Source organism: Hydrogenophaga sp. (assembly GCF_050182545.1).
GTDB lineage: Bacteria > Pseudomonadota > Gammaproteobacteria > Burkholderiales > Burkholderiaceae_C > Hydrogenophaga.
The window spans coordinates 56,092-167,777 of the sequence record NZ_JBFXCD010000006.1 but is presented as its reverse complement, the minus strand read 5'-3'; the positions used below and the strand labels follow the sequence as shown (position 1 = coordinate 167,777).

General features: G+C 67.7%; 105 protein-coding genes (1 of these 105 running past the window's edge). 59 read left to right on the top strand and 46 right to left on the bottom strand.

The genetic code is table 11. The features are described from left to right. Nucleotides 1-614: the 3' portion of a glutathione S-transferase family protein gene (locus AB7P10_RS08910; protein ID WP_428293492.1), read on the top strand. Its footprint begins 4 nt before the window's first position; only the last 614 of its 618 coding nucleotides appear in the window; the start codon falls outside the window, past its left edge; the stop codon is at nt 612-614. A gap of 183 nt (nt 615-797) precedes the next feature. On the opposite strand, the gene AB7P10_RS08905 is transcribed toward AB7P10_RS08910, so the two are convergent. Beyond that, nucleotides 798-2,363, bottom strand: coding sequence for a CHAD domain-containing protein (locus AB7P10_RS08905; RefSeq protein WP_428293491.1), 1,566 nt, complete (start codon nt 2,361-2,363; stop codon nt 798-800). A gap of 185 nt (nt 2,364-2,548) precedes the next feature. On the opposite strand from AB7P10_RS08905, the gene AB7P10_RS08900 reads away from it, so the two are divergent. Genes AB7P10_RS08900 through AB7P10_RS08890 form a run of 3 tightly spaced genes read left to right on the top strand, consistent with a single transcriptional unit; the run spans nt 2,549 to nt 5,118 of the window. After that, complete coding sequence (locus AB7P10_RS08900) at nt 2,549-3,730, top strand: DUF4382 domain-containing protein (protein WP_428293490.1); 1,182 nt, start codon at nt 2,549-2,551, stop codon at nt 3,728-3,730. Between the two features lie 21 nt (nt 3,731-3,751). Beyond that, on the top strand, nt 3,752-4,258 hold the full coding sequence (locus tag AB7P10_RS08895) for a hypothetical protein (RefSeq protein ID WP_428293489.1): 507 nt from the start codon (nt 3,752-3,754) through the stop codon (nt 4,256-4,258). A 41-nt stretch (nt 4,259-4,299) separates the two neighbouring features. Beyond that, complete coding sequence (locus tag AB7P10_RS08890; protein ID WP_428293488.1) at nt 4,300-5,118, top strand: MipA/OmpV family protein; 819 nt, start codon at nt 4,300-4,302, stop codon at nt 5,116-5,118. A 3-nt stretch (nt 5,119-5,121) separates the two neighbouring features. Here the strand turns inward: AB7P10_RS08890 and uvrA are convergent, their stop codons facing one another. Beyond that, the gene (uvrA, locus tag AB7P10_RS08885; protein WP_428293487.1) at nt 5,122-8,289 is read right to left on the bottom strand and encodes an excinuclease ABC subunit UvrA; all 3,168 of its coding nucleotides are present in this window, start codon (nt 8,287-8,289) and stop codon (nt 5,122-5,124) included. 160 nt (nt 8,290-8,449) lie between these two features. On the opposite strand from uvrA, the gene AB7P10_RS08880 reads away from it, so the two are divergent. After that, nucleotides 8,450-9,622: an MFS transporter gene (locus AB7P10_RS08880; RefSeq protein WP_428293486.1), complete on the top strand. Its 1,173-nt coding sequence runs from the start codon at nt 8,450-8,452 to the stop codon at nt 9,620-9,622. Nucleotides 9,623-9,642: 20 nt separating this feature from the next. Here AB7P10_RS08880 and AB7P10_RS08875 read toward each other — a convergent pair whose 3' ends face one another. Beyond that, nucleotides 9,643-11,133: a chloride channel protein gene (locus AB7P10_RS08875; protein WP_428293485.1), complete on the bottom strand. Its 1,491-nt coding sequence runs from the start codon at nt 11,131-11,133 to the stop codon at nt 9,643-9,645. A 122-nt stretch (nt 11,134-11,255) separates the two neighbouring features. Here AB7P10_RS08875 and ssb point away from each other — a divergent pair, with 122 nt between their 5' ends. From ssb to AB7P10_RS08860, 3 genes are all read left to right on the top strand, one after another. Then, the gene (ssb, locus tag AB7P10_RS08870) at nt 11,256-11,750 is read left to right on the top strand and encodes a single-stranded DNA-binding protein (RefSeq protein WP_428293484.1); all 495 of its coding nucleotides are present in this window, start codon (nt 11,256-11,258) and stop codon (nt 11,748-11,750) included. A gap of 110 nt (nt 11,751-11,860) precedes the next feature. Further along, nucleotides 11,861-12,520, top strand: a complete 660-nt coding sequence (locus tag AB7P10_RS08865; protein WP_428293483.1) for a response regulator — start codon at nt 11,861-11,863, stop codon at nt 12,518-12,520. Between the two features lie 167 nt (nt 12,521-12,687). Beyond that, entirely contained in the window at nt 12,688-13,095 is a 408-nt protein-coding gene (locus tag AB7P10_RS08860; protein ID WP_428293482.1) for a hypothetical protein, read from the top strand. Between the two features lie 34 nt (nt 13,096-13,129). Here the strand turns inward: AB7P10_RS08860 and AB7P10_RS08855 are convergent, their stop codons facing one another. Further along, complete coding sequence (locus AB7P10_RS08855) at nt 13,130-14,083, bottom strand: hypothetical protein (protein ID WP_428293481.1); 954 nt, start codon at nt 14,081-14,083, stop codon at nt 13,130-13,132. Nucleotides 14,084-14,564: 481 nt separating this feature from the next. On the opposite strand from AB7P10_RS08855, the gene AB7P10_RS08850 reads away from it, so the two are divergent. Beyond that, nucleotides 14,565-15,269, top strand: coding sequence for a ProQ/FINO family protein (locus AB7P10_RS08850; RefSeq protein WP_428293480.1), 705 nt, complete (start codon nt 14,565-14,567; stop codon nt 15,267-15,269). Next, nucleotides 15,266-16,531, top strand: coding sequence for an MFS transporter (locus AB7P10_RS08845; protein WP_428293479.1), 1,266 nt, complete (start codon nt 15,266-15,268; stop codon nt 16,529-16,531). Before AB7P10_RS08850 ends, AB7P10_RS08845 begins: the two co-directional genes overlap by 4 nt. On the opposite strand, the gene AB7P10_RS08840 is transcribed toward AB7P10_RS08845, so the two are convergent. From AB7P10_RS08840 to AB7P10_RS08830, 3 genes are read right to left on the bottom strand one after another with little or no spacing between them, the layout of a single operon-like run. Beyond that, nucleotides 16,495-17,796 carry an FIST signal transduction protein gene (locus tag AB7P10_RS08840; protein ID WP_428293478.1) on the bottom strand — a complete coding sequence of 434 codons (1,302 nt, stop codon included), beginning with the start codon at nt 17,794-17,796 and terminating at the stop codon, nt 16,495-16,497. The genes AB7P10_RS08845 and AB7P10_RS08840 overlap by 37 nt on opposite strands. A gap of 43 nt (nt 17,797-17,839) precedes the next feature. Then, on the bottom strand, nt 17,840-18,688 hold the full coding sequence (locus AB7P10_RS08835) for a PhaM family polyhydroxyalkanoate granule multifunctional regulatory protein (RefSeq protein ID WP_428293477.1): 849 nt from the start codon (nt 18,686-18,688) through the stop codon (nt 17,840-17,842). A 34-nt stretch (nt 18,689-18,722) separates the two neighbouring features. After that, complete coding sequence (locus tag AB7P10_RS08830; protein WP_428293476.1) at nt 18,723-19,553, bottom strand: enoyl-CoA hydratase/isomerase family protein; 831 nt, start codon at nt 19,551-19,553, stop codon at nt 18,723-18,725. A 135-nt stretch (nt 19,554-19,688) separates the two neighbouring features. On the opposite strand from AB7P10_RS08830, the gene AB7P10_RS08825 reads away from it, so the two are divergent. Further along, complete coding sequence (locus tag AB7P10_RS08825) at nt 19,689-20,057, top strand: TraR/DksA family transcriptional regulator (RefSeq protein ID WP_428293475.1); 369 nt, start codon at nt 19,689-19,691, stop codon at nt 20,055-20,057. A 3-nt stretch (nt 20,058-20,060) separates the two neighbouring features. Next, nucleotides 20,061-20,501, top strand: a complete 441-nt coding sequence (locus tag AB7P10_RS08820) for a VOC family protein (protein WP_428293474.1) — start codon at nt 20,061-20,063, stop codon at nt 20,499-20,501. 21 nt (nt 20,502-20,522) lie between these two features. On the opposite strand, the gene AB7P10_RS08815 is transcribed toward AB7P10_RS08820, so the two are convergent. After that, nucleotides 20,523-21,533: a fumarylacetoacetate hydrolase family protein gene (locus AB7P10_RS08815; protein WP_428293473.1), complete on the bottom strand. Its 1,011-nt coding sequence runs from the start codon at nt 21,531-21,533 to the stop codon at nt 20,523-20,525. A 217-nt stretch (nt 21,534-21,750) separates the two neighbouring features. Between AB7P10_RS08815 and AB7P10_RS08810 the strand changes: the two genes are divergently transcribed. The 4 genes from AB7P10_RS08810 to AB7P10_RS08795 all read left to right on the top strand — a co-directional run bounded on the left by AB7P10_RS08810 (nt 21,751) and on the right by AB7P10_RS08795 (nt 25,096). Next, nucleotides 21,751-22,626, top strand: coding sequence for an IclR family transcriptional regulator (locus tag AB7P10_RS08810; RefSeq protein ID WP_428293472.1), 876 nt, complete (start codon nt 21,751-21,753; stop codon nt 22,624-22,626). Next, complete coding sequence (locus tag AB7P10_RS08805) at nt 22,623-23,771, top strand: DUF3108 domain-containing protein (RefSeq protein ID WP_428293471.1); 1,149 nt, start codon at nt 22,623-22,625, stop codon at nt 23,769-23,771. The genes AB7P10_RS08810 and AB7P10_RS08805 overlap by 4 nt, the downstream gene beginning before the upstream one ends. A gap of 153 nt (nt 23,772-23,924) precedes the next feature. Then, nucleotides 23,925-24,209: a BTH_I0359 family protein gene (locus tag AB7P10_RS08800; RefSeq protein WP_428293470.1), complete on the top strand. Its 285-nt coding sequence runs from the start codon at nt 23,925-23,927 to the stop codon at nt 24,207-24,209. Between the two features lie 80 nt (nt 24,210-24,289). Continuing rightward, nucleotides 24,290-25,096: a ChaN family lipoprotein gene (locus tag AB7P10_RS08795; RefSeq protein ID WP_428293469.1), complete on the top strand. Its 807-nt coding sequence runs from the start codon at nt 24,290-24,292 to the stop codon at nt 25,094-25,096. A 103-nt stretch (nt 25,097-25,199) separates the two neighbouring features. Here AB7P10_RS08795 and AB7P10_RS08790 read toward each other — a convergent pair whose 3' ends face one another. Further along, a complete protein-coding gene (locus AB7P10_RS08790; protein ID WP_428293468.1) occupies nt 25,200-26,537 on the bottom strand; it encodes an aspartate aminotransferase family protein in 1,338 nt (445 codons plus the stop codon). 125 nt (nt 26,538-26,662) lie between these two features. Between AB7P10_RS08790 and purU the strand changes: the two genes are divergently transcribed. Both purU and AB7P10_RS08780 read left to right on the top strand, forming a co-directional pair. After that, the gene (gene purU, locus AB7P10_RS08785; RefSeq protein ID WP_428293467.1) at nt 26,663-27,511 is read left to right on the top strand and encodes a formyltetrahydrofolate deformylase; all 849 of its coding nucleotides are present in this window, start codon (nt 26,663-26,665) and stop codon (nt 27,509-27,511) included. Continuing rightward, the gene (locus tag AB7P10_RS08780) at nt 27,508-28,377 is read left to right on the top strand and encodes a LysR substrate-binding domain-containing protein (protein ID WP_428293466.1); all 870 of its coding nucleotides are present in this window, start codon (nt 27,508-27,510) and stop codon (nt 28,375-28,377) included. The genes purU and AB7P10_RS08780 overlap by 4 nt, the downstream gene beginning before the upstream one ends. 6 nt (nt 28,378-28,383) lie before the next feature. Here AB7P10_RS08780 and AB7P10_RS08775 read toward each other — a convergent pair whose 3' ends face one another. Next, nucleotides 28,384-28,806: an Hsp20/alpha crystallin family protein gene (locus tag AB7P10_RS08775; RefSeq protein WP_428293465.1), complete on the bottom strand. Its 423-nt coding sequence runs from the start codon at nt 28,804-28,806 to the stop codon at nt 28,384-28,386. A 206-nt stretch (nt 28,807-29,012) separates the two neighbouring features. Between AB7P10_RS08775 and AB7P10_RS08770 the strand changes: the two genes are divergently transcribed. The 3 genes from AB7P10_RS08770 to AB7P10_RS08760 are packed head-to-tail and all read left to right on the top strand — an operon-like array spanning nt 29,013 to nt 34,912. Then, nucleotides 29,013-30,515: an FAD-linked oxidase C-terminal domain-containing protein gene (locus tag AB7P10_RS08770; protein ID WP_428293464.1), complete on the top strand. Its 1,503-nt coding sequence runs from the start codon at nt 29,013-29,015 to the stop codon at nt 30,513-30,515. A 51-nt stretch (nt 30,516-30,566) separates the two neighbouring features. Further along, the gene (locus tag AB7P10_RS08765; RefSeq protein WP_428293463.1) at nt 30,567-34,430 is read left to right on the top strand and encodes a PAS domain-containing sensor histidine kinase; all 3,864 of its coding nucleotides are present in this window, start codon (nt 30,567-30,569) and stop codon (nt 34,428-34,430) included. Beyond that, the gene (locus tag AB7P10_RS08760; protein WP_297657364.1) at nt 34,427-34,912 is read left to right on the top strand and encodes a response regulator; all 486 of its coding nucleotides are present in this window, start codon (nt 34,427-34,429) and stop codon (nt 34,910-34,912) included. The genes AB7P10_RS08765 and AB7P10_RS08760 overlap by 4 nt, the downstream gene beginning before the upstream one ends. Before the next feature lie 25 nt (nt 34,913-34,937). On the opposite strand, the gene AB7P10_RS08755 is transcribed toward AB7P10_RS08760, so the two are convergent. After that, on the bottom strand, nt 34,938-36,767 hold the full coding sequence (locus AB7P10_RS08755) for a carboxyl transferase domain-containing protein (protein ID WP_428293462.1): 1,830 nt from the start codon (nt 36,765-36,767) through the stop codon (nt 34,938-34,940). 93 nt (nt 36,768-36,860) lie between these two features. Next, a complete protein-coding gene (locus AB7P10_RS08750; RefSeq protein ID WP_297657361.1) occupies nt 36,861-37,163 on the bottom strand; it encodes an RNA recognition motif domain-containing protein in 303 nt (100 codons plus the stop codon). Nucleotides 37,164-37,429: 266 nt separating this feature from the next. On the opposite strand from AB7P10_RS08750, the gene AB7P10_RS08745 reads away from it, so the two are divergent. After that, complete coding sequence (locus tag AB7P10_RS08745; protein ID WP_428293461.1) at nt 37,430-40,366, top strand: sensor domain-containing protein; 2,937 nt, start codon at nt 37,430-37,432, stop codon at nt 40,364-40,366. A gap of 34 nt (nt 40,367-40,400) precedes the next feature. Here the strand turns inward: AB7P10_RS08745 and AB7P10_RS08740 are convergent, their stop codons facing one another. Both AB7P10_RS08740 and AB7P10_RS08735 read right to left on the bottom strand, forming a co-directional pair. Continuing rightward, the gene (locus tag AB7P10_RS08740) at nt 40,401-41,771 is read right to left on the bottom strand and encodes a glutamine synthetase family protein (RefSeq protein WP_428293460.1); all 1,371 of its coding nucleotides are present in this window, start codon (nt 41,769-41,771) and stop codon (nt 40,401-40,403) included. Nucleotides 41,772-41,855: 84 nt separating this feature from the next. Further along, entirely contained in the window at nt 41,856-44,831 is a 2,976-nt protein-coding gene (locus tag AB7P10_RS08735) for an L-glutamate gamma-semialdehyde dehydrogenase (protein ID WP_428293459.1), read from the bottom strand. Nucleotides 44,832-44,935: 104 nt separating this feature from the next. On the opposite strand from AB7P10_RS08735, the gene AB7P10_RS08730 reads away from it, so the two are divergent. Continuing rightward, the gene (locus AB7P10_RS08730; RefSeq protein WP_428293458.1) at nt 44,936-45,409 is read left to right on the top strand and encodes an Lrp/AsnC ligand binding domain-containing protein; all 474 of its coding nucleotides are present in this window, start codon (nt 44,936-44,938) and stop codon (nt 45,407-45,409) included. Between the two features lie 21 nt (nt 45,410-45,430). On the opposite strand, the gene AB7P10_RS08725 is transcribed toward AB7P10_RS08730, so the two are convergent. Then, nucleotides 45,431-47,071: a hypothetical protein gene (locus AB7P10_RS08725; protein WP_428293457.1), complete on the bottom strand. Its 1,641-nt coding sequence runs from the start codon at nt 47,069-47,071 to the stop codon at nt 45,431-45,433. Continuing rightward, a complete protein-coding gene (locus AB7P10_RS08720; protein ID WP_428293456.1) occupies nt 47,064-47,600 on the bottom strand; it encodes a hypothetical protein in 537 nt (178 codons plus the stop codon). Before AB7P10_RS08720 ends, AB7P10_RS08725 begins: the two co-directional genes overlap by 8 nt. A gap of 203 nt (nt 47,601-47,803) precedes the next feature. On the opposite strand from AB7P10_RS08720, the gene AB7P10_RS08715 reads away from it, so the two are divergent. Continuing rightward, nucleotides 47,804-48,352, top strand: coding sequence for a DUF3617 domain-containing protein (locus tag AB7P10_RS08715; RefSeq protein ID WP_428293455.1), 549 nt, complete (start codon nt 47,804-47,806; stop codon nt 48,350-48,352). On the opposite strand, the gene AB7P10_RS08710 is transcribed toward AB7P10_RS08715, so the two are convergent. After that, nucleotides 48,336-49,055, bottom strand: coding sequence for a YggS family pyridoxal phosphate-dependent enzyme (locus AB7P10_RS08710; protein ID WP_428293454.1), 720 nt, complete (start codon nt 49,053-49,055; stop codon nt 48,336-48,338). The genes AB7P10_RS08715 and AB7P10_RS08710 overlap by 17 nt on opposite strands. A 39-nt stretch (nt 49,056-49,094) precedes the next feature. Here AB7P10_RS08710 and AB7P10_RS08705 point away from each other — a divergent pair, with 39 nt between their 5' ends. From AB7P10_RS08705 to AB7P10_RS08695, 3 genes are all read left to right on the top strand, one after another. Further along, the gene (locus AB7P10_RS08705; protein ID WP_428293453.1) at nt 49,095-50,138 is read left to right on the top strand and encodes a type IV pilus twitching motility protein PilT; all 1,044 of its coding nucleotides are present in this window, start codon (nt 49,095-49,097) and stop codon (nt 50,136-50,138) included. Nucleotides 50,139-50,161: 23 nt separating this feature from the next. Next, a complete protein-coding gene (locus AB7P10_RS08700) occupies nt 50,162-51,298 on the top strand; it encodes a PilT/PilU family type 4a pilus ATPase (protein ID WP_428293452.1) in 1,137 nt (378 codons plus the stop codon). Nucleotides 51,299-51,403: 105 nt separating this feature from the next. Further along, on the top strand, nt 51,404-52,306 hold the full coding sequence (locus AB7P10_RS08695) for an NAD(P)-dependent oxidoreductase (protein ID WP_428293451.1): 903 nt from the start codon (nt 51,404-51,406) through the stop codon (nt 52,304-52,306). A gap of 22 nt (nt 52,307-52,328) precedes the next feature. Here the strand turns inward: AB7P10_RS08695 and AB7P10_RS08690 are convergent, their stop codons facing one another. The 3 genes from AB7P10_RS08690 to AB7P10_RS08680 are packed head-to-tail and all read right to left on the bottom strand — an operon-like array spanning nt 52,329 to nt 54,067. Next, the gene (locus AB7P10_RS08690) at nt 52,329-52,985 is read right to left on the bottom strand and encodes a BON domain-containing protein (protein WP_428293450.1); all 657 of its coding nucleotides are present in this window, start codon (nt 52,983-52,985) and stop codon (nt 52,329-52,331) included. Then, nucleotides 52,982-53,602 carry an SIS domain-containing protein gene (locus AB7P10_RS08685; protein ID WP_428293449.1) on the bottom strand — a complete coding sequence of 207 codons (621 nt, stop codon included), beginning with the start codon at nt 53,600-53,602 and terminating at the stop codon, nt 52,982-52,984. Before AB7P10_RS08685 ends, AB7P10_RS08690 begins: the two co-directional genes overlap by 4 nt. Nucleotides 53,603-53,629: 27 nt before the next feature. Further along, nucleotides 53,630-54,067, bottom strand: coding sequence for a YraN family protein (locus AB7P10_RS08680; RefSeq protein WP_428293448.1), 438 nt, complete (start codon nt 54,065-54,067; stop codon nt 53,630-53,632). On the opposite strand from AB7P10_RS08680, the gene rsmI reads away from it, so the two are divergent. Continuing rightward, nucleotides 54,067-54,996 carry a 16S rRNA (cytidine(1402)-2'-O)-methyltransferase gene (gene rsmI, locus AB7P10_RS08675; protein WP_428293447.1) on the top strand — a complete coding sequence of 310 codons (930 nt, stop codon included), beginning with the start codon at nt 54,067-54,069 and terminating at the stop codon, nt 54,994-54,996. The genes AB7P10_RS08680 and rsmI overlap by 1 nt on opposite strands. 7 nt (nt 54,997-55,003) lie before the next feature. Here rsmI and AB7P10_RS08670 read toward each other — a convergent pair whose 3' ends face one another. Next, nucleotides 55,004-55,369, bottom strand: coding sequence for a hypothetical protein (locus tag AB7P10_RS08670; RefSeq protein ID WP_428293446.1), 366 nt, complete (start codon nt 55,367-55,369; stop codon nt 55,004-55,006). Between the two features lie 181 nt (nt 55,370-55,550). On the opposite strand from AB7P10_RS08670, the gene AB7P10_RS08665 reads away from it, so the two are divergent. The 3 genes from AB7P10_RS08665 to AB7P10_RS08655 all read left to right on the top strand — a co-directional run bounded on the left by AB7P10_RS08665 (nt 55,551) and on the right by AB7P10_RS08655 (nt 57,935). Next, complete coding sequence (locus tag AB7P10_RS08665; RefSeq protein WP_428293445.1) at nt 55,551-56,132, top strand: DUF502 domain-containing protein; 582 nt, start codon at nt 55,551-55,553, stop codon at nt 56,130-56,132. Nucleotides 56,133-56,210: 78 nt separating this feature from the next. Beyond that, nucleotides 56,211-56,834, top strand: coding sequence for an intradiol ring-cleavage dioxygenase (locus AB7P10_RS08660; RefSeq protein ID WP_428293444.1), 624 nt, complete (start codon nt 56,211-56,213; stop codon nt 56,832-56,834). 51 nt (nt 56,835-56,885) lie between these two features. Continuing rightward, a complete protein-coding gene (locus tag AB7P10_RS08655) occupies nt 56,886-57,935 on the top strand; it encodes a metal-dependent hydrolase (RefSeq protein WP_428293443.1) in 1,050 nt (349 codons plus the stop codon). A 9-nt stretch (nt 57,936-57,944) separates the two neighbouring features. On the opposite strand, the gene AB7P10_RS08650 is transcribed toward AB7P10_RS08655, so the two are convergent. The 3 genes from AB7P10_RS08650 to dinG form a co-directional block, all read right to left on the bottom strand. Beyond that, nucleotides 57,945-59,072, bottom strand: coding sequence for a patatin-like phospholipase family protein (locus AB7P10_RS08650; RefSeq protein WP_428293442.1), 1,128 nt, complete (start codon nt 59,070-59,072; stop codon nt 57,945-57,947). 128 nt (nt 59,073-59,200) lie between these two features. Then, nucleotides 59,201-59,671 (bottom strand): CopD family protein, encoded by a 471-nt coding sequence (locus AB7P10_RS08645; RefSeq protein WP_428293441.1) that lies wholly within the window; start codon nt 59,669-59,671, stop codon nt 59,201-59,203. Between the two features lie 28 nt (nt 59,672-59,699). Continuing rightward, nucleotides 59,700-62,033, bottom strand: a complete 2,334-nt coding sequence (dinG, locus tag AB7P10_RS08640) for an ATP-dependent DNA helicase DinG (protein WP_428293440.1) — start codon at nt 62,031-62,033, stop codon at nt 59,700-59,702. A 93-nt stretch (nt 62,034-62,126) separates the two neighbouring features. Here dinG and AB7P10_RS08635 point away from each other — a divergent pair, with 93 nt between their 5' ends. The 6 genes from AB7P10_RS08635 (at nt 62,127) to AB7P10_RS08610 (ending at nt 66,405) form a co-directional block, all read left to right on the top strand. Next, on the top strand, nt 62,127-63,233 hold the full coding sequence (locus AB7P10_RS08635) for a patatin-like phospholipase family protein (RefSeq protein WP_428293439.1): 1,107 nt from the start codon (nt 62,127-62,129) through the stop codon (nt 63,231-63,233). Nucleotides 63,234-63,358: 125 nt separating this feature from the next. Next, nucleotides 63,359-64,441: a TRAP transporter substrate-binding protein gene (locus tag AB7P10_RS08630; protein ID WP_428293438.1), complete on the top strand. Its 1,083-nt coding sequence runs from the start codon at nt 63,359-63,361 to the stop codon at nt 64,439-64,441. Between the two features lie 125 nt (nt 64,442-64,566). Then, a complete protein-coding gene (locus tag AB7P10_RS08625) occupies nt 64,567-64,854 on the top strand; it encodes a GNAT family N-acetyltransferase (protein WP_428293437.1) in 288 nt (95 codons plus the stop codon). Between the two features lie 134 nt (nt 64,855-64,988). Further along, nucleotides 64,989-65,621 (top strand): TetR/AcrR family transcriptional regulator, encoded by a 633-nt coding sequence (locus tag AB7P10_RS08620; RefSeq protein ID WP_428293436.1) that lies wholly within the window; start codon nt 64,989-64,991, stop codon nt 65,619-65,621. Between the two features lie 53 nt (nt 65,622-65,674). Beyond that, nucleotides 65,675-65,797, top strand: coding sequence for a hypothetical protein (locus tag AB7P10_RS08615; protein WP_428293435.1), 123 nt, complete (start codon nt 65,675-65,677; stop codon nt 65,795-65,797). Continuing rightward, complete coding sequence (locus tag AB7P10_RS08610) at nt 65,794-66,405, top strand: DNA-3-methyladenine glycosylase I (protein WP_428293434.1); 612 nt, start codon at nt 65,794-65,796, stop codon at nt 66,403-66,405. Before AB7P10_RS08615 ends, AB7P10_RS08610 begins: the two co-directional genes overlap by 4 nt. 28 nt (nt 66,406-66,433) lie before the next feature. On the opposite strand, the gene AB7P10_RS08605 is transcribed toward AB7P10_RS08610, so the two are convergent. From AB7P10_RS08605 to AB7P10_RS08595, 3 genes are all read right to left on the bottom strand, one after another. Further along, nucleotides 66,434-67,114 (bottom strand): MarC family protein, encoded by a 681-nt coding sequence (locus AB7P10_RS08605; protein ID WP_428293433.1) that lies wholly within the window; start codon nt 67,112-67,114, stop codon nt 66,434-66,436. 400 nt (nt 67,115-67,514) lie between these two features. After that, the gene (locus tag AB7P10_RS08600; RefSeq protein ID WP_428293432.1) at nt 67,515-69,980 is read right to left on the bottom strand and encodes a sensor histidine kinase; all 2,466 of its coding nucleotides are present in this window, start codon (nt 69,978-69,980) and stop codon (nt 67,515-67,517) included. Nucleotides 69,981-70,109: 129 nt separating this feature from the next. Continuing rightward, a complete protein-coding gene (locus tag AB7P10_RS08595) occupies nt 70,110-70,613 on the bottom strand; it encodes a MarR family winged helix-turn-helix transcriptional regulator (RefSeq protein WP_428293431.1) in 504 nt (167 codons plus the stop codon). Between the two features lie 385 nt (nt 70,614-70,998). Between AB7P10_RS08595 and AB7P10_RS08590 the strand changes: the two genes are divergently transcribed. The 4 genes from AB7P10_RS08590 to AB7P10_RS08575 are packed head-to-tail and all read left to right on the top strand — an operon-like array spanning nt 70,999 to nt 75,567. After that, entirely contained in the window at nt 70,999-71,964 is a 966-nt protein-coding gene (locus tag AB7P10_RS08590) for a Bug family tripartite tricarboxylate transporter substrate binding protein (protein ID WP_428293430.1), read from the top strand. 23 nt (nt 71,965-71,987) lie between these two features. After that, nucleotides 71,988-73,319 (top strand): sulfatase family protein, encoded by a 1,332-nt coding sequence (locus AB7P10_RS08585; RefSeq protein ID WP_428293429.1) that lies wholly within the window; start codon nt 71,988-71,990, stop codon nt 73,317-73,319. Nucleotides 73,320-73,379: 60 nt separating this feature from the next. Then, on the top strand, nt 73,380-75,062 hold the full coding sequence (locus AB7P10_RS08580; RefSeq protein ID WP_428293428.1) for a SulP family inorganic anion transporter: 1,683 nt from the start codon (nt 73,380-73,382) through the stop codon (nt 75,060-75,062). A gap of 31 nt (nt 75,063-75,093) precedes the next feature. After that, nucleotides 75,094-75,567, top strand: coding sequence for an acyl-CoA thioesterase (locus AB7P10_RS08575; RefSeq protein ID WP_428293427.1), 474 nt, complete (start codon nt 75,094-75,096; stop codon nt 75,565-75,567). An 11-nt stretch (nt 75,568-75,578) separates the two neighbouring features. On the opposite strand, the gene AB7P10_RS08570 is transcribed toward AB7P10_RS08575, so the two are convergent. Then, nucleotides 75,579-76,736, bottom strand: coding sequence for an ABC transporter substrate-binding protein (locus AB7P10_RS08570; protein ID WP_428293426.1), 1,158 nt, complete (start codon nt 76,734-76,736; stop codon nt 75,579-75,581). A gap of 137 nt (nt 76,737-76,873) precedes the next feature. After that, a complete protein-coding gene (locus tag AB7P10_RS08565) occupies nt 76,874-77,419 on the bottom strand; it encodes a MarR family winged helix-turn-helix transcriptional regulator (RefSeq protein WP_428293425.1) in 546 nt (181 codons plus the stop codon). Nucleotides 77,420-77,558: 139 nt separating this feature from the next. Here AB7P10_RS08565 and AB7P10_RS08560 point away from each other — a divergent pair, with 139 nt between their 5' ends. The 4 genes from AB7P10_RS08560 to AB7P10_RS08545 are packed head-to-tail and all read left to right on the top strand — an operon-like array spanning nt 77,559 to nt 80,950. Then, complete coding sequence (locus AB7P10_RS08560; RefSeq protein WP_428293424.1) at nt 77,559-77,921, top strand: hypothetical protein; 363 nt, start codon at nt 77,559-77,561, stop codon at nt 77,919-77,921. After that, complete coding sequence (locus AB7P10_RS08555; RefSeq protein ID WP_428293423.1) at nt 77,921-78,763, top strand: class III extradiol dioxygenase family protein; 843 nt, start codon at nt 77,921-77,923, stop codon at nt 78,761-78,763. The genes AB7P10_RS08560 and AB7P10_RS08555 overlap by 1 nt, the downstream gene beginning before the upstream one ends. Beyond that, nucleotides 78,763-79,941, top strand: a complete 1,179-nt coding sequence (locus AB7P10_RS08550; RefSeq protein WP_428293422.1) for a 4-hydroxybenzoate 3-monooxygenase — start codon at nt 78,763-78,765, stop codon at nt 79,939-79,941. Before AB7P10_RS08555 ends, AB7P10_RS08550 begins: the two co-directional genes overlap by 1 nt. A gap of 13 nt (nt 79,942-79,954) precedes the next feature. Further along, nucleotides 79,955-80,950 (top strand): Bug family tripartite tricarboxylate transporter substrate binding protein, encoded by a 996-nt coding sequence (locus tag AB7P10_RS08545; RefSeq protein WP_428293421.1) that lies wholly within the window; start codon nt 79,955-79,957, stop codon nt 80,948-80,950. On the opposite strand, the gene AB7P10_RS08540 is transcribed toward AB7P10_RS08545, so the two are convergent. After that, nucleotides 80,937-82,622, bottom strand: a complete 1,686-nt coding sequence (locus tag AB7P10_RS08540) for an FAD-dependent oxidoreductase (protein ID WP_428293420.1) — start codon at nt 82,620-82,622, stop codon at nt 80,937-80,939. The two genes, AB7P10_RS08545 and AB7P10_RS08540, sit on opposite strands and share 14 nt — an antisense overlap. A 50-nt stretch (nt 82,623-82,672) precedes the next feature. Here AB7P10_RS08540 and AB7P10_RS08535 point away from each other — a divergent pair, with 50 nt between their 5' ends. Next, nucleotides 82,673-83,158, top strand: coding sequence for a MarR family winged helix-turn-helix transcriptional regulator (locus tag AB7P10_RS08535; protein WP_428293419.1), 486 nt, complete (start codon nt 82,673-82,675; stop codon nt 83,156-83,158). 19 nt (nt 83,159-83,177) lie between these two features. Here AB7P10_RS08535 and AB7P10_RS08530 read toward each other — a convergent pair whose 3' ends face one another. Next, nucleotides 83,178-83,420: a glutaredoxin family protein gene (locus tag AB7P10_RS08530; RefSeq protein WP_428293418.1), complete on the bottom strand. Its 243-nt coding sequence runs from the start codon at nt 83,418-83,420 to the stop codon at nt 83,178-83,180. A 112-nt stretch (nt 83,421-83,532) separates the two neighbouring features. Here AB7P10_RS08530 and AB7P10_RS08525 point away from each other — a divergent pair, with 112 nt between their 5' ends. Genes AB7P10_RS08525 through AB7P10_RS08510 form a run of 4 tightly spaced genes read left to right on the top strand, consistent with a single transcriptional unit; the run spans nt 83,533 to nt 86,986 of the window. After that, nucleotides 83,533-84,759, top strand: coding sequence for a helix-turn-helix domain-containing protein (locus tag AB7P10_RS08525; RefSeq protein WP_428293417.1), 1,227 nt, complete (start codon nt 83,533-83,535; stop codon nt 84,757-84,759). Between the two features lie 48 nt (nt 84,760-84,807). Further along, nucleotides 84,808-85,509 (top strand): hypothetical protein, encoded by a 702-nt coding sequence (locus AB7P10_RS08520; RefSeq protein WP_428293416.1) that lies wholly within the window; start codon nt 84,808-84,810, stop codon nt 85,507-85,509. 36 nt (nt 85,510-85,545) lie between these two features. Continuing rightward, nucleotides 85,546-86,322 (top strand): DUF899 domain-containing protein, encoded by a 777-nt coding sequence (locus AB7P10_RS08515; protein WP_428293415.1) that lies wholly within the window; start codon nt 85,546-85,548, stop codon nt 86,320-86,322. A 22-nt stretch (nt 86,323-86,344) separates the two neighbouring features. After that, nucleotides 86,345-86,986: a hypothetical protein gene (locus AB7P10_RS08510; protein ID WP_428293414.1), complete on the top strand. Its 642-nt coding sequence runs from the start codon at nt 86,345-86,347 to the stop codon at nt 86,984-86,986. Here AB7P10_RS08510 and AB7P10_RS08505 read toward each other — a convergent pair. The 4 genes from AB7P10_RS08505 to AB7P10_RS08490 all read right to left on the bottom strand — a co-directional run bounded on the left by AB7P10_RS08505 (nt 86,928) and on the right by AB7P10_RS08490 (nt 90,285). Continuing rightward, complete coding sequence (locus AB7P10_RS08505; protein ID WP_428293413.1) at nt 86,928-88,229, bottom strand: TRAP transporter large permease; 1,302 nt, start codon at nt 88,227-88,229, stop codon at nt 86,928-86,930. The two genes, AB7P10_RS08510 and AB7P10_RS08505, sit on opposite strands and share 59 nt — an antisense overlap. Continuing rightward, a complete protein-coding gene (locus AB7P10_RS08500; protein ID WP_428293412.1) occupies nt 88,226-88,726 on the bottom strand; it encodes a TRAP transporter small permease in 501 nt (166 codons plus the stop codon). Before AB7P10_RS08500 ends, AB7P10_RS08505 begins: the two co-directional genes overlap by 4 nt. 23 nt (nt 88,727-88,749) lie before the next feature. Beyond that, nucleotides 88,750-89,739, bottom strand: coding sequence for a TRAP transporter substrate-binding protein DctP (gene dctP / locus AB7P10_RS08495; RefSeq protein ID WP_428293411.1), 990 nt, complete (start codon nt 89,737-89,739; stop codon nt 88,750-88,752). 72 nt (nt 89,740-89,811) lie between these two features. Next, nucleotides 89,812-90,285: a type II 3-dehydroquinate dehydratase gene (locus tag AB7P10_RS08490; protein WP_428293410.1), complete on the bottom strand. Its 474-nt coding sequence runs from the start codon at nt 90,283-90,285 to the stop codon at nt 89,812-89,814. Between the two features lie 127 nt (nt 90,286-90,412). On the opposite strand from AB7P10_RS08490, the gene AB7P10_RS08485 reads away from it, so the two are divergent. Together AB7P10_RS08485 and AB7P10_RS08480 are read left to right on the top strand one after the other, a co-directional pair. Next, on the top strand, nt 90,413-91,204 hold the full coding sequence (locus AB7P10_RS08485) for an IclR family transcriptional regulator (protein WP_428293409.1): 792 nt from the start codon (nt 90,413-90,415) through the stop codon (nt 91,202-91,204). A 106-nt stretch (nt 91,205-91,310) separates the two neighbouring features. Further along, complete coding sequence (locus tag AB7P10_RS08480; RefSeq protein ID WP_428293408.1) at nt 91,311-91,658, top strand: DUF1428 domain-containing protein; 348 nt, start codon at nt 91,311-91,313, stop codon at nt 91,656-91,658. A gap of 10 nt (nt 91,659-91,668) precedes the next feature. Here the strand turns inward: AB7P10_RS08480 and AB7P10_RS08475 are convergent, their stop codons facing one another. The 6 genes from AB7P10_RS08475 to AB7P10_RS08450 all read right to left on the bottom strand — a co-directional run bounded on the left by AB7P10_RS08475 (nt 91,669) and on the right by AB7P10_RS08450 (nt 98,164). Next, a complete protein-coding gene (locus AB7P10_RS08475) occupies nt 91,669-92,910 on the bottom strand; it encodes an MFS transporter (RefSeq protein WP_428293407.1) in 1,242 nt (413 codons plus the stop codon). Nucleotides 92,911-92,990: 80 nt separating this feature from the next. After that, nucleotides 92,991-94,271, bottom strand: a complete 1,281-nt coding sequence (locus AB7P10_RS08470; RefSeq protein WP_428293406.1) for a TRAP transporter large permease subunit — start codon at nt 94,269-94,271, stop codon at nt 92,991-92,993. 12 nt (nt 94,272-94,283) lie between these two features. After that, entirely contained in the window at nt 94,284-94,781 is a 498-nt protein-coding gene (locus tag AB7P10_RS08465) for a TRAP transporter small permease (RefSeq protein WP_428293405.1), read from the bottom strand. A 1-nt stretch (nt 94,782) separates the two neighbouring features. After that, the gene (locus AB7P10_RS08460) at nt 94,783-96,171 is read right to left on the bottom strand and encodes an FAD-binding oxidoreductase (protein ID WP_428293404.1); all 1,389 of its coding nucleotides are present in this window, start codon (nt 96,169-96,171) and stop codon (nt 94,783-94,785) included. A gap of 62 nt (nt 96,172-96,233) precedes the next feature. Then, complete coding sequence (locus AB7P10_RS08455; protein WP_428293403.1) at nt 96,234-97,256, bottom strand: TRAP transporter substrate-binding protein; 1,023 nt, start codon at nt 97,254-97,256, stop codon at nt 96,234-96,236. After that, nucleotides 97,253-98,164: a fumarylacetoacetate hydrolase family protein gene (locus tag AB7P10_RS08450; protein ID WP_428293402.1), complete on the bottom strand. Its 912-nt coding sequence runs from the start codon at nt 98,162-98,164 to the stop codon at nt 97,253-97,255. The genes AB7P10_RS08455 and AB7P10_RS08450 overlap by 4 nt, the downstream gene beginning before the upstream one ends. A gap of 119 nt (nt 98,165-98,283) precedes the next feature. On the opposite strand from AB7P10_RS08450, the gene AB7P10_RS08445 reads away from it, so the two are divergent. The 6 genes from AB7P10_RS08445 (at nt 98,284) to AB7P10_RS08420 (ending at nt 105,272) form a co-directional block, all read left to right on the top strand. Then, nucleotides 98,284-98,958 carry a GntR family transcriptional regulator gene (locus AB7P10_RS08445; protein ID WP_428293401.1) on the top strand — a complete coding sequence of 225 codons (675 nt, stop codon included), beginning with the start codon at nt 98,284-98,286 and terminating at the stop codon, nt 98,956-98,958. 23 nt (nt 98,959-98,981) lie between these two features. Beyond that, nucleotides 98,982-99,512, top strand: a complete 531-nt coding sequence (locus AB7P10_RS08440) for a dihydrofolate reductase family protein (RefSeq protein WP_428293400.1) — start codon at nt 98,982-98,984, stop codon at nt 99,510-99,512. Nucleotides 99,513-99,667: 155 nt separating this feature from the next. Then, nucleotides 99,668-100,588 (top strand): aldo/keto reductase, encoded by a 921-nt coding sequence (locus AB7P10_RS08435; protein ID WP_428293561.1) that lies wholly within the window; start codon nt 99,668-99,670, stop codon nt 100,586-100,588. 192 nt (nt 100,589-100,780) lie between these two features. Then, nucleotides 100,781-103,711, top strand: a complete 2,931-nt coding sequence (locus AB7P10_RS08430) for a GMC oxidoreductase (RefSeq protein ID WP_428293399.1) — start codon at nt 100,781-100,783, stop codon at nt 103,709-103,711. Between the two features lie 27 nt (nt 103,712-103,738). Beyond that, complete coding sequence (locus AB7P10_RS08425; RefSeq protein ID WP_428293398.1) at nt 103,739-104,410, top strand: DUF6064 family protein; 672 nt, start codon at nt 103,739-103,741, stop codon at nt 104,408-104,410. 58 nt (nt 104,411-104,468) lie between these two features. Beyond that, the gene (locus AB7P10_RS08420) at nt 104,469-105,272 is read left to right on the top strand and encodes an IclR family transcriptional regulator (RefSeq protein ID WP_428293397.1); all 804 of its coding nucleotides are present in this window, start codon (nt 104,469-104,471) and stop codon (nt 105,270-105,272) included. A 47-nt stretch (nt 105,273-105,319) separates the two neighbouring features. Here AB7P10_RS08420 and AB7P10_RS08415 read toward each other — a convergent pair whose 3' ends face one another. From AB7P10_RS08415 to AB7P10_RS08395, 5 genes are all read right to left on the bottom strand, one after another. Then, a complete protein-coding gene (locus tag AB7P10_RS08415; RefSeq protein WP_428293396.1) occupies nt 105,320-106,285 on the bottom strand; it encodes a Bug family tripartite tricarboxylate transporter substrate binding protein in 966 nt (321 codons plus the stop codon). Nucleotides 106,286-106,306: 21 nt separating this feature from the next. Then, nucleotides 106,307-107,518: a CaiB/BaiF CoA transferase family protein gene (locus AB7P10_RS08410; protein WP_428293395.1), complete on the bottom strand. Its 1,212-nt coding sequence runs from the start codon at nt 107,516-107,518 to the stop codon at nt 106,307-106,309. A 4-nt stretch (nt 107,519-107,522) separates the two neighbouring features. Further along, nucleotides 107,523-108,665: an FAS1-like dehydratase domain-containing protein gene (locus tag AB7P10_RS08405; RefSeq protein WP_428293560.1), complete on the bottom strand. Its 1,143-nt coding sequence runs from the start codon at nt 108,663-108,665 to the stop codon at nt 107,523-107,525. Nucleotides 108,666-108,724: 59 nt separating this feature from the next. Further along, nucleotides 108,725-110,287: an acyl-CoA synthetase gene (locus AB7P10_RS08400; protein WP_428293394.1), complete on the bottom strand. Its 1,563-nt coding sequence runs from the start codon at nt 110,285-110,287 to the stop codon at nt 108,725-108,727. 129 nt (nt 110,288-110,416) lie between these two features. Further along, nucleotides 110,417-110,851: a PaaI family thioesterase gene (locus AB7P10_RS08395; protein WP_428293393.1), complete on the bottom strand. Its 435-nt coding sequence runs from the start codon at nt 110,849-110,851 to the stop codon at nt 110,417-110,419. A gap of 161 nt (nt 110,852-111,012) precedes the next feature. Here AB7P10_RS08395 and AB7P10_RS08390 point away from each other — a divergent pair, with 161 nt between their 5' ends. Further along, nucleotides 111,013-111,666 carry a LysE family translocator gene (locus AB7P10_RS08390; protein ID WP_428293392.1) on the top strand — a complete coding sequence of 218 codons (654 nt, stop codon included), beginning with the start codon at nt 111,013-111,015 and terminating at the stop codon, nt 111,664-111,666. Nucleotides 111,667-111,686: the final 20 nt, after the last annotated feature.

The following is a 111,686-nucleotide window of genomic DNA, read 5'->3' as shown; positions in this document are numbered from 1 at the left end:
AGCTCTACGTCTCACCCCGCGCCCCCAGCCCGCGCCGGGTGCTGATGTTCCTGGTGGAGAAACAGATCAATGGCCTGGAGCTGGTCAACGTCGACCTCAATGCCCAGGAGCACAAGACCGTCGAATACCGTGCCAAGAGCCCGCTGGCGCGTGTGCCCGCGCTGGAACTGGACGACGGGCGCGTGCTGACCGAGACGCGCGCGATCTGCACCTGGATCGAGGGCCGTTACCCCGAGCCCAACCTGATGGGGCACAGCGCCGAGGAGCGCGCCTTCATCGAAATGGCCGACCGCCGCATGGAGTGGTATTTCATGCTGCCGCTGGCCAACGCCATCCGCCACACGCACCCGGGCCTGGCGCCGCTGGAGCAGCCGCAGTTTCCAGACTTCGGGCGTTCGCAGGTGACCAAGGCACGCGAGACCGCGGCCTGGCTCGATGCCGAGCTGCAACGCCAACCCTGGGTGGCGGGCGATCGCTTCACCATCGCCGACATCACCGCCTTCTGCACCGTGGAGTTCGCGCGCCTGGCGCACTTCAAGCCGGCCGACGAGGGTCTGCAGGCGCTGCAGGCCTGGCGCGACAAGGTGGCCGCGCGGCCGAGCGCGCGCGTCTAGCGCCGCACGAACGATGCCCGATCCGGCGCCGGGCCGCCCCAAGCCGGATCAGCCCCCTCGGGGGGCTGAGGACCGCGGCTCCGGTCCTGCCTGCGCAGGGCTGGACGGGACGAAGGGGCATCGACTCCGGCGATGCCGCGGCCTGCAAGGTGCGACCCGCGCAGCGGCGGAGCGTGGGGGCTCCTACCCCCAGGGCACGGGCGTTTCCTCCAGCGCCCGCTCCAGCGCGGGCAAGGCCTGCAGGCCCTGCGCCAGCTGTGCCTGCAACTCCAGCTGCCAGCGGCGCAGCAAGGGGTTGACGAGCGCGGGCGGCGCGGATGCCAGCAAGGCTTGCGCGGTGTTCAGGTCGTTGAGCTGACCCAGCAGTTCCTGCGCATCGGCCAGCATGGCGGTGCTGCGCTCGACCTTCTTCGGCGGTAGCAGGCTGGCCAGGAATTCCTGCGCGTAGCGCTGCTTCTTCAACGCGATGCGCAGCGCGTGCCGGCCTTCCGGGCCGAGGCGGCGCGCCCGCCGCGCTTCCAGGCGCAGGGCGGCGTGGCGTGCGCGCAAGCTGCCACGCGCCCAGTCGCCCAGTGGCTGGGCACCGCTGGGGCCGTCGTGATCGGGCGCCTGGAACCGCAGCACGGCGCGGGTAAACGCCAGCAGGCGCAGTGCGTGCGCCGGACTGCCCAGCGCGCGGGCGGCGCGCAGGCCGGCGGCGAGACGCTGCGCATGCACCCAGTCGAGCAAGGGCTGCAGGGCGGCTTGCGGCGCATCGGCGGGTGCCAGGCGGTCCAGGCGTCGGGGCAGCCACTCGGTGGCAAAGACATCCCAGTTGCGCGCGTCGCCCAGCTCGCCGGCCAGGGCTTTCCATTCCTGCGCCCAATGCGCCGCGAACCGGCGGGGCAGGTGGTCCCGGAACAGGCGCAGGCCGGTGCGCAGGCGCCGCAGCGCCACGCGCGCCTGGTGCACGAATTCAGGGTCGGGCCAGGCGCCATCGGCGCCCGGCGGCACCACACCGGCCTCGTTGGCCTGCAGGTGGGCCAGGCAGCTCAGGGCGGCGGCGCGAAACGCCTGCACCGGATGCATGGCGGCATCGAGTTGCACGGGCTGGGCTTTCACCGGCTGCAGGCGCTCGCCGGTGAACAGCGCATAGCCGCGCTCGGCCTTACTGCGCTGGTCCGGCAGCAGCCGCAGACCCTGCGTGGCCTGTCCCTGCGGTCCGAGCGCAAGCGTGTGCGCCAGGTCCAGCAAGTCGTCCACCGGACCGCTCACGAGTTCGAGCTCGACCTCCAGGATGGCCTGGCGGTGCTTGCCTTCGGCGTTGCCCGTGGTGATGAAGCCCTGGTCCAGCGCCACGTCCACGTCCGCCTGCCCATGGCGAAGCCGCCAGCTGCGCCGGACAAAATCGGTGCGAAACACCGGCACCAGTTGCCAGGCCACGCCCATGAGCTGCTGCGCCAGTGCGGCGTCGTCGACCAGCGCGGCGAAATCGAAGCGGCCGGGTAAGCAGGCGCCCTCCCACTCGCCACGGCGCGACAGGCCGCCCACCGAACTGCCCGCGGTCTTGACCGTGAGCAGCGTGCGCCGCCCCACGCGGCGCTCGCGCACGGCCAGACGCTGCGCGCGCAGTGCCAGCGTGGAGGTGTCGAAATAGGTGTTGAAGAGGCGCTCGCGGCGCGGCGGCTGCGCCTTCAGCAGGGGGTGCGCGAGCAGGCGCGGCAGGTCGGCCGTATGCAGCGCGAGCTTGATTTCGGTTTCCTGGGGCACGGCGATCAGTTGATGCGGGCAAAGCGCAGAGTCTGCCAGTGCGCCTGCTGCGGCGCCACCTCGCACAGATGACAAGGCAGCGCCGGATGACATTACAGCTTGTAACGGGACCGTGAGCAGGCCATTCGACAATCGTGGATCCACCGCTGCGGACGTGCAGCAAACTAACGACGCGAACCACGACCATGCACAAGACACACCCCTTCCGCCGCTGGGCAGCGGCCCTCGCACTCACCACGCTCACCGCGCTCGCCGCCTGCGGTGGTGGCGGCAACGGGGGCTCGGGCAGCGGCACGCTGCGCATGGCGCTCACCGACGCACCCGCCTGCGGCTACGACGAGGTGAACGTGACGGTGCGGCAGGTGCGCGTGCACCAGAGCAGCACGGCGACAGACAGCGATGGCGGCTGGTCGACCATCGAGCTGACGCCTGCGCGCCGCCTCGATCTGCTCACGCTCACCAACGGCGTGCTGGAAGAGCTGGGCCAGACCGGCCTGCCCGCCGGCACCTACACGCAGTTGCGGCTGGTGCTGGAGGACAACACGCCGGGCAATCCGCTGGCCAACTCGGTGATCCCCTCCGGCGGCGCCGAGACGGCCCTGAAAACGCCGAGCGGCCCCCAATCGGGCCTGAAGATCAACACCAACCTCACCGTGGCGCCGGATCAGCTGGCCGACTTCGTGCTTGACTTCGATGCCTGTCGTTCGGTGGTGGTCGCCGGCATGTCTGGCCAGTACCTGCTCAAGCCGGTGCTTCGCGTACTGCCACGCACCGAGACCGGTGTGCAAGGCGAGGTCGCAGCCGCACTGGTGGTGCCGGGCACAACGCTGTCGCTGCAACAGGACGGCGTTGCGGTGCGCGCCACCTCGCCGGCGGCGGATGGCTCGTTCAAGCTGCAACCCATCCAGCCCGGCAACTACAGCCTGGTCGTCACGTCGCCCGGCAGGGCGACCCTGGTGGTGAAGAACGTGGAGGTGTTCAACGGCCAGTTGCTGCGCATCAGCCCGCTGGGCGAAAGGCTGGACCCGCCCGCCTCGGGAAGCGCGACCCTGGATGGCGAGGTCAGCACCGCGACCACCCCCGTCGATGCGGAAGTGCGCGTACTGCAAACATTGAACGGCGGCCCGACGATCGAACTCGCGGGCGGTCCGGTGGATGCCGATACGGGTGTTTACGACCACGACGTTGCGGTCGCGCCGCCGCAGATCGCGCTGTATGCCAACGGTGCCAGCCTCAGCTTTGTCGCCGACCCAGTCGCCCCGAATGCCTTCAGCCTGCGGGCCACCTCGGGTGGCGCAATCCGCAACGCCGGTCCGTTTGCGCTGGTTCTGGGCGAAACCCGAACCACTGATTTCGATTTCCCCTGAAATCCCAACGAAAATCCCTCCATGACCTCACGATCGCTGACCGTCCTTCCCTCCCTGCTGCTGGGCCTGAGCCTGGTGGCCCTTCCCGCCCTGGCGGAAAAACCCGACTGGGTCGGCAAGCCCGGCAAGGGAGACAAACACCGGCAGGAGCAGCGGCACGACAGCCGCGAGCACGGGTCATCGTCGTCGCGGGTGTCCGTTGACGTGCAGATCGGCGCGTACTTCGGCGAACCCCAGCGCCGGGCGGCCCACGACTACTACGCGCCGCGTTTCAAGGCCGGCAAATGCCCGCCAGGCCTGGCCAAAAAGGGCAATGGCTGTCAGCCACCCGGCCAGGCGAAGCAGTGGCAAATGGGCCGTCCCCTGCCCCGCGACGTGGTCCATTACCCGGTGCCCAACGGCATCTCGATCCAGCTGGGTCTGCCACCCGCAGGCCACAAGTACGTGCGGGTGGCGGCCGACATCCTGCTGATCGCCATCGGCACCGGCATGGTGGTCGACGCCATCGAAGACCTGGGCCGGCTTTGATGCCGCGCGCGACGCGCCTGCATCGTCTGCCTGCGCGGACCGTGGCAGGGTTGCTCGGTCTGGCCTGCGCATGCGCGGGCGCGGCGGAGCAGACCGCGAGCGCACCAGACCCGGTCGCCCTGGACGCCAGCCGCGACTACCTGCTGGGCGCCTCGCTGGTGTCGTCGGCGCCGCTGCTGGGCAGCGACGTGGAGCAGCGCCTGCGCTTGCGCCCGATCTGGGCTTTCCGGCTGGGTCGCTTCCGCTTCGCCACGTCGGGCGCGAGCGCGCTGCTCAGCCAGGGGCGCAAGCCCGTTGATTCGGGCGTGAGCACCGTGCTGGCTGGCGGCGATGTCTGGTCGCTGAGCACCTCGCTGTCGATCGACGAAGGGCGCTCGTGGGACGACGACGCCCGCTTTCGCGGCCTGCCCGACATCCGCGCCACGGTGCACGGGCGCCTGGCGGCCACCGCGGCCTTGAGCAGCCGCTGGACCTATTCCGTGCGCGCCTCGCAGGACCTGCTGGGACGCCAGGGTGGCCTGCGCCTGGACCACGGGCTGGGCTACCGCTATCCGGTGTCGTCACAGACGCACTGGGACCTGTCGCTGGGCGCGGGCTGGGCCAACGGCACCCACCATCGGACCCACTACGGCATTGCGGCCGCGGACGCGCTGGCCACCGGCCTGCCCGCCTACGCGATCGGCTCGGGCTGGGACAGCGTCTCGCTGGGCTGGCGCATCACCTCGGCGCTGAGCCGGCACTGGGTCGCGTTCGGCGGCGTGAGTGCCACACAGCTGCGGGGCGCGGCGGCGCGCAGCCCGCTGGTGGGTCGCAAGACCGCGTACGGCGCCACGGTGGGTCTGGCCTACCGCAACCACTGAGCCCTAAACGGCGAGCAGCCGCCGCAGGTAGCGCCCGGTGTGGCTGTCGGGGTGCGCCGCGACCGTTTCGGGCGTGCCCTGCGCCACCACCGTGCCACCGCCTGCGCCGCCCTCGGGGCCCATGTCGATGACCCAGTCGGCGGTCTTGATCACGTCGAGGTTGTGCTCGATGACGACGATGGTGTTGCCCGCGTCGCGCAACTGGTGCAGCACCTTGAGCAGCAGCTCGATGTCGGCGAAATGCAAGCCGGTGGTGGGTTCGTCCAGGATGTAGAGCGTGCGCCCGGTGTCGCGCTTGGAGAGTTCCAGCGCGAGCTTGACGCGCTGCGCCTCGCCACCCGAGAGCGTGGTCGCGCTCTGGCCGAGCTGGATGTAGGTCAGGCCGACGTCCATGAGCGTCTGCAGCTTGCGGTGCAGGGTGGGCACGGTGCCGAAGAAGTCGTGCGCCTGCTCCACCGTCATGTCCAGGATCTGCGCGATGTTGCGGCCCTTGTACTGCACGTCCAGCGTCTCGCGGTTGTAGCGCTGGCCGTGGCAGACCTCGCAGGGCACATAGACGTCGGGCAGGAAGTGCATCTCCACCTTGACCACGCCATCGCCCTGGCAGGCCTCGCAGCGCCCACCGGCCACGTTGAAGCTGAAGCGCCCCGGGCCGTAGCCGCGCTCGCGCGCGGTGGGCATCTCGGCCATGAGTTCGCGGATGCCGGTGAACAGCCCGGTGTAGGTGGCCGGGTTGCTGCGCGGCGTGCGGCCGATGGGTGACTGGTCGACGTTGATGACCTTGTCGAAATGTTCGATGCCCTCGATGGCCTCGTGCGCGGCGGGCTCGTCGTGGGAACGGTACAGCGTGCGCGCCACGGCCGCGTACAGCGTGTCGTTGACCAGCGTGGACTTGCCCGAGCCGGAGACACCGGTGACGCAGGTGAGCAGGCCGACGGGGAAGGCCGCGCTCACGCCCTTGAGGTTGTGGCCGCTGGCATTGAGCACACGGATCTCCTGCAGTTCGCCCAGCGTGGCCTGGTGCGCAGCCTCGCGCGCAGCGCGGCGTTCGGCCGCCGGGCTGGGGGCAAAGCGCGGCTTGCCGGGCGCGGGTTTGCCGGCCTGCGGGGCCTTGAGCACAGGCAGCCACGCGGTGCGGCGCGCAGGCACCGGGATGCGGCGCGTGCCCGCCAGGTACTGGCCTGTGAGCGAGTCGGGCGTGGCCATGACCTGTTCGCAGGTGCCCTGGGCCATCACGCGCCCGCCATGCACGCCCGCGCCCGGTCCCATGTCGATCACATGGTCGGCGGTGCGGATCATGTCCTCGTCGTGCTCCACCACCAGCACCGTGTTGCCGAGGTCGCGCAGGTGCTGCAGTGTGGCAATGAGTCGGTCGTTGTCGCGCTGGTGCAGGCCGATGCTGGGCTCGTCGAGCACGTACATCACACCGGTGAGGCCGCTGCCGATCTGGCTGGCCAGGCGGATGCGCTGGGCCTCGCCGCCGGAGAGCGTGTCGGCGCTGCGGTCCAGGCTGAGGTAGTTCAGGCCGACATCGTTGAGGAATTTCAGGCGCTGGCGGATCTCGTTGATGACGCGCGCGGCGATGTCGCCCTTGGCCCCGTGCAGTTCCAGTCGCTGGAAATACGCCAGCGCCTCACCCAGGGTGACGTGGCTGATGGCGTAGATCGGCTGCTTCTGTTCGCCCTCGCCCACGAGCACATGGCGCGCCTCGCGGCGCAGCCGCGAACCCCCGCATTCGGGGCAGGGCTGCACCGCGCGGTAGCGCGCCAGTTCCTCGCGCACGGCGGCGCTGTCGGTCTCGCGGTAGCGGCGCTCGAAGTTCCGCACGATGCCCTCGAAGGGGTGCTTCTTGCTGACCTTCCTGCCCGCGCGCTCGCCCGATTCAAGCGCGTAGCTGAACTTGATCTCTTCCTCGCCCGATCCGTACAGCAGCACCTGCCGCACCGCCTCGGGCAGTGACTCCCAGGGCGCATCGGCATCGAACCGGTAATGCGCCGCCAGGCTCTCGATCATGGCGAAGTAGTAGCCATTGCGCCGGTCCCAGCCCTTGATGGCGCCGCTGGCCAGGCTGAGCGAGGGAAAGGCGACCACGCGCGACGGGTCGAAGAACTCGGTGTGGCCCAGTCCGTCGCAGGTCGGGCAGGCGCCCATGGGTGAATTGAAGGAGAACAGGCGCGGCTCGAGTTCACCGACGGTGTAGTGGCACAGCGGACAGGCAAAGCGTGCCGAGAAACCGTGCTCGGTCGCGACGGCGTCGGATGACGCCTCGGCTGCATCCATCTCCAGGGCGACGGCGCGTCCGTCCGCCAGGCGCAGCGCGGCCTCGAAGCTCTCGGCCAGCCGCTGGCGAAGGGGGTTGACCCCCTCGTCCGCCGCGCCGCCGTCGGCTCGCACCTTGACGCGGTCGATCACCACGTCGATGTTGTGCTTTTCGGTTTTTTTCAGCGCCGGCAGCGCCTCGGCCTCCAGCACCACCCCGTCCAAGCGAAATCGCACGTAGCCCTGGGCCTGCATGTCGGCAAAGAGCTCGCTGAACTCGCCTTTTTTCTCGCGCGCCACCGGCGCGAGAATCATCAGCCGCGTGCCCTCGGGCAGCGCCAGCACCGTGTCCACCATCTGGGCCACGCTCTGCGCGGCCAGCGGCAGGCCGTGGTCCGGGCAGTGCGGCGTGCCGGCGCGGGCGTAGAGCAGGCGCAGGTAGTCGTGGATCTCGGTCACCGTGCCCACGGTGGAGCGCGGGTTGTGGCTGGTGGCCTTTTGCTCGATGGCGATCGCCGGCGACAGGCCCTCGATCAGGTCCACGTCGGGTTTGTCCATGAGCTGAAGGAACTGGCGCGCGTAGGCCGACAGGCTCTCCACGTAGCGGCGCTGCCCCTCGGCGTACAAGGTGTCGAAGGCCAGGCTGGACTTGCCCGAACCCGACAGCCCGGTGATCACCACCAGCGAGTGCTTGGGGATGTCGAGGTCGATGTTCTTGAGGTTGTGCGTGCGCGCGCCACGCACCGAAAGAAAGGCACTGGCATGCCGCAGCGCGGCGGCCAGGTAGCGCGCCGAGGGCTCCCCTACGGCGGGGGTTTCGCGGGCGGCGTCGCCCGACGATCCCGGCAGTTTCAGGTCCGGGGGCAGGTTCTGGTTCAAGGCAGGGCGGATGGGTTCAGGGCAACCCGACATGATAAGCCGCCGTGCGTTTTCGCGCCCTCCCGCCCGGCGCGCACACGCCTTTCGCGGACAATACGGCGTCTGCCTGCCCCGCCCTCGCGGTCCCTCTGCCTTGTCCTCCCTGAGCTCCACCCCTGCCACCCCGGCAAACCACCTGGCCGACAGCGCCCGCATGACAGCGACCGAGCGCCGCGCCAGTGGGGCGCTGGCGGCGATCTACGCGCTGCGCATGCTGGGCCTGTTCCTGGTGCTGCCAGTGTTCGCTCTGCAGGCCCGGCACTATCCGGGCGGCGACGATCCCGCCCTGGTGGGCCTGGCCATGGGCATCTACGGCCTGACCCAGGCGCTGCTGCAGGTGCCGCTGGGCATGGCGTCCGATCGCCTGGGACGCAAGCCCGTGATCCTGGCGGGCCTGGCGGTGTTCGTGCTGGGCAGTTCGCTGGCGGCCTGGGCGCCCAGCCTGCCCTGGCTCGTGGCCGGCCGCGCCCTGCAGGGTGCGGGGGCCATTTCCGCGGCGGTCACGGCCCTGCTGGCCGACCTCACGCGCGATGAGGTGCGCACCAAGTCCATGGCCCTGGTGGGCATCAGCATCGCACTGATGTTCGCGCTCTCCCTGGTGGCGGCGCCCCTGCTGGTCGCGCACATCGGGCTGGGTGGCCTGTTCGCCCTGACGGCCGCGCTGGCCCTGCTCGGCATGGCCGTGATCATCTGGGTTGTGCCCCCCGAGCCCGCGCGGCACAAAGCCCCGGACCGGGGTGGCCTGCGCCAGGTGCTGGCCCACGCCGACCTGCTGCGCGTGGACCTGGGCGTGTTCGTGCTGCATGCGGTGCAGATCGCCATGTGGATGGCCGTGCCCGCGCTGCTGGTCGAGGCCGGCGTGGCCTCGCCCGAGCACTGGAAGGTCTATCTGCCTGCGGTGCTGGCATCGCTGCTGATCATGGGCGGCCTGCTGTTCCGGCTGGAGCGCATGGGTCACTTCAAGACGGTCTACCTGGGCGCCATCGCACTGATCGGCCTGGTGCAGCTGGGCTTCCTGTTCAGCCTGCAGGCTCCTTCGCTCTGGGGCGTGGCCGTGCTGCTGTGCCTGTATTTCGTGGGCTTCAACACCCAGGAAGCCAGCCAGCCCAGCCTGGCCTCGCGCCTGGCCCAACCGCACCAGCGTGGTGCGGCGCTGGGCGTCTACAACACCTTGATGTCGCTGGGCATCTTCACCGGCGGCAGCCTGGGTGGCCTGGTCGCCCGGGCCTGGGGGAGCGCCGGCATCTTTGCCGTCAGCGCACTGCTCATGCTGCTGTGGCTGGCGCTGGCCTGGCGGATGCAGGCCCCCTCCGCGGCGCGGCACTGACCCGCTCAACTGCCGGCACGTTACCGGGTCACGTCGGAAGACGGGGCGGACGGCGGTGGCTCACCGTCGTCGGGCTTGTCGGGCGGTGTCTCCGTGGTACCGCCGATGACCTGGTCTTGAGGCGCAGCGCCCTCGGGTGAAGTCGTGGGCACCGAATCGGCCGGATCCGCCTTGGGTGGCGCACCGGTCTTGCACACCGCATTGATCATCAGCGCCGACAGGGCCGAATAGAGCGGGCGGCTGATCAGGCGGGCAATCAGGCTGGCCAGCATGGCCGACGCCATCAGGCTGAGCACCATGGAGCGCCCGTTGATCATCTCCATCACGATGATGAAGGAGGTCAACGGTGCCTGGGTGGTCGCTGCCAGGAAGCCCGCCATGCCCAGCGCAATCAGGCTGGGCGCCAGGGCGCTGGTGTTGCTGCCCCCCAGTATCTGGGCCACGTCGTGACCGACGCCGCCGCCGATGGACAGCGAAGGCGCGAAGATGCCACCGGGCACCCCACTCCAGGTGGTCAGCCACGTCGCCACCAGCTTGAGCAGCACATACAGGCGCGACACGTCGCTTTCGCCGGCGAGCATGTTGCGCACCTCCTCGGCACCGGCCCCGAAGGTGGCGCCCCCGCTGACCAGCCCGATGACGGCCACGGCCAGCCCGGCGAGCGCCGCAAAGCGCACCGGAAAGCGCCGTCGGTAGGCGCTGAACCGGTCGGGCAGACCCTCGATGGAAGCGGCCAGCAATCGGCTGAAGAGCCCCCCCAGCACGCCACAGAGGATGACCACCACCAGACCGGGCAGGAACACACCCCAGCTCAGGCGCGGCACTTCGATGGAGCCGAAATAGGTCAGGTTGCCGTAGAAGGAGATGCCGACCAGACCGGCCAGCACGATGGCCGCAATGATCAGGCCGTTGTTGCGCGACTCCATCTTCTTGGACAGTTCCTCGATCGCAAACACCACCCCCGCCAGCGGCGCATTGAAGGCGGCGGCGATGCCGGCAGCGCCTCCGGCCACGAGCAGGGCATGGTCGTTCATGGCCGAGCCAGGGCGCAGCCAACGGCGCGCGTCGTGCATCACCCCGGCGGCCACCTGCACCGATGGCCCTTCGCGCCCGGCCGAAAGGCCCGCCAGCATGGTGGCCGCGCCCAGCATCATCTTCGCCAAGGTCAGCCGCAGCGACACAAGATAACGGCGCGCCTGTTTGTCGACCCGGGGGTCGATCGCCGCCATGACCTGCGGAATGCCCGAGCCGGCCGCGCCCGGAAAGAAGCGCCGGGTGCACCAGACGATGAGCGCGGTCAGGGCGGGCGTCCAGACAAGAACCGCCCAGGGTGCCACCTCGTGCAGGTGCTTGAACCACTCGAACGCGGTCTCGCTGAGGTAGGTGAACGCCACGACGAAGAGACCTGCCACCACCGCATAGCCGAGCACGATGCTGCGGTCCAGCCAGGCGCGGCCATCGGAAAACTCGTCCTGCAGGTTCTGAAAAAAGTCAGGCTCGCGATTTTTCATGTAGCCCCGCATTATTCACCCTGGGCGAGGCCGCCCTCGGGGAACGGGCTTGCGGCACAATCCCCCGGGTCGGCGCAGCGTTCTCGCTGCGCGCCGCTTTCAGGACAATCAAGGAACCCAGCATGGCATCCGTCAACAAAGTCATCCTCGTCGGCAACTGCGGACGCGACCCCGAAATCCGCTACCTGCCCTCGGGCCAGGCCGTGGCCAACGTCACGCTGGCCACCTCGAGCCGGCGCAAGGACAAGAACAGCGGCGAGATGATCGAGGACACCCAGTGGCACCGCATCACCTTCTACGACCGGCTGGCCGAGATCGCCGGCGAATACGTCAAGAAGGGCCGCCCGATCTACGTCGAGGGCCGCATCAAGTACGGCAAATACACGAACAAGGACGGCATCGAGCAAAACACCTGCGACATCATCGCCACCGAGATGCAGTTGCTCGGCGGCCGGGAGGGCATGGGTGGTGGAGACGAAAGCGGTGGTGGCGGCGGCTATTCGCGCCCCGCATCGGCGCCCCGCGCGGCCGCACCCGCGCCCCGGCAGGCCCCGGCAGCGGCACCGGCGCGCCAGTCCAGCGGCTTCGACGACATGGACGACGACATCCCCTTCTGAATACCCCCTGATGCGGCTACGGGCCCGGACGGGACAGCGCGGTTGTCGAAACGCTGCACAATGCCCTCTCCGCCGAGGCATGATCGATCCCCCCGTACGGTATTTCGCCCATGATCAAAGTCGTCGTCGCTGAAGACCACGCCCTGGTTCGGCAGGGCATCGGCATGCTGCTGGATGCCAGCGGTGAGTTCAAGCTTGTGGCGGAAACGGCTCTGGGCAGCGAGGTCGAGTTGCTGGTGCAGTTCCATCGCCCCGACCTGCTGCTGCTGGACCTTGCGCTGGGTGACAGCTCAGGCGTCGAGGTGGCGCGAAAGGTCAAAAGGGTCGCGCCGCAAACGCGCATCCTGGTGGTCACCGGTAACGTCTACCCGGGTTCCGTGGCCAACGCATTCGCTGCCGGCGCAGATGGCTTCGTGCTCAAGCACGAACAGGGCAACGAGTTGCTCGACGCCATTCGTGCGGTCCTCTCGGGGCGTCGCTACGTGAGCCCGCAGGTCGCCAAGGCGATTGGAAGTTCGACGGGCCAGCCCACGCGGGGCGTCGACAACTCGCAAACGCTCACACCCAGGGAACAGCAGATCGTGCGCATGGTTGCCAAGGGCTGCAGCAACCAGGAGATTGCCGATGCCCTGCACATCAGCGTGCTCACGGCGCGCAAGCACCGGCAGAACGTGATGCTCAAACTCGGTCTGCACAACGGCGCGGAGATCGCCGCATACGCCATCAAATCGGGGCTTGCGGAAGCACCTTCCGTGGACGGCAACCTGTAGTTCCGCGTGCCCGCCTGGGTCGCCCCCGTCGCGGGAAAAATCAAAATAGTGCTCATGCATTATTGGGAGCGATACCCCCCACCCGCATACTTTCCCCATGGTGATCGCAACCGTGCCTGACACGGCGAGCAAGGCGATCGAACCCCACAGGACCAACGGGACACATCATGAAGATCAATGCAGTGACGCGAGGAGTTTTCCGGCGCCTGGGCCTGAAGAGCCCGCCGTGCTCACACGATGGCATCGACTCCGAGTTGAGCCCTGTGTCGATCCCGGAGGACTACAAGGCACTCATTACCCAATGCTTCCGCAGGCTGGGTTTGCCGGAGGATGGCATCTGCATCAGCGTGCGCCCGGTTGGCCAGCGCTCCAGCGGTCAGGATGTCTATGCCGCGTTTGTGAAGGTGACCCGCTGGGACGCATCGGTGGCCAGCATGTTCAACGAACTGCCAACGATCGAGAAGATGATTGATCGAGGCATCCGCCGCTCAGACATGTCGCGCTACAGCAGCTTTGCCGGCGTCTGGTTTCGCTCGCCACCCAAGAGCGAGGAACGTCCCGCGGTCGTGCACTGAATCTGGCCCAGGCAGACCTCAGGCCCCGGCCACCTCATCGCAGTCCGAACTGCTCGGGCAGCAAGCCAGCCTCCGCGTACAGCGCGTACTTCGCCACGCAAGCACGCGCGGCCTTTTGCATGGCCTCGCGTCGCAGTTGGCTGTGCTCGATGAGCGCGGCCGCCAGTTCATGTGCCGCCAGAGCCTCGATCCTGAAGCCGTTCTCCGCGTCCTGCCGCACGCGTTCGGCCTGGGCAACCCGTTCCTTGACCCTGGAATGGTCTGCAGCCGACTGCTCATAGCGCTCTCGGGCATCCGTGAAAGGAGACGCCGCCTTCTTGCAGGCGTCGTGCATGCGCGTTGTCCACGCACACCTGTGCTCCGGTGTCGGAGCCGCCCAGGGCGTCATCGCTTGCCGACGCCGCGCCCGCTCTCGCGCAAGTTGCTTCAGCGCCTCATCGCTGCCCAGGTGGCGCCATTCGCTGGCGCGTTCCAGTCGCCCCATTTCATCTGCGTCGACCGCCTCGAAATTCGGTGCATCCTCCTCAAGCTGCACGGGCAGCAGCCGCGTCAGCCGGGTGAACGCGCGACCCGTCTTGTGCCAGGCGTCGCCTGCCAGCGTCGCGGTTCGGCGCGTTTCCGCCAAGGCCCTGGCCAGTTTGCGCATTTCAGGCGTCGGCTCCCCGCCCGCCCGTGCGTGCACGACGTGACACAGGCGATCAATTCCTGTCTGCGTGTCCAGCACGTCGAGCATCTGCAATCGCGCGATGTTGAGCGCGTGGCAGGCTTCAAACACCGCCAGCAGGCGAGCGTCGAGACCTGCGGGCGACGCGCTGCTGTCATGCGCATAGACATGTTGCAACTCCCGCGCGGCGCGACGAAGCACGGTGTGGATGTCCACGAAAGGCTGGTGCGCTTCCGGCGACCTCAGGGTGATCGGCGATGGCGGGTGTTCCAGCGGGTGCCCATGTGTGATTCGCACATCGGACTCTTCAAAAAGCGCGAGCATGTCGACTCCTCTACGCACAGGTGGACATTGGTGGTGATGAAGTAGTGTCCCGAACCTGCGCTCATGCACCAATAACTCGCTTGCACTATTTGTCGATCCACTTTGGCGCACGGCGCCATGCCCCCGTGCCACCATCGGAGCCGCAGCCGCAGGCTGTCCCAACTTCGTGATGCCGAATCCCTGCATCCCATGGAATGCCTGTGCCAGGGCTTGGGTCCGCCTGCGCCAGCCCATCCACGCCCTGAGTCTCTCCCTCACCTCGCTGAGTTCCATGGCCCCCAGCGTGCCCCCGGGCGAACTCGTCGAGATCTGCCACCGCTGTGGCGCATCCACGAGGCCTCCATCCTCGGCTTCCCTGTCCTGCACAGACCCGTCCACGCTTCCGTCTTGCGCGGCTTCCTGGAACTGAAAACCGCTGCCGCTTCGGCGCTGGCATGATGTCGCATTGCCCTGCGCCGCCGCCGGGATCCGAATCCGCCACATGACCCGACCCACTTCCGCACCCGACTCAACTGCCCCGACACGGCCCGCCCGCGCCCGCCGCACCGACCACCCGGGGGCACCGCGCAAGGGAGAGCACCGGCCCGCGCGGCCACATCCGGTGCTTGAACAACTGGCGCAGCTGTGTCCAGCCCTGTTCGGCGAAGCGCTCAAGCCCCTCAAGCGCGGCATCTACCAGGATCTGCTCGACACCCATCCTGACGTGCTGAAAGCGGACAGTCTCAAGGCCGCGCTCGCACTGCATACGCGCTCCACACGCTACCTCAGCGTGGTGGCATCGGGTCAGGAGCGCCATGACCTCGCGGGACAACCGGTGGAGGCCCTGGCGCCCGAGCACGTGCACCATGCACTGATCGAAGTCTTCCGCCGCCGGCAGAGCCGCACGCCGGAGGATCTGGCCCCGAAACTGCGCCAACGCCTTGCGCTGGCCTTCGAGGCCTCGGGGCTGGGCCGCGAAGCCTATGCCGCGCTGGTACAAAGCCGCGACCCGGCCACCAATGCCATCACGCAGGAAGCGCTCGACGAAGCGGCCAGCCGCGCTGCGCGCGACGATGCGCTTCTGCGCGCTTTCGAGGCGAGCGGACAGCCCATGGAGCAGTTCGCCGACAGCTACGGCCTGCCCGCGCAGGACGCCCGCCGCGTGCTGGAGCGAGCGCGAGCGCGCAAGGCTTCACGCACGACATGAAACCGTCCGCCGGCGCCGAATCACCGTATGCCTGGTGGCGCCTGCTGAGCTCGCTCGCACTCATGACCCTGGGCGGCGTGGGCATGTACTCCGTCACCGTGGTCCTGCCGCGCATTCAGGAAGATTTCGGCGTGGCGCGTGGCGACGCCTCGTTGCCCTACACGATCACCATGGTGGGCTTCGGCGTAGGGGGCATCCTCATGGGGCGCCTGTCCGACCGTTTCGGCGTGATGGTGCCGGTGATCGGTGGCGCGATCGGCCTGGGCCTGGGCTTCATCGCGGCCGGCGCGGCCACCACGCTGTGGCAGTTCAGTCTCGCGCAAGGCCTGCTGATCGGCCTGCTCGGCACCTCGGCCACCTTCGCGCCCCTCGTGGCCGACACCTCGCGCTGGTTCACCCGGCGCCGCGGCATCGCGCTGGCGATCTGCATGAGCGGCAACTATCTGGCGGGCGCGGTCTGGCCGCCGGTGACTCAGCACTTCATTGACGCCGGCGGCTGGCGCGAGGCCTATGCCTTCATCGGCGTGCTGTGCCTGCTCACCATGCTGCCACTGGCGCTGGTGCTGCGCCCCCGGCCGCCCACGCTGGCGCCGGAGCGGGACGTGGCTGTCGCGATCACCCCCGTGGGGGACCGGCCTCTCGGCCTCTCCCCGGGCGCGTTGCAGGCGCTGCTGTGCGTGGCCGGTGTGTCGTGCTGCGTGGCCATGTCCATGCCGCAGGTCCACATCGTCGCCTATTGCACCGACCTGGGTTTCGGTGCCGCGCGCGGTGCTGAAATGCTCTCGGTGATGCTGGGCATGGGCGTGGCGAGCCGATTGATCTCGGGCTGGATCTCGGATCGCATCGGCGGACTGCGCACGCTGCTGCTGGGCTCCGTGCTGCAGGGCGTCGCGCTGCTGATGTTCCTGCCCTTCGACGGACTGGTGCCGTTGTACCTGATCTCCGGGATGTTCGGCCTGTTCCAGGGCGGCATCGTGCCCAGCTATGCCCTGATCGTGCGCGAGCACTTCGCGCCCATGCAGGCCGGGGTGCGCGTGGGCACGGTCCTCATGGCCACGCTGATGGGCATGGCGCTGGGCGGATGGATGTCGGGCGCGATCTTCGACCTCACTGGCTCGTACCAAGCCGCCTTCATCAACGGCATTGGCTTCAACCTGCTCAACGTCGCCATCGTGCTGTTCCTGCTGGGTCGTGCCCGCGCGCGCGGCGTCGGCCTGGGGCGGACTCAGGGCATGGTGAACACCGTCAGCACGCCTGTGTAGCCATAGAGCCGATGGTGCGCGATCTCGCCGCCGGCGAAAAAACCCACCAGCGGCACGTCGCCCAGCGCGCGGTGCACGGCATTCAATTCGGCCCCAGGGCTGCCAAAGTGAGGCCCGCCACGACCGGAGCAACTCACGTACACAGCGCCGGCAATGCGCCGCGCAGGATGCGGGCCGGCGTGCACATCGGGCGCCGACAGGGCCGTGGCCACCGAAAGACTGAGCTCTTCCGGTTCAAGCTCCTCGCGCACCTCGGCGCACACGCGCACCAGATCGGCGCGGGCCGCCTGGACGTTGCGCTCGCAGAAAGCCAGCCGCGAGCCGACCGGCGCGACATCGGCGATGGCCACGCCGCGCCGGCCCGGGTCCAGCCCGATCAGATGGCGCACCAGCACCTCGGAACCGAACTGGCCACGCACGCGCGGCGCGGGCGTTTCGTCGGCACCTTCGCGCGGTGGCAAGGGAGGCGACAAGCCCACCAGCGTGGCGCGCAGGCGCGGCATGGCCTGCTCGGGCTGATCGAGCGAGATCACGCGCTCGCGCAGCAGCACGTCCAGCGCGGGCTCGTCATCGAGTGTGAGCACGAGGTTGCCGTCCGCGGCGGTGACGGTGCGCTCGCGGTCCACCGGTTGCGCGCCTTGCGTGACGCGGGAAATCAGGCCCACGTCGATCCCGAAGGCCACGCCACTGAGGCCACCGCGAAACACGCCGCTGGCCGCGCCCTGGCCACGGAGGTTGCCGCCACTGCCCAGGGAGAACTGCACGCTGGCGCCACGGCTGGCCGCCAGGCCGCCGAACACGTAGCCGCTGCGCGTACGGTCCGCCATTTCGGCGATCAGGCCCGCCAGCTCAGGGGTGCCGGCATCGGCATGCACCAGCGCTGTGTGGGCCACGAACCCCTCGGCCCCTGCCGCGCGGCCGCTGGCGGGCAGTGGCGCCACGCCGCTGAAGACGCGGTACTGGTCAGGGCCGAGGTCGCACAGCATGACGCACAACGCCGGTTCGTCGAAATACTCGACGTTGTTCGCCGACACGCCCACGCCGACCGTGCCGGCCCAGTCGGTCACCTCGGGCAACTCGGCACTCAGGTGCTCCAGGATGGCCTGGGCGTCGTCGGCGTAGTGGTCGGTGATGTAGAGGAGCGCCAGCGTAGGGGAGGTGGCGAAATCGGGCAAGGCCATTTGCGCACGCAGCTGCGCCAGCACCAGGGCGGCAGCCATGCGCCATTGCGGATGGGTGGCGTGGGCGTGGGGGAAGAGCTTCATGCGAGAGCGGCGGTGCGCCTGGCAGGGATGCGGCGGGTGATGCTCAGCGGCGGCGCGGCGTCTTGCGCGACGCGCTCTTGCGAGCAGCGGGCGCCTTGCCCGCTGGTTTCGCGGCGGCGGGCGCGCTGACCGCGCGGGCCGCCCCCGCCGCGGCGCCCAAGTTGCGCGTGACCGTGCCGGAGAGATTGCGCGCGGCCTTGCCCGCCACGCCGGTGGCCGTCTTCACCGCGCGGTCGGTCAAACCCGCGGCCAGCTGGCGCGTGGTGTCCAGCGTGGTCTGCCGGGCCACGTCCTTCATGGCGTTGCTGGCGATCTGCTGGAACTGCTGCGAGAGCGCGCCCCACCACTGCACCGGATCCACCACGCCGCCCTCCGGCGCGCCGGCCTTCTTGCCCGGGGCCGCCTTGGCCGCAGCCTTGCGCGGGGCGGCCTTGCGCGCAGGGGCGGGAGGTGGGGGCGGCGCGGCTTTCCCGTAGGTGCGCGGCGGGATCTCCAGTCCCGCGAACTGCGCCGGCGGCTGTGCCGCCACGCCACTGAACCCGGCCAGGGTGTCGGCGGCCTTGATCTTGAGCGCGTTGGCCACGTCGCCCATGTTGAAGTTCATGGTCTTGAGGGTGGACAGCGTCATCTTCTGGACCTCCAGCGCCTGGATGGTCGCGCCCAGGGCCTTGGCGTTCTGGTCCAGCCAGAAATGCACCGCCTTCAATTCCTCGATGCGCTTCTCGAGGTCTTCAACGTTGAAGGTGGGGGCCACCCAATGGCCCAGGTTGGGCAATTGCGGAATGTTCTGGCTGATTCCCTGGGCCACGCCACCGGCGGCCTGGCCCGCCAGGTTCTGCAGGAACTCGAAGCCGGGGACGAATTTGCCGAAACCGCTGGTGGTGTCGCTCATGGAAGTCTCCTGTCTCCGTGCCGTCGGGTCCGTCTCAGCCGTCCACGCCATAGCGGGGTGCACGGCGCTCACGCAAGGATGCCACACCTTCGCGCACATCGGGACCGGCAAAACCCATGAATTCGAGCGCCAGCGAGGTGTCGAAGGCCGGGCCGGCCTGGCGCAGCCAGTTGTTGAGCGAGTACTTGGTCCAGCGGATGGCGGTCTGGCTGCCGCTGGCCAGGCGGTCGGCCACCTCGTAGGCTTTGTCGAGCAGGGCTGCGTCGTCCACCGCGAGCGACACCAGACCGATGCGCTCGGCTTCCTCCCCGCTGATGGGGTCGCACAGCATCAGGTAGTACTTGGCCTTGGCCAGGCCGCACAGCAGGGGCCAGACGATGGCAGCGTGATCGCCCGCAGCCACGCCCAGGCGCGTGTGGCCGTCGACGATCTTCGCGTCCTTCGCGGCGATGGAGATGTCGGCCAGCAGACCGGCCACCAGACCCGCTCCCACCGCAGGGCCATGCATGGCGCTCACGATGGGCTTGTCGCAGTTGATCACGTTGTAGACCAGGTCGCGCGCTTCCTTCCACACGCGGGTGCGCACCTCGAAGTCGGTCGCCATGTCCTGCACAAGGGCCAGGTCGCCCCCACCGGAGAATCCCATGCCACTGCCGCGCAGCACGGCGCAGCGCACGCTGTCGTCGCGCCCCACGTCGCGCCAGATCTCACTCAGTTCCCAGTGCCCCTCGTGTCCCGCAGTCGGCAACTTGCCGTTGCCACCCGGGCCATCGGCGCGCATGCGGATGTCGAGCACCGAGGGCACGCCGTCCACGGAGGGGCCGCGGCGGGTGATGTCGAGGGTCTGGTAACGGCTGTAGTCCACTGCGGGTCTCCTTCTGGGTATCAATGAAGGGGCCAACGATCACGGGTCGCGGCCCTTCAAGGATTGTGCTTGACCTGCGTCAAGCCACGCGGGCGTCATCAGGCGCAAGATGACTCGCTACTTCAGGAGACTGCCATGACTGCCGCCTTGTCCGACACCTTTCAGGCCCAGCTTGTCGCCCTGCGCGCCGAGGCACTGGCGCAGTTGCGCGCACGCCGGGGCGGCGCCAGGAGTCGGGTCGAATCGGCCGCCGATGCACTCTCCGAGGTCAGCGATGACCAGGCCAGCGCCGACACCGAGCGCGATCTGGCGTTTGCCCTGGAGGAGCGCGAGTCGGCCGAGCTCGTCGCCATCGACGCCGCGCTGCAGCGCATCGCCGACGGCAGCTACGGTCTGTGCGTGGACTGTGGCGTGGCCATTCCCACGGCACGCCTGCATGCCAGCCCCACGGCGATGCGTTGCGTCGCCTGTCAGGACAAGCTTGAACGCGCTCGCTATGCTTGAGGCATGACCGCCAGCAGCCCCGCCCTCGCCACCCGCAGCCTCTTTCATTTCGCCTTCAACGTCACCGACCTGGACGCCGCGCGCGGCTTTTATGGCGGCGTACTCGGTTGCACCGAGGGCCGCAGCACCGACACCTGGGTGGACTTCGACTTCTTCAGCCACCAGATCTCGCTGCACCTGGGTGAACCGTTCCCGACCGCGCGCACCGGCCGTGTGGGCGACCACCTGGTGCCGATGCCGCACTTCGGCCTGGTGCTGCTGCTGCCCGAGTGGAAGGCGCTGGCCGCGCGGCTGCAGGCCGCCGGCGTGGAATTCGTGCTGCCACCGCAGGTGCGCTTTGAAGGCGCCCCCGGCGAGCAATGGACGATGTTCTTCTGCGACCCTTTCGGCAACCCGATCGAGGTCAAGGGTTTTGCGTCGATGGAGCAGGTCTACGCGGGCTGACGCTGCCCACCCGACGGTTTCTCAGGCCTGCAGCGGCGCGATCTTCTGATCGATCGCGCCAAACACGGACAGCCCGTCCTTGCCTTTCATTTCGATGCGGATGGTGTCGCCATACTTCATGAAGGCGGTCGAGGGCTGCCCGTCGAGGATGGTTTCGATGGCACGTTTCTCCGCAATGCAGCTGTAACCCTTGGGCCACTCCTTGCGCCCGTCCGCCTCCACGCCCTTGTTGCTCACGGTGCCGCTGCCCACGATGGAGCCGGCGCGCACGTTGCGGGTCTTGGTGATGTGCGCGATGAGCTGGCCGAAATGGAAGGTCATCTCGGGCCCGGCCTCGCACATACCAACCTTGCGGCCGTTCCATGTGCTCTGCAGCGTGAGGTGCACGCGTCCGCCCTGCCAGGCATCGCCCAGTTCGTCAGGCGTGACCGCGACCGGGCTGAAGGCGGTGGCCGGCTTGCTCTGGAAGAAGCCGAAGCCCTTGGCCAGTTCGGCTGGGATCAGGTTGCGCAGCGAGACATCGTTGGCCAGCATCAGCAGCCGCACGCCCTCCAGCGCCTGCTCAGGGGTGGCGCTCATGGGCACATCGCCGGTGATCACCGCGATCTCGGCCTCGAAATCGATGCCGAAGTCCTCACTGGCGACCACCACGTCCTCGCACGGGCCGATGAAGTCGTCGCTGCCGCCCTGGTACATGAGCGGATCGGTGTAAAAGGAGTGCGGCACTTCGCTGCTGCGCGCCGCGCGCACCAGCTCCACATGGTTGATGTAGGCCGAGCCATCGGCCCACTGGTAGGCGCGCGGCAGCGGCGCCATGCACTGCGCCGGGTCGAACGGAAACGCGTGACGCGCCTTGCCCTGGTTGAGGGTGACGTACAGATCCTGCAACTGCGGGCTGATGAAGTTCCAGTCGTCCAGTGCTTGCTGGAGTTTGTGTGCGATGCCGGTCGCATAATGCGCCGTGCTCAGGTCGCGGGAAACCACCACCAGTTGTCCGTCGCGCGAGCCGTCTTTGTACGTGGCCAGTTTCATGCAAGTCTCCTGCTGTCGGGTTGGTCGGGTGCGATGCACCCCAAGATGAGATGGGTGGCGCGCCGCGTGGCGCACAAAATTACGGATAGTGAAATTGATTAACCTATGCGTAAGACCAGGATTCTAAGTCAAACCCCATGGCACACGGAAAGACCCGATGCAGCACGATGGAACCCGTGCCCCCCGTTTTCCTCCAATCCCTGTGACCGAAGCCCGCATGCCCGCCGCCAGACACACCGCCGCTGACCTCGACACCCGCGAAGAGGGCGAACCCCAGCGTGCCGGCATCCAGTCCGTCGAAGTGGGCTTTGAACTGCTGGAAGCCCTCTCGCAGGCGCCCGGCGCGCTGATGCTGCGCGACCTGGCCGCCGCCGCCCACATGAGCGCGGCCAAGGCGCACCGCTACCTTGTGAGCTTCCAGCGCATGGGTCTGGTGATGCAGGACCCGGTGAGCACGCGCTACGACCTGGGGCCCGCCGCGCTGCGCCTGGGGTTGGCGAGTCTGGCGCGCGTTGACGCGGTGAAGCTCGCCCGCGAGCGCATCGACGGCCTGCTGACGGAAACCGGACACACGCTGGCCATCGCCGTCTGGGGCAACCAGGGGCCCACCATGGTGCACTGGACCGAAGCCCCGCAAACGGTGCCGGTGACGCTGCGCCTGGGTGACGTGATGCCCCTGCTGACCTCGGCCACGGGGCGCTGCTTTGCCGCCTTCATGGGCACCGAGGGGCGCGACGCGCAACGCATCGCGCCCATGATCCGCGACGAACTCGCGCGCCTGAAGAAGCTGCCGCGCAACGGCAACCTGCCATTGGCGGATGTGCCGCAATCGCCCAGGGACGTGGAAGAGTTGCTGAACGACATTCGCCGCCGTGGCCTGGCGCGCGTGGTGCACAGCCTGCTGCCCGGCGTGGGCGGCTTCTGCGCACCGGTGTTCGACGCCCAGGGCCGGCTTGCGCTGGGCATCGTGGTGCTCGGCTCGGTCGCGACACTGGACACCGACTGGGGCGGCGTCCCCGCCACCGCCCTGCTGCGCTGCACCCGCCAACTCAGTGCCGACCTGGGGCACGGCCCCGCCATGCCTCGCCCGTGACGACCCACCAGACACCGTCAAGCGGATCGCCGCGCTGGCCCGTGCTCGCCACGCTGGTCTCGGTGGTGCTCGGTCTGCACATGGTGCTCCTGGCAGGGGGCCTCGCGCCGGGCATTGCCCCCGCCACCAGCGCCGTGTCCGCGCCACAGCGGCTGGCCCACGCCGACCCACAGTCCGCCGGGCACCACCACGCCACAGCACCACGCCCGGTTCACGTGAGCAACGTGCGCTGGATCACGCCGGCACCACCTCCTGTGCCGGTCACGGCGCCGTTGCGCCAACGCCGGACATCCGATCGCGCAACCACCGTGGCAGCCACCGACATCGCCGTTGCGCCTCCCTCCGCGGATGCCGCCGCTCCGCAGGCCATTGAGCCCCCGGTCGATGCGCCGCTTGCCAGCCACTCGCCCGAGCGCGTGCCCGAGTACATCGAGGCCACCGCCCCGGACGCGGCGGTTCTGGTCGCAGCCGCAGGGTCCGACGCACCAGCCACCCCGACCGGTCTGCCGCCCGCGCAACCGCCGTCCAGCAACCGCCTGCTGTACGACGTGAGCGGCACCGTCAAGGGCATCGGCTACAGCGCTCAGGGCACGCTGGACTGGACCGTGGCCAACGGGCGCTACGACGCACGCATGGAGATGCGCGTGTTTCTGCTGGGCAGCCGCTCGCAGACCAGCACCGGCCGCATCGGTCCCGCAGGCCTGATGCCCGAACGCTTCGCCGACAAGAGCCGCAGCGAAAAGGCCGCCCATTTCGATGCCGACAATCTGCGCATCCGATTCAGCAACAACGCACCCGACGCACCCCTGCAACCGGGTGCGCAGGACCGCCTGAGCCTTTTCATGCAGCTCGCCGCCCTGCTGAGGGCCCGGCCCGAGGCCTATGCCGCCGGTCAGATGGTGGATATGCAGGTCGCCGGCACCGGCGACGCGCCCATCTGGCACTTCAAGGTGGGCGAGGAGTCGACCATCCAGTTGCCCGCCGGCGAGGTGCGCGCGCGCCAGTTCGTTCGCCTGCCACGCAAGGAGTTCGACAGCACGGTCGAGATCTGGCTCGCACCCAGCCTCGAGTACCTGCCGGTGCGTCTGCGCATCACCCAGCCGAATGGCGATGTGGCCGACCAGCAATTGAGCCAGATGCCCTGACGCATGAACACTTTTGTGCCAAAAAAGACACGCATCTTGAACTCGTGCGGAACGTCGCCACGTAAAGCTCACTCCCAACTGCATGCCGGCGTGAATTTGCCGATATAAGGTTGTCAGGAACGCAGGTCTTTTTTCTTCAAGGATATTTCAGTCATGCACATGCTTTACGACTCGGATGCCTTTGCTGTGGTCCACATCCTCGCCAACGCGCCGGCCGAGGGGGATACCGCCGCGGCCGACGGCCCGCAGATTCCCCGTCACGGTTTCGAGATCGTGGACAAGCGTTCGGGCAAGGAGGTCTACCTCGACGGCTCCTGGGCCGAGATGTTCCAGTTGCAGATCACCGCATGGCAACAGAGCACGCCCTCCCAGGAAGAGGTGGAAGACACGCTCGAGGGCTATGCCACGCTGGCACAGATGCCGGTCGTGATGCACTGAGTCCGAAGCCTCCCCCCAAGCCCGGCATCGCCGGGCTTTTTCATGCACGCCCTCGACGCCTGCGGGCTTAGCATCCACGCATGAACCGCACAACGCCCGCATCCTTGCTCTTGATCAGTGCGCTGCTGGTGGCCTGCGCTCACCCGAAGCCGTCCACCGTCACCGTGCTGCTCGACCGCGTATTGCCCACGCCCGTGCTCATGCTGGGTGAACAACACGACGCGCCCGAACACCAGGTGCTGCAGCGCGAAGTGGTCCAGCTCCTGGCGGCGCAGGGGAAGCTGGCCGCACTGATCATGGAGATGGTCGAGCAGGGTCATGACACCCTGGATCTGCCACGCGACGCCAACGAGGCGCGCGTGCGCGAAGCGCTCGCCTGGAGCGAACGCGGCGGCTGGCCCTGGCCGACCTATGGGCCGGTGGTGATGGCGGCGGTGCGCAACGGTGTGCCGGTGATCGGCGGCAACCTGCCGCGTGCGCGAATGCGCGACGCCATGGGCAATGGGGCGCTGGACGACCTGGTGGGCGAAGGCGTGCTGCGGCGCCAGCGCGATGGCATCCGGGACAGCCACTGCGGCCTGTTGCCCGAGGGACAGATCACACCCATGACACGCATCCAGCTCGCGCGCGACCAGGCGCTGGCGCAGACCGTGGCGAAGGCGGTCACTCCCGGCAAGACCGTGTTGCTGGTGGCCGGCAATGGCCATGTGCGGCGCGATCTCGGCGTGCCGTTGCACCTGCCCAGCAGCTTGGCGCACAAGGTGGTGATGGCACAGGCCGGCGCTGCGGCCGACTCTGATGCGCCACCTGCCGACACGGTCTGGGTCACGCCGGCGCTGCCGCCGCGCGACCACTGCACCGAACTGCGCCAGCGGCTCAAGCACTGAGCACGGCCACGGCATCACCGGCGCCGAAGCGCGATACACACCACCGGCAGGAACGCGAACCCAGGGACACCTGCAAGGGAAGCCGCGTCTGCGGCGCAGGGAGTCACACCCTCTTGATCGCGTCCGCCAACGTGCCCACCATGGTCTCGATCTGTGCGCGCTCGACGATGTAGGGAGGCGCAAACACCAGGTTGTCGCCCGCATTGCGGACCAGTACGCCCCGGTGGTAGCAGTCCATGAACACGTCGAAAGCGCGTTTGCCCGGCAAGCCCGGCAGCGGCGCGAGCTCCACCGCCGCGGCCAGCCCCAGGCTGCGGATGCCGATGACGTTGGGCAGTCCCTTGAGCGCGGAATGCATGGCGTCGCCCAGCACCGGGCCCATTTCGCCGGCACGTTCGAACAGCTTCTCCTCGCGGAACAAGTCCAGCGTGGCGATGGCGGCCGCGCAGGCCACCGGATGACCGGAATAGGTGTAGCCGTGGAAGAACTCGATGGCGTGCTCGGGCGCGCTCCCGTGCGCGCCCATCATGGCGTTGTAGATACGGTCGCTGCAGACCACGCCACCCAGTGGAAAAACGCCGTTGGTGACGGCCTTGGCAAAGGTCAGCATGTCGGGCTGCACGCCGTAGTAATCCGATGCAAATGCCTTGCCCAGACGGCCAAAGCCGGTGATGACCTCGTCGAAGATCAGCAGGATGCCGTGCTTGTCGCAGATCTCGCGCAAGCGCTTGAGGTAGCCCTGCGGTGGCACGTACCAGCCCGCGCTGCCCGCCACGGGCTCGACAATCACAGCCGCCACGTTGCTCGGATCGTGCAGCGGCAGGATGCGGTTTTCCAGTTCCAGCAGCGGGTCCTCGTCCCACGCCGGTTCGACGTTGTGCACATAGGCGTGTTTCACCGGGTCGTGGATGAAGCGCAGGTGGTCCACGCGCGGCAGCAGTGCCGCGCCGTACACCTTGCGATTGGCCGGTATGCCACCCACGCTCATGCCACCAAAGCCCACGCCGTGGTAGCCGCGTTCACGGCCGATGAAGACGTTGCGGTGGCCCTCGCCGCGCGCGCGATGGTGGGCCAGCGCCACCTTCAGGGCGGTGTCCGCCGCTTCGCTGCCCGAGTTGCAGAACAGCACCTTGTTCAGATCGCCCGGTGCCATCGCCGCGATCATCTCCGCGGCACGGAATGCCTTGTCGTTGCTCACGCTGAAAGCGGTGCTGTAGTCCAGCGTGTCGAGCTGCTTCTTGATGGCCTCGTTGATGGGTTTTCGGTTGTGGCCGGCGCCCACGCACCACAGGCTGGAAATGCCATCAATCACCTGGCGGCCGTCGTGCGTGGTGAAGTGCATGCCGTCTGCGGCCACGAACACGCGCGGGTCCTTCTGGAAGCTGCGGTTGGGGGTGAAGGGCAACCACTGGTTGTCCATGCGCAGGTCGTTGTAGGCCATGGCGGCGTCTCCTGAGGCGAAAGATCGGAGCCACGATTCTGGCACCGTGATCAGGCCGCAGGGGGCTCCACTGTCGCCCGCGCGGCCAGACCCACCGTGTGCCATGCTGCGACAATGCGCACGCCATGACTCACACCTACGTTCTCACCCTGTCCTGCCAGGATCGCCCCGGCATCGTGCATGCCGTCTCCGGTTTCCTGCTTGAGCACGGCGGCAACATTGAAGAAGCCGCCCAATACAACGACCACGACACCGGCCTGTTTTTCATGCGCGTGCAGTTCGCCTGCGGCCAGCTCACCCAGGACGACCTGCGCCTGCACCTGAAGCTGTTTGCCGAGCCTTTCACCATGCGCTGGAGCCTGCACCCGCTGGCCGAGCCGATGCGCACGGTGATCTTCGTGAGCCGGGAAGGCCACTGCCTGAACGATCTGCTGTTCCGCTGGAAGAGCGGCCTGCTGGCACTGGACATCCGCGCCATCATCAGCAACCACCGCGATTTCTACCAGCTCGCGGCCAGCTACAACGTGCCCTTCCACCACATCCCGGTGACCGCCGCCACGAAGCCGCAGGCGGAAGCGAAACAGCTGGAGATCATCCAGGGCGAAGGCGCCGAACTGGTCGTGCTGGCGCGCTACATGCAGGTGCTCAGCAACGAGCTCTGCCGCGACCTCTCGGGCAAGGCGATCAACATCCACCACAGCTTCCTGCCCAGTTTCAAAGGCGCCAAGCCTTACTACCAGGCACACGACCGTGGCGTGAAACTCATCGGCGCCACAGCCCACTACGTCACGGCCGACCTCGACGAAGGGCCGATCATCGAACAGGACGTGGCGCGCGTGGACCACACCGACGCGGTGGAAGACCTCACCGCGCGAGGCCGCGACACCGAGAGTCAGGTGCTGGCACGCGCCGTGAAATGGCACAGCGAGCACCGCGTGCTGCTCAATGGCCACAAGACCGTCGTCTTCAAATGACCATCCGCATTCCCCCGATCCAGTGCCTGCTGACCTTCGAGGCACTGGCGCGGCTGCGCAGCGTGACGCAGACGGGGGAAGAGCTCAACGTCACCCCCAGCGCGGTCAGCCACCGCGTCAGACAACTCGAACAGATCCTGGGCACCAAGCTGTTCGGCCGCGCTGATTTCTCCCTCACCACCGAGGGCAGCGAGTACCTGGCCCATGTGCGCGAGGGTTTGGGCATCCTGCAGCGGTTTCCCGGCGGCAGCACCACGCCGGGCAAGCGCAAGCTCAAGCTGGCCGTCACTCCAACCTTCGCCCGATCGATCCTGATGCCGCGACTGCGCCAGTTCATCGACGCCTATCCGGAGATCGACCTCACGCTGCAGGTCTCGATCCCGCTGCTCGACGTGGTGGCCGAGGACGCCGACCTCACCGTGCGTTTCGGCACCGGGCGCTACGCGGATGTCGAGCACCTGTGCCTGCTCAAGGACGACGTCACACCGCTGGCCTCTCCGGCGTACATCCGCGAAAACGGCCCTTTCGACAGCGCCGAGGACCTCCAGCGCGCCGCCCTGCTGCGCAGCCCGCTGGAGCCCTGGCGCACGTGGTTCGCGGCCCACGAACTGGATTGGCCCGAGCCCTTCGAAGGTTCGTCCTTCAACGACATCGGGCTCATGTGCGACGCCGCGGCACAGGGCCTCGGCGTGGCGCTGGTGCGCCTGAAGCTCGGCGCGCCATGGATCGAGAACGGCTCCCTGGAGCGCATTTCGGAGCGCAACATCCCCTCACCTCACGCGCACTACCTGTGCTGGCAGGTTGGTGCCATGGAGCGCTGGGAATGCGCAGCGTTTGCCGAGTGGCTCAAGAAGAGCGTGGCCTGAGCACGCTCACTCAATGGCCAGCCGCTGCGAGCCGCCCGCGACCCGTTTGGGCAGGGTGAGCTGCAACACACCGTTCTCGTACCTTGCTCTGGCAGCGCCGTTGTCGACATCAGCCGGCAACTGGAAGCTGCGCGAGACGGCGCCGTAGTAGCGTTCGCTGCGCAGCAGCTTTCCACCCTCGGTCTGGGTATCGCTCTGCTTGACTTCGGCGCGCACGGTCACCAGCTTGCCTTCGACATCGACGTGTATGTCGTCCTTCGAGACCCCCGGCATTTCAGCCTGCAGGGTATAGGCCTCGGGCGTCTCCTTCACATCGACGCGGATCTGCGCCGGCAAGGCCTCACTGTGCAGTGGTTTGACGTAGAAGGCAGGGGCGACATCGTTGAAAAACTCGTCAAGGAAACCGCGGCGGGCAATCAGATGGGTCATGACAAAAGCTCCTGGAATGAAGGAAAAACCCGGAGCGCGACGCGCGCCCCGCATGGGCATCACGTGCTGTCGCGCGGGGGCGATTTCAAGAGCCGCGCCATGCCGTACGTCGCCGCGCTCACACACCGCTGCAAGTTTCTTCACACCGCCGGTCTTGCATTGGCCTAGACTGACGCAGCCCTTGATTCCGCACGCGAAGACCCGACATGAGCGCACCCCCCAAGTCCAGCGAAACCACACCCCTGCGGCGCACCGAGCGACAGGCCGAGGTGGTGCGTGCGCTGCAGGGCGCGGTGCCTGCGCACGCGCTGCTCTGGCAGACCGAGGACACCGTGCCCTACGAGTGCGACGGACTCACCGCATACCGCGAGCGCCCGCTGGTGGTGGCGCTGCCCGAAACCGAGGATCAGGTGGCCGCGGTGCTCAAGACCTGCCACAGCCTGAAGGTGCCCGTGGTGGCGCGTGGCGCGGGCACCGGTCTGTCGGGCGGCGCGATGCCGCATCCGCTGGGCGTGACACTCTCACTGGCGAAGTTCAACCGTGTCGTCGAGATCGACCCGCGCGCGCGCACGGCCGTGGTGCAAGCCGGCGTGCGCAACCTCGCCATTTCCGAGGTGGCCGCGCCATTGGGCCTGTACTACGCCCCCGACCCAAGCAGCCAGATCGCCTGCACCATTGGCGGCAACGTGGCCGAGAACTCCGGCGGCGTGCACTGCCTCAAGTACGGCCTGACGCTGCACAACGTGCTGGCGGTGCGCGGTTTCACCGTGGAGGGCGATCCCATCACCTTTGGCGGCGACGCACTCGACAGCCCCGGCCTGGACCTGCTGCCACTCGTGATCGGCAGCGAAGGCATGCTGGCGGTGACCACCGAAGTCACGGTCAAACTCGTGCCCCGACCGCAACTGGCGCGCTGCATCATGGCCAGCTTCGACGACGTACGCAAGGCCGGTGACGCGGTGGCCGCCGTCATCGCCGCCGGCATCATCCCCGCCGGGCTGGAGATGATGGACAAGCCCATGACGGCCGCGGTGGAGGATTTCGTGCACGCGGGCTATGACCTGAACGCGGAAGCCATCCTGCTTTGCGAGAGTGACGGCACCCCCGAAGAAGTGGCCGAGGAGATCGGCCGCATGAGCGAGGTGCTGCGCGGCTGCGGTGCCACCGCCATCGCCGTCAGCCGCGACGAGGCCGAGCGGCTGCGCTTCTGGAGCGGCCGCAAGAACGCGTTCCCCGCAAGCGGACGCATCAGCCCCGACTACATGTGCATGGATTCGACCATCCCGCGCAAACGCCTGGCCGACATCCTGCTGGCCATCCAGGCCATGGAAAAGAAGTATGGGTTGCGCTGCGCGAACGTGTTCCACGCGGGCGATGGCAACCTGCATCCGCTGATCCTGTTCGACGCCAACGATGCCGACCAGTTGCATCGGTGCGAACAGTTCGGCGCCGACATCCTCGAGACCAGCGTGGCCATGGGTGGCACGGTCACCGGCGAACACGGCGTGGGAGTGGAGAAGCTCAACAGCATGTGCGTGCAGTTCTCAGCGGAGGAGAACACACAGATGTTTGGCGTGAAGCAGGCGTTTGATACCAATGCGCTACTCAATCCGGGCAAGGTCATCCCCACGCTGCAACGTTGTGCTGAGTATGGTCGGATGCTGGTGCGAGCGGGCAGGATGGCACACCCGGAACTGTCCCGTTTCTGACTGTCAAATATCACGCTTGCCCGCGGGCCTGCTGGGGTACATTTGTGCCGGATGAGCTCCCTCTTTCCGTCCCAGGACCGGCGCCCTGACGCCCACAGGCCCGAGAAGGCGGCTCAGGAGCGGGAGCGCGCGCTGCTGCTGGAACTGGAGACGCTGCGCGCGGAGAACGAGCACCTGCGTCGCAGCTATGCGCAGCGCCTCAGCGGCCAGGACACCCTCGGGGCGGCCGAGGCGCACCCATTCCAGGCACGGCTCCCTCTCGAACTGAAGGCCACGCTTGACAATCCGCCAGGGCTGCCTTCCCAGAATGCCCAGCTGGAATACGAAGCATTGTTCGCTGCGATGGCCAGCGTGTTCCCGATTGGTGTTTTTCGCACCGACCACGCGGGCGTGCTCACCCATGTGGACGAACAGCTGCAAGCCATATTTGCCCTGGAGCGGGAGGACTTTCCCAACTTCGGCTGGCTCAACCGAGTGCACCCCGATGACCTTGAGCGCGTGCAGCAACACTGGGTGCGCGGCATTTCCACGGGCGAGAGCCTGAGCATCGAGTTTCGCCTGGTGCGCCCGGGCAACGAAATCGTGCATGTGCTGGTGCGCAACGCGGCCTTGCGCGATGCCCATGGCGCCATCACCAGCCAGCTTGGCTTCATGCAGGACATCACCGCGATGCGCTCGCTGGAGGCCGACGCGCGCATCAAGGACGAACTCAACCGGCAGATCATCGCAAGCAGTCCGGACTGCACCAAGGTGCTGGATTTGCAAGGCCGCGTGGTACAGATGACCGCGCAGGGGTGCAGGCTGGTCGAGGTGGACGACTTCGACGAGGTGCGCAACAGCGACTGGACCACCTGGTGGCCCGATGACGGCGCCCTGCTGTCGCGCGAGGCACTGGAGAGCGCGCGCCAGGGCAAGAGCGCGCGCTTCGTGGCGTTCGGCAACACCTTCAAGGGCACGCCGAAGTGGTGGGACACCATGGTCACGCCCATCAGCGATTCGCAGGGCCACCCCGTCATGCTTCTGGCGGTCTCGCGCGACATCACCGCCCTGCACCAGCAACAGGAAGAGATTCAGCGATTCAATGCCGAACTGGAAGACCGGGTGCGGCAACGCACGGACGAACTCGCCGAGGCCAAGGAGCGCGTGGCCCTGGCCCTGCGCGACGCCCAGACCCTCTACAACCAGGCCCCCTGCGGTTACCACTCCGTCGACGCCAACGGCGTGTTCGTGCTGATGAACCGCACCGAACTGGAGTGGCTGGGTTACGACCGCAGCGAGGTGATCGGCCAGATGCGCTTTCGCGACATCGTCACACCCGACCAGGCGGGCGCTGCCCTCGAGCGACTGGAACGCATGGTGCGGGGCGAGAAGATCGAAGCGGCGGAATTCACCATCCGGCGACGCGACGGCAGCACGTTCCTGGCCCTGCTGAGCAGTACAGCCGTCCAGGACAACCAGGGCCGGTTCGTTCGCACCAACAACACCGTTGTCGACATCACCGATCGCAAGGCCGCCGAGAACGCGTTGGCGGCCCAGCGCAACTTTCTGCAGACCATCACGAACAGCGTGCCGGTGCAGCTTGCCTTCTTCGACCGCGACCTGATCTGCCGCTTCGCCAACGCCAGCTACGCGCGCTGGACACGAGGCGACACTGAGCAGATGGTGGGTCTTCACCTGAGCCAGATCGCGCGCCCACAGGACTTTGAAAGCGCACGACTGTCGCTGGCGGCCGCGCTGTCGGGCGAGATCCAGCGCTTTGAGGGCGAGCGCGCCTTCCCGGACGGCCACCGCTTCTACGCAAGCATCGAGTACACGCCCTACTGGGAAGCAGGCCAGGTCCAGGGCATCATCATCCAGATGATCGATATCTCGGACCGCAAGGCATCCGAGGACCAGGTCCGCGAGGCCAATCTGCAGCTCAACGACGCGCTGATGCAGGCCCAGGCCCTCTACAACCAGGCGCCTTGTGGCTACCACTCGCTCGACATCGATGGCAACTATGTGTCCATCAACGACACCGAACTCGAATGGCTGGGCTATTCCCGCGAAGAGGTGGTCGGCAAGAAGAATTTCCGCGACTTCATGCTGCCCAACCAGAGTGACCTGCTCGAGAACCGGATGCAGCAGATGCTCAAGGATGACGCTCTGGATGCGGTGGAGTACGGTTTGCGCCGACGCGATGGCAGCACCTTCCACGCGCTGCTGTCCTCGTCGGCGGTGCGCGACGCCGAAGGCCGGTTCTTGCGCAGCAACACCACGCTGGTCGACATCACGCGGCGCAAGGCCGCCGAGACCGCCTTGCGCAACAACCAGCGCTTCATGCAGACCATCACCGATCACGTGCCGGGTCTGATCGCCTATCTGGATGCGGGCTTGCATTTCCGCTTCGCGAATGCCGAGCATCTGCGTGTTTACGGCATGGATCCGCAGCTCGTCATAGGCCAGCACATCGGGCAATGCGTGCGCGCCGACGTGTGGGCCGATATCGCACCGCGCATGCAGGCCGCACTGGACGGGCAGCCTCAGCACTTCGAAACCTGGCGGCCAACGGTGGACGGACAGGAAATCTACGTCAGCGCCAACTACCTCCCCGATTTCAATGAGGACGGGATCGTGCAGGGCCTGTTCGTCCAGATCATCGACATCACGGAGCGAAAGCGCATCGAGGAGCGCGTGGTGCACCTGAACGAAGAGCTGGAACAACGCATCAGCGAACGCTCGGCCGAGCTGCTGGAGAGCGAGCAGCGCTTCCGTCTGATGGTGGACAACCTGCGTGACTACTGCATCTTCTTCATGGATGCGGAAGGCACCATCACCGACTGGACAGACAGCGCCCAGCGCATGGACGGCTACTCGCCCACGCAAATGCTGGGGCGTCACTACGGCGTGCTGTTCGACCCGATCAATCCGGAGCACGGCAAGGTCAGCGCCAATCAGATGCTGCGGCTGGCGGCTTCCCGCGGCCAGCACGAACTGCACAACTGGCACACCCGCAAGGACGGGTCACAGTACTGGTCCCACTCAGTGCTGATCGCTCTGCGCGACGACGCGGGCGAGCTCATGGGCTTTGCCAAGATCAACCGCGACATGACCGACGCGAAGCGGCTCGACGACCTGATGCGCAACATCAACGACGAGCTGGAAAACCGCGTGGTGGAACGCACCGAGCAATTGCTCGCCGCCAACAAGGATCTGGAATCCTTCTCCTACTCGGTCTCGCACGACCTGCGATCGCCCCTGCGTCACATCTCCAGCTTCGTCAGCCTCCTGGAAGAACACCTGGGCGGCAACTGTGACGAGGTGAGCGCCCGCTACCTGGGGACCATCGGCAACTCGGCGCGACACATGAGCCAACTCATCGACGGCTTGCTGGCCTTCTCGCGACTGGGCCGCTCGGCCGTGAACCTCACCGCCGTGGACTTCACGCTGCTGGTGGATGCGGTCGTCAGCCAGATCGGGCACGACACCGAGGGGCGGGTAGTGGATTGGGTGGTTGCCCCCGACCTGCCGGTGGTCCAGGGCGACGCGCTGTTGCTGCGCGAAGTCTGGGCCAATCTGTTGGGCAACGCCTACAAATACACCCGCCCGCGTGAAAGAACGCGCATCGAAGTGGGCTGGAGCGTGGATCCCGTGGTGGGCTACACCTTCTTTGTTCGTGACAATGGTGTGGGTTTTGACACAAAATACGCCCAGAAACTGTTTGGCGTTTTCCAACGCCTGCATCGGGCCTCGGAGTTTGAAGGCACTGGCATCGGCCTGGCACTCACGCGGCGCATCATCGAGCGACACGGTGGCACCATCTGGGCTGAAAGTCAGCTCGGAGAGGGCAGTGTGTTCTATTTTTCGCTACCTTTTGAAGGCGCGCACGGGCTTGAATCTCCCACAGATTCCATGCCAGCCGCCCTGGAACCATGAGCAAAAACGCCGACGCCATCCTTCTCGTCGAGGACAATCCGGACGATGCCGAACTGACCAAACTGGCACTGGCGCGTCATGGCTTGGACGGGCGGGTGACGCACGTATCCGATGGCATGCAGGCGCTGGACTACCTGCACCGGCGCAACAGCTTCACCAACCGCTCGGGCAGCAACCCCATGCTGGTGCTGCTGGACCTGAAAATGCCGCTGCTCGACGGCATCGGCGTGCTCAAGGAAATCAAGGGCTCCGACAACCTGCACCACATCCCCGTGGTGGTGCTGACGTCCTCCACCGAACCCAGCGATCTGCTGCGCGCCTACGACGCCGGCACCAACGCCTACATCGCCAAGCCCACCGAGTTTTCGCAGTTCCTCAGTGCCATGAAGCACGTGTGCGAGTTCTGGATCAACATCAACCAGACCGCGCCGCAACTGCCCAGCGCGGGTGTGCGCACCACCGGTTTCGGCGACCTGATGTAAGGCAAGGGCACAAGGCCCGCAGGCCTCACCAGGTGTCGATGAAGCGCCCCGTGCGGGGGGCGGACACCTGGACACTCGCCAGCCCCTTGATCAACCAGTCGCGCGTGAGCGCCGGATCGATCACCGCGTCGATCTCCAGCGTGCTGGCCATCTGCACCGCCGAACCGTTCGCGTACTGCTGCGCCAGCAGGCGCTCGAACAGCGCGACGCGCTGTGGCCCTTCGGGCAATACCTCCAGTTCCTTGCGGTAGCCGAGTCGCACCGCCCCCTCAAGCCCCATTGCGCCAAACTCGGCCGTCGGCCAGGCGATCGTGAAAACCGGCGCATGAAAGCCGCCCGCGGCCATGCCCATGGCACCCAGACCGTACCCCTTGCGCAGGACGACGCAGAAAACCGGCACCCGCAGATCAGCCGCCACCACGAAGAGGCGACTGACGTGGCGCACCTGGGCGCGGGATTCCATCTCGGGCCCCACCATGAAACCAGGCGTGTCCACCAATGTGACAACGGGCAATCCATGGGCGTTGCACAGCTGCATGAAGCGCGCCGCCTTGTCGGCGGCATCGGCGTCGACCGCACCTCCCAGGTGCAGGGGGTTGTTGGCCAGGAGCCCCACCGGACGGCCTCCGATGCGCCCCAAAGCGGTGTGGATGCCGATGCCAAAACCGGTGCGCAGCGGCAAGAGGCTTTCCGCATCGACCAGCCCGTTCATGACCATCATCGTGTCGTATGCGCGCAGCCGGTTCTCGGGCACCACGTCGCGCAGCGTCAGGGCGTCGGGAGCGCGCCATTCAGAAACGCGCCCCTGAAAGAATGAAAGGTAGTGCTGCGCGGCGGCCACCGCTTGCGCCTCGTCGTCCACCAGCACGTCGATCACGCCATTGGCGTGCTGAACCGCGCTCGGCCCGATCTCTTCGGGTCGATACACGCCCAAGCCACCGCCCTCCACCATGGCGGGTCCCCCCATGCCGATGTTGCTGCCCCGGGTGGCAATCACCACATCGCTGCAGCCCAGCAGCGCCGCGTTGCCGGCGAAGCAGCGGCCGCTGGCGATGCCGACCACCGGCACCTGGCCGGAGAGGCGCGCGAAGGCTGCAAACGTGCCCACATGCAGACCAGCGATGATCGGCATGTCGGTGTCGCCGGGTCTGCCCCCGCCGCCTTCTGCAAACAGCACCACAGGCAAGCGCTGCTCCAGCGCAATGCCAAGCAGACGGTCGGTCTTCTGGTGGTTGCGCATACCCTGCGTGCCTGCGAGCACCGTGGCATCGTAGGCCATGACCACCGCGCGCGCGCGTTCGGCGCCAAAGAGCGCGCCATTGACCGACCCGATGCCGGTCACCATGCCGTCGGCCGGGGTGTTGGCGATGAGGTCTTCTTCGCTGCGGCGGCTCCGCTGCGCAGCCACCGCAAGCGCACCGTACTCAAGAAAGCTGTCCTTGTCGCACAGGTCGGCAATGTTCTCTCGAGCGGTGCGCTGGCCCAGCGCATGACGCCGAGCCACAGCTTCGGGCCGGGCGGCATCCTGGACGCGGGCCTCACGCTCGAGCAGCCGCTTCAGATCGCCGCGGTGGACATTCGCTGATGCGGCGAGGTCATCGGGCCGCGTCGTTGCGGCGGGCTGAATATCGCTCTCGCGCAAGGATTCCGCACGCAGGAGCGCATCGCCAGCTTGCACAGTTTCGCCCTCCCCGAAGAACAGCTCGAGGACACGGGCAGGCGCATCGGCGCGCAACTCGTGCTCCATCTTCATGGCTTCCAGGATGACCAGCGGGTCGCCTGGGCGCACGGTATCGCCGGGCGCGATCAGCCATTGCACGATCTGGGCGGCGAGCGGGGAGCGAAGGGCGTTCATGCACTGATTCTGCGCGGCGCACTGGCGCATGCAGGTCAATCGGGAGACACGGGGGGAAAGGCATGCTGCGCCGCTCGCGCAGCGCGGAAACGATCAGTAAATGTCGGAGTCGGCCCACTGCGACGATGGGCCGTCCTCTGCCGTCACCGGCACATTGAGGTTGAGCACAAACACCACTTCACCGCCAAAACGGCCCACGCCCAGGCTTTTCATGAGCTGCTGCTCCTGCTCGGGCCGCTCCATCCGCAGGAAGCAGATCGCCTGCTTCGTGCCTTCGTGCATGGCCGTGAGAATGTCCAGCCGCGTGATGCGGCCAAATTCGCTGCACAGCTGATGCAGTGCGGTCTTCAGACTGGAAACGTCACTGTATTGCCTGAGTTCTGCGAGAGTGCTCACAATCAACCCCTTTGTGTATTCGGTCTGGCGGTGGCGATGCACTGGCGCGGGGGCTCTGCCTGAACAGGCAGCACGTGGCATCGACGATGGACTATGTTAGAACACAAGGAACAAAAACAAACAAATTTGTTACAAATACCCAATCTGGCGGCACACGGCGTGCAGAAGTTCACACACCGTTTGCCAGCATAGGACTTGTTCATGTGAGGCAGATGACAGGGGCTCTGTATGCTGGACCCCCGAACGAATCGATCCACACCAACTCCATGCGCCCCGGCCAAGACAAGCTACTTCCCTCCGTCGCCGACTTCGGCACCGAGCGCGCTGGTGTGCCGCCTTCGCGAGACGAGCTGGACCGGTTGGCCGAGATGGCGGCTCGGTTGCAGGACGTTGAGGCAACCCTGCTGATAGATGCATCGCGCTCCCCGCCTGAGGTGCTCGGCCAGCACGGACTGACTGCGGCCGATGTGGTCGCGGTCATTGAGACTTTCGCAAGCTGTGTGGAACAACCCACCCTGGAAGCCTGGTTGCCCGAAGCACGCCGCGGCGCCATCTCTTTTCGGTACGGCCACTGGCTGCCTCTGCCGGTTGTCGTAGGCCCGGCGGGCGCGGCCCTGCTGCTGCTGGATCGGCGCCGACGCGAGCGCCCTGCACCGGGCTCGCCAGTGTTGCAATCGCTGGCACAGCACGCAGGTGACATGCTCTCGCTGGTGCGGCGCTGCGAGCAAAGCGAGCAATACAACGCCACCATGCTGCGCGAGAGCGAGAGCCGCCTCAACCTGACCGAACACACTGCGGGTGCCGGCAGTTGGTCGCTGCAGTTGTCCACCCGCGAGGTGGTGCACTCGGACGAATTCGCCACCATCCTCGGTCTGGCTGACCACCACCATGTCCGCAACCTCGAGGACATGGTGCAGCGCTACACGCCCGAGTGGCGCAACGGCATCCGCCAGCGCCTGGAGCGCTGCGCGCAGCATGGGGAAAGTTTCGACGAGGAGATCCAGATCACGTCCGAGGAGGGTCCGCCGAAATGGGTGCGCACCGTGGGCACCGCCGTGCGCCGTGCCAATGGCGAGATCGTGCGCATCCAGGGAGCGATCCAGGACATATCGGCGCAGAAGCAGGCGCAGCAAGACACCCTGCGACTGGCCATGCGCCTGACCACCACGCTGGCCAGCATCACCGAGGCTTTCGTGACGCTGGACCGGCAGTGCTGCTTCACCTACCTGAATCAGGAAAGCGAGCGCCTGTTGCAGAAATCCACCGCCGAGCTGCTCGGCCTGGAAGTCTGGCAAGACTTCAGCCCTGGCCTGGCGCAGCGTCTCAAGGAACAGTTGACCCGGTCGCTCAATACCAACCGCCGCGTCGAGCTGGAAGACTTCTTTCCCACGCTGGGCAAATGGCTGGAGGTGCGTGCCTACCCGTTTGCCGAAGGCCTGGCGGTGTATTTCCGGGACGTGACCGAGCGGCGCCGCTCGCAGGAACAGCTGATGCTGCTGGAGACCAGTGTGTCGCGGCTCAATGACATCGTGGCGATCGCCGAGACCGGCGCCAGCAACGACCAGGAGCCTCGCATCGTTTTCGTGAACGATGCCTTCGAGCAGCACACGGGCTACAGCCGAGCCGAGGTGCTGGGGCAGACGCCGCGCATGCTGCTTGAACTCGACCCGGCCATTGCCAAGTTGCGCGAGCTCGCGAACAACCTGCAGCAGTCGCGGCAGGCCCGCACCGAGCTGATGGTCCGGCGCAAGAACGGCGCCATGTTCTGGGTCGAGCTGGAGGTGGTGTCGGTTCAGGCCACCGCCGAGGACATCACGCACTGGGTGGCGGTCGGCCGCGACATCACGCAGCGCAAGACCGCCGAGGACATGATCCGCCACCTCGCGTTCTACGACGCGCTCACGGATCTGCCGAACCGCCAGTTGCTGCTGGATCGCCTGCAGCAGGCCCTGGCCGCGAGCGCGCGATCGGGTCAGCACGGCGCGCTGATGTTCATCGATCTGGACAATTTCAAGATCCTCAACGACACGCTGGGCCACCACATGGGCGACCAGCTGCTGCAGAAGGTGGCCCAGCGCCTGACGCGCAGCGTGCGCAAGACGGATATGGTGGCGCGCCTGGGCGGCGACGAGTTCGTGGTGATGGTCGACGACCTCAGCACCGACCCCGACGCCGCGGCCTTCAAGGCTACGGCCCTGGCCGAGAAGGTCCTCAACACCTTGCGCGAACCCTTCCAGCTCACCGGCCACCAGCACTTCGCCACGCCCAGCATCGGCGTGACTTCGTTCAATGGCCAACAGAGCGACGTGGGCGAGTTGCTCAAGCAGGCCGACCTCGCGATGTACCAGGCCAAGTCGCTGGGGCGCAACACCCTGTGCTTCTTCGACCCGGGCATGCAAGCCACCGTGAGCGCCAACGCCACCGTCAGCTCAGACCTGCGCGTCGCGCTCAGTGAGCAGCAGTTCGTGGTGCACTACCAGCCGCAGGTGGATCGCGTGGGCATCATCACCGGTGTCGAGGCACTGGTCCGCTGGCAACACCCGCAGCGCGGTCTGATCTTTCCAGCCGACTTCATTCCCGTGGCCGAAGACACCGGCCTGATTCTGCCGCTGGGCCAGTGGGTGCTGGAAACCGCTTGCGAGCAGTTGGCCGCCTGGGCGGGCAGCGCGCAGACCGCGAGCCTGAGCATCGCGGTGAACGTGAGCGTGCGCCAGTTCCGCCACCCCGACTTCGTCGACATGGTGATGGCCGCGATCCAGCGCACCGGCATCCGCCCGCACAAGCTCAAGCTGGAACTCACCGAAAGCCTGCTGGCCGACCGCATGGAAATCACCATCAACAAGATGGGCATGCTCAAGGCACTGGGGGTTACGCTCTCGCTGGACGATTTCGGTGTGGGCTACTCCTCGCTCTCGGTGCTCAAGCGCCTGCCGCTGGACCAGCTCAAGATCGACAAGGGCTTCGTGGCCGACGTGCTGACCGATCCGAACGACGCGGCCATCTCGCGCGCCATCATTGCACTGGCACAGAGCTTGAGCCTGCAGGTCGTGGCCGAAGGCGTGGAGACGCAGGAGCAGCGCGACTTCCTGGCCTACCAGGGCTGCGACCAGTTCCAGGGTCACCTGTTTGCCAAGCCGCTGCCCATCGAAGCGCTCGCCGCCCTGCTGCAGAACCCGACGGCCGGGATGCTGGTGATGTCCTGACAGTCCCCCTGCTCTGCCTCCGGGGGAGGCGCTCTCAGACGTGCAGCAGCAGAAAGCGCCGCTCCCAGGGACTGATCACGTCGAAGTACTCCCGGTACTCGGTTTCCTTGATGGCGCTATAGGTCTGGATGAAATGCTCGCCGAACAGCTCGACCAGCGGCGCGCAGGCCATGAGTTTTTCCACCGCATCGTCGAGGTGCCGGGGCAACTGGTGCGGTTGTTCGTAGGCGCTGCCCGTGAGCGGCTCACCCGGCTTGATACCCTGCTTCATGCCCAGATAGCCGCAGGCCAGGCTGGCCGCGATCGCCAGATAGGGGTTGACGTCCACGCCCGCCAGGCGGTTTTCGACCCGCCGGTCCTGCGGGCCGGAGTGCGGCACGCGCAGGCCACAGGTGCGGTTGTCAAAACCCCAGCTCAGATTGATGGGGGCCGAGGTGAAGCGTGAGAGGCGCCGGTACGAATTCACGTAGGGTGCGAAGAACGCTGTTGCGGCTGGCAGGTAGGTCTGTAAACCACCGATGTAGTGGAAGAACGCATCGGAGGGCTCACCGTCGGCACGGCTGAAGATGTTGCGCGCCCCGTCGAGTCCCACCACGCTCTGGTGAATGTGCATGGCGCTGCCGGGCTGGCCCTGCATGGGTTTGGCCATGAAGGTGGCGTACATCTGGTGGCGGATCGCCACCTCGCGGATGGTGCGCTTGAACAGGAACACCTGGTCGGCCAGGGGCAGCGGGTCCCCGTGGTCGAGGTTGATCTCCATCTGGGCCGTGCCCATCTCGTGAATCAGGGTGTCGAGCTGGATGCCCTCGGCCTCGCACCAGTCGTACATGACGTCGAAGATGTCGTCGTACTCATTGATGGCATCCATCGAGAAGCTCTGCATGCCCGCTTCCGTGCGCTTCGTACGACCGACCGGAGGCTTGAGGGGTATGTCCTCGTCGGCTTCGACCTGCACCAGGTAGAACTCCATCTCGGGCGCGACCACCGGTTTCCACCCCTCGTCCGCGTACAGGCGGAGCACGCGGCGCAGCACATTGCGCGGCGACAGGTCCACGTCACGGCCGTCGAACGTGAAGCAGTCGTGGATGATCTGCGCCGTGGGCTCCTTGGCCCATGGCACGGGACGCAGCGTGTTCGGATCGGGCCTCAGCAGCATGTCGGGGTCGGCCACCGAGGTGAAGTCCTTCTCGGGATAGTCGCCGGTGACGGTCATGGCGAGCACCGCCTCGGGCAGGCGCAGGCCCACGGCCGGGTTGTACTTGTGGCGCGGCACGATCTTGCCGCGCGCCTGACCGGCCATGTCGGGGATGATGCACTCCACTTCGGTGATGCGGTGTTCGTCCAGCCATTGCTGGATGCGCCGCGCATCGGGAGATTCCGTGAGAGCGATGGGTCTGTCGGCCATGGTGTGCGTTTCGGACAGTGGAGGTGGGCGCGGATTGCGTCGCGCCACTGTAATCCGTCCGCACCGCTCTGATCGGACCGCTTGCTAGCGTGTGAACAGCGCCACGTTTCCCCCGGCCGCCGTGGTGTTGATGGTCAGAGTCTGCTCGGCGCAGAAGCGCTGCAGGTAGTGTGGCCCACCCGCCTTGGGGCCGGTGCCACTGAGGCCTTCACCGCCGAATGGCTGCACCCCGACCACCGCCCCGATCATGTTGCGGTTCACATAGACATTGCCCACGCGCGCCGCGCCCGCCAGCGCCAGCGCGCGGCTGTCGATGCGGGTCTGGATGCCCAGTGTCAGCCCGTAGCCCAGCGCGTTGATCTGCCGCACGACGGCGAGCGGATCACCCTTCCAGCGCACCACCTGCAGCACGGGGCCGAAGATCTCCTGCGTCACGTCGGCGATCGAACCCACCTCGAACATCTGCGGTGCGATCGGTTGCGGCCAGGTGGCGGCATCAGGCCCTTCGAGCAGCGGTCGTGCCTGGGCGCGCAGGCGCTGCAGGTGCCGCGCAATGCCGTCGAAGGCGTCCGCGTCGATCACGGGTCCCAGATCCGTCGCCAGATCGGCCGGGTCACCCGCCACCAGTTCCCTGGCCGCGCCCTGGATCATCGCGATCACGCCTTCGGCCACCGCCTCGTGCACGCACAGCAGACGCAGTGCCGAACAACGCTGGCCGGCGCTGCGGAATGCGCTCTCCACCACCGCGTCGGCCACCTGCTCGGGCAGGGCCGTGCTGTCAACCAGCATGGCATTGATGCCGCCGGTCTCGGCAATCAGGGGCACGATGGGACCGTCCTGGGCGGCCAGCGCGCGCTGGATGAGCCTGGCGACCTGGGTTGACCCGGTGAACACCACGCCGGCCACGCCGGGTTGTGCCACCAGTGCCGCACCCACGGTCTCGCCCGGGCCATGCAGCAGTTGCAGGACATCCGAGGGCACACCCGCGGCGTGCAGCAGCCGCACCGCTGCCAGCGCGATGGCCGGCGTCTGCTCGGCCGGCTTGGCCAGCACCGTGTTGCCGGTCACCAGCGCGGCGGCCACCTGTCCCGTGAAGATGGCCAGCGGAAAGTTCCAGGGACTGATGCAGACCCAGGCGCCACGGCCTTCGAGCCGAAGGGTGTTGCTCTCGCCGGTGGGACCCGGCAGGACATGTGGCGCCATCACGCGCTCGGCCTCGTTGGCGTAGTAGCGCAGGAAGTCGATCGCCTCGCGCACCTCGGAGACCGCGTCGTTCCAGCCCTTGTGCGCCTCCTTCACCAGCAAGGCGCACAGGCGAGGCATTTGCTTCTGCATCGCGTCGGCGGCGCGGCGCAACGTGGCGGCGCGCTGCGCCACCGGCGTGCGGTGCCAGTCGCCAAAGGCCTGCACGGCCCGCGCCATCGCGGCATCGGCCTCCTGCGCGCGAGCTTCGGGCACGGTGGGCACTTCGAGCGTGGCGTGCGCAGCCAGCAGCCGTTCGCGGTGGGCTGCCACTGCCAGGTCCAGCCCAAGGCTGTTGGGCCGTTCGGGTCCATATAGTTCGGGCGGCAACGGCAGATCAGGCGCACCATCCTGCGGAGCTTCCGTTGCCAACAGCGGCGAGACCAGCAACTCGTCCATGCCCACCGATTCGTCAGCGAGCTGGTGCACAAAGGACGAATTGGCGCCGTTCTCCAGCAGGCGACGCACCAGGTAGGCCAGCAGGTCGCGGTGCGCGCCCACGGGGGCATAGACACGGCAACTCACAGCCGGGTTCTTCAGCACCTCGCGGTAGATGCCCTCGCCCATGCCGTGCAGGCGCTGCAACTCGAACGGTGCGGTTTGTGCCTCGGCCATCTGCAGGATGGCGGCGATCGTGCCCGCGTTGTGCGTCGCAAACTGTGGGTAGATCGCATCGGACGCGTCGAGCAGCGCCCTCGCGCAGGCCAGATAGCTCACGTCGGTGTGGGGCTTGCGGGTGAACACCGGGTACGCCGGCAGCCCCAGTTCCTGCGCCCGCTTGATCTCCGCATCCCAGTAGGCGCCCTTGACCAGCCGGCACATGAACGTCAGCCGGTACCGGCGCGCCAGCGCGGCCACGTGCCCGATGAGCTCGACCGCGCGCGTCTGGTAGGCCTGCAGCGCCAGGCCGAAGCCCTGCCATTGCGGGAACTGCTGCGCCACCCTGGCGGCCAGAGCCTCGAACACCTCGAGCGAGAGTTCGAGCCGGTCCACCTCCTCCGCGTCGATGGTGAGGTTGAGGTTCGCCGCCGCGGCACCTTCGCACAGCAACCACACGCGTGGCACGAGCTCACGCATCACGCGCCCGTGCTGCGCGTCCTCGTAGCGCGGGTGCAGCGCACTGAGCTTGATCGAAATGCCGTCGTTGCCGCTCGGGTGGCGCGCAGGGTCTGCGCCGGCAGCGATGACCGAAATCGCGTTCTGGTAGCTCGCCAGATAACGCAGGGCGTCCTCGTCGGTGCGAGCGCCTTCGCCCAGCATGTCGAAACTGAAGCCCAGCCGCGGCTGGCGCTTGCGCGCTGCGGCGGCCTCCTTCAGGCCCGCCTCGATCGTCTGACCCAGCACGAACTGGCGACCCAGCAACTGCACCGCGCGCAGCGTGGCGGCCACCACCGTCCGGGCGCCGAGCTTGCTCATCAGGCCGGGCTGGCTGTCCGCCTCGGGCAGGAAGTGCTTGGACATCGCGATGGCGGTCGACGACAGGCGCGCCAGGGTCGAATCCGCAGCCCCCTCGAAATCCGCCCGCCCCAGCTGGTCGGCCGTGAGTGCGATGGCGGTCTCCGCGTCCGGCACGCGCAGCAGGGCCTCGGCCAGGCGCATCAGGGCCAGGCCCTCGGCGCTCGAAATCGGGTACTCCTTGAGCAGGCTCTCCATGGCCCAGAATGGCGGCGGATTCTCCCGCACAGCGCGCACCCAGGGCGCGGCCTGTCGCGCGGCAGCGGGCCAGTCTAGCGCGCCGTCCAGCGTGCTCAGGCGCTCGGCGAGCACCCCGGGTTCGGGGCGGTATGGGAAAGGCAGGCGGTCTGCGGCGCGGGGCATGATGGACTCCAGAAGGGCAATGCAGTTGATAATCTGCGTATGTTCCCGCCTGATTGATTGAGTTTTTATCTAAAATTCGTCGGTCAGTCAGATAATCTCTCCCCATGGAAGCCGGCAACAGCGAACTCGACCGCGTGGACCTGAAGATCCTGCGCCTGCTGCAGGCCGATGGCCGCGTCACCAACCTCAAGCTCGCGGAGGCGGTGGCCCTGTCACCCACGGCCGTGCTCGCTCGCACCCAGCGGCTGCAGCGCGACGGCTACATCCTCGGTTTCGAAGCGCGCCTGGACCCGCTCAAGCTCGGGCGGGGAATGCTGGTCTTCGTCGAGGTGCTGCTCGACCGCACCACCCCGAACGTGTTCAACGAATTCAAGGCCGCTGTGCAGGTGCGCGACGAGATCATGGAATGCCACATGGTCGCCGGTGGCTTCGACTACCTGCTCAAGACCCGCATGGCCGACATGGCCGCGTACCGCGACTTCGCCGGCAGGGTGCTGTGGCAACTGCCGGGTGTGCGCGAGACGCGCACCTACGCGGTGATGGAAGAAGTGAAGAACAGTTCGCGACTGCCGTTGTGAGGGCACCGCCCGTGCAAAGGGCTACCCAGTTCCTTCGCAGAGAACGCGTCTTCGTTCATTTTCGCGAAACGCTTCAAGGTACCGTTCGTGGCGAAGGCTTTCCGCAGCCTCGTGCTCCCGCTCGGCCGCCCACCAAGCCTCAAAGGCTTCTGGATTCAGCAATTCGCCACCGGATTCCTGATACGCCTCTTCCCAATATGTTTCAGGGCCGTACCCATTGCTCCAGAGGGGCAACACGCGCGAAAAGAAGCGAACACGAGCATGGGGCGAATCCTTCTCAGTCACCAATCGAGTATTCAAATGCGTGCCCATGTCGGTGCGGGAGAAGGTCATGGTGCTCAATGTCACAACCGTCCCGACGGGCGCACCCACATGGGCAATCAACTCATCGGGCAACTTCGGCTGAAGCGAGATCCTTTGCGGGATGCGTTCGTCGACACACTCCTGCAAGACGACGTAGGGCTCCTCCCAGCCGTCCACCGGATGGACGCCCCACGTACACCGGGAGTAACCACCCATTCCCTTTCCCACGTAGTAGACGTTCTCCCAACCGCCCGCCATCCATTCTTCTTGGGTGCGCGGGCGCAAATTCCAGCGCCCGCCATCGACCCTGGTCCACGACGCAGGGGAACTGGACTGCCACTCGACTCTGTCGAGCACATGAGACGCCACCACTGGCGCATAAACAGCGGCGGGATACGGGCCATGTGGTCCACTTGCCGGTAAAAAATCGGGGAACGGTTGCCAAGGCAGGCGCGGCAAGGCATCCAGCTCTCGCAAAGCCGCCAGCACGTGGCCCCGGACGCTTCCGGACGTTGCCAGCGCAGAATTCAGGTAGATCTCGAGCAAGCCATGCCCGATCAGGTCGCGTGAGCCATTGAGACCGGGCGGACGGTCCAGATAGGGCAGGATCTCGTCCGTGTTGGGAGCCACGGAGCCAGTCAGGCGCAAGGCGTTGATGACCAGGTCTTTGTCAGCCAGGGTATGGGGCCCGGACAACATGGGCGAAGCCGGGGCCACGTGCACCACCTTCACCGCGTTCGCGTCTGCCCGGGTCAGCGCGTGGGCATAGGCCTGATTCACGAAGAGGTTGCCTTGGGAATGCGCGAGGAACAGCATCTTCTTCTGCAGTCCTGCCCAGAGATCAATCTGCTCTCGATGGCGCGCGGCCACCTCCCCCATGTTCGGCGTCCCCAGACCCTTGGTCAGCTCACGCATCAGCGCGGCGCGCGACAGATTGAACAGGTCGTCGAGAAATCCCACCAGACTCGGGATCGCCGAGGTCAACGCCGTCCACCAGGAACCCTCGCCCCGCGTGGCCGAAAAGAAAAGTTCGAAGCGCCCCGCCAGCAGTCCGCCGTGCTCCTGCAGCCGTTGATCGAAGGTCTCCACGAAGTCCGCGAAGCCCTGGGTGTCGTTGTAAAAGAGTTCGTAGGTGATGGGCTCACCGGCGGGCGTGATGGGACCATAGAGGGCCTCCAGAAGCCGACGCGCATCTCGGGCCTGGGGCAGTGTGGTCTGCACGCCATTGAAGAACCCAAAGACAACCCCTTGTGCATCGCATTGCTCCTGCGCCAAAGAAGGAGGTGCTCCCCAAAGCATCGTCAACACAAATGCGCCAATCCATCGCCATTTGTTGTATTTGTACTTGGCATTAGTCACAGACGTTCTCCTTGGGCGAAGAAGAAACCGATCCGCTGGCAGCACGATTGAAGTCGAGATATGCCTTCAATCGATCTTTGGTATTCGTGGTCATCGCCTCCAGTTCGCGCGACATCTGATAGCTCCGCTGAAAGCCGTCGAGGCCTCCGAAGACTTCGAATGAGCAGTTGGATGCCCTGGCACCCGCGTCGATGAGCGTTTGCACGGCCACCGCATCGCTCTTGTCGACCAACAGCATCTGTTGATAGTCCCGCGCCGTCTGCATCGCTGCCGCGCGCTGCGCAGGCTCGGTGTATTTCCTCTCGATGTGCGCTTCGATGTCGTCGCGAACACCGTTGGCGTTGGCATCGATTCCGCCCAGCGTCGACTCCCGTTCAAGCTTCGGCAGCTCGCCAGCGGCCTCGAGCTGCGCGATTGCCTCTTGAGGCGTGGACGCCGAATTTCCTCCACCACCGCATGCCGCCAGCATGAAGATCAGCACCAGCGCGCCCATGCGCGAGCACGCTGCAAAGCCATCACCCTGTTTCATCTGGATGTCCTCCCTCGGGTTGCACGTACGCCGGATGACCCATCCATCCGGCGACACTCAATGTAATTAATTGGAATTACACATACCCTTGGGAGCACCCAGCAGCTGCCACCGGGCTAGCGGCGGTGTGGTGACCGATTGCCATTTCCGTTGACACTACAAACCGCCGACCCACAATGTCGCGTCTCACCACAGGAGCCGACATGCCCAGAACATCCACCACCGTCCTGCTGCTTGGCGCCCTCGCCCTTAGCGCCAACGCTCAGGCCCAGACCGCCCGACCCGGCCTGTGGGAAATCCAGAACAAGATGGGGGGCAACGCGCAGATGGACCAAGCCATGGCGCAGATGCAGCAACAGCTGGCCAGCATGCCGCCCGCGCAGCGCAAGCAGATGGAAGACATGCTGGCCAAGCAGGGCATGAGCATGCCCAAGGCGGGCGCGGGGGGCGGCATGATGACGAAGGTCTGCATCACCCCCGAAATGGCTGCGAAGCAGGACATGCCGATGCAGACGGAGGGCGACTGCACCACCACCGTCACCTCGCGCAGCGCCAACGCGCTCTCGATGAGCTTTACCTGCAAGAATCCGCCGTCCAGCGGCGAGGGCACGTACACCTTCAGCGGTGACACGGCCTACAGCATGAAGATGCAGATGAAGACCATGCACCAGGGCAAGCCGCAGTCCATGACCATGGACGGCCAGGGCAAGTGGCTGGCCGCCGCCTGCGGCAGCGTCAAGCCGCCGAAGTGATCCGTTTGGGCCGGCTGCCGAACACGGCCCGGCCCACGCGCACCATGGTCGATCCGGCGGCCACGGCCGCTTCCAGGTCGTCGCTCATGCCCATGGACAGGGTATCGAGTGGGAAGCCCTCGGCCCTGAGCCGGTCGAACAGCGCGCGGGCCTGCAGGAACAGGGCGCGTTGCGCCTCGAAGCCCTCCGCCGGATCCGGGATGCACATCAGGCCGCGCAAACGCAGCCGGGGCAGTGCGGAGACCGCGGCCGCCAGCGCGGGCAAGGCGTTGGGCGCGACGCCGGATTTGGTGAGTCCACCGTCCACGTTGACTTGCAGGCACACCTGCAATGGCGGCAGGTCGTCGGGGCGCTGGTCGTTCAGGCGCTCGGCAATCTTCAGGCGGTCCACCGACTGCACCCAGTCGAAATGCTCGGCCACCAGGCGGGTCTTGTTGCTCTGCACCGGCCCGATGCAGTGCCATTCGATGGGCTCGGACGGCGCGAACGCCTCGCGCAGCATCAGGATCTTCTCGACCCCTTCCTGCACGTAGTTTTCACCGAACGCGCGCTGGCCGGCGGCATGCGCCTGACGAACGGCGTCGGGTCCAAAGGTCTTGGAAACCGCCAGCAGCGAGACCTGGTTCGCCTCACGTCCGGCCTGCGCGCACGCCTGTGCGATCCGCTGGTGCAAGCCTTGGAGATTGCCTTCAATCGTCGTCATAATCAGCCGTCATACCTCAACACCGCACGGGACCCCGGGATGGATATCACCCAACTGCTTGCCTTCAGCGTCAAGAACAAAGCATCGGATCTTCACCTCTCGGCCGGTCTCCCACCCATGATACGGGTGCATGGCGACGTGCGACGCATCAACGTCGAACCCCTGGACCACAAGCAGGTCCACGGCATGGTGTACGACATCATGAACGACAGCCAGCGCAAGCAGTACGAGGAGTTTCTCGAGTGCGATTTCTCCTTCGAGATCGAAGGCCTGTCGCGTTTTCGCGTCAACGCGTTCAACCACAACCGCGGCGCCGGTGCGGTGTTTCGCACGATTCCCAGCAAAATCCTCACGCTCGAACAACTCAACGCGCCCAAGATCTTCGGTGACCTGGCCCTGCGCCCGCGCGGCCTGGTGCTGGTGACGGGCCCGACCGGTTCCGGCAAGTCCACCACGCTGGCCGGCATGGTCAACCACCTCAATGAAACCGAGTACGGCCACATCCTCACCGTGGAAGACCCGGTGGAGTTCGTGCACGAGTCCAAGAAGTGCCTGGTCAACCAGCGCGAGGTGGGCCCGCACACGCTGAGCTTTGCCAACGCACTGCGCTCGGCCCTGCGCGAAGACCCGGACGCGATCCTGGTGGGCGAAATGCGCGACCTGGAAACCATCCGGCTGGCCATGACCGCCGCCGAAACCGGCCACCTGGTGTTCGGCACGCTGCACACCTCCAGCGCGGCCAAGACCATCGACCGCATCATCGACGTCTTCCCCGCCGAAGAGAAGGACATGGTGCGCGCCATGTTGTCGGAATCGCTGGTGGCGGTGATCTCGCAGACGCTGTGCAAGAACAAGGACGGTTCGGGCCGCGTGGCCGCGCACGAGATCATGCTGGGCACCAGCGCCATCCGCAACCTGATCCGCGAGGCCAAGGTTGCGCAAATGTATTCGGCCATCCAGACCGGCAACAGCGTGGGCATGCAGACGCTGGACCAGAACCTGTCGGAACTGGTCAAGCGCAACGTGATCAGCCCGGCAGAAGCACGCGGCAAAGCCAAGATTCCCGAGAACTTCCCGGGCTGATTTCCAGACAAGGGGCAGGACACATGGAACGCGACCAGGCATCCAAATTCATCAACGACCTGCTGCGCCTCATGCTCAGCCGAACGGGCAGTGACCTGTTCATCACGGCCGATTTCCCGCCCGCGATCAAGGTTGACGGTGCTGTGGTCAAGGTGTCGCCGCAACCGCTGAATGCGTCGCACACACTGGCCCTGGCGCGGGCCATCATGAACGACAAGCAGGCGGCCGAGTTCGAGCGCACCAAGGAGTGCAACTTTGCGATCGCACCCCCCGCCATCGGACGCTTCCGCGTCAGCGCCTTCATCCAGCAGGGCAAGGTCGGCATGGTGCTGCGGACCATTCCCGCCGTGCTGCCCACCATCGACAAGCTCGGCCTGCCCCAGGTGCTCAAGGACGTGGCGCTGTCCAAGCGCGGCCTGTGCATCCTGGTGGGCGCCACCGGCTCGGGAAAATCCACCTCGCTGGCGGCCATGGTGGACTGGCGCAACGAGAACACGCACGGCCACATCATCACCATCGAAGACCCGGTGGAATTCGTGCATCCGCACAAGAACTGCGTGGTCACGCAGCGCGAGGTGGGCCTGGACACCGACAGCTGGGAAGCGGCTCTGAAGAACACGTTGCGGCAAGCGCCTGACGTGATCCTGATGGGCGAGATCCGTGATCGCGAAACCATGGAGCACGCGATCCAGTTCTCGGAAACCGGTCACCTGTGCCTGGCCACGCTGCACGCCAACAGCGCCAACCAGGCGCTGGACCGCATCATCAACTTCTTCCCAGAGGAGCGCCGCCCGCAATTGCTGATGGACCTCTCGCTGAACCTGCGCGCCCTGGTCTCGCAGCGCCTGGTGCCGCGCCAGGACAACAAGGGGCACCACGCCGCTGTCGAGATCATGCTCAACTCGCCACTGATCTCCGACCTGATCTTCAAGGGCGATGTCGCCGAGATCAAGGAGATCATGAAGAAGAGCACCCAGATGGGCATGCAGACCTTCGACCAGGCCCTCTTCAACGCTTTCGAGGCCAACCTCATCACGCTGGAAGATGCGCTGCGCAACGCCGACTCGCTCAACGACCTGCGACTGCAGATCAAGCTCAACAGCCAGCGCGCCAAGTCACTCGATCTGGCTGCGGGTACCGAGCACCTCACGATTGTTTGACCCTCCGCGCGCTGCGACTGCGGTGCGCCACCCGCCCAGGGACAATGCCCGCGACCCGGCATCGCCAGTCCCGCGGCATGCCTGAAACGACACAAGAGACACGTCATGACCCACATCGCCGAACGCACCTACGAATCCACCCCTGCCCGCAAAGTTGCCTTCATCGGCCTGGGCGTCATGGGCTACCCCATGGCAGGACACCTGGCACGCGCCGGGCATTCGGTGACGGTCTACAACCGATCGGGGGGCAAGGCGGTGGCCTGGGCAGCGGCATTTGGTGGTGCACACAAGGCCACGCCGCGCGAAGCCGCGCAGGGCGCCGACGTGGTGTTCGCCTGCGTGGGCAACGATGACGATCTGCGCGCCGTCACGCTGGGCGCCGACGGTGCCTTTGCCGGCATGGCGCGCGGTTCGGTGTTCGTTGACCACACCACGGCATCGGCCGACGTTGCGCGCGAACTGTTCAGTGCGGCCAAGGCCCTGGGCCTGTCCTTCGTCGACGCCCCTGTCTCGGGTGGTCAGGCCGGTGCACAGAACGGCGCGCTCACCGTGATGTGCGGTGGCGATTCGGCCGCCTTCGATGCTGTCAAGCCGGTGGCCATGGCGTTTTCGCGGGCCTTCACCCTCATGGGCGAAAGCGGCGCCGGCCAGCTCACGAAAATGGTCAACCAGATCTGCATCGCCGGTCTGGTCCAGGGGCTGTCCGAGGCGATTGCCTTTGGTCAGAAGGCCGGGCTGGACATGAACCAGGTGCTGGACGTGATCGGCAAGGGCGCGGCCCAGAGCTGGCAGCTGGACAACCGCGGCAAGACCATGGTGGCTGACCAGTTCGACTTCGGTTTCGCGGTGGACTGGATGCGAAAGGACCTGGGCCTGGTGCTGGACGAAGCCCGGCGCAATGGCTCGCGACTGCCCGTGACCGCCCTGGTGGACCAGTTCTACGCCGACGTGCAGGCCATGGGAGGCCGGCGCTTCGACACGTCCAGCCTGATCAAGCGGCTGAAGTAGCCGCTTCCCATCTCACCAGAGGCTACTTCGCGTCGTTGACGGGAGCCGGCTTGTTCGCCATGCCCGCGAGCTCCTGCTCGGAGATGACCTCCAGCACGCGCACCACGCGCATCACGCTCGGTGTGTTGCGCGCAATGTCGGTTGCGCGGTCGGCTTCGCGTTGCGTCACACGCCCCATCAGGTACACCGAGCCGCGCTCGGTCACCACCTTGAATGCGCTGGCCTGCAGGTCCTTGGCATCGACCAGGGAGGCTTTCACGCGCCCGGTGATCAGGGTGTCGGTGGCGCGCTCCTTGAATGAGGGGCTGCTGGTGACGTCGAGTTCGTTGATGACCTCCCGGACGTTGTCCACGCCGGAGACGATCTGCATGACTTGTGCCTTGACCGCCTCGCTGGCGGCCTCGCCCGTGAGCAGCACGCGGCGGTTGTAGCTGGAGACATTGACACGCGCGCGCGTATCGCCCAGCGCGTCCTTCAGCCGGTTGGATGCACGCAACTCGATGCCCTGATCCTCCAGCTGCGCACCCGAGGTGCGCCGGTCCACCACAACCAGCGCGGTCACCGCGGCGCCGCCCAGCATGATCGGCGCACAGGCAGTGAGCGTCGCTCCCAGCGCAGCCAAGGCGAGGGCGGCCGTGGCAACGCGGCGAAGTGTTGCGGTCTTCTTCAGATGGCTCATGAGGCATTCTCCACATTGATGTTTGAGGCGTCGGGCAGGCCCAGCAATTGGGCGTCCACGCCGTCGCAGATGCAGTGCAGCACCAGGTGATGCACTTCGAGGATTCGGGCTGGCAACTCGTGTGGCACGCACAGGTGCACATCGGTGTCGCGCAGCAGCTGGGCCAGGCGACCACCGCGAGCGCCGCTGAGCGCCACCACGCTCATGTCGCGCTCGTGCGCGGCCTCGACCGCGGCCACCACGTTGGCCGAGTTGCCGGTGGTGGACAGCGCAAGCAGCACGTCGCCGGCCTGGCCCAGCGCGCGCACCTGGCGTGCGAACACCGAGCGTATTTCGAAATCGTTGGCAATGCCGGTGAGCACCGCCGCGTCGGACGCCAGGGACAGGGCCGCCAGTTCGGGCCGCTCGCGCTCGTAGCGTCCCATGAAGCTGGCGGCGAAATGCTGCGCGGCCGCGGCCGATGCGCCGTTGCCGCACGCCAGCACCTTGCCACCGCCGGTGACGCTGGCCAGAACCGCCGCGACGGCAGCCTCGACCAGAGGCGCCAGCGACTGCGCGCACTGGTACTTCAGGTCGGCGCTGTCGATGAACTGTTGCTGTATGCGTTGCAAGAGCATGGCGCGATCATAGCGGCGGGGCTTGTATCAAAATGCGGCGGGTGCATCAAAGGCGGCGCGCAGCCATTCGATGTGCGCAGCCTCGGCGGCACCAGCCGGCCCTTCGATCAGCACCACGTCGAAGCGGCATGGAGGCTCAGAGCCCAGACGCAGCAGAAAGTGCCGCGCCGCGAACACAATGCGGCGTTGCTTCACACTGGTGATGCTGGCGCCGGCGCCCCCCTGGCGCGAACTCGCGCGCTGCCGCACCTCGACAAACACCAGCGTTCCATCGGGCTCGCGCATAATCAGATCGACTTCGCCGCCGCCCCGGCCCGGGGTTCTGAAATTGCGCTGCACCAGGCGCAGGCCATGCCCTTGAAGGTGAGCCAGGGCCAGTGCCTCGGCCGCGTCACCCCGAGCCTTCGTGGTCCCGGCATGCGCGCCGGTACGGGCTGGTGCCCCCTGCTTTCTGGAACCCCACATTGTCCGCAAGCTCTCCATCCCTGTTGGCCGCCGCGCACGACGCGGCGGGGCATCAGCATTATCCGCAAGGCGCCCTGTACATGGTCGCCACACCCATCGGCAACCTGGCCGACATTGGTTTGCGTGCCCTGCAGGCGCTGTCCCTCGCCGACACCGTGGCCTGCGAGGACACGCGCCACACCGCCACCCTGCTGCAGGGGTACGGCCTGCACAAGCCCCTGCTGGCCTTGCACGAACACAACGAAGCCGAAGCCGCGCAGACGGTGGTCCTGCGCTTGCAGCAGGGCCAGCGCGTGGCCTACGTGAGCGACGCGGGCACGCCCGGGGTGAGCGACCCGGGCGCGCGCCTGGCGGCCGCTGTGACCGAGGCCGGCCTGCGGTGCGTGCCCGTGCCCGGGGCCAGCAGCATCACCGCGCTGCTGAGCGTGGCCGGCCACAGCGGCTGGGACGGCTCCTTTGTGTTCGTGGGCTTCCTCGCCAGCAAGGCGGCGGAGCGCCAGCGAGAAGTCAGGCAGATCGGCGCCGATGCGCGCGCCTGCGTACTGCTCGAGGCCCCGCACCGCATCGAGGCACTGGCCAGGGATCTGGCCTCCCTCGGCGAACGCACCCTGACGGTGGGCCGGGAGCTGACCAAGCAGTTCGAGGAAATCGCCCGCATGCCCGCGCAGGACTTTGCCGGCTGGCTGCAGGCCAGCGAGCACCGCCGCCGGGGCGAGTTCGTGCTGATGGTGCACCCGCAAATCGCACAGGCGAACGAGGCGGACGGCATCAGCGCCGGTACCCTGCGCACACTGGATCTGCTCCTGGCTGAACTGCCGCTGAAGACTGCGGTGCGCCTGTGCGCCGAGATCTCCGGCCAGCCGCGCAACGCGCTGTACGACGCGGCCCTGGCGCGCCGGCAGGCCAGCGCCAGCCACGACAAAGGCTAGGAAATCGTCAGCGCCACACGCGCGCCATCGTGTCCGGCCCCGAGCGAGGCGACTTGTCGCGGTCGGCCGCGGGCGTGTCGGGCACTTCGGTGGCCTGCACATCCACCACATCGCCCGTCGGTCGTCGTCCGCCGCTGTTGCCCGCACCCGGCCATACCCCCTGCCGGTAGCGTTGCGAGGTCTGCCTGAACCGGCTGAACACCACGGCCGGCGCCGGTTTGCGCCCGGTGAGCAAGGCCCAGAGCGATACCCCGATCACCACCACCAGGGTGGCCAGCAGCAAGCTGAGCAGGAACACCAGGCCGGCCAGACCCAGCACGAGCTTGAGCACACCACGCAGCACGCGGCCAAAGAAGTCAAAGAGTCCGTTCATGGAAAAGAGAGCCTTCTGGCCCCAAGGGAGTTCCGGAACCGGCGCGCGCGCCGGACGAGCAGGCCCGCCAGCGGGCAAACAGTGCACAGGTGGGGCCATTGTCACCGCTTGCAAGCCGGGTGACTGATATGCTGCCGCGTGACGGCGGGCGCCCCGCCCGCGCAACCCCTGCAGGCTTTCCATGAAACCGGTCTACCAGTACTTCTTTCGCGGCCTGATCACGTTTCTGCCGGTCGCGCTCACCCTCTATGTGCTGTACCTGTTCATCGCCTGGGTGGAGTCCATCGCCATGTGGGCGATCCGCCCGTTGATTGGTGATTTCTATTTGCCCGGCCTGGGCATCGTGATTGGCGCCGCGATGATCCTGGGGCTGGGCTTCCTGATCTCGCAACCCGCGACGGCGCGGCTGCTCTCGTGGGTGGAACTGCCCTTCACCAACCTGCCGGTGGTCAAGAGCATCTATTCCTCGCTCAAGAGCTTCGCCGACTATTTTTCGCCGGGCAAGAAGGAAGCGCAGCAGCAGGTGGTGATGCTGAAGATGCCCGACAACGAGATGACCATCGTCGGGCTGGTGACGCGGCAGGACATGGCGGGCCTGCCGCCAGGCCTTGCCGAGCTGGACCATGTGGCGGTGTACCTGCCCATGGGCTACATGATCGGCGGCTACACGGTGTTCGTGCCGCGCAGCTGGACCACGCCAATCGACATGTCGGTCGAGGAAGCCATGCGCTCGTCCCTGCTGGCCTGGATGCGGTCGAAGTAGAGCGCCCGTGCCGCCCACGGCGCGGAACTTGCGCACCTACAAGGTTTCCAACCAGACCATCGCCGACTGGAGAGCGTCATGTCCTGCCTGCCCCGCCGCCGCCTCATCATCGCCAGCGCCACCGCCGTGGCGGCCCCTGTCTGGCTCCCGGCCGCGCTGGCGCAATCGAAGAACCTGCGTCCGACGCCGCGCCAGACCGAGGGCCCGTTCTACCCGGTGAGCCTCCCGGCCGACAGCGACGCCGACCTGCTGAAGAACGGCAATGTGGTCTACGGCAAGGGCCAGCCCGCCTGGATCGAGGGCACGGTGACCGACCTGTCCGGCGTGCCGGTGTCCGGCGCGGTGGTCGAGATCTGGCAGTGCGACCACGCAGGCCATTACCACCACCCGGGCGACGGTGGGCGCGCGGACCCGGCATTCCAGGGATTTGGCCAGGTCACCGTCGGGCGCGACGGCCGCTACCGCTTCCGTACCCTCAAGCCCGTGCCCTACACCGGGCGTACGCCGCACATCCACGTGAAGGTTCGGCTCGATCGCCAGGAACTGCTCACCACCCAGCTGTATGTGGCAGGCGATCCGGGCAACGAGCGCGACGGCCTCTGGCGGCGCATGAGCAACGAGGACAGGGCCGCGGTCACCGTGCCGTTTGCGCCGGGCGGCGACGCTCTGCGCGCCACCTTTCCCATCGTGGTTCAGGCCTGAAGAAGCCCGCTCCCTCGCCGGTGTCGCGCGGCGCGGATAAGCTCTCGCGCCATGGATTCACTGACACAAATCGCACTCGGCAGCGCTGTGGGCGTTGCCGTGATGGGCCGGCGCACCGCCGTGTGGAAGGCCGCGCTCTGGGGCGCCATCGGCGGTACCCTGCCTGATCTCGACGCTTTCATCGACCATGGCGACGCCATCCTCAACATGACGCGCCACCGGGCCGAGAGCCACGCCCTGTTCGTGCTGACGCTGATCGCGCCGGCGCTGGCGTGGATCGCCTCGCGCGTGCACGGCGAAGCGGCGTTGTTCAAACGCTGGTGGCTCGCGCTGTGGCTGGTGCTGATCACGCACCCGCTGCTCGACACCATGACGGTCTATGGCACGCAACTCCTGCAGCCGTTCAGCGACCACCCCTTCGGCGTGGGCAGCATGTTCATCATCGACCCGGCCTACACCGTGCCGCTGATCGTGGGCGTGGTGGCCGCGCTGCGCATGCAGCCGCCGCGCGGCCTGCGCTGGAATGCCGCCGGGTTGGTGCTGAGCACGCTGTACCTGGCCTGGAGCGTGGGGGCGCAGCAGCAAGCCACGCAGGTTGCGCGCGCGTCGCTGCAGGCGCAGGGCATCGCGGCCGAGGGACTTCTCGTCACACCCGCGCCCTTCAACACCGTGCTCTGGCGCCTGGTTGCCATCACGCCGACGCAGTACCTGGAGGGGCACCACTCGCTGCTGGACGAGGACGGAGCCATTCAGTGGACGGTGCACGAACGCGGCGCGGACCTGATCGCGCAACACCGCGACGACCCCTACCTCGCGCGCATGGCCCGATTCACCCATGGCTTCTACAGCGCGGCAAGCGTCGATGGTCGCCTCTACGTGACCGACCTGCGCATGGGACAGGAACCGAGCTACACCTTCCGCTTCGACCTCGGTACCGAAGCCGCGCGCGCCAACGGCGGGCACCGGCCCACGCAAACGGGTTTCAGGCCCGACATGGCCACGGCCCTGCCCTGGCTGTGGCGGCGCATGTGGGGCGAGCGCCTGCCTTCGCCCCTCGTGCCGGACGGCACGCCCCGGCTGAAAGCCACCGCGCCCGGTTGACGCACGGGCTCAGCGCGCCACGGCGTCGATCTGGTGCACGCACATCCCCTCGGACAGGCCGCGCTCGTCGTTCCACGGGCAACTCTCCAGTGCCGCGCGCGCGGTGGCCAGGCCCGATGCATGGCGCACGGCAATGCCCTGGCGGCTGAAGTCGATGTCCTTGGCACCATCCTGACCCGGCAGCACCGGCGCGCGCAGCTTGACCACATGCATCACGGCGTCGCACGCAAGGTGTCGATGCCGCTGGAGGACCGGATGACCGCGGTGCTCCTCGGGAAAGGCGTCAATCAGCCGGTACACCACATGGCGCAGGTGGTGCAGCTGGCGCTGCCGCTCGATGTGGCTGTCGGCGCGGCTGGCGAACTGGATGTCCTTGAGCCGCTCGTCCATGGCGGGCAGGCTCTGCGGCAGGGCTCCTTCGGCGCGCCACAGCTGTGCGCTGAAGATCAGCGCATCGCGCCGCGGATGCTCGTCCAGCACCACCTCGATGGGTGAATTGGAGTACAGGCCGCCATCCCAATAGGATTCGCCGTCCACATGCACCGCCGCGAAGGCCGGCGCGAGGGCCCCGGAGGCCATCACCGCATCGATGCCGACCACCTCATGGCGGCTGTCGAAATAGCGCATCTGACCCGTGCGCACGTTGACGGCACCCACGGTGAGGCGGGTCGGTCCGCGCGCCAGCAGCGACGGATCGAGCAATTCCGACAGCGTCTCGCGCAAGGGCTGCGTGCTGTAGCAGGACGGCGTCTCGCCACCCGGCTCGGACCGGCCGGCTCCCCAGGTCAGCCAGTTCGGCCGGAAAAACCCGGACAGTCCCCCAAGCACCACCTCCAGCTTGTGCTGGGCATGGGCCCAGTCGGGCAACACGTCGGCCAGCCAGGTCGACAGCCCTTGGTGCGTCACGCGATCCCAGAAAGCCTCCATGCGTTCGAGCCGGTGTTCGGGTGCGTTGCCGGCGATCAGGGCGGCATTGATGGCACCGATCGAGGTGCCGATCACCCAGTCGGGCTCGATGCCGGCCTCGTGCAACCCCTGATAGACACCGAACTGGTAGGCCCCCAGGGCGCCGCCGCCCTGCAGGACGAGCACGGTCTGTGGTTTTTCGCCACGAAGGGAAGGGAAGGATGTGGTCATGCGTGGGTCCTCGATGTTGTGGCCACCGGGTGGTGGCGACGGCATCGAGAATGACCCGCGCAGGCAGAGGGAACAAGCGGGCGTACAGCCTAGGGATGCGACGCGGCGCGATCCTCGTGGCCCCGGCGTCAGCCCATCAGCACCGCCAGGCAGACGATCGCGACGCCCAGGCACAGGTTGACGAAGACCCAGAGGCGAATGGACGCCATGGCAGCGCCGCCGGCAGCCCAGTCACTGGCCGCCACCGCACGCGACAGGCGCCGGAACAACGCGAAGCGGATATGGCCGAAGATGGCCATCATCACGATGCCCAGCGTGGCCATGAGGGACCAGTCCAGCGGCATGTTGAAACCCAGCCCGGCCTGCACCGACTCCTTTGCCGCGCGACCGATCATCCACAGCCCGGTGGCCAGCACCAGCACGATGGCCCACATCACCAGCGAGAAGAAGCGGCCCAGCACCGCGTGCAGCAGGCGCAGGCGCACCGGCGGCTCGAGCGACTGCACCGATGGGCGCAGGCAGAAATGGGCAAAGGCCATGCCGCCCACCCACAGAATGACGGCCAGCAGGTGGACCAGTTTGAGGGTGGCGAAGAACATGGCGTGGTGATCTCGTGTTGGGGGAACTTCAGACGTCGCTCAGCACGCCATCCTGGCGGCGCTGCAGGCGGTAGGGCGGCAGGCCTTTGAGCATGCGCCTGCCATAGGACTGGCGCAACAGCCGGGCATCGTAGCAAACGACCACGGCTTCGTCGGTCTCGCTGCGCAGCGCGCGTCCTGTCCACTGCAGCAGGCGCGCACCGGTGGCGGGCACCACGAGTTCGCTGAACGGGTCGCGGCCCTGACTCTTCAACCAGTCGGCGCGCGCCTGGCCCACCGGGTCACTGGGCGAAGCGAAGGGCAGCTTGGTGATGAACACCCACTCGCACAGCACGCCCGGCAGGTCCAGCCCCTCCCCGAAGGACTGTAGACCGAACAGCACCGAAGGCTGGCCATCGGCCACCCGCGCGGCGTGGCGGCGCAGCAGCACGGCGCGCGAGGCCTCGCCCTGCACCAGCACGCGCTCGCGCAACGGCCCGTGTTCACCCCGTTCCAGCAGCGCCTGCGCCTGGCGCATCTGCGCGCGCGAGGTGAACAGCACCAGGGCGCCACGGTGCACCTCGCGCAGGTCGGCCATGAGGGCACCGAGCATCTCGCGCGTGTAGCCGTCCACGTCCTTCGGATCGGCCGCCGTCTGCACCACCACCAGGCGGCCCTGGTTCGCGTGATCGAAGGGGCTTTGCACCTCGCGCGCGGCCACCGCGCCGTCGAACGCGAGGCCGGACTCGTGCAGGAAGTGATCGAAGTTGCCGCACGTGGTGAGCGAGGCCGAGGTGACCACCGCCGCGCGCACCTGGTTCCACAAATGGTTGCGCAGCAGGCTGCCCGGTTGCAGCGGACAGGCGTGTGCCGTGAGCGTGACCAGGCCGTGGCTCACGCCCGCCTCCAGCCATTTGGCCAGCGGCGGCTGGCCGTCGCCTGCGTCCTGCAGCCAGCAGGCGGTGGTTTCCTGCGCGCTTTGCAGGCGCGGCGCCAGCACGCCGAGGCGGCTGTAGAGCTTCGCGCAGCGCGCGGCGTCGCCCGGGTTGTCGCGTGCATTGGCCTTGAGCTGTGTGGCCAGCGCCTCGAAGACCTTGAGCAGGCAGCTGGCGCTGGCGTGCAGCTTCGCCACCACCTCAAGCCAGTCAGCCGGCAGCATGCCGCCGTCGAAGCGGTCCACCACCGGGGCTCCCGCGTCGTAGAAGCCGCCGCGCGCGGGCGCGCGCCCCGCGGCACGGCCCGTCAGGTCGAGCCAGGCCGGCAGCGCACCAATGCGCTGCATGGCCAGCCGCGCCAGCTCGTTCTGCGCGCTCTTGAGTTCCCTGGCAAATGCGGCGATGTCGATCGTGGGCCGGTATTCGATGGCGCTGGCCACCTCGTCCACCGCGCGCGGCAGCTTGTCCAGCCACTGGCCACGCATCAGGTCCATCGAGGCGGTGAACTGCCCCTGTGCGACCGCGCCCAGGTGATGCGCCTCATCGAACACGAGGTAACAGTCCTGCGGCGCAGGCAGGGCGTGCAGGCCAAGCGTGGACAGCAGCAGGTCGTGGTTGACCACGATCACCTGCGCCTGCGCCAGCCGGGCGCGCGCCTGGTAGTAGCTGCAGCTGTGGTAGCTAGGGCAGTGGCGTGCGGTGCAGGTGTGGCGCTCGGCGGCCACCGGGGCCCAGAGCGCGCCGTCGGGAGGGTCGTCCAGGCGGTCGCGATCACCGTCCCAGGTGCCGCCGTCGAGGGCGCTGGCCCAGGTGGTGTACTGCCGACCGCGTTCCTGCCAGCGCGCGGAGGCCGCCGCCGATGCCAGCGCGCTCGTGGCCTGGGCCGCGGCACCGGCGCCGGCGTCGGTGTCGCCGCTGGCCGCGTCGTCGCTCTCGAACAGGTCCGCGCTCGCGGCATCGCCGCCGCTCAACTGGTCCAGCTTGAGGCGGCACACATAGCGCCCGCGCCCCTTGGCCAGCGCGAAGCTGAACGGCTCGGGTAGCTCGGCCGCCAGCGCGGGCAGGTCCTTGGCGATCAACTGCTCCTGCAGCGCAACGGTGGCGGTGCTGATGATGACGCGCTTCTGCTGCGCCAGCGCCAGCGGGATCACGGTGGACGCATAGGCCGCCGACTTGCCCACGCCGGTGCCGGCCTGCACCACCGCGATGCCGCGGTCGGGCAGCGCCGCGTCGCTCGCCACCGCGCCGTCGCCCAGCCTCACCCCCGAGAGCGTCTGAGCGATGTGCGCCGCCATCTCGCGCTGCCCCGGCCGCGCGCGGTAGCCCGGCGCGTGCGCCACCACGTGGTCGAACGCGGCCAGCGCCAGCGCTTCGCGCGCCAGCGGGCCGCTGGCGGGCACCGCATCGTCGGCGGACAGGGGGGCGGACTCGAGGGTGGGGGTGGACATGCGCGTGGCGAAGGCAAAGGGCGATTGTCCCAGACGGTGCAGACTGGCCCGGGCCATGGTGCAATGCCTTGCAGACCCACCGACCGCCAGCACATGCCCGCTTCCCCTCGCCCCCGCACCGCCACCACCGTCCGGCAACCCCGCCCCGGCATTCGCCCGATCGACCTCGCGCTGCAAGGCGGCGGCTCGCACGGCGCCTTCACCTGGGGCGTGCTCGATCGCCTGCTGGAGGACGAGTCGCTGGAGATCACCGCCATCAGTGGCACCAGCGCCGGCGCCATGAACGCCGTGGCCCTGGCGGCCGGCCTCATGGACGGCGGGCGCGAAGGCGCGCGGCGCGTGCTGCGCCAGTTCTGGACCCGCGTGGCGGAACTCTCGCCCTTTCACCACCTGCAAACCAGCCCGCTGGGCGCCATGATGGGCCCGGCCCACGACTGGTTCGCGCCCTGGATCCAGCCCTGGACCGAGCCGATCCGGCGCGCCGCCGATGCCTTCGGGCAGCAGCTCTCGCCCTACCAGCTCAACCCGCTCAACCTCAACCCGCTGCGCGACATCCTGCTGGAGACGATCGACTTCGACAGCGTGGGCCGCTGCCACAAGACGCAGTTGTTCGTCGCGGCCACCCAGGTGCGCACCGGTGCCCTGCGCATTTTCGGTCAGCATGAACTCACCGCGGACATGGTGCTGGCCTCGGCCTGCCTGCCCTTGCTGTTCCAGGCGGTGGAAATCGACGGCGAGGCCTACTGGGATGGTGGCTACGCCGGCAACCCATCGTTGCTGCCGCTGGTCAACGAGACCCGCGCCGACGACCTGCTGCTGGTGCAGATCAACCCCATGCAGCGCGAGAGCGTTCCCACGCGCGCGAGCGACATCCTGGACCGCGTCAACGAGGTGACCTTCAACGCCAGCCTGCTCAAGGAATTGCGCACGCTCGCGCTGATGAAGCAGATGGCGGGCGACGCGCCGCAGGCCGGTGGCCCCGCCTTGCTGCGGCGCGTGCAGCGCCTGCGTGTGCACCTGATCGACGGCGGCGCCTCCCTGGCACCCCTGGGCGCGGGCAGCAAGACGCAGACGCAATGGTCGTTCCTGTCGCGACTGCACGGGCTGGGCCGGGACGCGGCCGATGGCTGGCTGCGCGAACACGGCCACGATCTCGGGCACCGCAGCAGCTTCGACCTGGCGACCCTGCTGCAGGGGTGAACGATCCGTTCGGGGAATATCGGCAGGCGCGCAAGGAGATGCCCGACGGGGTAGCATACCCCGACCGGCCGCCATGGCCCGGTGTTTTTTTGTTTCCGTCCTCATCCCCCAGGAGTCGTTTTTCAATGGATCGTCGTTCCCTGATCAAAAACGCCGGCATCGCCGGCGTTCTCACTTCCGGCATCGCTCCCGCCGTGCATGCACAGGCCGCCGTGCGCTGGCGCCTGGCCTCCAGTTTTCCCAAGTCGCTGCCCACCATCTTCGGATCGGCCGAAAAGTTCGCCGAGACCGTCAAGGCCCTCTCGGGCGGCAAGTTCGACGTGTCCGTGCACCCCGCCGGTGACCTCGTGCCCGCCTTCGGCGTGGTCGATGCCCTGCAGGACAACACCATCGAGATGGCGCAGACCGCGTCGTACTACTTCACCGGCAAGGACGCCGTCTTCGCCTTCGGTTGCGCCGTGCCCTTCGGCCTGAACGCGCGCCACATGGACGCCTGGATGGAGCACGGCAACGGCCGCAAGCTCATGGACGCTTTCTACGCGCCCTACAACATCGTCTCGATGAGCGCCGGCAACACCGGCACGCAGATGGGCGGCTGGTACCGCAAGGAAATCAAGACCGTGGCCGACCTCAAGGGCCTGAAGATGCGCATGGGCGGCGGCCTGTTCGGCGAGTCCATGGCCAAGCTGGGCGTCGTGGCCCAGAACATGCCCGCCGGCGAGGTGTACCAGGCCCTGGAAAAAGGCACGCTGGACGCCACCGAATTCGTCGGCCCCTTCGACGACGAGCGCCTGGGCTTCAACAAGGTCGCGCCCTTCTACCACTACCCCGGCTGGTGGGAAGGTGGCGCCGAGCTCGAGTTCTTCATCAACAAGAAGGCCTTCGATGCGCTGTCGGCCGAGAACAAGGCCATCGTGCGCGCCGCCGGCGCCGTGGCCGCGCGCGACATGACCGGCAAGTACGACGCGCAGAACCCCGCCGCGCTCAAGCGCCTGGTCGCCGGCGGCACCAAGCTCGTGGCCTTCCCCAAGGCCGTGATGGACGCCGGTCTCAAGGCCGCAAAGGAGGTGTTCGCCGCGCACGAGGCCAAGTCGCCCGAGTTCAGGAGGATCCACCAGGACATGCGCGCCTTCCAGCGCGACCAGATCCTGTGGAGCCGTTTCTCCGAGTGGCGCTACGACAGCTACATCACCTCGGCGAAGCTCTGACCGCTCAGAGCCCGCGCACCCGACGGAGCCCGCAACCACCGGCGTTGCGGGCTTCGTCGCTTCTGGCGCCCCCTGGGCTGCGGTGATAGTCTGCCCTTCCACCAACCGTCCTCATCGAACACACCATGCCACACGCCATCCAGCATCAGGAAAACGCCTCCAAGGGAGCCTTCTTCGTCCAGCCGGGCGGGCAACGCCTCGCCGAAATGACCTACAGCCGCACCAGCCCCACGCTGATCATCATCGACCACACCGAGGTGGACGAGAGCCTCAAGGGCCAGGGCGCGGGGCGGCAACTGCTGGACGCGCTGGTGGCCTGGGCGCGCGAGACGCGGACGAAGGTCATCGCCCTGTGCCCGTTCGCGAAGGCGCAGTTCGAGAAGGACGCGTCCCTGCGCGACGTGCTCATGTGACGGTGCCGCGCGCGCCCAACGACTGCAGGCCACGGCGTGCCGCACCAGCGCCGGACGTGTGAATTGACATCGTAGGACAGTTGACCTAAAGTCTCGCCGACCCATAGGACAACCGTCCAAATCGTGAAGAATTCATGACCACCACACGCGACCACATCGTCCAGGCGGCGGACACCCTGTTCCATGAGCAAGGCTTCGAGCACACCTCGTTCGCCACCATTGCGGAAGCCGTGCAGATCTCGCGCGGCAATTTCTACTACCACTTCAAGTCGAAGGACGAAATCCTCGACGCCGTGATCGCCGCGCGACTGGAGCGCACCCGCGCGATGCTGGCGCAGTGGGAAGCCGACAGCGCGACACCTCAGGACTGCCTGTATGCATTCATCGAGATGCTGGTCCGGAATCAGACCAGCATCATGCGCCACGGCTGCCCCGTGGGCACTTTGTGCAATGAGCTGGCCAGGCTCGGCCACGAGGCCCAGGAGGGCGCCAACGCGATCCTGGACTTGTTCCGCGAATGGTTGCGCGAGCAGTTCGTCCGCATGGGCCACGGAAAGAACGCGGACGCCCTCGCGATGCACCTGCTCGCGCGCAGCCAGGGTGTGGCCACGCTGGCCCTGGCGCTGCGCGACCGGGCCTTCGTGCTGCGCGAGGTGGACCAGATGCGCGCCTGGGTGGCGTCCTGCGCGCCCGCCGGCGCAACGGCCACGGCGGCGGCAGCGCCGCGCCGCCGTGCTCTGTCTTCGTCATCAAAAGGGAGGAAATGATGTTTGTGGTTTTTCTCCGGTTCTCCGCCAACCCGGGTTCGGCGCAGCAGCACATGGCAGACCATCAGGCATGGCTGCGGCAAGGGTTTGAAGACGGCGTGTTCCTGCTGGCGGGCAGCCTTCAGGACCGCCAGGGTGGTGTGGTGCTGGCGCATGGCACCACGCGGGAAGCATGAGCACGACCCTTCCCGGCGCGGACGGCCAACCGCGCTGCCGCTGGTGCGCCGCGGCGCCCGAGTTTCTGCACTACCACGACACCGAATGGGGTTTTCCGGTGACCGACGACCGCCGGCTGTTCGAGAAACTGTGCCTGGAAGGTTTCCAGTCGGGCCTGAGCTGGCGCACGATCCTGGCCAAGCGCGAGAACTTCCGCGCGGCGTTCCAGGGCTTCGACTTTCACCGCGTCGCGCGGTTTGACGAACGCGATGTCGCGCGCCTGCTGGACGACAGCGGCATCGTGCGGCATCGCGGAAAGATCGAGGCGGTGATCCACAACGCCCGCATGGCCCGGGAACTGGTCCAGAGCGAAGGCTCGCTGGCGGCCTACTTCTGGCGCCATGAGCCCGACGAGGCGGACCTGGGGCCGCCGCAGACCGCCTCCACCTCATCCGCCTCGCAGGCGCTGGCCAAGGACCTCAAGAAGCGGGGCTGGAAGTTCGTGGGCCCGACAACGGTGTACGCCTTCATGCAGGCGATGGGCTTGATCAACGACCATGCGCACGGCTGCCTGATCCGTCCCATGGTGGCCCAGGCCCGCAAGGCGCTGCGGCGACCAGCGGGTTAGGGCCTGTCAACACAGGCGTGAACAGGCCTCACGCCAGAAGCAAGCCGCGCAGCAACTCGCTCACACCGTCCCACACGATCTGCACGCCCAGGCACAGCAGGATGAAGGCCGAGAGGCGCAGGAAGATCATGGTGCCGGCCTCGCCCAGCGGACGCAGCAGGCGCTGGGCGTAACGGAACGCGAGGTAGAGAACCACCCCGATGACAAACAGCGCGACCACGCCACCACCCATGTTGGCCAGCGAGATGGCGAGCCTGTCGTTGTGCAGCGAGACGCCCACGGTGATGGCCGCCGCGATCGAGCCCGGACCGCAGCTGACGGGAAAGGTCAGCGGGTAGAACGCCTGGTTGCGCGCGTGCTCGGGCGTGAACGCCTCGGCCAGCGCGGCGCGGCGGTCCTCGCTGGCGTGGCTGGCGTTGAGCAGGCGCCAGGCGGCCGACGCCACGATGAGGCCGCCGCCCACACGCACGATCGACAGCGAGATGCCGAAGAAGTCGAGCACGTAGGAGCCGATCAGCATCGACCCCACCATGAGCGCGAACATGTTGCGCGCGATGCGCCGCGCCAGCAGCGCGCGCGTGGACGGGCTTGCGCCCGCCGTCAGACCGAGAAAGATCGGGGCGGTGGCCGCGGGGTTGAGGATCGGCAGCAGGGCAGCAAAAACAAAGAGAAAGCTCTTGCCCAGCGCCAGCAACAGTTCAAACGTCATAGGGCAAGCCTCCTCAGGGGAACATTGGCGGTCCGGACATGTCGCGCTTGACGACGACCAGGACAGGACCGGCCGAGACATTGAGCTGCATGGGGCGCCTCCAGAGAGTGTCGGGTGATGGCTCCGCGCGGCCGGGCGTTGCGCAACAACGAAACGGCGGGGTTCGACCTGCGGAGCAGGCCCGAAGGCTTGGGCGCGGGCACCTGCCCGTGGTGAGGAAAAAGACGGAGGCGGTGGCCCGATGTGTCAGGTGCGCCCGGCAAGCCAGGGTGCGCGCTGTGGGCGGCGGGCTTGAACCCGCTGAGCGGGTGGTGTGTTCCGGGACTGTCAGCAAGGGCCGGCACCGCGGCGCGCCCGAGGCGCGCCCGAGCTGCCGTCGGGAACAGCTATTGTGCCGCACTCAGCGCAGTGTCTCCCGCGCAGGCAGCGTGAAGAAAAACGCCGCGCCTTCGCCCACCACGCCCTCGCCGCGCACCCAGCCGCCGTGGCGTTCGATCACGCGCTCCACGGTGGTCAGGCCCACGCCGGTGCCCTCGAACTCGTGGTGCGCATGCAGGCGCTTGAAGGGCTCGAACAACTGGCCGGCATAGGCCATGTCGAAGCCGGCACCGTTGTCGCGCACGCAGAACTCCAGCAAGCCGTCGCTGCGCGGTATCTGCGTAAACGCGATCACCGCGTCGGCGGATTGCGCGGTGTACTTCCAGGCATTGCCCAGCAGGTTCTGCAGCACCACGCGCATCAGCCCCTGGTCGGCGAAGGCCGTCATGCCGTCGTCGATATGCCAGCTCACCTGCCGGTTCGGGTCGCTGGCGACGAGTTCGGCCGCCACGAGGCGCGCCATCTCGCTCAGGTTGACCGGCTGGTGCCGCAACTCCGCGCGGTTCAGGTGGGCCAGGCGCAGCATGTCGGTGATCAGTTGCCCCATGCGCCGCGCCGACTTGCGGATGCGCTCGACATAGGAGCGGCCCTCGGGCGTGAGGTCCTCGCCGAACTCGTCGGCCAGCAGGCTGGCATAACCGTCGACGCTGCGCAGCGGCGTGCGCAGGTCGTGCGAGACGCTGTAGGCAAACGCCTCCAACTCGCGGTTGAGCACCGAGAGCTCGCGCGTGCGTTCGGCCACGCGGTGTTCCAGCTCCGCGTTGAGGCGCTTGAGCGACTCCTGGGCCGTTCGCAGGTCGGTGACGTCCTGCACCGTGCCCGTGCTGTGCACCGCGCGGTCGCCCTCGTACTGGGAAAATCCGCACTGGCGAACGTGCTTGATGCGCCCGTCCTTCATGAGCAAGCGGTGCACCACATCGTAGGGCTGGCGCGTGCGCACGGACTCGTTGTACACAGTCGTCACCAGCTCGCGGTCGTCGGGATGCACGACCGAGAGTATCTGCCGGAATGCAGGCTTCTGCGCCGGATCGAGCTCGTAGATCCGGTAGATCTCGTCCGACCAGGTGAGCACGTTGCCCACCAGATCGCGCTGCCAGTTGCCGATGCGGGCCAGCCCCTGCGCCTCCTTCAGCCGCACCTCGCTCTCGCGCAGCGCCGCCTCGGCGCGCTTGCGCGCGGTGATGTCGTGCAGGGTGAATTGCATCAGGACGCGTCCTTCGGACTCGAAGCTCATGAGGTGAACCTCGCCATCCCACCGCGTACCGTCCGGGCGCTCGTGCAGCCACTCGAACACGATGCTCTGCTCGCGCCGCGCCTGCTGCATGTAGTGCCGTGCCTTCTCGGACGACGGCGTGCCGTCGTACTGCACCGCCGCCGACACCTGCATGGGCGTTTTTCCCAGCACGTCCGCGCGCGACCTGTAGCCATAGATCCGGCGCGCGGCGTCGTTGCAGTCAATGAAACGGTCGCTCTGGGCGTCGATCACCACGGTGGGCACGTGCGAACTCTCGAACAGGCGCACGCGAAACGCCTCGCTGGCGGCCACCGCCGCCTCGTGCCGGGCCACCCTGGACAGCAACACCATCACCACCGCGCCCAGCGCCACCAGCAACACCGAGAGCAAGGAGACGACCGCGCGGCTGCGGGCCAGGGCCGGCGCCAGCGGCGCCAGCACGGACGCGTCGGCCAGACCGACCACCATGATCAGGCCGGTATTGGCCAGGCGCTGCCAGCCATAGGTGCGTGGAATGCCGTCGAGCAGGCCGCTGACGTGGTAGATGCCACTGGTTTGCTCGGGATACACCAGGTAGGACCGGTCCGAGGGCACGCGCGAGGCCATGGCATTGAGGTTGTCGCGGCTGCGCGCCAGGAAGTTGCCGCGCCGGTCGATCAGGCTCACCACATCCTTGTCGGAGAGCTGCAGCGATGCCAGCCGCCCCGCGAGATAGGTCGTCGACACCAGCAGGTTGACGGTGCCGTCGAAACGACCGTCCCGCAGGATCGGCCGGTTGATGACGACCGTCCACTCCTTCGCGATGCGCGAATGCACCGGCTTGCCGATGTAGGTGCGGTCGACCCCGCCGCCGTCGCGTTGGGCCTGGAAATGTTCGCGGTCCCCCACGTGGGTCTCACCCCGCATGCCCAGACTGTCGTACACCACCTGTCCCTCGGCATTGGCGACCGACAGGTGCGTGACCATGCCCGGCGGCAGGGTGGCCAGGCCCACCCGCGCCATCGGGTCGAAGCCCTCCGGGTCCAGCAGCCACTCGCGCCGCAGGTCCTGCAGCGCCACGTCCACGCTGGCAATGAGCGCTTCGACCTGGCCACCCATGGCGTCGGCCAGTTGCAGGCTGCGCTGCTCGGCCTGCGTCAGCACCTGTTCGCGCAATTGCGCCTGCGCGCGGTCGGACTGCCACCAGAGAAGGCCCGTGGCCAGCACGGTCATGGCGGCCACGAGCGCGACCAGATTGCGCCGGCGGGCGTTCATGAGGGGCTCGCTGACCGGGGGTTGGGCATGGCTTCCTTCGAGGAGTGCGGCACGCCATTGTTGCGGGCGGCGGCACAACCCGGGAGGGTATTTTCTCGGGAAAAACGCGTATAGGCGGCGACCCCGTCGCTACGCCGTGTCGTCGCGCGCAACGCCGGCTCCGGCACTTGCCGCCAGCATGCGGGTGGCCTGCGCCTGCAGCGCGTCCACCGCCGCATCGAGCACCTTTCGCTGCGCGTCTGTCAGGCCCGCGACCAGTTCGCGGTTGATGGCAATCACGCGCGGGTGGATCGCGTCGTACAGGCGCCGCCCCTGCTCGCTCAGGTAGACATGTACCTCGCGCCGGTCAGAGGGACGCGGCTGGCGCACGATCAGCTGCTTGGCCGCCAGCCGCGTGAGCGTGCGCGAGGTGCGGGCCCGGTCGAGCATGGCATGTTCGGCCAGCTGCGAAGACAGCACCCCCTCGCCTTCCGCCAGGAACGACAGCAGACGCCACTCGCGCCGCGTGATGCCGAACTCCGACTCGCACATGGGAATGACCAGCCTGCCGGCCGTGACGTGCAGGCGGTACAGCCGGTAGAGCAACAGGTCGTCCTGGTGCAGGGGATGTGCAAGCCGGTCGGCGTCGGACATGGAACTAGGGCCTGTTCACACTATTTTTCCAAGTGCGAATGGGGTGGAAACAGCGCCAATCGAGGTGCGCGACGACGGCCAGACCGGGCGTCTGGCCTAGGCGTGCAACGAAGAGTGGCGCTGTTTCCACCCCATTCCCTTCGGGTTGCGGCCAAAAAGGCCATGCGCGGCGTTGCGAAGCCTTGCCGGGGGCAAACCCCGGCTGCGTTTCGCGCCTTGCGCATGGCCTTTTTGATCCGCAACGCATCCTGGAAGAATAGTGTGAACAGGCCCTACCCTCAGGGAAAACACCCGCAATGATTGATTTCTGCAATTGATTGTCCCTGCATAGCATGGTGGGCCGCATCGGGAACACCCGCACGCCAGCCCCTTCAGGAGACACGCCATGACGACCCGCCGACACCTGCTGCTTGCCACCGCCTCCCTTGCCACGGCCGTTGGCCTGCCGGCGCACGCCCAGCCACTGGACGGCCCGCTGCGCCTGGTGGTGCCCTACGCACCCGGTGGTTCCACCGACCGCGTGGCGCGCCTGGTGGCCGACAAGCTCGGGCCGAAATTGGGCATGACCGTGATCGTGGAGAACAAGACCGGCGCCGGCGGGCGCCTGGCCGCCCAGCAGGTCAAGACCACCCCCGCCAACCAGAACGTGCTGCTGCTGGGCAACCCGGCCGTGATGGTGGTCGCACCCCTGGTGTTCAAGGACACCGGCTACGACCCCGACAAGGACTACCAGCCGGTGGCGCAGGCCAGCAGCTACGAGTTCGGCGTGGCCGTGGGCGCCGGGGTGCCGGTGCGCGAACTCAACCACCTGCTGGCCTGGCTGCGCGCCAACCCCTCCCAGGCCAACTTCGGCGTGCCCGCCACCGGCAGCCTGCCGCACTTCTTCGGCCTGATGGTGGGCGAGAAGGCCGGCGTGAAGGCCCAGGTGGTGGGCTACCGGGGTTCGGGTCCGCTGGCGGCCGATCTCATCGGCGGCCAGGTGCCGATGGCCTTCGACACCTTCGACACCCTGCTGCCGCAACACGAGGCGGGCAAGATCCGCATCCTGGCGGTCTCGAGTGCGAAACGTTCGCCCTTCGCCCCCGACATCCCGACCTTCCGCGAGGCCGGCCTGGACATCACCGCCGACGGCTGGAACGCCTTCTTCGCGCCCGCGAGCATGCCCGCCGCCCGTGTGGAGCAGCTGGGCAATGCCATCCGCGACGTGATGCAGGACCCCGAGACCGTCAAGCGCTTTCAGGAAGCACGCATGGCGCCGGTCGCCGCCTCGCCCGCACAGACACGCGCCATGCTCGACGCCTACCGGGCGCAATGGGCCCCCGTGGTACAAAAATCGGGCTACCAGCCCTGAGCCCCCTCGACATCCAGGCATTCATGACATCGAAACGTCCCAACATCATCTACATCGTCTGCGACGACCTCGGCTATGCCGACCTCGGCTGCTACGGCGGGCGCGAGGCCGACTTCGGCGCGGTCTCCCCGCACATCGACCGGCTGGCCGCCGGCGGCATGAAGTTCACCCAGGGCTACTCGAATTCACCCGTGTGCTCGCCCACGCGCTTCGCCCTCATCACCATGCGCTACCAGTACCGCCTGCGTGGCGCCATGGAAGAGCCGATCAACAGCCGCAGCAAGGGCAGCACCACGCTGGGCCTGCCGCCCGAGGTGCCGACCCTGCCCTCGCTGCTGAAACAGGCCGGTTACCACACCGCGCTCATCGGCAAATGGCACCTGGGCTATCCGCCGGCGTTCGGGCCGCGCCGCTCGGGTTATGACGAGTTCTTCGGCATCATGGCTGGCGGGGTCGACTACTTCACCCACTGCTCGTCCAGCGGCGAGCACGATCTCTACATCGACGAGGACGAGCACCACGAGGTGGGCTACCTCACCGACGTGCTTTCGCAGCGCGCGGTGGACCACGTGCACCAGCGCGCGGCCGACGCGAAGGCGGGCACACCCTTCATGCTCAGCCTGCACTACACCGCGCCGCACTGGCCCTGGGAAACACGCGACGACGCGCACGTGGCCAGCGACGTGGCAAAAAACCTGTTCCACCTGCACGGTGGCGACGTGCAGACCTACCGTCGCATGATTCACCACATGGACGAAGGCATCGGCAAGCTCATGGCCGCGCTGCGCGAGCACGGGCTGGACCAGGACACGCTGGTCGTCTTCACCAGCGACAACGGCGGCGAGCGTTTCTCGGACAACTGGCCGCTGGTGGGCGGCAAGATGGACCTGACCGAAGGCGGCATCCGCGTGCCCTGGATCGCGCACTGGCCCGCCGCGATCCCGGCCGGCACGGTGAGCACACAGCACTGCATGAGCATGGACTGGTCGGCCACCCTGCTCGAAGCCGGGGGCGGCCAGCCGCACCCGGACTGGCCCATCGACGGCGTGAGCGTGCTCGACGTGCTGCGCGATCCTTCGCGGCGCTTTGAGCGGCCGCTTTACTGGCGCATGAACCACCGCGGCCAGCGCGCCCTGCGCGACGGCGACTGGAAGTACCTGCAGGTCGATGGCCACGAATACCTGTTCAATATCGCGAAAGACGAGCGCGAACGCGCCAACCTCGCCCCGCGCGAGCCCGAGCGGCTGGAGCGCATGCGCGCGCAATGGTTGGCCTGGAACGAGACCGTGCCGCCAATCCCGGCCGACGCCACGGTGAGCCTCGGCTACTCCGCGAAGGACATGCCGCAGAGGTAGGGTGCTCCCCGCTGCGCCGCTGCGCGGCTTCCCGCACACCGACCCAAGTACGATCGGCGCATGAGCCGAATGAGACGACTGCTGCCCTTCCTGGCCTGGCCGCGCCCTGACGCGGTCTTGCTGCGTGGCGAGGCCATGGCCGGGCTCACGGTGGGTCTCATGGTGATACCGCAGGGGGTGGCGTACGCGGCGCTGGCCGGCATGCCCCTGGTCACGGGCATCTACGCCTCGCTGCTGCCCGCACTGATCGCGGTGCTGTTCAGCGCCTCGCCGCGCCTGTCCGTCGGCCCCACCGCCCTGACCTGCCTGCTGGTCGGCGCCTCGCTCACCGGCCTGGCCGAACCCGGCAGCGCGCAGTGGATCGCGCTGGCGGTGTGGCTGGCCCTGCTCTCGGGCCTGCTGCAGATCGTGCTCGGCTTCGCGCGCTTCGGCTGGCTGCTCAACCTGGTCAATTCGCCCGTGCTCATGGCCTTCACCCAGGCTGCGGCCGTGCTCATCATTGCTTCGCAGCTACCGGCTCTGCTGGGGTTCACCGACTGGGATGCGCTGCCGCAGCTCCAGGTGCACTGGCCGGCCCTGGCCTTCGGCGTGGTCAGCTTCGCGCTGCTGGTGCTCGCGCGGCGCTGGCGGCCGGGCTTTCCCACCGTGCTCGCGGTGGTCGTGGGCAGCGCGGCCGTCAGCGCCGCCACCGGCTTCGAGGCGCGCGGCGGCGCGGTCATCGGCAGCCTGCCGCAGGGCCTGCCGGCGCTCTACCTGCCGGAATGGCCGGGCTGGCGCACGCTGGGCCAGCTGGTGCTGCCCACGCTCGTGATCACACTGGTGAGCTTTCTGGAAACGGCCTCCAGCGCCAAGGTGGACAGCGGCCAGCGGGGTCAGCGCTGGGACCGCGACCAGGACTTGATCGGCCAGGGCCTGGCCAAGCTGGCATCCGGGTTCAGCGGCGCCTTCCCCACCAGTTCCTCGTTCTCACGCTCGGCCCTCAACCTGTACGCGGGTGCGCGCACCGGATGGGCCACCGTCTTCTCGGTGGCGGTGGTGGTGGTCACGCTGCTGCTGTTCGTGCCCATGCTGCACCACGTGCCGCTGGCCGTGCTGGCGGCCATCGTGCTGGTGGCGGTGATGGGCCTGATCAAGCCGCGCGCCTTCCTGCACCTGTGGAAGATCTCCCGCGTGGAAGCCGTGACCGCGGGCGTCACGTTCGCGGTCACGGTGCTGGCCGCTCCGCGCCTGTACTGGGGCGTGCTGGCGGGCGTTCTGATGGCGCTGTCGCACTTCCTGTTCATGCGGCTGCACCCGCGCATCATCGAAGTCGGCCTGCACCCGGACGGCAGCCTGCGCGACCGCCACCTGTGGAAGCTGCCGCCACTGGCGCCGGACCTGTACGCGCTGCGCATGGACGCCGCGCTCGATTTCGCCACCGCCAACGGCTTCGAGCGCGCCATCACCGAGCACGTGGCCACCCACCCGGGCACGCGCCATGTGATGCTGGTGGCGCACCCGATCAACTGGATCGACGCCACCGGCGTCGAGGCCTTCGGCCGCGTGCGCGAACAACTCGACGACCGCCGCATCGAGTTCCACCTGGTCGGCATCAAGCTGCCGGTGGAGAACGTGCTGCGAATGGCCGGCCATCTGGAGGACAATCCGCGCCTGCACATGTACCGCACCGAGGCCGAGGGCCTGCGCGCGATGACCGCGCTGGCCGAGGAAGCCGCGGCAGCGGCGCAGGCCGAGCCCACCTGAGATTTCCGGACCACGACACAAGGCCCCTGCCATGGAACTGCCCCGACACCAGCTCAGCATGACGGTGCTGATGACGCCCGACACCGCCAACTTCTCGGGCAAGGTCCACGGGGGCACCATTCTCAAGCTGCTCGACCAGGTCGCCTACGCCTGCGCCAGCCGGTACGCCGCCGCCTACGTGGTCACGCTCAGCGTCGACCAGGTGATGTTCCGCCAGCCCATCCATGTGGGCGAACTCGTGACCTTCCTGGCCTCGGTGAACCACACCGGCAGCTCGTCGATGGAGGTGGGCATCAAGGTGCTGGCCGAGAACATCCGCACGCAGGCGCAGCGCCATGTCAACAGCTGCTTCTTCACCATGGTGGCGATGGACGATTCGGGCAAGCCCCAGCCGGTCCCGCCGCTAACGCCGGCGACACCGGACGAACACCGCCGCCACGCTGCGGCCGCACTGCGCAAGACCATGCGCCAGGAGATGGAGCAGCGCTACGCGGCGATCCGCTGAACGCTACGGCGTCACGTGCGGACCTTGCCGTCGCCGGTGAGCATGGACAGCTCGGCGAAGCGCGAGGCCACGTGGTCGTTGGGACTGATCGACACCTGGAAGCCCCCGAAGGACTGGTCGCCGATCGCTTCCATGCCGCTGATGAAACTGTCGCGCGTGAGGTTCTTGCCCGGGGCGCGGCGCAGGCCCTCGGCGAACAGCTTGGCCGACAGGAAACCCTCCATGCTGGAGAAGTTCGGCTGGACCTTGTTGCCCCCTTTGCCAATCAGTTCCAGGAACTCGCGCGTGATCGGCTTGGACGCGCTGTACGGCGTGGGCACGACCTGCGACACCACCACGCCGGCGCCGTCCTTGCCGAGCTCGTCGGCCAGGGCCTGCGTGCCCACGAAGGACACGTTGTAGAAGGTGCCACCGTAGCCGGCCGCCCGCGCGGCGCGGATGTAGGCCGCGCACGACTTGTAGGCGCTGATCTGCACCACCGCGTCGGGCTTGGCCGCGGTGATGGTGGCCACCGCCGCGGCCACGTCCACCGAGTTGCGCTCCACCGTGGCCGTGGCCACCGGCTTGAGGCTGCGCGCGGCCAGCGCCAGCGTGGTGCCGTCCAGGCCGGCCTTGCCGTAGCTGTCGTTCTGGTGGAAGACCGCGATCTTGTTGAGGCCGAGGTTGGTGAGCTGGCGCACGATGAGCGCGGTCTCGTCGTTGTAGGACGCGCGCAGGTGAAAGGCCAGGCGGTTGAAGGGCTGGCGCAGACCCATGGCGCCGGTGAACGGCGCCACGAACGGCGCCTGGCCCTTGGTGGCCAGCGGCAGCGCGGCCAGACTGGTGGGCGTGCCGATGTAGCCGAACAGCGCGAACACGTCCGCGGCCAGCAGCTTGGTGGTGTTCTCGGCGCAGCGATCAGGCTCGTAGCCGTCGTCCATCTGCACGATCTCGATGCGCTGACCACCCACGCCGCCCTGCGCATTGAGGGCATCGAAGTACAGCTTCGCGCCGGCATGGAACTGAATGCCGAGCTGCGCCGCCGGGCCGGTGAATGCGGCCGACTGGCCGAGCACGATGCGGTTGCCCGACTGGGCGCGCAAGGCAGGCGCGCCCAGCACCGCAGCGCCGGCCACGAGGCCGTTGAATGCGCGACGCGAGATGCGGAGGGAGGACTTCGTAGGGTTCATTCGGGCTCCAGCGCAAGAGGAATGCCAGGGCGCCACAGCATGTGTGACGAAAGGTTTCCATGCTATCGGGTACCCACCGGGGTACCGTTTCACTGGGCGCCCGGATTCAACCGCTCATCGGTCCACTCCAACCAGCTTCAACCGCCCAGTCTCGGTAGGTCATCCATCCGCCCCACGGAACCGCGCCTGCGACCACCATGGCGTCGATCCGCCTTCTCCACCAGCGGCCTGGACCTGATCAAGTCGTCCGCCGCACCCGTCAGCTTGGTGAGTGCGAGATCAAACGCTTCAAGCTCTCTGGGGGTCAGCGTGGCCAGCACAAGATTGTTGAGCTGGACCGACTGGGGAAAGAACTCCGTGTGCAGCGCACGCCCGCGCGCGGTGATGTCCACCCGGGCACGGCGCCGGTCGTCTGGATCACCTATGCGCGCGAACAGCTTCTTGGTCACGAGATCCGACACGTGACGCGAGACGCGCGGTCGTTCAAGGTGTGCGCGCTCGGCCAGTTGTGAGGGTGACATCGCCCCATGATCGACCAGTATGCAGATCAGGCGCCATTCACGCCGGGTGATGCCATAGCGCCCTTCGCAGATCCGTGTCACGAGCGCGCCACTGCTCGACAGCAGGCGGCTGAGTCGGTAGTTCAGCAGATCGTCGACGGTGGCAGGTTCGGCGAATGACATGGCGAAGGACCGAAAAATTGAAAGCGGCCAGTGTGAACGCGCACCTTTCCATTGGCAAGCGAAGACAAGGTAGTTGTATAGAAGAACTACGGCATCCGCTCCTAGACTGACTTTCAGTGTCCCACCCTGGAGCCTTTGAATGACGCAACAACTGCCCTCGCAGGGCTTGAAAATTTTCGACTCGGACGTGTTCGACCTCAACATGTCCTGGCGCGGTCTGCGCATCAACACGATGTGCAACGCCCTCTCCGATCCGATCAACCGCGAGGCCTGCAAGGCCGACGAAGAGGCCTTCATGGATCGCTTCGGTCTGATGGAAGCGGAGAGGCAACTGGTGCGTGAGCGGGACTTCGGTGGCCTGCTCGCCGCCGGCGGCAACATCTACTTCCTGCTCAAGCTCGGCGTTGTCACTGGAAACGGCCTATATCGGATGGGTGCACGCATGCGTGGCGAAACCCACGAGCAATTCCTGGCCACCCGCAACGACAGTGGAGCCGTGTGATGGGCAAGATCATCGCCGGCATCGGCACCTCCCACGTTCCTTCCATCGGCGGCGCCTACGACCGCGGCCGCACCCAGACCCCCGCCTGGAAGCCCCTGTTCGACGCCTACGTGCCGGTGCGCGAATGGCTCAACGAGATCAAGCCCGACGTGGCCATCATGGTCTACAACGACCACGGCGCCGACTTCTTCTTCGACAAGTACCCGACCTTCGCCATCGGCTGCGCCGATCGGTATGCGATTGCCGACGAGGGTTTCGGCACGCGGCCGCTGCCGGCCATTCCGGGCGATCTCGCCTTCTCGCAGCACCTGTGCCGCTCGCTGGTGTACGACGAGTTCGACATCACCGTCTGCCAGAAGATGGCCGTGGAGCATGGGTTTCTTGTGCCCATGCACCTGTGCTTCGACCACAACGACACCTGGCCCGTGGCCTCGGTGCCGATCGCGGTGAACGTGCTGCAGCACCCGCTGCCCACGGCGCGCCGTTGCTATCGTCTGGGCCAGGCGATCCGCCGCGCGGTGGAGAGCTACGAGGAACGCGACCTGCGCGTGGCCATCATCGGCACCGGCGGCATGTCGCACCAGCTCACCGGCAAACACTTCGGTGACATGCAGCGCGACAACGACCTGGATTTCCTCGACCGCATCGAGAGCGACCCCGAAAGCCTGACCGGCCTCACGCACCAGACGCTGATGGAGCGCTTCGGCGTGGAAGGCATCGAACTGATCATGTGGCTGGTGATGCGCGGTGCGCTCTCGAACGACCTGACGCGGATGCACCGCAACTACTACGCGCCCATGACGACCGGCATGGGCCTGATCACGCTCGAGGAGACCGTCTGATGCGCACCCAGGTCGGCATCATCGGCGCGGGCCCCGCCGGTCTCATGCTCTCGCACATGCTGCATCTGGAGGGCATCGAATCCGTGATCATCGAGCGCTCGGCGCAGGAACACGTGCAGAACCGGCTGCGGGCCGGTGTGCTGGAACAGGGCACGGTGGAAATGATGCGCTCGCTGGGCCTGGGCGAACGCATCGACCAGCTCGGCCTGGAGCAGCACAGCATCGATTTCCGGTTCGGCGGTGAGTCGCACCCGATCAACTTCCACGAGGCCACGAACGGCCGCAGCGCCTGGGTGTATCCGCAGCACGAGGTTGTGAAAGACCTCATGACCGCGCGCACCGCGGCGGGGGCGCAGATGCTGTTCGAGACGCCGGTGACCGCGATCGAGGGCAGCACCGGGCCGAAACCCGTGATCCGCTTCGAGAAGGACAGTGTCGCGGGCGAGCTGCATTGCGACTTTGTCGTGGGCTGCGACGGCTTTCGCGGGATCAGCCGCCAGGCCATTCCGGCCAGCGAAGGGCAAGTGCACGACCGCATCTACCCCTTCGGCTGGCTGGGCATCCTGGCCGAGGCACCACCGGCGACCAACGAAGTGGTGTGGGGCTGCCACGAGGATGGCTTCGCGATGATGAGCATCCGCACGCCCACCATCACCCGCCTGTACCTGCAGTGCGCGCCCGACGAAAACCCCGACAACTGGTCCGACGACCGGATCTGGTCGGAACTGCACAAGCGACTCGACGTGCCAGGCATGCCTCCCATCCAGGAAGGCCGCATCACGCAGAAGGGCGTGACCGCCATGCGCAGCTTCCTGTTCGAACCCATGCAGCATGGGCGCCTGTTCCTTGCGGGGGATGCCGCGCACATCGTGCCGCCCACGGGTGCCAAGGGCCTGAACTCCGCCATGGCCGACGTGATGGTGCTGGCCCGCGCATTCGAACGGCACTACCGGCGGGGCATGGACGACCTGCTGGATCGGTATTCGCGGACCTGCGTGAAGCGCATGTGGTTGGTGCAACGCTTCTCCGCCGGCCTCTGCACGATGGTGCACAGCTTCGCGCGAGACAGTTCGTTCATCCGGCGTCTGCAGCGCGCCGACCTCGAGTACATGACGGGCACGCACGCGGGCCGTCTGCAGTTTTCCGAGAACTTCACCGGCCTTCCCATCGACGCATAAAGGAGACTCCCAGATGAATCAACTGCCCGCCCACTCATCGATCCGCCGCACTCTGCTGGCCTGCGCCTGTGCAGCGCTTATCCTCCCAGGTGCTGCAACGGCCCAGGTCACGGGTTGGCCAAGCAAACCGGTGCGCGTGATCGTGAACTTCCCGCCCGGAAGCTCACCCGACGTGCTCGCGCGGGCGGTCTCGCAGCCGTTGCAGCAGGCGCTGGGCCAGCCCGTCATCGTCGAGAACCGCGCGGGTGCCAGCGGCATGATCGGCGCCGAAGCGGTGGCCAAGTCACCCTCCGATGGTCACACACTGCTGATGACGGCGGGAAGCGCCATCACCACCAACCCGTTCATCTACGCGTCGATGCCGTACGACAGCGACAAGGACCTCGTGCCGGTCGCGGCGGTGGCCCGTATCACGCTCTTCCTGGTGGTCCGGGCCGATTTGCCGGCCAAGACCGCCCGGGAGTTTCTCGCGCATCTGAAAGCCAACCCTGGAAAGCTCAGCTACGCCTCGGCCGGCAACGCTACCGGCCTGCACCTGGCGGGCGAGATGCTCAAGAGCCAGGCCGGCGTATACGCGCTGCACGTGCCCTACCGCGGATCCACACCCGCGCTGCAGGACCTGCTCGCCGGGCAGGTGGACTTCCTGTTCGACCCCGGCATCAGCCTGGCCCACGTGCGCAGCGGCAAACTGCGCCTGCTCGCGGTGGCCGGCCTGCAGCGCTCGCCCGCGTTCCCGGACGTGCCCACGCTGAGCGAGGTGGGTCTCAAGGGTTTCGATGCCGGTCAGACACACGGTTTCTATGCACCCGCTGGCACGCCCGCCGCTGTGGTGGAACGGCTCAACGCCGAAATCAATCGCATCCTGTCCACTCCTTCGGTGAAGGCACAGATCGAGATGCTGTCCGCGGAGCCCTCACCACTCACGGCGGAAGCGTTCGCTGCCTTGATGGCCGAGGACAGCAAACGCTATGGCGCGCTCATCCGGGAGCGCGGCATCAAGGCCGACTGAGCGCCACGCGCGCCCAGATGCCGGTCGCATCTCGCGTGTCCGTGCCCCGCCACGCGATCACCTGATCCGGCCGCACCAGCAGCAGGCCCTGGTCCAGCAGGTTGCCCACTTCGGCCGGGTCCAGTGTCAACGACTTCACGTCGAGCCCGACCGTAGTGCCGGCATCCACCAGCAGCCGGGCAACGGGCTCGCGACCCATGGGCACAAGCACGGTCCACTCGAACCCCAGCAGGTCGTACAGCGAGCGCTCGCCCGCCAGCCAGCGGTGGGGCAGGCGTCCGCCCGGCTGGGTGGAAGGCACGTATTCGTTGGCCTGGTCGGGTGGCACGTTCGCCGGGTCGCTGAACACGAGCGGTGAGGCGTCGCAGCGCTCGCCGAAGGTCACGCCGGGGATGTTGAACTCGCGCCGCACGTGCGCGCCCAGCACCTCGCCGGCCTGCGCGCGCAGGGCCTCGCCCGCGGCGCCATCGGCTTCCAGCGCCGGCGTTGCCTCGAACAGCCCGACCGAATCGGCGAACTCGCGCGCATACGCCGTGTTGCGCTGCCCGATCGGGCGGCGCTCCTGTTCGTAGCTGTCCAGCAGCGCCGGGTGGGCCTGGCCCTTGACCACGGCGGCGAGCTTCCAGCCCAGGTTCACCGCGTCACCCACCGCGGTGTTGTAGCCCAGGCCGCCGGTGGGCGTGAACAGGTGGGCCGCGTCGCCCGCGATGAACACCCGCCCGCGCTGGTAGCGCTCGGCCACCAGCGAGTGGCCCGCGATCCAGATGCCGGTGGACAGGATCTCGATGTCGATGTCCATGCCGCTGGCCTGCGCGAAGATGCGTCGCGCGTCGTCTTGCGTCCAGTCCTCGGGCGTTTCATGCGGGTGCACGGCGGCGTGGAAGGCAAACTCGCCCCGGCCGTCCACCGAGGCCATGAAGACGCGGCGCTCGTGGTTGACCGACACATACATCCACGCGATGTCGTGCGGGAATCGCTGGTAGAACGCCGGCGCGCGCAGGTAGATCGCGAACATCCGGCCGCCCATGAACTGCCGCTGCAGGCCGGATGCACCCACCATCTCAATGCCCAGCGCGGCACGCACGCCGCTGCGCGCACCGTCCGCACCCACGAGATAGCGTGCACGCACCGGCACCGGCGTACCGCCTGCGACCGGCACCACCTGCGCCAGCACGCCGTCACCCCGTTCTTCGAACGTCTCCAGACGCCAGCCAAAGCCGATGCGCCGGCCCGTGCGCTGCTCGGCGTGCTCGCGCAGCACCGCCTCCACGTACTTCTGCGACACCCGGTGCGGCAACTCGGCCGCGCTCCACGAGCCGGACATCGTCTTGATCCGCTCGGTCGCCTGCGCGGCGGTGGGCAGGCGCAGGCGTGCCAGCTCGTGCCGGGCAAAGCGGGTGAAATAGGCGATGTCGGTCGGGTGGTCGCCCGGCAGGCCGAGCGCGCGCACCTGTTGCGCGATGCCGATGCGGCGGAAGTGCTCCATGGTGCGCGCCTGCGTCGCATTGGCCTGCGGGTTGAAAGCCGTCGTGGCCTTCGGGTCCACCACCAGGCAGGCTACATTGCGCAGACCGAGTTCGTTGGCCAACATCAGGCCACAGGGCCCGGCACCCGCAACCAGCACGTCCACCACCAGATCCCGGCCCTCGGCCTGCGCCTGCTCCAGCGTCATCGTCCTTGTCTCCGATTTAGTTAGGCAACCTAAGCAAAATCATTGTACGCATGGGAACCGGAATCCGACAACCCCGCCGACCCGCCCCGGACGCCTGGCGCCTGGCCAATGCCGGCCGCGTGCTGGGCGACGCCGTGACCCGTTTCGAGTCGCGCGTGCTCGAACTCATGGCCAGCGCCGGCCACGCCGAAACGCGGCTCTCGCACGTCAACCTCACGCGCCACCTCGACCTGGGCGGCACGCGCATCACCGAGCTGGCGCGCCGCGCGCGCATGACCAACGCCGCCATGACCGAGCTGATCGACCAGTGCGAAGCGCTGGGCCTGGTGGTGCGCGAGGTCGACCCCAGCGACAAACGCGCCCGCACGGTGCACTTCACCGACGCGGGACGCGAATGGCTCACGGCCTTCGGCCAGGCCGTGAAGAAAGCCGAACGGGAGCTGCTGAAGGAGATCGGCCCTGAAGCAGCTCAAGTGCTGCTGCAGGGCCTGGCGCGCTATGCGGGGACGGTGGAGTCGATCCGCGCGACGGGATGAACCTACTGCTGCGACGCCGTCACCGCCCCATCTGCGCCAGCGCCGCCTGCAGGCCCGCCAGGCCGCCCACGCGCTGGTCGTTGATGAAGATCTGCGGCATCTGCCGCACGGACGGGCCGCACTTTTCGTAGAACGCGAGGCGTTCGGCCTCGTCGTCGATCCGGATTTCCTCGAAGTCCAGCGAGCGGGACTTGAGCAGCATCTTGGCCGACTCGCATTGCGGGCAGGCGGACTTGGAATAAACGGCGATCTTGAGTGACATGGGCCGGAGTTTACGGGGCCGACATGTCCGTCGCGTCCACCGGGGCATCCAGAAAACCGGCAAACGCTACAGTGACCCCCATGCCCGCAACGGCCCGCGCCCGACCCCTCCCATGGATTCCCTGATCGCTGCCTCCGCGCGCGCCCTCGCGGCCGGTGACGCGCTCGGTGCGCTCAAGCACGTCGCCCTGCGCGAAGACCCGCCGGCGCTGGCCCTGCGTGGCATCGCGATGGCGCAGCTTGGCGAGCACCCGCGGGCGCGCGAGCTGCTGCGGCGCGCGGCGCGTGGCTTTGGCGCGCACGAGGCGGTGTTCCGCGCGCGCTGCGTCGTCGCCGAGGCCGAGGTCGCGCTGGCCCTGCGCGACGTGGGCGGTTCGCCGCGCGCGTTGCTGGCCGCCGCGACCACGCTGGAAGCGCACGCGGACCACGCCAACGCGCAGCATGCGCGCCTGATTGCGCTGCGCCGCCTGCTGCTGCTCGGTCGATTAAGCGAAGCCGCCACGGCGCTGGCGGGCATCGACGCGGGCCACGGCATGCCGCCTTCGCTGGCCGCGCTGGCGGAGCTGGGCGCAGCCGAACTGGCCTTGCGCTCGCTGCGCACCGGCCCGGCGCGCGCGGCGCTGCAGCGCGCGCACGCGGCCGCCCTGCGCGCGGGCGTGCCGGCGCTGCTGGCCGAAGTGGCCGAAGCCCGGGCCGCGCTCGAGCAGCCCGCCGCACGGCGACGAAGACCCGATGGCACCGATCAGACCCTGCGGCTGGACGAGGTCGAGGCGCTGCTGGCGTCGGACGCGCTGGTGGTGGACGCCTGCCGGCGCGGCCTGAGCGCGGGCGCCGACTGGCAGCCACTGGCGCGGCGGCCGGTGCTGTTCGCGCTGCTGCTCGCACTGGCCGAGGCCTGGCCCGCCGACGTGGAGCGCGAGGATCTGATCGCGAACGTGTTTCGCACCCGCCGCCCGGACGAGACCCACCGCGCGCGCCTGCGGGTGGAGATCGGCCGCCTGCGCGCGCTGGTGAAACCGCTGGCGCGCGTCGAGGCCACGGCGCGGGGTTTTTTTCTGATGCCGCACGACACGGTCGAGGTGGTGGTGCTGGCACCACCCATTGCCGGCGAGCAGGCCGCGCTGCAGGCGTTGCTGGCCGATGGCGCGGCCTGGTCGACTTCGGCGCTGGCGCTGGCGCTGGGCGCGAGCCAGCGCACGGTGCAGCGCGCGCTGGCCGAGCTGGAGGCCAGCGGCCGCGTGCGCGCCATCGGGCAGGCGCGCGCGCGGCGCTGGCTGGCACCGCCACTGCCCGGATTCACGACAGCTTTGTTACTCCCCGCCGCGCTGCCGTTTGCGTAGAGTGCTTTCACGGCGCCGATTTCCGCACGCGCCACAAGGAGCCCTCCAATGCCGACGACCACCGCAGAAGCCACACGCCAGCGCAAGACAGACAACCGCCCCACCGCCCCCGCCGAGATCGTGCGCGAGTACGGCCCCTTCGAAGGCGCCGTCAATGTGAACGGCGTCACCCACGACGGCAGCCGCGTCTGGGTGGCCCTGGGCGCGCGTCTGGACGCCATCGACCCACATACCGGCCAGACCGTGCACACGCTGGCCCGCGCCGGCGACGCCGGCACCGCCTTCGACGGCAAGCACCTGTACCAGATCGCCGAGGCGCGCATCGACAAGATCGACCCCGCAACCGGCCAGGTACTGGCATCGATTCCCGCGCCCGGCAACGGCAACGACTCGGGCATGGCCTGGGCCGAAGGCAGCCTGTGGGTGGGCCAGTACCGCGAACGAAAGATCCACCAGATCGACCCCGAGACCGGCGCCATCCAGCGCACCATCGAGTCCAACCGCTTCGTCACCGGCGTCAGCTGGGTCGATGGCGATCTGTGGCACGGCACCTGGGAAGGCGACGAAAGCGAGCTGCGCCGCATCCACCCCGAGAGCGGCGCGGTGCTCGAACGCCTGGTCATGCCCGAGGGCGCGGGCGTCAGCGGGCTCGAGTCCGACGGCGCCGACCTGTTCTGGTGCGGCGGCGGTGGCAGCGGCAAGCTGCGCGCCGTGCGCCGTCCCAAGGCCGCGGGCCGCGCCACCGCCTGAGCCCGCCTCCGCCACCTTCGCAAGGAGCGACACACCATGAACACATCCGTCCACACCAGCCCCCCACAGCACGCTGTGGTGTCCCCCGACCAGTGGCTCAAGGAACGCAAGGCGCTGCTCGCGCGCGAAAAGGAACTGCTGCGCCTGCAGGACCAGATCGCCCGTGAGCGCCGCGCGCTCCCCTGGACGCGCATCGACAAGCCTTACACCTTCGACACACCCGAAGGCCCGCGCGCGCTGGCCGATCTGTTCGAAGGCCGTGGCCAACTGATCGTGCAGCACTTCATGCTCGGCGCGGGCTGGGAACAGGGTTGCCCGAGCTGCTCGTTCATGGCCGACCACACGGACGGGATGACGGTGCACCTCGCGCAGCGCGACATCGCCTTCGTCGCCGTCTCGCACGCGCCGCTGGTCGAGATCGCGCGCTTTCGCCAGCGCATGGGCTGGAAGTTCCGCTGGGTGTCCTCGCACGGCAGCGACTTCAACCACGACTTCCACGTCAGCTTCACGCCCGAGGAAGAGGCGCGCGGCGAGGTCTACTACAACTACCGCATGCAGCCCTTCGAGATCGACGAGTTGCCCGGCATCAGCGTGTTCGTGAAGAACGGCGCGGGCGAGGTCTTCCACACCTATTCGGCCTACCGGCGCGGCGTCGAGGCCATGATGGGCACCTACCACCTGATCGACCTCACACCCCGGGGCCGCGACGAGGACGCCCTGTCCTACCCGATGGCCTGGGTGCGTCACCACGACCGCTACGAACCCGCGCCAGTCCCTGCCCCGGCCGGTGCCTGCTGCCAGGCGCACGCCTGAGCACCGGCGTGGTGAGCCCCGCATGTCGAATACGGCGTGGCCCTGGCTGGCGGTCGCGGGCCTGGGCGCCCTGCACGGGCTGAACCCCGCCACCGGCTGGCCCTGGGCCGCCGCCTGGGGCCTGCGGTCAAGGAACCACTCGCAGGTGCTGCGCGCGCTGCTGCCGATCGCGCTCGGGCATGCCGCGTCGGTGGCACTGGTGGTCGCCGTGGTGGCTGTGTCCGCGGCCTTCAATCGCATGCTCGACCTCGACGCGTTGCCCGCGCTGGCCACCGCCGCGCTGGCGCTGGCCATCGCCTTCCACCTGTGGCGGCATGTGCGCCGCCGGCCCGGCCCAACCGCGCGAGCCGTCCCGGGCGCGCACACCGGGCTGGCGCTCTGGTCGTTCGGTGTGTCGACCGCGCAGGGCGCGGGCCTGATGCTGTTGCCGGCCCTGGTGCCCATCTGCATGGGCAGCGGCGCGGTGCGCGAGATCACCGCTTCGGGCTCCCTGTCGCTGGCGCTGCTGGCCCTGGGCGTTCACACCGCCGCGATGCTCGCGGTCACCGGCGCGGTTGCGGCAGCGGTCTGCCTCGGCGTCGAGGCCACGCGCGGTCGATCGGGTGCTACCCCGAATAGCCCGCCAGCCGCGGCAGGAACAGCACCAGATCGGGCCAGAGCGTGACCAGCACCAGCGCGCCGATCATCACGGCCAGGAACGGCAAGGTCTCGCGCACCAGCGCCAGCAGCGAGACTTCGGCGATCTTGGTCATCATGAACAGCAGCAGGCCGTAGGGCGGCGTCACCAGGCCGATCATGATGTTGAGCACCGCCACCACGCCGAAGTGCACCGGGTCGATGCCCAGCGCGACGGCCGTGGGCAGCAGCACCGGCAACACCACCAGGATGATGGTGGAGCCTTCAAGGAAGGCGCCAAGCAGCAGCAGGATCAGGTTGATCAGCAGCAGGAAGGCCACGGGCGAGAGGTCGTAGCCCTGCAGGAAGGCGCTCAGCGTGGCCGGGATGTTCTCGGAGGTGATGACGTAGTTGAACACCAGCGCGCCCGCGATCAGCATGCCGATGGAGATGCTGGTGCGCGCGCTGGTGATCAGCGAGCGGTAGATGTCGCCCCAGCCCAGGCTGCGGTACAGCACCACCGAGATCAGCAGGGCGTAGGCGGCCGCGAGGCCGGCGGCTTCGGTGGGCGTGGTCACGCCGCTGTAGAGGCAGCCCAGCAGGATCACCGGCAGCATCAGCGCCGGCAGCGCGTCCAGCGTGATGCGCGGCAACTCGCGCAGCGGCACGGGCGCCTCCACCGGGAAGTGGCGGCGCCGGGACATGACGTAGATCAGGCCCATCTGCACCGCGCCCATCAGCAAGCCGGGCAGCACGCCCGCAATGAACAGGTAGCCGACCGAGGTGCCCGAGACCAGGGCGTAGAGCACCAGCGGGATGGACGGCGGCAGGATGGGGCCGATGACGGCGGAGACGGCGGTCAGCGCGGCGGCGAATTCGCGCGTGTACTTGCCGTCGCGCGTCATCATGGCCTGCATCATCTTGCCCGAGCCGGCCGCGTCGGCCAGTGCCGAGCCCGACATGCTGGCGAAGACGATGCTCTGCAAGACGTTGACCTGTGCCAGACCGCCGGGGAAGCGCCCGACGATGGCGTTGCAGAACCGCAGCAGGCGGTCCAGGATGCTGCCGCTGCTCATGATGGTGGCGGCCAGGATGAACAGCGGAATGGCCAGCAGCAGGAAGCTGGAGTAGGTGCCGTTGAGCAACTGCTCGGCCGCCGAGCCCATGTCCATGCCCTTGAGGTAGAGGTACAGCACGGAGCCGCCGATCATGGCGTGGCCGACCGGCACCCCCAGCAGGCTGAGCGCGATGATGGCCCCCAGGGCCAGGGAGATGGGGCTGGTGAAGTTCACGGCGCGGGGGTGGATGGATCCCGGGCGGGCGGCCCGGGGCGCCACAGGCGCACGATGGCCCGGAGCTGGCGTGCGATCACGGCGAGCGAGAACACGATGTAGATGGAATAGAGCCAGTCGAAGCGGATGTTCAGGTAGGAACTCTTCTCGACCTTCATGAAGGCCACATAGTCGTAGGACGCGGGCAGCGCCATGCCGAACAGCACGATGAGGCCCAGCGCGCCGACGGTGCCGATCACCGCATTGCCCCGCGGCCCGAAGAAGGCCTGCACGAAGTCGATGCGGATTTCCTCCTCGTCCTTCAGCACGAAGGCCGCACCCCAGAGCACCAGCCACAGCCAGGCCACCAGCGACAACTCGGCCGTCCAGCCCACGGGCCAGTTGAACACGTAGCGCAGGGCGATCTGGATGATGAAGGCGACGAAGATCACCGCGAGCAGGCCCGAGGCGATCACCTCCGCCACCCGGTGCAGGCGGGCAAGCAGCGTTCGAAGCATGGATGGCGGGTCCTGGGGCCTGCTCACTTCATCGCGTTGATCTTGTCGAGCATGCCGGCCGGCCAGTTCTTCGCGTCGTCCGAGGCCAGGTAGATCTTCTGCGCGTGCTCGCGGAAGGCGTTGACGTTGGGCGCGTACACGTCCAGGCCCTGGGCCTTGAAGCCGTCGGCCAGTTCCTTCTCGCGCTTGAGGTGCTCGGCCGTGCTCCAGGCGATGGCCTTGTCGGCGGCGGCCTGGAAGCTCTTCTGCTGCGCGGCGGTCATGCCCTGCCAGGTCTTCATGTTGACCGTGAGCAGGTCGTAGCCGACCAGGTGCGAGGTCAGCACGATCTGCGACATGACCTCGTTGAACTTCATGTTCTGCACGTTGGGCAGCGGGTTGTCCTGGCCGTCGATGGCGCCGGTCTGCAGGCCGGTGTAGGTCTCGGCGTAGGCCATGGGCGTGGGGTTGGCGCCGAGCGAGCGGCCCAGCAGCTGCCAGCTGTCGCCCGGGGGCATGCGCAGCTTCACGCCGGCCAGGTCGGCCGGCACGCTGATCTTCTTCTTCGGCTTGAGTCCGACCTGGCGCGTGCCGAAGAAGGTCGGGCCCAGGATCTTCACCTTGAGCTGGTCTTCCACCATCTTCTTCATCTGCGCGCCCAGGTCGCTGGCGAAGAAGGCGTTGAGGTGGTTGGCGTCGCGGAACAGGTAGGCCGAGGTCAGCAGCGACCAGGCCGGGATCTGCTTGGAGATGTCCTGCGGCGAGATGTTGCCCATCTCCAGGTTGTCGCGCTGCAGCGCCACGAGCTCGGTGCCCTGGCGGAACAGCGTGGAATTGAGAAAGGGCTCGACCTTGAAGTCGGCCGCCACGTCCTGGGCGAACATCTTGATCATCTCGGCCCGGATGTCCTTGTCGGAGAACACGGCGGCGAATCGCAGCGTGGGCTGGGCCTGGGCCCAGGTGGGCAGCGCGGCGGCGGCGGCCAGCGCGGCGCCGGCTTGCAGCGCATGGCGGCGGTTGGGTGTGAAGTTCATGGTGCTTGTCTCCTGTGGAACGTTGGTGGCGGAAAGAAAACGGGTGCGGGTGGCGAACGGCGTGGCCGCCCCTCAGGCGGGCACTGGCGCCTGTGCGGCGAGGCGCTCCATGACGGCGCGGATCGCCAGTTCGTACCCATAGGGCCCGAAGCCGCAGATCACGCCGGTGGCCGCAAGCGACACCAGGGACTTCTGGTAGATCTCCTCGCGGCGGTGGATGTTGGTGATGTGGACCTCGGCCAGTGGCTGGCAGAGCGTCTTGAGCGCGTCCAGCAGCGGGATGGAGCGGAACGACAGGCCGGCCGGGTTGATGATCACGGCCGCGGCCTTCTCGCGCGCCTCCTGCACCCAGTCCACCATCACGCCCTCGTGGTTGGTCTGGCGGAACTCGCAGCGCATGTCGAATTCGTCGGTCACGCGGCGGCACAGCGCCTCGACCTGCGCCAGCGTGGTGCTGCCGTACAGGTGCGGTTCGCGCAGACCCAGCAGGTTCAGGTTTGGGCCGTTGAGGATGTAGAGCGTTGCCGGCCCCGGCGGCTTGCGCATACAGTTGTCTCCTGCGTGTGTCGTTGGGGAAGCCTTGACGGCCTCGCATTGGGCCCCATTCTTGAACCGCCACAGGAAAGAGTTTCCACATTGGAAACAACTTCCTTGATATGAAATCCTCTTCGCCATGAGCCTTGCACTGGACCGGGGCCTCTCGCTCCTGGAGCACCTTGCCGCCCACCCCGACGGCCTGCCACTGGCCTTGATGGCCTCGGAACTCGACATTCCGCTGAGCGCCTGTCACCGCCTGCTGGCCGAGCTGCAGCGGCGCGGCTACGTGCGCCAGAAGCGCAAGCAGGGCGACTATGTGCTCACGACCAAGGTCGTGTCCATGGGGCTGGGTTACCTCAGCAGCGCCGGCATCGTCGACATCGCCGAGCCCCTGCTGGCGCGGCTGGCGCAGCGCTCGGGCGAGCTGGTGCGCCTGTCCATCGTGGACGGTGACCGCCTGACCTGGGTCGCCAAGTCCCAGGGGCAGCACCAGGGCCTGCGCTACGACCCCGACATGGGCATGGACGCGCGCCTGTCGTGCACCGCTTCCGGCCACGCCTGGCTGCTGACCATGAGCGACGAGCGCGCGCTCGACCTCGTCACCCGCCAGGGCTTCGGCGCCCCGTCGGACTACGGCCCCAAGGCACCAACCTCGGTGAAGGCCCTGCTGGGTTTCCTGCACGCGGCGCGGGTGCGCGGCTACGCGCAGATCGACGAGGTGTTCGCCCCCGGCATGAGCGCCATGGCCGCGCCGGTGCAGCGCCGTGGCGACACCATCGGCGTGATCAGCATCGCCGGCCCGCGCGCGCGCCTGACGGCCGCTCGCATGCTCGAACTCGCCCCGGTGCTGCTGGCCGCCGCCGCCGAGCTCGGACCGATCAGCAACACCTCCAGCCTGTTCGGCCGGCCACAGCTGGGCAAGGGCTGACGACGGATTCGCGCCGTCATGTCGATCCCGGGTGGTCAGGATCGTCGTGGAAGCAGGAGGCCTGCCCAGGCGGGCCGCCGTTCCTTTCAACCCACAGGAGAGACACATGAACTACATCGATGGCTTCGTCGCCGCCGTGCCCACCGCCAGGCAGGCGGACTACCTCGAACACGCCCGCCTGGCGGCGGAGATCTTCAGGAAAAACGGCGCCCTCAGCGTGGTCGAGTGCTGGGGTGACGACGTGCCCGAAGGCAAGCTGACCTCCTTCCCCCTGGCCGTGCAGCGCAAGCCGGACGAGACGGTGGTCTTCTCGTGGATCACCTGGGCCTCGAAGCAGGCGCGCGACGCCGGCATGAAGCAGTTCATGGACGACCCGCGCGTGAAGGACATGCAGATGCCCTTCGACGGCCAGCGCCTGATCTACGGCGGCTTCGCGGTGATCCTCGACGCCTGATCGAAAGCGGCTATGCCTGGCGCGCCGGGCCGCGCCTGCGCTGGCCCCGGTGCAGGCAGGCCTGCGCCAGCGCCGAACAGCCCATCAGCGCCAGCATCAGCCAGCCCAGGTTGACCGCCCCGTGGTGCGGCACCAGGCCGACCGCGAAGCCCCCCACCGCGCCCAGCAGTTGCTGCATGAGCCCGGCCACGGCCGCGGCCGACCCCGCGAGCGCCGGCACCAGGCCCACGGTGCCGGTGAGCGCGGGTGGCACCAGCAGGCCATTGCCCAGCCCCAGCAGCATCAGCGGCACGGCGAATGCCAGCGGTGTGTCCACCCCCGCGATGGCCAGCGCCAGCATGGTGCCGATGCCGCACAGCGAACTGGCCTGGCCCAGCCACATCACCGCCTGATCGCCGAGCCGGTGCACCAGGCGGGACGTGAGGTAGTTGCCGACGATGTAGGACAGCGGCACGAACATGATGTAGTAGCCGATGCCGGCCGGCCCCACGCCCAGGCTGCCCAGCACGATGGGCGCGCCGGCCAGGAAGGCGTAGAACGTGGCGGTGGTCATGGAGAGCGCGAACACATACCAGAGAAAGCCCGGTTCGCGCGCCAGCCGCGCGTAGGACTCGAGCATGGCGCGCAGCCAGTGTGCGGGCACCGGTGCCTCGCCCACTGCCGCAGGCGTGCGCCCGGGCAGGCCCCGCCACGCGGCCACGAACAGCGCCAGCGCCAGCAGCGCCATCAGCACGAAGTTGGCCTGCCAGCCCAGGCGCACGTGCAATGCGCCACCCACGATGGTGGCCAGCGGCGGGCACACGCCCATGGCCATGCCGATGTAGGCCATCACGCGCGTGCGCTCCGGACCCTCGAACAGGTCCTGCACCATGGCGCGGCCCATCACCATGCCGGCCGCCGCGCCCGCGCCCTGCAGCACGCGCGCGGCCGTGAGCGAGAACAGGTCGCCCGCCAGCGCGCCCCAGACCGAACCCGCGGCAGCCAGCGCCAGGCCCAGCAGCAGGATGCGCTTGCGCCCGAGCCGATCGGACAGCGGGCCGTAGATCAGCTGCAGGCCACCATAGGCCACCACGAAACCGCTGAAGGTGAGCTGCACCGCCGCCTGGCTGGAGCCGAAGATCGCGCCCCACTCCTGCATCGACGGGATGCAGATGGTCATGGCCAGCAGGCCGAAGGCGAGCTGGCCGACGAGGTTGGCGATCAGCAGGGCGTGGTTAGGGGATGCGGGCGCGGAAGCGGGAGAGGTGGTCATGAAACAGGGGCAGGCGGGCGGCGCGGCGGCGGCTGCGCCACACCACCGGGCAGTCTACCGTTCCGTGCCTGCCCCCGCGTTCAGCGGGTGAAGAAGCGCAGCGGCGCGAGCACGATCTGCGGGAACAGGATGAGCAGCATCAGCACGCTCAGCTGCGCGAACAGATAGGGCAGCACCGCGCGGATGACCGACTCCATGCGCTGGCGCGCCACGCCGCAGACGACATTGAGCACCGTGCCCACGGGCGGCGTGATCAGGCCGATGGCGTTGTTCATGACGAACAGCACGCCAAAGTACACCGGGTCGATGCCGGCCATGCGCACCACCGGCATGAGCACGGGCACCATGATCAGGATGGTGGGCGCGAAGTCCAGCGTGGTGCCCACCACCACGATCAGCAGCATGACCACCAGCAGCAGCAGCGTGGGCGAGTCCACCAGCGGTTGCAGCAGGTCGGCCACCACCATGGGGATGCTGGCCGCGGCGATCAGCCAGGCCGTGACCTGCGCCGCCGCCACCAGGAACATCACCACGGCCGAGGTCTTGCCGGCCGAGAGCAGCAGCGCGTAGAGCTGCGAGACCCTGAGCTCGCGGTAGACCACGAAACCCACGAACAGCGCGTAGAAGACCGCCATCACCGCCGCCTCGGTGGGCGTGAAGTAGCCGCCCTTCAAACCGCCGACGATCAGCACCGGCAGCATCAGCGCCCACAGGCCTGCGCCCGTGGCCGACCAGCGCTCGCGCATCGTCGCGCGTTCGCCGCGCGGCATCTGGTCGCGCCGCGCCTGGAACATCCAGGTGCCGACCAGCGCCAGCGCCATCAGCAGGCCGGGCACGATGCCGGCAATGAACAGGCTGGTGATGGAGACGTTGCCGACCACGCCGAACATCACGAAGCCGATGGAAGGCGGGATGATGGGCGCGATGATGCCGCCCGAGGCGATCAGCCCCGAGGCGCGCGGCATGTCGTAGCCGGCCTTGCGCATCATGGGCACCAGCAGCGCGGCCACCGCGGCGGTGTCGGCAATGGCCGAGCCCGAGAGCGAGGCCATGATCACGCAGGCAAAGATCGCCACATAGCCCAGCCCGCCGGGGAAGTGGCCGACCCAGGCGCTGGCCACGCCGACGATGCGCCGCGAGATGCCGCCGGCGTTCATGAGTTCACCGGCCAGCACGAAGAACGGAATGGCCATCAGCGGAAAACTGTCCGCGCCCGAGAGCATGTTCTGCGCCACGATCTGCGCGTTGAAGATGTCCATCCAGGCCATCATGGCCAGGCTGGAGACCAGCAGCGCGAAGGCGATCGGCACGCCCAGGGCCATGGCCGCGAGCAGCGAGAGAACGAAGACGATGACGATCATGGCGATGCCTGCTCAGGCGCTGTCGGACAGGCGCGGATCGGCCAGGTCGCGACCGCGCAGCAGCTGCGCGATGTTGACCAGCACCAGCAGCGCAATGGAGACGGCGCACACCCAGGCCACCGAATAGACGATGGCCAGCGAAATGCCGGTGACCAGGCCGATGTTGGCGACGTTGATGTCGTGCTGCAGGATCAGCCCCCACAGCAGCACGCCGCAGCAGGCCAGCACCAGCAGTTGCCCCAGCAGCAGGGCCGCGCGGCGCGTGGTCCCGGTGAGGCGGCGCACCACCATGTCCATGCCCAGGTGGCCACCTTCGCGCATGGCCACGATGGCGCCCAGGAAGGTGAGCCAGATGAACAGGAAGCGCGAGAGCTCTTCCGAGGTGTTGATGCCCGAATCGAACACGTGGCGCAGCACCACGTTGCCGAACACCATGACGCACATGGCGGCCAGGCAGAGCACCATGACGGCTTCGAGCGCCTTGAAGTACCAGTGGACGAGGGACTTCATGTCAGAACGCGAAGATCTTGCCGGGGTTCATGAGATTGTGCGGGTCCAGCGCGTGCTTGATCTGCCGCATCAGCGCCACCGGCGCGTCGCCCAGTTCGTCGAGCAGGAAGCCCTGCTTGTGCAGGCCGATGCCGTGCTCGCCGGTGCAGGTGCCGTCCAGGGCCAGCGCGCGCGCCACCAGCCGCGCGTTGAGCGCCTCGGCCTGTTCGATCTCGTGCGCGCTCTCGCCGTCCACCAGCATCTGCACGTGAAAGTTGCCGTCGCCCACATGGCCCACCATGGGCGCGATCAGGCCCGACTGTTCCAGGTCGGCGGCGGTGTCGTTGACGCAGTCGGCCAGGCGCGAGATCGGCACGCAGACGTCGGTGACCACGCTGCGGCAGCCCGGGCGCAGCTGCAGCGCCGCGAAGTAGACGTTGTGCCGCGCCTCCCACAGGCGCGTGCGCTCCTCGGGCGTGTGCGCCCACTTGAACTGCTCGCCACCGAGCTCGCCCGCGATCGCCTGCACCAGCTCGATCTGCTCGCGCACGCCGGCTTCGCTGCCGTGGAACTCGAAGAACAGGTGCGGCCGCTCGGGCAGGCCGGTCTTGCTGTGGGCATTGAGCGCGCGGATGGCCACGCGGTCGACAAACTCGCAGCGTGCGATCGGCACGCCGACCTGGATGGTCTGCACCACCGCCTGCACGGCCGCGTCGATGCCGGGGAAGGCGCAGACCGCGGCCGAGATGCACTCGGGCAGCGGGTGCAGCTTCACCGTGGCCTCCACCACCACGCCCAGCGTGCCTTCGGAACCGACGAACAGGCGCGTGAGGTCGTAGCCAGCGGCGCTTTTGCGCGCGCGCCGTGAGGTCTTGACCCGCTGCCCGTCGGCCGTCACCGCGGTGAGGTTGACCACGTTCTCGCGCATGGTGCCGTAGCGCACGGCGTTCGTGCCGCTGGCGCGCGTGGCGCACATGCCGCCGATGGTGGCGTCCGCGCCCGGGTCGATGGGGAAGAACAGGCCCTTGTCGCGCAGGGCCGCGTTGAGCGCCTTGCGCGTCACACCTGGCTGCACGGTGGCGGTCTGGTCCTCGTCGTGGATCGCCACGATCTGGTCCATCTGCTGCAGGTTGAGCGTGACGCCGCCCCGCGCGGCCAGCGTGTGGCCTTCGAGTGAGGACCCTGCGCCATAGGGCACCAGCGGCACGCGGTGTTGACGGCACAGGTTGACGGTGGCGACCACCTCGTCGGCGCTGCGGGCAAACGCCACCGCACCGGGCGGCATGGCCGCGAAGATGGATTCGTCGCGGCCATGGTGGTCGCAAACCGCCGCGCTGGTGGACAGGCGATCACCGAGCAGGGCGCGCAGGCCCTCGAGCAGGGCGGGCGGCAGAAGAACGGGAGACGTCATGACAAGGCCGCCCGGGCACGTGGCCCGGGCGTGTGAGGGCGATAGGAAAAAGGAAGACGGTCTTACTTGGCAGCGGCCCGCACCCTGGCGATCTCGCTGCGCACCAGGCCCATGAACTCGGGGCCGATCTTCTCCAGGTGCGGCGCAATCGCTGGTGGCACGCGGTCGCGGATGGCCTGAAGGTCGGCGGGCGAGAACTGCGTGACCTGCATGCCCTTGTCCTTCATGCCCTGCAGCGCGCTGCCGGCTTCGGCCGCGGTGGACTTGCGCTGGAACGCGGTGGCGTTCTTCGCGGCGGTGTTCATGGCCGTCTGCTCGGCTGGCGAGAGGCTGTCCCAGTACTTCTTCGACACCGCGAAGATCAGCGGCGAATACACATGGCCCGAGAGCGTCATGTACTTCTGCACTTCATAGAAGCGCTGCGTGTACATCAGCACCACCGGGTTCTCCTGGCCATCGAAGGCCTTGGTCTCCAACGCCACGAACAGCTCGGACCACGGCAGCGGCGAGGCGTTCGCGCCAATGGCCTTGAACGCGTCCAGCGTGAGCGGGTTGGGCTGGGTGCGCAGCTTCAGGCCCTTGAGGTCGTCCAGCGTGTTGATCGGGCGCTTCGAATTGGTGATGTGGCGGAAGCCGTTTTCCCACCAGCCCAGCACGTGGATGCCCACGGCCGCCAGCTTCTTGTTCAGGTGCTCGCCCACCGGGCCGTCGAACACGGCGTGCGCCTCCGCTTCGGAGTTGAAAAGAAAGGGCACGTCCTGGAAGCCGAGTTCCTTGACCTGGCCCAGCATGGCCAGCGCGCTGCCGGTGTAGAACTCCTGCACGCCGCCCTGCAGCGCGGCCAGCATCTGCGGGTCCGGGCCGAGCGCCTGGTTGGCGATCACGGCGATCTTCATCTTGCCGCCGCTGGCCTTCTCCATCTCGGCGGCAAACTGTTTCGCGGCCTGGCCGGCCGGGTGGGCGTCGGCCATGCCGTGGCCGAAGCGCGCGCTGCGCGCCTTGAAGTCCTGCGCGAGCGCGGCGGTGCTGCCGAGCGCGGCGAAGGAAGCGATGGCCATGGCGGCCAGCAGGCGGTTGAGTTTCATGCGGTGGTCTCCTCTTTGCGGGTGGGGGGGTGAGGGGTGGGCAGCGGGGCGCGCGCCTCGATGCGGTTGCGCAGCAGGCCGATGCGCTCGATCTCGACTTCGCAGACATCGCCGGGCCGCATGTACAGGCGCGGTTCGCGCGCATGGCCGATGCCCGCGGGCGTGCCGGCCACGATCAGGTCGCCCGCTTCCAGCGTGATGGCTTCGCTGATGGTGACGATGAGCGAGGCGACGTCGAACACCATGTCGCGGGTGTTGGCGGACTGCACGGTCTGGCCGTTCAGCCGGGTCTCCAGCCGCAGGCCTTTCGCGCCGGGCGGCAGCTCGTCGGCGGTGACCAGCCAGGGGCCGAACGCGCCGGTGCGGTCGAAGTTCTTGCCCATGGTCCACTGCGGCGTCTTGAACTGGTACTCGCGCATGCTGCCGTCGTTGAAAACCGAATAGGCCAGCACGTGCGAGAGCGCGTCCTCAGGGCGGATGCAGGAACCACCGGTGCCGATCACGGCCACCAGCTCGCCTTCGAAATCGAGCGAATCCGACAGGCCCGCGTGCTCCAGCGGCACGCCGTGCGGCACCAGGCTGGTGTTGAAGCGCGAGAACAGCGTGGGGTAGGCCGGCTGCTCGAAACCGCTCTCTTCCGAGTGGTCGCGGTAGTTCAGGCCCACGCAGATGATCTTGCGCGGCTCGGCCACCGGCGCCAGGAAGGCCACCTGCGCGAGGTCGACCACGGGCTGGGCACGCATCGCGGCGGCCGCAGCGTCCAGCGCGGCCCGGCCCTGGCGGATCGCGGCGTCCAGCGAACCGGGCCAGGCGGCGGCGTCTTCGGTGGTGCCGTGCCAGGCCCCACCGGCCGGGTCCTGCACGGCCCAGCCTTCGCGCCCCTCGCGCCGGAAACGTACCAACTTCATCGAATGCTCCTGTGTGTGACGGTGTTGCGTGGGGATGGACTCTAGCATCAATGATGTATCTTTGAATAAATAATCTATTCTTTTCTCATTGGTACATTCCCTCATACAATCGCGCAGCCATGACCGCCGCCGCCAAGACCACCCAGGCCGACGCCGTCTTCCAGCTGATCCGCGCGGAGATCCTGGAAGGCCGCCTGCTGCCGGGGGCCAAGCTCAACATCAAGGCGCTGGAACAGCGCTTCGAAGTCAGCTTGGGCGCCATCCGCGAAGCCCTCTCGCGCCTGGGCGCCGAAGGCATGGTGATCGCCGAGGCCCACCGCGGCTACCGCGTGGCGCCGGTCAGCAAGGAAGAACTGCTGGACCTCACGCGCACGCGGGTGGAGATCGAGTCGCTCTGCCTGCGCCAGGCCATGGCGCACGGCGACGTGGAGTGGGAAATCCGCATCGTCGCGGCCGCGCACCGCATGGAGCGGCTGCAGGACATCCCCTCGGACGAAGAAGCGCGCAAGGCCCCGGCCTGGAACCAGGCCCACGCCGCGTTCCACGAAGCGCTGGTGAGCGCCTGCCCCAGCGCCTGGCTGCTGCGCATGCGCGAACTGCTGTACGTGCAGAGCGAGCGCTACCGCCTGCTCTCGGTGCCGCTGGACACCGACCACGACCGCGACGTGAAGGCCGAGCACAAGCGCCTGGTGGACGCAGTGCTCAAGCGCGACGAGGCCGCCGCACTCCAGGCGCTGGAGGAACACTTCTTCGCCACCGTGCAGATCATCCTGAGGTCGCCGCTGCTGACGTAACCCCTCACAACGAAAGGCATGTCATGGCCAAGATCGTCTTCGGCATGAACCAGTCCCTGGACGGCTACGTCGACCACATGGCGTTCGTGCCCGACGCCTTGCTGTTCCGCCACTTCATCAAGGAGGCAGAAGGCCAGACCGGCAGCGTCTACGGTCGCCGGATGTACGAAATCATGCGCTACTGGGACGACGAGCAACCTGGGTGGGGCGAAGACGAACAGGCCTTCGCCGCCGCGTGGCGGCGACAGCGGAAATGGGTGGTCTCGCGCACCTTGAAATCGGTCGGACCCAACGCCACGCTGCTGGACGCCGATCTGGAGGGCGCCATCCGCCGACTGAAAGCCGAACACGACGGCGAGATCGAAGTGGCCGGCCCGGACCTGGCGAACAGCCTCACCGCGCTCGGCCTGATCGATGAGTACCGCATCTACCTGCACCCCGTCGTGCTCGGCCACGGCACACCCTACTTCGCCGGCCCCCGGCCGCCGCTGCGCCTGGTGGCGCACGACCGGATGAGTGGGGATGTGGTCCGGTTGAGCTACGTGCCGGCTTGATCCCGGAGGTGGACCTGCTCCCAGGGCTGGCCCCTCATCGCACTGGCGTGTCGCATCGCCGCCGGCCGGAACTTCACCCCCCACCCCGCGTCCCACCTTCTTTCACGAAGGGCACCCACCGTGAGGGCGGCATGAACACCCTGGCAAACGCAGCGATGCACAGCAGCAGCAACCGCCGTCAGTGGCTCGTCGGCACGGCGCTGGCGGCGGCGGCGTGGCCGGCGCTGGGGCAACAAGCCGCAAGTCAGGCCTTGATCACGCGCCGCATTCCGTCCAGCGGCGAAGCGCTGCCCGTGGTTGGCCTGGGCAGCTGGATCACCTTCAACGTGGGCAACGACCCGGTCGCGCGCGACGCCTGTGCCGAGGTGGTGCGCGCCTTCTTCGACGCGGGTGGCCGGGTGATCGACAGCTCACCCATGTACGGTTCGTCGCAGCCCGTCATCGGCCATGCGCTGGCGAAGCTGGGCCACCCGGCCGCGCTGTTCTCGGCCGAGAAGGTGTGGACTGGCGACGCGGCGCGCGGTGGCCCGCAGATGGAGGCCTCGCGCAGGTTCTGGGGCGTGCCGCGCTTCGACCTGATGCAGGTGCACAACCTGCTCGGCTGGCAGGAACACCTGCCGCGCCTGTTCGAGATGAAGGCGCGCGGCCAGCTGCGCTACGTGGGCATCACCACCTCCGATGGCCGGCGCCACGCCGAGCTGGAACGCATCATGCGCACGCAGCGCATTGACTTCGTGCAGCTCACCCACAACCTGCTGGACCGCGAGGCCGAGCAGCGCCTGCTGCCGCTGGCGCAGGAGCGCGGCATCGCCGTGCTGGCGAACCGGCCGTTCCGCGAAGGCGCGCTGCTCGACCAGCTGGCGCGCCACAAGCTGCCCGGCTGGGCGGCCGACATCGGCTGCCAGCACTGGGCGCAGGTGGCGCTGAAGTTCATCGTCTCGCACCCGGCGGTGACCTGCGCCATTCCCGCCACCAGCCAGGTGGCGCACCTGCGGCAGAACATGGGTGCGGCGCGTGGCCTGCTGCCGGACGTCGCACTGCGCGCGCGCATGGCGCGCGACGTGGCGGCGTTGTAGGGCCGGGCCTATCGGTGCGCGGTGACCGGTGCTCCCGGTGATGCGTCGGACGAGAAACCGCGGCATCCGCGCCGACCCAGCATCCACAGGCCAGTACACTTTGAAAGCAGCATGCGCGGCCGCCATCTTCAGCGCGTCCGAAAGTGAACACGTCCATGGACGGCAGGTGCAACTGGAGAACGGGGCGGAACAATGATTGAGGACTTCGACAGCCTGGCCGTTGCCAGCGAGGTGTCTTGCGACGTCTGTATCGTCGGGACGGGCCCGGCCGGCCTCGCCGTGGCAACTTCGCTTGCGAACACGAGGCTCGATGTCATCGTGCTCGAAACGGGCGGGGAACACCATGAAGCCTGGGCCGAAGCACTCTCCGCGTTTGAGTCCGTCGGTGCCCGTCGCGCGGGCCACATGTCCGTCCGCAGGCGCATCTTCGGCGGGACCTCGGTGCTCTGGAGTGGGCGTTGCGTCCCTTTTGCGCCGACAGACTACCAACCGCGCGCCTGGGTACCGAACAGCGGCTGGCCCATCGACGCCGCAGATGTGGCACCGTACCTCGATCGTGCCGGCGCACTGCTTGGCACAGGTCCGGGGGTCTACGATGATCGACTGTGGCGCATGCTGAACAAGCGCGCACCACAACCCGCCTGGGATCCGGCCAGCTTCGAGTGGCAGTACTTCCAGGCCAGCCTGCCAGGCGACAGCGTGCGGCGCCAGGTGCCGGGTGCCGATGACGACGGCTTCGAAAATCTGGATGCGTTGATGCACAGCGGCGCGCCTGCGGCCATCGACGTGGCGCAAGCCTCCCGCCGAACACTTGCCGAGGCAGCCAATATCCGGGTCTGGCTGCACGCGCATGTCAGAAGCGTGAACACCGAGCCCGACGGGAGCACGGTCACCGGCGTGACGGTACAGCGCAAAGCAGGCGAGCTCACTCGGGTGAAGGCGCGGGCCGTTGTGCTCGCTTGTGGGGGCATCGACAACGCCAGACTGCTGCTGCTGTCCGACGAGCACGCACCCAACGGGGTCGGAAACGCGCACGATCAGGTGGGCCGCTACCTCATGGACCATCACTACGCGGCGATCGGCACCGTGCCCGGTGAAGCCCGGCGCCTGCGTTCGAGATTTCGGCAGCTGTGGTTCGACCGGCACGGGCAACGCCACGTGTACGTCACGGGCGCCAGTCTGAGCGCGCAACGCCAGCGCGAAGAGCGGCTCACCCGGGGCACGGTGTACCTGTTCGAGCACGTGCGTGCGCCCGCGCCCGTTTCCTCGCTGGGCTCGGTCTTGCGCGCATTTCGCAGCGGGGATTCGGGGCGCGCCGACGCTGGCGCCCTCGGCAACCTGGGTCGCCATCCGGTGCGGTTGCTGGAAGGTGCATACGACCGCTACGTTGCAAAGCGCCCGGCTTTCACGTTGACGAGCCAGGTCGACATAGGCTGCAACGTGGAACAGTGGCCCGACGCGCAAAGCCGCGTGACGCTGAGCGACCAGGTGGACGACTTTGGACAGCGACGAGCGCGCATTGACTGGCGAATCCACGATGTCGAACGCCAGACGTATGCGGCGTGCGCGCGCCTGATCGAGGCGGAATGCCGGAGGCTGCAACTGGAGATGCCGCTCATCGCACCCTGGCTGCGCGATCCCGAAGCCGACTGGCGCTCGAACCTTCACGACATGGCCCACCCCATGGGAACGACCCGCATGAGCGCGAGTCCAGAGAACGGGGTCGTCGATGCCAACTGCGCGGTGCACGGGACGCGCGGGCTTTACATTGCGGGGAGCTCGGTGTTTTCAACCGGCGGCACAGGCAACCCGACATTGCTCATTGCGGCACTGGGATTTCGCCTGGCAGACCATCTGCGCAAGAAACTGCTTGCGGTGCCCACCCCGAAAGGACCTGCGGACATGTCCACACCCGATCAACCCACGACCACCTCTGGCGGCGAACGGATCAAGGTCGGCATTGTGGGCGCCGGCGACCGGGTGAGGCGCATTTACGGCCCCGTGCTGAAAGCCCTGGATGATCGAATCGAGGTGGTCGGCTTCTTCTCTCGCGATCGGGAAAAGGGGGCGGCGTTTGGCACATCAACGGGCTGGCCCTACCACGCGTCGCTCGACGAACTCCTGCAGCGTGGCCAACCTGCCTTCCTCGTCGTCGCGGTCAACGGCGCGGCGAATGCCGGCGTGCTGTACGACGTGATCGCGCGCGGTCTTCCCGTCCTGGCGGAAACCCCCATCGCATGGGATGAACGCACAGCGCGCGGCATAGTGGCCTTCGCTGCCAAACGGGGCGTACAGGTCGGCGTGGCTGAGCAGTTCCCGAACCTTCCGGAAGAAGCTCTCAAGTTGAAGCTGATCAGCCTCGGCATTCTGGGAACGATCACGTCTGCCATCAATGAGTTTGCGACGTTCGACTACCACGGCATTGCACAACTGCGCGCCTACCTGGGCGGGCCGAAGCAACCCGTTTCGGCCACCGCCGTCGAATACGACTTCGGTGCAACCGGTGTGGTGGAAGGCGTCCCTCCCCCGGTGCCTGCTTTGGCATGGCCGGAGCGCTGGTTGCTCGGAACCGTGAAACATGCCGATGGCGCACTGCTCGTGCACAACTATTCGTCCGGTTATTCCGTGCTGCCGACGCGCCCACAGGGTCGCCTGCTGGTCCATGGGGCGTGCGGGAGCCTGGTCGACCATCAGCTTCTCGTCGTCAACCGTCACACGGGCGAAACGCATCGAAGCGAATTCCGGCGCGATACCGTTGAAGGTGAAGGCGGCACGGTGCTCCGTGGCATTTCCGTGGACACCCCCGGGTTCGGTGAAGTGGAATGGCGCAATCCGTTTGACCGCCATGCGTTGAGCGACGAGCAGATCGCCGTCGCCACCCATGTCGCGGCCATGATTCAAGTTGCCCGGCAAGGCGCCTTGCCGCTGTATCCAGCGGCTTCCGCCTTGCAGGATATCGAGTACCTGCGGGCCTTGACGTACTCGGCACGGCGCGGTGGGGCGCCCGTCGGCTGGCCGGTTGCGACTCGCTACCAGCAGATCCGGGTCGCGCTCTCACCCGCCTACTTCGGTCAACTCGCGTCGAAGGTCCTGGGCAAACTGGGCAGGCGCGCTGCAACCTAGGCCGCGCGAATGCGTTGAGAGCTGTCCATGAGCGAATGGTGGACGTACCGGCCGGTTGATTTCCTGATGTTCGCGCCGCGCACGTATTGGCGGTTGTTCGAGTTGCAGAACGCGGCGTGGTGGCCGTGGCAGGTGCCACTGGGGCTGCTCGCGCTGTGCCTGGCCGTGGGCCTGTGGCGCGGCGGGCCGCGCACGCTGCGCCTGGGCATGGCCGGCCTGGCCATCGCCTGGGCCTTCGTGGCCTGGTCGTTTCTCTGGCAGCGCTACGCGCCGATCAACTGGGCCGCGGCGCACCTGGCCTGGGCATTCGCGGCGCAGGCGCTCGGGCTGCTTGCGCTCGCGGCCAGCGGCGCGCTTCGGCCCAGCGGTAGTGCCACACGGCGACGCAGCGGCGCGGCGCTGCTGCTGTGGGCCGCGCTCGCCCACCCGGCGCTGGCGTGGATGTTCGGCCGGCCCTGGACGCAGGCCGAGGTGATCGGCCTCGCGCCCGACCCGACTGTGATCGCCACACTGGGTGCGCTGCTCTGCGCCGATGCGCATGCGCGCGGCGCGCGTGCGCTGCTGTGGGCCGTGCGCGCGGGGGCACTGGCCACGTGCCTGGTGAGCGCGGCCACGCTGACCGTCATGGGGAGTGCGCAGGCCGGCGTGCTGCTCGCTGCCGCGCTGGTGATGGTTGTGGCGCTGTGGCGCACGCGCTGAACACGCCGTTTCCATCAGAGCGCTGCACTATCATGCGGGACCGAAACGGACCCGCCTCATGCCGACCCAGAAGCCCGCCGCCCTACCCAAAGCCAAGGCCGCCGTGCGCGTGCGGCAGGTGCCGGCCGTCACCCGTTCCATTGCCATCCTGCGCCTGCTCGGCGACGCCAAGCAAGGCCTGGGCGTGAAGGCGATCGCCGACACACTGGAGCTTGTGCCCAGCACCTGCCTGCACATCCTGCGTGTGCTGGTCAGTGAAGACCTGGTGCGCGTCGACCCGGCAACCAAGCGCTACACGCTCTCGGGTGGCATGATCAGCCTGGCGCGCAGCGTGCTGGCCGGCAGCGGTTTCGCCCAACTGGTGCAGCCCGCACTGGATCGGCTGGCCTCTTCGCACGGCGTGACAGCGATGGGTGTGGAGATCACCGCCCGCCAGGGCGTGGTGGTGCTGGCGCTGTCCAAGTCCAACCAGCCGTTTCGCCTGCACACCGACGTGGGCAGCCAGTTCAACCACCTCGTCAGCGCCACGGGCCGCCTGATCGCGGCCCACAGTGGCGAGAACTGGACGGAACTGCGCAAGCGCTTCAACGCCATCGAATGGGACAAGGCGCCGAGCTTTGATGCGTGGAAGAAGGAAGTCGAACAGGCGCGTGCGCGCGGCTGGGCCGTGGACCGCGACCATTTCATCAGCGGCCTGACCGTGGTGGCGGTGCCGATCTTCGACACGGCGGGCCGGCTGACAAACACGCTGGTCGCTGCGGGCCTGTCCAGCCACCTGAACGTGCCGACGACCGCGCAGATCGCGGCCCTGATGCAGGAGGAAGCCCGGGCCATCACGGACGTGATGCAGGCCCGGGGCTGAGTGGCCCGCCGCCACACCCCTGCATGGCGGCGCGGGTCAGACGCCCTTCAATCCAGCGAGATGGCGGCGGCCTTGATGATGGGCTGCCACTTCTGGCGCTCGGCTTTCGCAAAGTCGCTCAGCTGGGCGGGCGTGCCACCGGCGGGGTCGAAGCCCAGCTCCAGCAGGCGCTGGCGGGTTTCCGGGCGGGCCAGCGCCTTGTTCATCGCGGCATTCCAGAACGCGATCACGGCGGGGGGCGTGCCCTTGGGCGCATAGAGCGCGTTCCAGGCCACCACCTCGAAGCCCGCCACACCTTGTTCGGCCACCGTCTTGACGCCAGGCGCCAGGCCGCTGGGCTGGCTGGACGTCACCGCCAGCGCGCGCACCTTGCCGGCGGCCAGCTGGGTCTTCAGCGCCGTGGGGGTGTCCACGATCACCGGCACCTGGCCACCGAGCACGTCGGTCATGGCATTGCCCGAACCCTTGTAGGGCACGCCGAACAGCGGCGCGCCACTGCGGTCCTTCAGCAGTTCCAGCACCAGGCGGGCCGTGGTGCTGGGCAGCGCCACGTCGGCTTCACGCGAGTTCTTGCGCGACAGGGCCAGGAGGTCGTTGATCGATGTCAGCGCGGAGCCCGTGTTGACCGCCACCACCATCGGGAAGGTCCCCACAAGCACGATCGGCTCGAAGGCCTTGGCCGCGTCGAACGGCATCTTGGAATAGAGGAACTGGTTGAGCGCGTGGGTGGCGTTGGTCCCCACGGTCAGCGTGTAGCCATCGGCCTCGGCCTGCGCGGCCAGGTCGGTGCCCAGATTGCCGCCCGCGCCCGGGCGGTTGTCGATCACGATGGGCTGACCGATGTCTTTCGATATCTGTTCGGCCAGGTAGCGCGTGGCAATGTCCGTGCCCTGGCCGGCCGAGTAGGCCACGATGATGCGGATGGGCTTGTTCGGGTAGGCGCTCTGTGCGTGTGCGAACGGGACGGCCAGCAGGGCACAGGCCAGGCCGAAAAGGGCGGATAGCAGCTTCATGGTTTTGTCTCCTGGGTTGATTTATGACTGACAGTGGGGGTCGGGCACGGCACCTGTGCGACTCAAGTGCTGCGCCTCCTCGCGGGAAAAACCCAGGTCGGCCAGTATGGCGCTGGCGTCCTGGGCAAATGCGGGGGGGGCGTGGCCGGGTTGGCCGGGCGTGCCGGACAGGCACATCGGCGAGCGCACGCCGGTGTAGTCGCCGCGCCGCACCAGGATCTGGCGGTGCGCTGCGTGCGGGTGTGTCAGCGCCTGCGGCAACGAGGACACCACGCCGGCCGGTACGCCTGCGCGCATGAGCGACTCGCACAACGCCGCGCTGGCCTGCATCACCGTGGCCGCTTCGATCAGCGGCTTGAGCACGGCGCGGTGGCTCACCCGCGCTGCGTTCGAGGCGAAGCGTTCGTCCGCCACGAGTTCTTCGAGCCCGACCAGGCCACAAAAGCGGCGGAACTGCACGTCGTTGACGATGCCGAGAAAGATCTCGCCATCGCTGGTCCGGAATTTTTCGTAGGGCGCGATGTTCGGGTGCGCGCTGCCCAGCAGCCCGGGCGCGTCGCCCGACGCGAACCAGTTGGAGGCCTGGGGCAGCAACAGGCTCAGTGCGGTGTCGAACAGCGCCGCTTCCACGCGCTGGCCCTGGCCGGTGCGCGTGCGGGCGTGCACCGCCATCAGGATGCCTGACAGGGCCACGTAACCGGTAAGGTGGTCCACCACCGGAATGCCGATGCGTGTGGCACCGCTGGCCGGGTCGCCATTGACACTCATCAGACCGCACAGGGCCTGCAGCACCGCGTCGTAGCCCGGCAGGCCGCCGAGCGGGCCGTCGCGACCAAAACCGGTGACGCTGCAGTAGATCAGGCGCGGGTAACGCTCTGCCAGGGTCTGCTCGAAGCCCAGGCCCCAGCGCTCCATGGTGCCGGGCAGGAAGTTCTCCACCAGCACGTCCGCGTCGCCCAGCAGTCGGTGCAGCACCTCCTGCGCCTGCGGCTTCGACAGGTCCAGGCTGATGGAGCGCTTGCCCCGGTTGAGGGCGGCGAAGTAGGCCGCGCTGCCGGCGCTGTCGAACGGCGGGCCCAGCCGGCGCGTCTCGTCCCCGGCGGGCGGCTCGACCTTGATCACGTCGGCGCCGTGGTCCGCGAGGATCTGCGTGCACAGCGGCCCGGCCAGGACCCGCGTGAGGTCCACGACCTTCAGGCCCTGCAGCGCGCCGCCTTCTGTGGGCGACATCATGGGCTTACTTTCCGCGTGACGGCAGGACCACCACGCCGCTGCCCACCACCGAGAGTTCGCCGTCCTGGTTGCGCGCTTCCTGCTCGATCTCGACCAGGTGCTTGCCGTCTTCCACGAACTTGCGCTTGACCTTGCCCTTGATGAAAAGCATGTCGCCCTCGGGGTTGTGGCGGCGGATCTTGCAGCTCGCCTTGTGCAGGAAGCCGGCGTCACCCATCCAGTTGGTCAGGTGGTGCGTGAGCCACGAGGTGCGTTCCGGGCCGTAGTCGTAGGCGCCGGGTGCGCCCACTTCCAGCGCGAAGTCCTCTTCCCAGTGCACGCGCTCGGGCACGTCCGGAATGCCGAAACGGTTCTTGATGCCCACACCCGGGTGCGCGTCGATCAGTTTCCAGGCCATCTTGTTGGCCTTGATGTAGAGGCCACCCCAGCCCTGGGCGTAGGCGATGAAGCCGGTCACGGTCATCGGCCCCTTGAACATGGTGGGCAACTCCTCGCCTTCCTTCACGTCCTCCCAGTAGCGTGGCGTGGCGCCGCGCACTTCCTCGTTGCGGTAGAGCTTGTAGGCCTCGCCCAGCTCTTCGTCGGTGTAGCGGCGCGGCGCGCGCGAACGCACTTCCTTGTACTTGGTGCCCTGTTCGCGGGCGTGGTCGCGCTCGGTGCGGAAGCACCAGCTGTCGGCCTCGGCCACCTTGTCGCCCTGCTGGTTGAAGAAGTCGACGTGGTAGATCTGCTGTATGGCGCGGCCGGCAAAGCGGGTCTGGTGCTCGACCAGGTCCTTGAGGTGCGCCTCGGTGTGGATCTCGTCGTTGCGGCGCACCGCCTTGTGCCAGGTCCAGTCCGAGCCCGACCACATGGCATGCACGCCCGGCAGGCCGCCGACGTAGCCCGAGACGATGCGGCTGGTGGAGAACAGGAAGCTGGGCAGCGCGACGATGCCGCCGTGGTGCGACTTGGCCGCGTACTCGGGGTCGCACCACAGCGGGTTGTCGTCACCGATGCCGTGCGCGTAGTGGCGGATGTTGTCGCGCGTGGCCTCGAAGCACCAGGGCTCGGCCATCTGGGTGATCTTGACGCCCAGGCGCTGGCGCAGGTCGTCGAGGCCGCTCTCGGTGATCTTGGGAAAGCTGCGCTGCGGCAGATCGGACATGTCGGACATGGATGTGTCTCCAGTGGGTGATGAAACGGACAAACAGGGGGAAGTGAGGCTCAGTGGAGGGCGAGTGCGGCGGCGGCCACCTCGCGTTCCCGCAGCACCTTTCGGTGCACCTTGCCGGCGGGCGTCTTGGGCAGTTCTGGCACGAAGGCCACGTGGCGCGGGTACTCGTGCTGGCTGAGCTTGGTGCGCACCAGCGTCTGGACTTCGTCGACAAAGACCTCGCTGGCCTCGCGTTCGCTGACCACGAAGGCCTTGACGACCTGGCCACGCAGTTCGTCGGGTACGCCGATGGCGGCGGCTTCGAGCACGTCGGGGTGCATGAGCATCACGTTCTCGATTTCGACCGCGCTCATGGTCCAGCCCGCGGAGATGATCACGTCGTCGGCACGGCCGCCGTGGTGGAAGTAGCCGTCGGCGTCCATGCGCCCCAGGTCCTTGGTGGGAATCCATTCGCCACGGCGCTGGACCATGAGCTGGCCCGTCTCGCCCGGTGCGCAGGCGCGGCCCTGCGCGTCGTGCACCTCGATGCGCGTGCCGGGCACCGGCTTGCCGAGCGAGCCTCGCTTGACCGCAAAGTCCGGCGCGCCGGGGTAACTCACCAGAACGACCCCGATCTCTGTCGTGCCGTACATGCTGCAGACCTCCAGCCCGAAGGTCTCCGAGATGAAGCGCGAGGTCTCGTCGTCGATCGGCTCGCCGGTGAAGGACAGCTTCTCAAAACAGAAGCGGTGCTGGCTTGCCTGGCCGCAGTTCTTCATCATGCGGTAGTGCGTTGCCGCCGCGGACATGTTGGTGAAGCGGTGCGCGCTCAGGGCCTGCAGCAGGCGCTCGGGCTTGAAACGACCGCTGTAGGCGCCGATGGTGAGCCCCAGTGCGAGTGGCGCCAGCGTGCCGTGCCACAGGCCATGGCCCCAGGCCGGCGAGGACGGGCAGAAAAAGCGGTCGCCCGGACGCAGGCCGGTGCCATAGAGCGCGGCCACCATCAGCGTGACCAACGCGCGGTGCGTGTGCTTCACCGCCTCGGGCAGTTCGCGCGTCGTGCCCGAGGTGTACTGGAACACCGCAAGGTCGTCGGCGCGGGTCTTCACCGCGTAGGTGGTGGGCAGCGCCTGGAGGCTGTCGGCGAAGTCCGCGTCGTACACCACGGTGTCGGTGCCGTCGATGCCGCGCGCCATGTCGGCCTTCTGCTCGTTGGTGATCAGCAGGCGTGGGCGGCAGTCGTTGACACGCAGGCGGATGCCGTCGGGTCCGAACAGCGTGAACATCGGCACCGCGATCGCGCCGCGCTTGATCACGCCGAACATGGCCGTGTAGAAGGCGCTGGAGGGCTCCAGCATGATCGCCACGCGCTCGCCCGCCTGCACGCCGCGCTGCTCCAGGAAGTGCGCGAAGCGCGAGGAGTCCGCCGCCAGTTGCGCAAAACCCAGCACCTCGTCGCTGCCGTCGGCGTGGGCCACGATGACCGCGTCACGGCCACTGTCCGCATGGCGGTCGACGCATTCGTGCGCGATGTTGAAGTGCTCGCGGTTGCCGTCAAACAGCTCCCACAGACGCTCGGACGAGAAGTGCGCCTGCGCATCGGCGTAGCTCGTGTAGTCGGTCAGTCGTTTCATGTGTCTCGCTCTCCGGATGGGTTGGATGCAGTTTCGGCGTCTTGCCACTTTTTGTCAATAGGCACATTAGTTTGTCTATATACAACTTTCAAACAGGCAAAAAAAGAGCCGATCAGCCGGATCCGCGATTCAGCGCGCCCCTGGAAACACCTTGAGGATGGCCTGCGCCAGCAGCACCGGCTGTTCATCGGCATGGACCTCGCCACGCAGGAAGATCAGGCTGCCGGTGCGGTGCGTGACCTGCGCGCGCGCCTGGGCGAACTGCCCTTCGCGCACCGCGCCCTGGAACTGCGTGTCCATCTGCAGCGTCACGCAGGCCGCGCGGTCGCTGGCCTCCCAGGCCACGGTGCTGATGGCGTGGTCCAGCAAGGTCATGAGGGCTCCGCCGTGCGCGCGCGCCGCCGGATTCAGGTGACGCGCTTCGCACAGCAGGCCGTACACCCAGCCGGCGTCCTCGCGCCGCGTCCACAAGGGACCGGCCAGGCCCATGAAGCCGGGCAGTTCGCGCATGCGCCAGTTCTCGGCCAGCAGTCGCGTGCGGGTTTCGTTGTGAACGTCATTCATCGGCGTGGTCTCCTTCGCGAGCGCTGTGGGGTTTGCCCAGACTGAAATCATTATTGCGCATACGAGATTTAAGTTGTATTTGTACAAACGAATGTGGCCAGTTTGCGAGTGCAGCGCGGGCCTGCGCGCGGTACAGTGCAGCCAGCCCGAGAAGCGCACCGATGCACGACCTCCTCCCACCCTGGCCCCTGTTCAGCGCCTTTCTGCTCGCCAGCCTGGTGCTGGCCGTGACACCGGGGCCGGGCGTGTTCTACATCCTCGCGCGCAGCCTGCTGCAGGGCCGGCGCCATGGCCTGGCGTCGGTGGCCGGCGTGGCGCTGGGCAACTTCGGCAACGCGGTGGGCGCAGCGATTGGGCTGGCTGCGCTGTTTGCGGTGTCGTCGCTGGCGTTCAGTGTGGTCAAGTACGCCGGCGCGGCCTACCTCGTGTACCTGGGCGTCCAGGCCCTGCGCGCGCCCGATGTCGTGGCGGACCCGGCGGCAACGCCCGCACACAGCCTGGGGCGCATCTTTCGCGACGGTTGTCTGGTCGCCCTGCTCAACCCCAAGACCGCCTTGTTCTTTGCGGCCTTCCTGCCGCAGTTCATGACGCCGCACAGCTCGCACGCGGCGCAGAGTGTGGCGCTGGGCGCGGTGTTCGTGCTGATCGCGGCGGCGAGCGACACCGCCTACGCGCTGGCGGCGGGCCGCGTGGCACCGCTGCTGCGGCGCGCGGGGCACTGGCGGCGCGCCGGGCGCTGGCTCACGGGCGGCGCCTTCATCGGGCTGGGGGCGCTGGCCGCGCTGACCGGCGCCAAGGCACCGCCGGCACCATGAAGTGCATGGCCCACCCGCGC

Bases quoted from the DNA above. Each gene is read 5' to 3' on its own strand.
- AB7P10_RS08660 (WP_428293444.1), top strand. From the start codon at position 56,211: ATGTCCTGCCTGCCCCGCCGCCGCCTCATCATCGCCAGCGCCACCGCC.
- AB7P10_RS08465 (WP_428293405.1), bottom strand. From the start codon at position 94,781: ATGAAGTCCCTCGTCCACTGGTACTTCAAGGCGCTCGAAGCCGTCATG.
- AB7P10_RS08585 (WP_428293429.1), top strand. From the start codon at position 71,988: ATGACATCGAAACGTCCCAACATCATCTACATCGTCTGCGACGACCTC.
- AB7P10_RS08535 (WP_428293419.1), top strand. From the start codon at position 82,673: ATGGGAACCGGAATCCGACAACCCCGCCGACCCGCCCCGGACGCCTGG.
- AB7P10_RS08500 (WP_428293412.1), bottom strand. From the start codon at position 88,726: ATGCTTCGAACGCTGCTTGCCCGCCTGCACCGGGTGGCGGAGGTGATC.
- AB7P10_RS08730 (WP_428293458.1), top strand. From the start codon at position 44,936: ATGGAAGCCGGCAACAGCGAACTCGACCGCGTGGACCTGAAGATCCTG.
- AB7P10_RS08655 (WP_428293443.1), top strand. From the start codon at position 56,886: ATGGATTCACTGACACAAATCGCACTCGGCAGCGCTGTGGGCGTTGCC.
- AB7P10_RS08760 (WP_297657364.1), top strand. From the start codon at position 34,427: ATGAGCAAAAACGCCGACGCCATCCTTCTCGTCGAGGACAATCCGGAC.
- AB7P10_RS08630 (WP_428293438.1), top strand. From the start codon at position 63,359: ATGGATCGTCGTTCCCTGATCAAAAACGCCGGCATCGCCGGCGTTCTC.
- AB7P10_RS08525 (WP_428293417.1), top strand. From the start codon at position 83,533: ATGGATTCCCTGATCGCTGCCTCCGCGCGCGCCCTCGCGGCCGGTGAC.
- AB7P10_RS08545 (WP_428293421.1), top strand. From the start codon at position 79,955: ATGAATCAACTGCCCGCCCACTCATCGATCCGCCGCACTCTGCTGGCC.
- AB7P10_RS08415 (WP_428293396.1), bottom strand. From the start codon at position 106,285: ATGAAGCTGCTATCCGCCCTTTTCGGCCTGGCCTGTGCCCTGCTGGCC.
- AB7P10_RS08425 (WP_428293398.1), top strand. From the start codon at position 103,739: ATGAGCGAATGGTGGACGTACCGGCCGGTTGATTTCCTGATGTTCGCG.
- purU (WP_428293467.1), top strand. From the start codon at position 26,663: ATGACTCACACCTACGTTCTCACCCTGTCCTGCCAGGATCGCCCCGGC.
- AB7P10_RS08400 (WP_428293394.1), bottom strand. From the start codon at position 110,287: ATGAAACGACTGACCGACTACACGAGCTACGCCGATGCGCAGGCGCAC.
- AB7P10_RS08895 (WP_428293489.1), top strand. From the start codon at position 3,752: ATGACCTCACGATCGCTGACCGTCCTTCCCTCCCTGCTGCTGGGCCTG.
- AB7P10_RS08485 (WP_428293409.1), top strand. From the start codon at position 90,413: ATGAGCCTTGCACTGGACCGGGGCCTCTCGCTCCTGGAGCACCTTGCC.
- AB7P10_RS08645 (WP_428293441.1), bottom strand. From the start codon at position 59,671: ATGTTCTTCGCCACCCTCAAACTGGTCCACCTGCTGGCCGTCATTCTG.
- AB7P10_RS08735 (WP_428293459.1), bottom strand. From the start codon at position 44,831: ATGCCCCGCGCCGCAGACCGCCTGCCTTTCCCATACCGCCCCGAACCC.
- AB7P10_RS08665 (WP_428293445.1), top strand. From the start codon at position 55,551: ATGAAACCGGTCTACCAGTACTTCTTTCGCGGCCTGATCACGTTTCTG.
- AB7P10_RS08835 (WP_428293477.1), bottom strand. From the start codon at position 18,688: ATGAGCGACACCACCAGCGGTTTCGGCAAATTCGTCCCCGGCTTCGAG.
- AB7P10_RS08775 (WP_428293465.1), bottom strand. From the start codon at position 28,806: ATGACCCATCTGATTGCCCGCCGCGGTTTCCTTGACGAGTTTTTCAAC.
- AB7P10_RS08800 (WP_428293470.1), top strand. From the start codon at position 23,925: ATGCACATGCTTTACGACTCGGATGCCTTTGCTGTGGTCCACATCCTC.
- AB7P10_RS08610 (WP_428293434.1), top strand. From the start codon at position 65,794: ATGAGCACGACCCTTCCCGGCGCGGACGGCCAACCGCGCTGCCGCTGG.
- AB7P10_RS08560 (WP_428293424.1), top strand. From the start codon at position 77,559: ATGACGCAACAACTGCCCTCGCAGGGCTTGAAAATTTTCGACTCGGAC.
- AB7P10_RS08470 (WP_428293406.1), bottom strand. From the start codon at position 94,271: ATGATCGTCATCGTCTTCGTTCTCTCGCTGCTCGCGGCCATGGCCCTG.
- AB7P10_RS08685 (WP_428293449.1), bottom strand. From the start codon at position 53,602: ATGCTCTTGCAACGCATACAGCAACAGTTCATCGACAGCGCCGACCTG.
- AB7P10_RS08865 (WP_428293483.1), top strand. From the start codon at position 11,861: ATGATCAAAGTCGTCGTCGCTGAAGACCACGCCCTGGTTCGGCAGGGC.
- AB7P10_RS08410 (WP_428293395.1), bottom strand. From the start codon at position 107,518: ATGATGTCGCCCACAGAAGGCGGCGCGCTGCAGGGCCTGAAGGTCGTG.
- AB7P10_RS08515 (WP_428293415.1), top strand. From the start codon at position 85,546: ATGAACACATCCGTCCACACCAGCCCCCCACAGCACGCTGTGGTGTCC.
- AB7P10_RS08395 (WP_428293393.1), bottom strand. From the start codon at position 110,851: ATGAATGACGTTCACAACGAAACCCGCACGCGACTGCTGGCCGAGAAC.
- AB7P10_RS08770 (WP_428293464.1), top strand. From the start codon at position 29,013: ATGAGCGCACCCCCCAAGTCCAGCGAAACCACACCCCTGCGGCGCACC.
- AB7P10_RS08620 (WP_428293436.1), top strand. From the start codon at position 64,989: ATGACCACCACACGCGACCACATCGTCCAGGCGGCGGACACCCTGTTC.
- AB7P10_RS08600 (WP_428293432.1), bottom strand. From the start codon at position 69,980: ATGAACGCCCGCCGGCGCAATCTGGTCGCGCTCGTGGCCGCCATGACC.
- AB7P10_RS08840 (WP_428293478.1), bottom strand. From the start codon at position 17,796: ATGAAGCTCTTCCCCCACGCCCACGCCACCCATCCGCAATGGCGCATG.
- AB7P10_RS08900 (WP_428293490.1), top strand. From the start codon at position 2,549: ATGCACAAGACACACCCCTTCCGCCGCTGGGCAGCGGCCCTCGCACTC.
- AB7P10_RS08670 (WP_428293446.1), bottom strand. From the start codon at position 55,369: ATGAACGGACTCTTTGACTTCTTTGGCCGCGTGCTGCGTGGTGTGCTC.
- AB7P10_RS08475 (WP_428293407.1), bottom strand. From the start codon at position 92,910: ATGACCACCTCTCCCGCTTCCGCGCCCGCATCCCCTAACCACGCCCTG.
- AB7P10_RS08875 (WP_428293485.1), bottom strand. From the start codon at position 11,133: ATGAAAAATCGCGAGCCTGACTTTTTTCAGAACCTGCAGGACGAGTTT.
- AB7P10_RS08590 (WP_428293430.1), top strand. From the start codon at position 70,999: ATGACGACCCGCCGACACCTGCTGCTTGCCACCGCCTCCCTTGCCACG.
- AB7P10_RS08825 (WP_428293475.1), top strand. From the start codon at position 19,689: ATGACTGCCGCCTTGTCCGACACCTTTCAGGCCCAGCTTGTCGCCCTG.
- AB7P10_RS08430 (WP_428293399.1), top strand. From the start codon at position 100,781: ATGATTGAGGACTTCGACAGCCTGGCCGTTGCCAGCGAGGTGTCTTGC.
- AB7P10_RS08530 (WP_428293418.1), bottom strand. From the start codon at position 83,420: ATGTCACTCAAGATCGCCGTTTATTCCAAGTCCGCCTGCCCGCAATGC.
- AB7P10_RS08580 (WP_428293428.1), top strand. From the start codon at position 73,380: ATGAGCCGAATGAGACGACTGCTGCCCTTCCTGGCCTGGCCGCGCCCT.
- AB7P10_RS08460 (WP_428293404.1), bottom strand. From the start codon at position 96,171: ATGACGTCTCCCGTTCTTCTGCCGCCCGCCCTGCTCGAGGGCCTGCGC.
- AB7P10_RS08405 (WP_428293560.1), bottom strand. From the start codon at position 108,665: ATGTCCGATCTGCCGCAGCGCAGCTTTCCCAAGATCACCGAGAGCGGC.
- AB7P10_RS08490 (WP_428293410.1), bottom strand. From the start codon at position 90,285: ATGCGCAAGCCGCCGGGGCCGGCAACGCTCTACATCCTCAACGGCCCA.
- AB7P10_RS08855 (WP_428293481.1), bottom strand. From the start codon at position 14,083: ATGCTCGCGCTTTTTGAAGAGTCCGATGTGCGAATCACACATGGGCAC.
- AB7P10_RS08705 (WP_428293453.1), top strand. From the start codon at position 49,095: ATGGATATCACCCAACTGCTTGCCTTCAGCGTCAAGAACAAAGCATCG.
- AB7P10_RS08820 (WP_428293474.1), top strand. From the start codon at position 20,061: ATGACCGCCAGCAGCCCCGCCCTCGCCACCCGCAGCCTCTTTCATTTC.
- AB7P10_RS08780 (WP_428293466.1), top strand. From the start codon at position 27,508: ATGACCATCCGCATTCCCCCGATCCAGTGCCTGCTGACCTTCGAGGCA.
- AB7P10_RS08455 (WP_428293403.1), bottom strand. From the start codon at position 97,256: ATGAAACTCAACCGCCTGCTGGCCGCCATGGCCATCGCTTCCTTCGCC.
- AB7P10_RS08550 (WP_428293422.1), top strand. From the start codon at position 78,763: ATGCGCACCCAGGTCGGCATCATCGGCGCGGGCCCCGCCGGTCTCATG.
- AB7P10_RS08740 (WP_428293460.1), bottom strand. From the start codon at position 41,771: ATGGCCGACAGACCCATCGCTCTCACGGAATCTCCCGATGCGCGGCGC.
- dinG (WP_428293440.1), bottom strand. From the start codon at position 62,033: ATGTCCACCCCCACCCTCGAGTCCGCCCCCCTGTCCGCCGACGATGCG.
- AB7P10_RS08765 (WP_428293463.1), top strand. From the start codon at position 30,567: ATGAGCTCCCTCTTTCCGTCCCAGGACCGGCGCCCTGACGCCCACAGG.
- AB7P10_RS08480 (WP_428293408.1), top strand. From the start codon at position 91,311: ATGAACTACATCGATGGCTTCGTCGCCGCCGTGCCCACCGCCAGGCAG.
- AB7P10_RS08690 (WP_428293450.1), bottom strand. From the start codon at position 52,985: ATGAGCCATCTGAAGAAGACCGCAACACTTCGCCGCGTTGCCACGGCC.
- AB7P10_RS08680 (WP_428293448.1), bottom strand. From the start codon at position 54,067: ATGTGGGGTTCCAGAAAGCAGGGGGCACCAGCCCGTACCGGCGCGCAT.
- AB7P10_RS08650 (WP_428293442.1), bottom strand. From the start codon at position 59,072: ATGACCACATCCTTCCCTTCCCTTCGTGGCGAAAAACCACAGACCGTG.
- ssb (WP_428293484.1), top strand. From the start codon at position 11,256: ATGGCATCCGTCAACAAAGTCATCCTCGTCGGCAACTGCGGACGCGAC.
- dctP (WP_428293411.1), bottom strand. From the start codon at position 89,739: ATGAACTTCACACCCAACCGCCGCCATGCGCTGCAAGCCGGCGCCGCG.
- AB7P10_RS08790 (WP_428293468.1), bottom strand. From the start codon at position 26,537: ATGGCCTACAACGACCTGCGCATGGACAACCAGTGGTTGCCCTTCACC.
- AB7P10_RS08845 (WP_428293479.1), top strand. From the start codon at position 15,266: ATGAAACCGTCCGCCGGCGCCGAATCACCGTATGCCTGGTGGCGCCTG.
- AB7P10_RS08445 (WP_428293401.1), top strand. From the start codon at position 98,284: ATGACCGCCGCCGCCAAGACCACCCAGGCCGACGCCGTCTTCCAGCTG.
- AB7P10_RS08540 (WP_428293420.1), bottom strand. From the start codon at position 82,622: ATGACGCTGGAGCAGGCGCAGGCCGAGGGCCGGGATCTGGTGGTGGAC.
- AB7P10_RS08795 (WP_428293469.1), top strand. From the start codon at position 24,290: ATGAACCGCACAACGCCCGCATCCTTGCTCTTGATCAGTGCGCTGCTG.
- AB7P10_RS08710 (WP_428293454.1), bottom strand. From the start codon at position 49,055: ATGACGACGATTGAAGGCAATCTCCAAGGCTTGCACCAGCGGATCGCA.
- AB7P10_RS08435 (WP_428293561.1), top strand. From the start codon at position 99,668: ATGCACAGCAGCAGCAACCGCCGTCAGTGGCTCGTCGGCACGGCGCTG.
- AB7P10_RS08555 (WP_428293423.1), top strand. From the start codon at position 77,921: ATGGGCAAGATCATCGCCGGCATCGGCACCTCCCACGTTCCTTCCATC.
- uvrA (WP_428293487.1), bottom strand. From the start codon at position 8,289: ATGTCGGGTTGCCCTGAACCCATCCGCCCTGCCTTGAACCAGAACCTG.
- AB7P10_RS08695 (WP_428293451.1), top strand. From the start codon at position 51,404: ATGACCCACATCGCCGAACGCACCTACGAATCCACCCCTGCCCGCAAA.
- AB7P10_RS08745 (WP_428293461.1), top strand. From the start codon at position 37,430: ATGCGCCCCGGCCAAGACAAGCTACTTCCCTCCGTCGCCGACTTCGGC.
- AB7P10_RS08860 (WP_428293482.1), top strand. From the start codon at position 12,688: ATGAAGATCAATGCAGTGACGCGAGGAGTTTTCCGGCGCCTGGGCCTG.
- AB7P10_RS08575 (WP_428293427.1), top strand. From the start codon at position 75,094: ATGGAACTGCCCCGACACCAGCTCAGCATGACGGTGCTGATGACGCCC.
- AB7P10_RS08815 (WP_428293473.1), bottom strand. From the start codon at position 21,533: ATGAAACTGGCCACGTACAAAGACGGCTCGCGCGACGGACAACTGGTG.
- AB7P10_RS08595 (WP_428293431.1), bottom strand. From the start codon at position 70,613: ATGTCCGACGCCGACCGGCTTGCACATCCCCTGCACCAGGACGACCTG.
- AB7P10_RS08565 (WP_428293425.1), bottom strand. From the start codon at position 77,419: ATGTCATTCGCCGAACCTGCCACCGTCGACGATCTGCTGAACTACCGA.
- AB7P10_RS08390 (WP_428293392.1), top strand. From the start codon at position 111,013: ATGCACGACCTCCTCCCACCCTGGCCCCTGTTCAGCGCCTTTCTGCTC.
- AB7P10_RS08700 (WP_428293452.1), top strand. From the start codon at position 50,162: ATGGAACGCGACCAGGCATCCAAATTCATCAACGACCTGCTGCGCCTC.
- AB7P10_RS08635 (WP_428293439.1), top strand. From the start codon at position 62,127: ATGCCCGCTTCCCCTCGCCCCCGCACCGCCACCACCGTCCGGCAACCC.
- AB7P10_RS08570 (WP_428293426.1), bottom strand. From the start codon at position 76,736: ATGAACCCTACGAAGTCCTCCCTCCGCATCTCGCGTCGCGCATTCAAC.
- AB7P10_RS08440 (WP_428293400.1), top strand. From the start codon at position 98,982: ATGGCCAAGATCGTCTTCGGCATGAACCAGTCCCTGGACGGCTACGTC.
- AB7P10_RS08720 (WP_428293456.1), bottom strand. From the start codon at position 47,600: ATGAAACAGGGTGATGGCTTTGCAGCGTGCTCGCGCATGGGCGCGCTG.
- AB7P10_RS08755 (WP_428293462.1), bottom strand. From the start codon at position 36,767: ATGAACGCCCTTCGCTCCCCGCTCGCCGCCCAGATCGTGCAATGGCTG.
- AB7P10_RS08420 (WP_428293397.1), top strand. From the start codon at position 104,469: ATGCCGACCCAGAAGCCCGCCGCCCTACCCAAAGCCAAGGCCGCCGTG.
- AB7P10_RS08615 (WP_428293435.1), top strand. From the start codon at position 65,675: ATGGCAGACCATCAGGCATGGCTGCGGCAAGGGTTTGAAGACGGCGTG.
- AB7P10_RS08510 (WP_428293414.1), top strand. From the start codon at position 86,345: ATGTCGAATACGGCGTGGCCCTGGCTGGCGGTCGCGGGCCTGGGCGCC.
- AB7P10_RS08520 (WP_428293416.1), top strand. From the start codon at position 84,808: ATGCCGACGACCACCGCAGAAGCCACACGCCAGCGCAAGACAGACAAC.
- AB7P10_RS08850 (WP_428293480.1), top strand. From the start codon at position 14,565: ATGACCCGACCCACTTCCGCACCCGACTCAACTGCCCCGACACGGCCC.
- AB7P10_RS08880 (WP_428293486.1), top strand. From the start codon at position 8,450: ATGACAGCGACCGAGCGCCGCGCCAGTGGGGCGCTGGCGGCGATCTAC.
- AB7P10_RS08605 (WP_428293433.1), bottom strand. From the start codon at position 67,114: ATGACGTTTGAACTGTTGCTGGCGCTGGGCAAGAGCTTTCTCTTTGTT.
- AB7P10_RS08810 (WP_428293472.1), top strand. From the start codon at position 21,751: ATGCCCGCCGCCAGACACACCGCCGCTGACCTCGACACCCGCGAAGAG.
- AB7P10_RS08450 (WP_428293402.1), bottom strand. From the start codon at position 98,164: ATGAAGTTGGTACGTTTCCGGCGCGAGGGGCGCGAAGGCTGGGCCGTG.
- AB7P10_RS08625 (WP_428293437.1), top strand. From the start codon at position 64,567: ATGCCACACGCCATCCAGCATCAGGAAAACGCCTCCAAGGGAGCCTTC.
- AB7P10_RS08715 (WP_428293455.1), top strand. From the start codon at position 47,804: ATGCCCAGAACATCCACCACCGTCCTGCTGCTTGGCGCCCTCGCCCTT.